The organism is Phyllobacterium sp. 01N428 (genome assembly GCF_056399405.1).
Genome location: NZ_JBFTRH010000009.1, coordinates 57672 through 172723, shown reverse-complemented (window position 1 = coordinate 172723; position 115052 = coordinate 57672). Strand labels below are relative to the sequence as shown.

The following is a 115052-nucleotide window of genomic DNA, read 5'->3' as shown; positions in this document are numbered from 1 at the left end:
ACTGATTACCGATTAGCCCATTATTTGGTTCGACTGTCAGTATCTTTTCTCATAACATTGATAGATCAAACGCACTACGATGTATTATTTGAGACAAACGAGCGTACATCCCATATTCAACCTGTAGCTGTAAATATTCCACAGATTATTTCACAGCGCAAGGCGGTCCCGTCCCGCCAACGACTTCTAGCAGCATCGCAAGATAATCTTCATTCATCTCGCGGAGAGCGATTCGGCCGCCTGTGCTTTGCTGCGACTGCCATTCGAGGGGGAACCAACATGGCATTTACGGATAATTGCGACATCTTCGCCTCGTTTCATGAAGATGCGTTCAATGCAGTGATAGGACACGTCCGCCGGCAGCGGCCGTCATTGTTCAATTATGCTTCGCTTGGCGTCATCGCCAATCCTGGGCTGCTGTGCCGGCAAATCGATGCGCACCCTGTCGTTGCCCAACGCAACAATCCACTGATGACGCGCATCGACCCCCTTCAGATACCGGGCACCAACTTCGCCATGGAACTCGCCGTTCAGGTCACCGAGGCCAAGATCGACTTTCACCCAGGCAAAGGGATTGCCTTACCCCCGGAACTCGGAAAGCTCGCGCCGCAACGCTTCGCAATGGCGCTCGGGGTATGCCTTGGTCTTGGCTGCCCGCGTGATTTCCCCGTCGACAGGCTTATTGATCCTCCCAAGGACAAACCCGACGGTGACGACAAGGGCCGGGATCCGGTACCGCCGCGACCGCTGCCCGTACGCAGCCTGATGTGCTTCTGTCTGGAAGTCTTCGCCGTGGGCGGCGTGCGGATCCGCTTCTACAACGGCAAGCCCTACCTGGAGCCGTTTCTCGACCGGATCGAGATCGTCGATATCCGCCCCGACGAACTCGAAGCGATACTGGAATGCTATCTTGAGATGATGCTGAAACTCGGCCTTATCCCAAAACTTCGCATCCTGCTTGAACGGGCGCCGCTGGAAATCATCAAGAACGTCGTGAGCGTCGTCGTCAAGCCAACGCCGATCTCGGCGGCGGTTCCGAACAATCCGGCGATCGAGGACGACCAGTTGAAGGCATTCATTAACCTGGAGGTGATCTGAAATGGCCAACCTCACCATTGCCGCTTCCGAAGCGAGCTTCGTTCGCCTCTTCAATGCCATCCGCGACAACTTCACCTTCGCGGACGCCGACAGCGCCGACTTTGGACCTTTCACCGCAAGTTATGACGTCGCCTTCCACCTTGAGAACGGCAGTGTCGACCTTCGCGGCGACAATACGGTCAAGATCGACGAACTCGACATCAAATGGGACAAGCTCGACCTGTCGCTCGGCATCGATATACCGAGCATCTGCATTGGCGGCTGGTGCATCATCCCGACGCCCTTCCGCTGTGCCCTTCGCCTGCCGAAAATCTGCATCTTCGATGACGATCCCGATATCGCCATCACGCTGCCGCTCGGCGGTCTCGTTTCGGAAGTGTCGCTGACCGGGCGCCTTGTCATGCGCCATTTTGACAACCCGGCGCGTCCACCCGGGATGAACGCCTGGGATGCCCAGGATGCCGTGCCCTCCCTGGCGAGCGAATGGCGCCTGTTCTTCGATGATCCGATTGTCGATATCGACCCCATCGATGTGGGTGATACCGTCGGCGACTTGCTGGAGGCAGCGGTCAACGCAGCGGTCGACAACCTTCTCTTTTTCCTTCCAGGCTGGGCGCGGGATATCGTGAAGGGGATACTCGGGCCGGTGATCGATCTTATTCGGGCGATACTCGACATTCCGGACGATATTCAGGAATGGATCTCGGACCTTCTGAATGTCAGCTTTGGACTGCTCGACATCATCGCCCAGTTCATCATCGATTATTTCGGCGACAAGACTCCGCTGACGGCGATCGAAGATCCCTACCCGTTGCTGCCGGAAACTACCAACCCGAACAATTTCGGTCCTTCCATGCTCATACCCGTCAAGATCCCGATCCGGAAACTCAACGTCTTCAACAACGATGTCGAGATGATTCTGGAAGCAGATATAGGATGAAACGATGTTAGCGAACCTCAACCGGCAATTGTTCGAGGCCACCGTTTTTGACAGCGGGGCGCTTGGGCTCACCACCAGCATTGTCCATCAGTTTACGGTCGCCGGGGTCTACTCGGCAACCGTGCGCAAAGACGGAAAGCACATAGGGAATGTCAGTTTCGAGGTTCGCGACGATGCGACCTCGATGCAACTCGACATTGATCTCGCCAAGACCCAGCAAGGCTCGAAAGATGGCTGTTGCTGCGGCACGGAAGCCGGCCAGCCTGTGTCGTCAAAGGGCTATGTCGTATTTCACACGACTGCCGGTACGGGATGGTCGGTCCATGTTGGCGAAGGCAAGCAGTCGAGCTTTGACAGCACACGCCTGACGAAAGGCGACATTTTTGCCCTGACGCTGCTCGAGCCAACCAGGTACGGCATCCAGAACAAACTCGGCAGTGCCAAGGGTTCCGTCACGGTGGAGTTTACCAAGGGGGATGCGAAGCGCTTGAGCGAACTTAAGCCCGTCATGGTGACGGCCGGAAAAAAGTTTGACCCCGAGAACTTCAAGCTGATCGCCACGCAAGGGCTCGTATTCCGCATCGAAACCGACGCCCGCATCGTCATCAGCCGCAAGGAACCGCGTAAGGCCGAACCTGACAAGGGGCGCATCCGCTTTCAACGGCCGCGTATCGTCGAAACCCGGCCGACCCGGAAGGCTTCATAGAGTCTTGTCCGGCTAACGCGCGCTGCGATACAGGATCTCGCCCTTGCCCGACACGGAATTGTCGCCCGCATATTTCCCCGGCCTGTTGCCAAGCAGGGGGCGGTCGAGAATGCCTTCCGCGATGAGGTAGCGGTCGAAAAGGCCGGAAAAAGCGATATCCGGCCGCCCGCAAGCGATGAAGGTCGGCGACAGTGCCTCGGGGTGGCGATCGAAGAGCAACGAGCCGCGCTTCATAAGATAGCCCGGCATCGCCCCGACCTTGCCCGTAACCACGATGGTCCCTGCGATCATGCGATAGCCCGGATGATCGCCGCAGCCCTTGCCGATTGCGACCGTGCCACGCCGCAACCGGTCGCCGGCGTAGTTGCCGGCCCTGCCCCGAACAATGAGGACACCGCCTTCCATGCCTGCAAGCTCGCCGGCAAGCGGCGCGGCGACGTGATTGCCGGCGTTGCCCGTAAGTTCGATGCGTCCGCCAGCCATGCCAGATCCCAAATGATCACCAGCGTTCCCTTCGATCAGCAGCGATCCCCCGGACATCTTGCGGCCTGCCTGGCTCCCGACATTTCCAACAACGCGCAGCTTGCCAGCACCCATACCGGTCCCAACCCGGTCGAACCGGGCGCTTCCGCCCTCGACGATGAGGTTTTCGGCATCTTTTCCGGCCAATTTGAACAGGTCGCCGACGACGGCCGGTTTGCGGCTTGTACCGACGCGCAACCTTTCAATCTGTGCGAGCGAGAGCCCGGATATGCCTGTCGGCGTAAGCAGGGAGAGATCGAGGCGCTCCTCGGGCTCGGACAGCAGGGTGAAGGTCATGGCTTTCATGGCAACAAGTCCTTCAGATGATAGTGAAACTTGCCAAGCTTGCCGCCATAATTGCCAGCACTGATCCGCAGCGCCCCGCGCTTCGGGCCAAGATCGATCGCCGCCTTCAGTCCGGCGCGCATCGCCGCGGCAACCGCATCGCTGGTTTCGCCGTCAATGACGATCTCCAAGACCGCGTTAATGTCCGCCGTGAGTGAGGAATTCACCACGCCGCGCAGCGTCGGCGCAAAAGCATCGTTGGTCGAAGCCATCATGCCCTTGTATTTCCCGCCGACTTTCGAGCCGGACCGAACGATACCGCCGGGGAACGGCATGATTGCACCCGGCACTTTTTCGATGGCGGCGACCGCTCGCTCGGCGGCCAGCAGCGCCTTGGCATTATCCGCCGCAAGGAAAAGCAGGTTACCGCCGCCAACTGCATTCTTGGTAAGGCCCGTCGTCGCTTCGCAGAGAAATTCGCCATCCATGACCGGCACGCGCCAGTAGTGGCGGTCGCCGAACTTCTTCGATATTTGCCAGCCGTCGCCGAAATAGCGCAGCGAATTGCCAAGGTCGAGCCGCGCTGATCCGTCGAGCGCGGCGAAACACGCGCTTCCCGGCGAGGTCAGCACGCATTGGCCTAATCGGGTCTTGAGCTGTTTCTGCAGATCGTCAGTGCTCATGGCGAAGATCATGACGCGGCAGCCCGGGCGGCCATCCGGTGTTTGGGTCTCCGGCACGTCCATATCGATGGCGGCCTCACATCCGCAGCCGATCACGGACGTCGCAAAGCCGGTCATGGTGATCGCTGCCTGGCGAGCCCACTTCAGGGTCGGCGCCGTAATGAGGATTGCGGTGGCCCGCATGCCGAAGGCTTCGGCAAATGTATCGTCGATGATGACCCCATTGCGGCTCAGCTGTTGCATGAGACCTCCGCAAACGGCTCTTCGCGGGCAATCGCGGTATCAGCAAAGGTGAACCACTCCAGCGACAGGCCGTAGCGCTCGTCGTGATAGTCCCGCATGCGTTTGACCATGGCCTTGTCCGCCGGCGGATTGAGCCGCAACGCCTTGCCCCAACGGTATTTCGTCACCTTGCCGTTCTTGACGACCAACTCGCCGTTCTTGAAGACGAGCGCGGCTTCGCGGAACATCTTCGCGATGTCCTTGCCGCGGCGGTAAACGGCAATATCGGCGATCGCACCCGCCGCGAGATGGCCACGATCCTTGAGGCCGAGGAGCTTTGCCGGCGCGGCCCGCGTCATGATGGCGATCTCCTCGAATGTGTATTCGCGCCGAACCGAAGCCAGCGTCGTCAGCTCCAATGCCCCAGCATTGAGCTCGGTCGCCTTGGCATCGCGCGCCTCGGCACTCATCAGCAGCTCGAACAATTCCGGATAGGCGGTAAAGGGCGCACCGTTGGGATGATCGGTCGTAAAGAACACGCGCCATGGATCGGTAATCAGGAGAAAGAGCTCCAGCCCTACCGCCCACTGCAGCGAGCCATAATAGTCGTGCTTGTAGCGATAGGGGACAATGCCGCCACCGCTGTTGCCGTCACCGTCGATGATGACGGACTTCTTCGGATTTGCATTACCAAGTGCCGAGAACTGGCGCATAACGTCGGACGAAATCGTCACTGTCTGGCCGAACATCACCTGGCCGATATCGATCGTCACGTCGGGGTTGCCGTTGACAAGTTCCGCAAGCCGCGCGGCCTCGGACGAGAACTTGCGCTTGCCTTCCGTCCCGTAGCCGTAGAACTGCAGGTGCGCCAGATGCAGGGGCGTGCCTTCCGTTGCGGCAATCGTCGTCGCGGCCGTGTCGGCGCTCCCGGCTATGCCGAGATTGTTGCAATGGACATGCAAGGGATGCGGAATGCCGAGCCGCGTGACCGATGCCTGCAGCGCCTTGACGATGCTGCGCGAGGTCAAGCCATATTCCGGCACGACGTCGTCGAACGAAAACGACCGCACATTGTCCTTGAAGGCAGCGGCGGCGCCGGCATTGATTACCTTGACGCCCAGCGCACGGGACGAACCGACGATCCAGGCAACATAATCGTCGAGCATGGCCGTCGATTTTTCGTCGCGCAGCAGCGAAAGGGTAAAGTCGTCATTACCGAGAATGGCGAGCGTCGCCTTGTCGATGATGGGTATGTCGGCAAGCTCAAGATGCGTGTGAAGCGCGGTGCTTGGGGCCATGGCCGGCTCCACGACCGTGGTAAAGCCCATCTGAGCGTAGAGACATCCGGTCTGATAGGTCGACCAGCCCGCATTGGAAAGCGGGGTGTTTGCCGGGCGTGGCTGATGCGCCGCGTGTTGCTCGGGCAGCAGCAGCCGCGCGGTATTCACATTGCCGCCGCCGATATGCGAGTGAATGTCGATTGCGCCCGCCATGACGATACAACCGGATAGATCGTGCGTTTCGTCTGCTGTGCCGCCCTCGGGAGCTTCAACGATAACACCGTCCCTGATCCACAGGTCACGGCGGCCACTTGTACCATTGACCGGATCGATCACGTCTCCCCCCGCGAGACGGATCAGCATGGCAAACCCTTTCGGCCGGGAAGAACAAGCGCAAGCTGCTGCAGCACGCTTGCTATGCTCGGCAATTCGGACGGTGCCGAAGCTGTCAGCGAATGGAACGTGCCGATCCTGCTGGAGAAGGCGACCCCGTCATGATCGACTCCCGCCCTGCCGACCGATATCGTTACGGCAGCCCCTTCGGTCCGCTTTTCCGTCCGGCTCAAAGAGACCAACCCGATCCTGCCTTTCGGCGGCATTGTTCCCCGTGCGGACACCCAGACGTGAAGGTCCGCTTCCTTGTCGCGAACCATACGCTGGGTGTCCCATCGCACGGGGTCATAGCTTGGGAGGCTATCGGAAAATCCTGTACGGGGTGGAAAACCGGTCATCCATAGTGATGTGAGGGCGGTACCCCAGGCATCATCGTCCGTGGGAAGAAACAGACTGCTGGCGCGACCTTGCTTGTTGAGGTCGGCCACAAGTCCCTGGAGCATGGCAAGGTCCGGCGAATTCATAGTGCCGGAAAAGACGAAGACCGGAAACCGGCTCTTGCCGAGCGCGCTCTTCAGGCGATCGACATTTGCCCGCGACCCAGTCTGATTTCGCCCGAGCAGACTCGCGCGCAGGGCAGCGAGCACGCCCGCAAGCCCGAGGCCCTCCCCGCCGATCGCAACGGATCTGAGCTTGCGATGGAGGCGACCCGCGTCCGAGGTGGGCTCCAATGCGCCCTCGACGTGAAACCAAACCCGCTTGTTGCGATCGCCGAGATCAGGATTGGATCCTGCCAGATGGAGCAAGAGTTCATGATGGGCAACGGGAATGTCACCGACGAGAACGATGAGGCTGGAACGGCGCCGCGTCTCACCCGGCGTCGTGATCATGGCGCCTTGATCGGCGAACAGCGCCACTTCCCTTGCGAGCGTGTCGCCATGGATATGATCGAAGGCGCCGCCTACCCTTTCCGCGAGTGCAATCGCACTGCGCGTACCATGCACATCCGCATCTATGGTGAATACTGGACAGCGGCTTGATACCAGAAGCTTTGCAACATTCTGTATCGCATCCATCAAGGATACCGGCTGGCTGCCAATCCATGCAACCGACATATTCCGCATCTTTCTGGTGCCAAGATTAACTTAGCTACTTCTTTTTCGATTGTGAACCCTGACGCCAGGCAAAAATCACGCAGTCAATCGTCGTATTTTACATAGGCAAAGCGCTGGTCTGTTTGCGGCGTTCCCTCCAGCGATCCCGTCTCCTTGCCGGGTTGCCACTGGACCACACTTTCGATCTTCTTGGCGAGTTCGAAATCCTTGTCGGTAATGCCTTTGGCCGCGTGATTCTGGAGGAGGACCTCGACCCAGGCATAGGACGCCTTAAGATCCGGATGATGCCATGCGGCCTCCGCGAGATGACCGATCGTGTTGATGACCATCAATGTCGACTTCCAGCTATGCGTCTTGTATTTGCGGCGAATCCAACCGTTCTCATAGCGCCAATGTGGCAGTTCTTCCTTGAGCTTTGCGACGATTTCGCTTTCGGAATAGACGCGTTCCTTGATCTTCGGTTCATCGGTCATTGGCATTCCTCCCTATTTCGTCGCGCATCGCGCTTGCGCCGAGTTCGAAAGACGATATCATAGCGGTGGGCCCGATTTTTGAGATTATGTAAAGAATAAGCAAATGTCGGATTCCGTCACTATCAAAGTCCCGGCCCGCCTGCATCTTGGCTTTCTCGACATTCCCCGCTCGCCGGACGATCGCTTCGGCAGCATTGGCCTGCCCGTCGAAGACATTGCGACGACATTGACGATTGCACGTAGCGCCGAGACGCATGTGGTTGGCGACGAAGAGGCGCGTATCACCCAGCACCTCGAAACGCTCTGCACACATCTCGGCATCAAGGCGCACCACAGGATCAGCATCCAACATGCGATCCCCCGCCACATCGGTCTTGGCTCCGGTACACAGATTGCCCTCGCCGTTTCAGCCGCATTGCGTACTCTCCACGGCCTCCCGCTTGAGCCTGCCAACGACGCCGTGCTGTTGAAGCGCGGATCGCGCTCGGGCATCGGGATTGCGGCGTTCGATGAAGGCGGCGTCATCATCGACGCGGGGAAAGGCGATACCAACCGGGCACCGACCGTTGTCGCCCGTTTCGCATTTCCCGACGCCTGGCGCATCATTCTCGTCTTCGACAATGCTGCCCATGGCATCCACGGCGACGCCGAGATCGCTGCTTTCCGTGCACTTCCTCTGTTTCCTGTTGCGACATCCGCTTCGATCGCACGCACCGTACTCCTTGGGATCATGCCGTCACTGGTCGAGCGCGACCTTGCTGCCTTCGCGCGCGGGATTGCATCCATCCAGACCGAAATCGGCAGCTATTTCGCCCCGGCCCAAGGGGGCGTTTTCACGAGTCGCAAGGTCGAGGCGACATTGCACCGGCTCGCCGACGCGGGCGCCCTTGGCATTGGGCAAAGTTCCTGGGGTCCGACCGGATTTGCCTTTTCACAGACGCAAGCCGAGGCGGAACGTATCGTCAGCGCCATTGGCGGCCGCGCTCCCGGCACGACGATCCAGATCGTTGCGGGCCGGAACGCGGGCGCGGAGATCACGCACAGCGCCCTCAATCTCGCCAGAGCTTGAAATCATGGGCGCCACAGCCAGAAAGGAGCGGGCACAATGAGCCGCAAGACGATCCTTCACATGTTGACGCCACTCCGGCACATGAGCCCGTTCGACGTGAATATGGCGCTCGATGCCGGTTTCGATGCGGCAATTCCCTATACGGAAGTGGGCCTCGCCGATATCGGCAACCTTGTCCAGGATGCGATTTTTTCCCGCCCGCCCGATGCCGGCGTCGCCACCGGCATCTTCATCGCCGGCAAGGATGCGCCGCTCGCGCTCGACATGCTGGGTGCTGCAAAAAAAGCCATGGTTCCGCCGTTCGAGATATCGGTTTTTGCCGATCCGGCAGGATCGTTCACCACTGCGGCTGCCATGGTCGCCAAGGTGGAAAAGGCCCTTATCAAACACCATGATCGCGGCCTCGCCGGAACGGCCGTTGCAGTGTTTGGCGCAACCGGGGTTGTCGGCTATTGCACGGCGGTCATCGCTGCCAGCGAAGGCGCCAACGTTACCATCGTTGGCCATGACGGCATTGATCGCGTGACGGATATCGCAGCGTCGATCAAGGAGCGTTTCGGCGTCGTGGTCGAGCCTGCTGACGGCTCGACCGATGCGTACAAAACCGCCATCGTGCGCGCAACAGAGGTGGTGCTCGCCGCCGCCAAGGCCGGCGTGCAGGTCCTGTCAAAGGCGCAACTCGGATCGGCAGGCAGGCTGCTCGTCGCCGCCGACGTCAACGCGGTACCTCCGGCCGGCATTGAAGGGCTCAAGGTCAATGCCAATGGCGAACCGCTCGATGCGACACAGGCTGTCGGCATTGGTCCACTCTCCATCGGCAACGTCAAATACAAGACGCAGGCTGGTTTGTTCGAACAGATGATCAAGGCAAAGAAGCCGGTCGTCTATGATTTCCGGGACGCTTTCACACTTGCTCGCGAACTTGCCAAATAATGCCGCGATCCTGATCGCCGCGATATCCGGGCGCTCGCTGGCGGCCGCCGCTCGGCGCGCCGGTCTGCGGCCACTAGTTGCCGATCTTTTCAACGATGCCGATACACTCAAGCTTGCTGAACGGGCCGTCAAGCTTCACGGCAGCCTTGAGGCCGGTATAGATCCGCATGCAATCGTCGAGACGCTTGCCGGACTTGCCGGTGAGGCCCAACCAGTCGCGCTGGTGTACGGATCGGGGTTCGAGCGCCGACCCGAAATGCTGGAAGCAATCGCCAAGAGGTTTTCGCTTGGCGGCAATGCGGCAGGCACTGTTCGGCTGATGAAAGAACCCGCCAGCCTCGCAAGCCTCTGCCATGAGTTTTCCATCCCACATCCGGAGATTCGCTTCGACAATCCCTTGGAAGCAACGGGCTGGCTGACAAAACTAGGCGGGGGAGCAGGCGGCTCACATGTCAAACGTTTGAATGGGCATAGTGCCATCCAGCCCCCCCTATCGGTGACGGAGGGGAGCAGTTTCGAACACGATGGCCCGCAAACGGGACACTATTTCCAGCGCTTCGTCGAAGGCAAGAACCTTTCAGCGCTGTTCCTTGCAGATGCAACGACGGCTCATATTGTCGGCTTCAGTCGGCAGTGGCCATCGCCACATCCCAATGCGCCATTTCGCTATGGCGGCGCGGTGCGGCTGCGCCGCTACGACCGTGGCAGGGCTTTACAAATTGAGGCTTGGCTCTCGGCCCTGACGCAGCGCGCCGGCCTTGTCGGTCTGTGCAGCGCCGATTTCATCGAGGCCGAAAACGGTCTTAGTCTTATCGAAATCAATCCCCGCCCGGGGGCAACGCTCGATATTTTCGACAGCGACGCAACGCCGCTGCTGCGTGAACATTTGCGTGCAGTAGCGGGCGCTTCAATTTCGGTCCCTGCCTATCGCGGCTCGGCCGCATCGGCCATCGCTTACACCAATAGGCCAATCAAGGCCTTTCCGCCGGTCGACTGGCCGGCGATGACGGCCGATCACCAGACATCCGGAACTGCACTCGGTGCGGGGGATCCGGTCTGCACCGTGTTTGCCTCGGCGTCCTCGGCAGCAGCAGCCGAGCGCGCAGTAAGGCACCGCGTCAGGACGTTGGCGATCAATTGGGAGGAGGATTTCGCATGAGGGACGGTCATGCCTATCTGAACAGGAATGCGCAGCGTCTCGCTGACGCGATGATCGAGGACGCCGATCGGCTCGGGATAAGCCATAGTCGCGGCAGCCTCGGCGAACACTTGATCGACGCCGGGGCCAAGGCTCGCGGGGGAATAGAGGCCGGCCTGCGCATTGTCGAAATCTGCATGGGCGGGCTTGCCACCGTCTCGGCCAGCCTCGATCGCAGTTTTGGCAAATGGCCATACACAGTAGACGTGCGTTCGTCGCAGCCGGTCCTTGCCTGCCTTGCCAGTCAGTACGCCGGCTGGAATCTTTCGCACGAAAAATACTTCGCCATGGGATCGGGACCCGTGCGGGCTCTCGCTCGAGTCGAGCCGTTATTCAAGGATATCCCCTATCGCGAGCCCGAGGCGCAGTCTTCCGTGGTGATGCTTGAAGCAGCGACGCCACCACCGGCGGAAATCGTCGAAAAAGTTGCGAAGGCGACGAAGCTCGACCCATCGCAATTGACCTTCATCTATGCGCCGACGCAGAGCCTCACCGGTTCGATGCAGATCGTCGGGCGGGTCCTCGAAGTCGCCCTCCATAAGGCGCACGATCTCAACTTTCCGCTTGATGCCATTGTCGACGGCGCGGGACGGGCTCCAATACCTGCCCCGCATCCGGACTTCTTGAAAGCCATGGGCCGCACCAACGACGCCATTATCTACGGCGGCATCGTCCAGCTTTATGTGCGTGGCAGTTCGCAAGCGGCCCGCGATCTTGCCGAGCAGCTGCCGAGCCACCGCTCACGCGACCATGGCCGGCCGTTCGCAGACATATTCAAGGCATTCAAAGGCGACTTCTACGCAATCGATCCGCATCTCTTCAGCCCTGCCGAGGTGATTGTAACCGCAATCGAAACCGGCGATACGTTTCGCAGCGGCAGCCGCGATGATGAAATGCTCGAGCAATCCCTGGGGTGAGACGACTATAGATGCCAGAAACGATACTGATCCTATCCGACCGGGCCGATCGGCAGGTCAGACAATTGCAGGCTTCGCTTGAGCGTCTCGGCTTCAGTATCCTCACCTTGCACCTTGCCGATATCGCTTTCGATACCCGTTTCTCCTCGGGACTTGCGATCCCGGGATTGAACGGCGCTCTGCCTGCGGGTGTCATCGTGCGTTCGATATCATCAGGATCCTTCGAGGCGATTACCCGAAGGCTTGGCATCCTGCATGCCTTCGCGCAAATGGGCGTTCTGGTGTGGAATTCGGCCAAGGCTATCGAGCGCTGCGTCGACAAATCGACGACCACCTTTCTGTTGGCGCATGCCGGTCTGCCGACGCCGCAGACCTTTGCCGTCGAGAACCTCGCCAACGCACGCGACGTTGCCGAGCGCGAGCTTGGGCACGGCCCCCTGGTGCTGAAGCCGCTATTTGGATCGCAAGGCAAAGGCTTACGCCTCATCAGGAGCGTCGATGACCTCCCTGAGCCCGAGGAAGTCGACGACATCTATTACCTGCAGCGTTACGTTGCCCATTCCGGACCGCCCTTCTGCGACTACCGGGTTTTTACATGCGCCGGTGAGGTGCTGGGCATGATGGCGCGCCGCGCCGACGGCTGGATCACCAACATCGCCAAGGGCGCCAAGGCCGAACCCGTCATCGGTACCGTGCGTTCACTCCTCGAAAGCCTGGCACTCGCCGCGTCTGCAGCCATCGGCACGGACTTTGCCGGCATCGATATCGTGCCTGCCGCCGATGGCCGCCTTCTCGTCCTTGAGGTCAACAGCATGCCGGCCTGGACCGGCTTGCAATCGGTCGTGCCGGTGCGCATTGCCGATCGCATCGCGGGTGCACTCGCCGCCCGCATCGCTCCCGCACTCGATGAAAGGCCTGCTGCGTGAAACCGACACGGGAGCAGATAAGGCGTGCCTATATCGATGCCTGTTATCACGAGATCGACGCGCTCAAACCGGGAAACGTGCATCGATTTGCCGACGGCCACAAGATGAGCGCCGCACAGTTCTTCGACAGTGCCCAGGCTTCGGCTACGCCGATTGCGGACCCTGAACTTGCCATTGGTGCGCGCATCCTTGCCGCGATCAGGGCGACGCGGCAGAAGGTTGAAACCAACACCAATCTCGGCATCGTTCTCCTTTGTGCGCCGCTGGCACAGGCTGCGGAGCGCGGCGGCGCCGACCTGCGCACGAACCTTGATGCCGTGCTTGCGGCGCTCGACATTGATGACGCGCGCAATGCGTTCGCTGCGATCGTCCTTGCGCAGCCCGGCGGTCTCGGTTCCGCCACCAGACATGACGTGGCAGAAGAACCCGCAGTCACGCTTCTCGAAGCGATGCGCGAAGCCGCCGACCGTGACATGATTGCCCGCCAATATGCCACCGGCTTTGCTGATATCTTCAGCGGCGGATTTGCCGCGCACGCTGCCGCTGTCCAAGCGGGCGAGGAGCAGATGTGGCCCGTCGTTTTCGTCTATCTCCATTACCTGTCGGCCTTTGCCGACAGTCACATCGCTCGCAAGTTCGGTGCGGCGCGCGCTGAAGCAACACGCAAGAAGGCGGCGCATATACTGGAGCGTGTACACGCTCTTAAGGACGGCACTGAAAGGGAAAAGCTGCTCCTCGCCTTCGATGCCGAGCTCAAGCATGATGGCATCAACCCGGGCACGTCCGCCGACCTCACCGTTGCAACCCTTTTTGCGCTACAACTCAACTTGGTCTTGCATATTCCCTAGGTAAATGATTGAATTTCGTCAGTGGATTTCATCCGCTGCTATCTGGCCAACCGACCCCCAACTCAAGGGTGCTGCGAACAAGGATAGCTGTCCATCGAGCGTCGTGTCTCGAGGTGCGGCATCTTTGGACGAACCATTTGGGACCGCTATAGGGAGGAAATAGGCTGTGGCGAAAATCAATAAAGTTATGGTTGGCGAGTCGCTGGTTGGCGACGGAAATGAAGTTGCGCATATCGATCTTCTGATCGGGCCGCGTGGCAGCGCCGTTGAGACGGCATTCTGCAATGCGTTGACGAACAACAAGGATGGTTTCACCTCCCTGCTTGCCGTCATTGCTCCGAACCTCGCATGCAAACCCAATACGATCCTGTTCAACAAGGTTACCATCAAGGGCGCCAAGCAGGCCGTCCAGATGTTCGGACCGGCACAGCATGCTGTTGCCAAGGCGGTTCAGGACAGTGTTGCCGACGGAACGATTCCTGCGGACGAAGCCGATGATATCTTCATCTGCGTTGGCGTTTTCATCCATTGGGAAGCAGAGAGCGACGCGAAGATCCAGGACTACAACTATCGCGCCACGAAGGAAGCAATCCAACGCGCAGTAACGGGCAAGCCGACGGCCGCGGAAGCAACCGCCCAGCGCGATTCCGTGAAGCACCCCTTCAGCGCATAGACAAGAGACAACCCCGCACAGAGCGCGCCCTCTGTTGAACCGGATGGCCTGCTGCGCCGGTTGGCAAAACTCTTGGGATTCTAGGTTTCGAGGAAGGGGACACCCTCTTCCTCGAAGGCTCTGCGCCTTTTCACACCTTGTGCATGAAAGATGCGATCGCCTGTGAGGCGAGAGCACCATTGTGGAGCGACGTGGCTACAAGTGCCCCCTCGATGCCCATGGCGGCGAGCTGGTGAAGGTCGTTGGCATCCCGGATACCGCCGGCGGCGATGACCGATCGATTGCCGACACGCCGCTTTATGTCAGCTAGCCAATTGAAGTCCGGTCCGGCGTTCGCGCCAATGCTGCCGAGGGTCATCACGATGATATGCGACGGCCAGCTTTGGGCCTCCGCGAGGATCCCCTCTGGTCCTAGAAATGCCTTACCGCGAAAATCAAGGGACAGAATGACGCCAGGCGTCTTGAGAAGCGCCAAATCGCGCTGGGACTCGGAACCAATGACGGGAACAATTCCCTTGAACGACAGTGCTTGTTCAACCTCTTCGCGTGCCGAGAATCCGGCATCAAGCCAGATGGTTGAGGGTGCGAGGGCGTCCTGTAGTTTCGACACGAGGTGAAGTGGCCGATGGCGACCCTCGATTGCGTCAAGATCGGCGACGTAGATAAGTGGAAACGGATAAAGCGAGGCGAGGCCCCGTGCGACATCGCCTATCTCGGCCGTCGGGCTCAACGGGGTCTCGATCGGCCGATAATTGGCGCGATCGCCAAGATGCGCCCGCACCACGCGGCCGTCTTTTATGTCGATTACCGGAATGATATGCACAGGGTCGAATCCACGTGATGAGAGTGCCATGAAACCGCGATTTGCCAACGAAAGAAAGCCCCTCGTAACCGGTTGGGATCTTGGCGGCGCGCATCTGAAACAGGCGAAATGCCTGAGCGGTGAGATCGTCTCCGCGCAGATTGTCAAGACCCCCTTATGGCTCGGCATCGACCAATTGCGCACAGCGCTGCGTGAAATGGGGCATTTGCGCGAAGCGGGCAACGTCAATGTCTTCACCATGACCGGCGAACTTTCCGACACCTTTGCGTCGCGCGACGCAGGGATCGCTGGCCTGCTCGATCTTATTGAGGCCGAGTTCGGCAGTGATGAAACGCTCATCTATGCGGGACGGGCGGGATTTTGCGATGTCACGACGGCGCGCGGGCTTGGAAGCGATATCGCTTCTGCAAATTGGCACGCGACGGCAAGTTTAAGCGCCAAGCTCCTGGACAGCGGGCTTTTCGTCGATATGGGTTCGACGACCACCGACATCCTTGCCTTCAAGGCCGGCGAGCTCGCGAACGGCGGCTATACCGACGCTGAGCGGCTTTTGACCGGGGAACTGGTCTATACCGGATTTGCCCGTTCGGCGCTCATCGGCATCGCGGCACTGGTGCCGGTGCAAGGCCGCATGACACCCCTGATGAACGAATACTTCGCCAACACCGCCGATCTCGGCCGTATTCTCGGCACGCTGGATGAAGCCGACGACAAATATCCATCGGCCGATCGCCAGGCAAAGTCTGTCGCCGGCTCTCTCGCGCGTCTCGCACGGATGGTCGGGCGCGACAGTGCCGATCTGGAATATGACGAGTGGGTGGATATCGCGCGGTGGTTCAGCGAGCATCAACTGCGCATGATCCACGACGGCGCCTTCCGTGTTGTACGGCGCACAGGTTCTGATTATGCCGCGCCTATCGTCGGCGCTGGCATTGGCCGGCCGCAGATTAGGCGTCTTGCAGCGCGGCTTGAACGCCCCTTTCTCGATTTCGGATCGCTTATCCCGGCAACCGATGCTGCGCGCGATGATGCGAGCAAGGCGGCGCCGGCCGCCGCCGTCGCACTTCTGGGCTCAATGCATCTTAAAGGAACTAAAGCGCCCGATCAGCCGTGATGATGCTCATGATGGATGGCATCCTTGCCTTTCGCATCGCGGGCATCGTGATGGTCTTTCACTCTTTGCATCAACCATGACCAGGCCTGTTGCTCGTCAGGGCCGGCAGTTTTCTCCATGGCTATCGATAGATATTTTATCTCGACCTCGATCTTTTCCGGTGACAGCATGTGCAATCGGCTGACGAGAATCGCGAGTTCGAGGATGGCTGCCTTGGCGCGGTTGAGCCCGGTAAACGGAGCGTGCGTCTGTTCCGACACGATCTCGCAAAGATGCTGGGGTCGAAGGCCGTCATCATTGACCGAAACAACCTTCAGAACCGAGTGGCTGAGCGCCGATTGGAGACGGGGAACTTTGCAACCCTTGACGGCGACAGTGGGCCAGTCTTTGCGCCCGGTCAGGCATCCGGCAAAAACCCGCATATCGTCCGTGTAGTTGGCGATCGCATAGGGCACTGCAGCGAGGTTTTCCAGCGTCTTTGACGGCCGGAACGGCGCAATGATCCATTTGTCGTCCTGCTGGATAATGCCGAGCGGAGCGATATGCACCGCGCCTTGATTGTCCACGGTCGTTACGATCGTTTCCCTGATGTAGGTCATGGCGCCACATCCTTTTTTGTCCGCAACGTATGTCCGGCCTCGGCTAGCCTCGTGCGGTCCTCTTGTTTCTCAGGCGCAGCAGCGCCCCATGCGAGCGGCTCGTCCTGCGCATAACGCTTGCCGAGCTTCCAGGCGATTTCCGCTTTCGTCAGCTCCGCGCCGAGATAGAAGGCATGAGCGCCATCAGCCTCAACGCCGAGACCAGGAAAAAGTTCGAACACGTCCTGTGCCGTCCGGTGGCCCTTGCCGTTGAAAATATGGACGCCGTCAGGCGCGGTCATAATGCGGAAATTCGCATCGCGAACGTCAGCGGCAAGCGTATCGATATCCTGAATACTGTGCGGATAGGGTTTGCGATCATGCACCTGCAACAGTCCAGCATCGTAACCACGCGGCAAGGCGTGATCCTCCTTTGCAGCGAACATCATGCGGCGGGCGCGGTCATGCTCTTCAACGGTACGCACCGTGTGCGGACTGACGTTGACGACGAGCACATTTTGAATCGAGAGCTCGGAACAAAGTCCGGTAAGGACTGCCGTAACCCCTGAAGAGTCGGCGTCGGTAAGTTCGGTGAGATTTCCTGTGCCCATCATCATAGGAATGTCCGGCCATCGTTTCCGCGCTTCGATGAAACGGCCAATCGAGGCCGCAAAGCCGAAGTGGATGGGATCTAGAACCGGATCGGCGATGAAGGATATACCGGCCCTCTGCGCCGCTGAAATCGCACGGCCGAGTGAATCGAGATCGCCGGCAGACGCGGGAATGAGGACGGGCGTCGCGCGATATTTTTCGGCAAGCCAAATGGTATCTTCGGTCAGGCTGAGCAAATAGTCGGCGCCAGCCGCGGCCCCCTCCTCCAGCTCCTTGATATTGGCGGAATCAACGCTGACCTTGAGCCCCATTGCCTTAAGGCTGCGAACGGCCTCGGCGAGATGCGGAAACGGCGTTTCCGGCAGGCAACCGAGATCGATTACATCGGCGCCAGCGGCGCTGAGCGTCATCGCGCGCCGCACGAGCGCCTCGACGCCCAACGCCGATGCGTCGACGATCTCGGCAAAAATCCTCATGTCATGGCGCGAAAGATCGACCGGCTTGCCGGACTTCCCAAGGAAGGCGGGAAGATCGGCCACCTCATCCGGACCGCGCACGAAAGCCACACCGAACCTGTCGCTAAGCCGCGCAAGATCACCCCGGTAGCGCCCAGGCAGGATCACGCGGTCCGCAGTGAATGGCGGCTTCAAACGGCGCGAAATGATTTCCTCGGTCATCAAGGCCGCGACCTTCACACCGATATCGACGATCTCATAGGAAAAAGTCGTTTCCCCGAGGTCCGCGAGAACCCGCTCCAGCCGCGACCGTGCCAGGTGACCGGTCAGGAACAGCAGGCGCTCAGCCATCGCTGGCAATCTCATTTTGCCGCTGCGCGATGAGCCCCTGCAGTTCCGAAAGTGATTCCACAACCTTGGTACGGGGATAGGCCTTCAGGCGCTCGGTGTTTTCCAGGTCGATGGGCCGGGGATAGACCTTGACCATGCCGCCCGGCGCCATGGTTTCAAGTTCCGGCGCGGTGTCGCACGCAAAGACAATCGACGGCACGCGGCATTTGCCGGCCTGCGCATAAACATTGGTGGGCAAGGAGTCCGATATGCCAGCCACGCATTTCGCCACCGTATTCGAGGTAGCCGGTGCAATCACTGCCGTATGATAAACGCCGTGGTAAAACCCTCCGATCGGGATTGAACTGGCCGTCTTGTCGTGGAGAACGCGCATCGTATCAGGGAAATCGAGCTTCAGGCCATACATGCGCAGGACCTCGTTCGCCGCTTTGGATACGAATATATCGCAGTGCTCGAGCGTACGGATCAACTCGAAGCTTTCGATGAAGAAATGGCCCGAGCCGGTAAGGGCCCAGGCCCAGCGCGGCGTATGAAGTTGTGTCATTGAGCACCCATGTCTTCAGCAATACTGCAACGCATGATCGGGTGTCCGGGGATCGTTGCCAAGGGTAATTTCAACGCGTCGAGTGTCTGCGGACCGGCAATATAAAGATCAGTGTCGGGGGCAAGCATCTTGTCCAGAATCGGATCGACAATAGCGGCGTCAGCAAGGCCGGAAAGCGATGCACAATGCAGGTATTCGTCCGTCTGTTTGATGAGAAGCAGCGCTTTGGCCCCGAGTTTTCCTGCGAGCCAAGCGCTCAGCGAATCGGACGTCACATTCCAAGAGCGCTCGATTTCGCCTGCGTCGATCGTCATGGTCGAAGGCAGCCAGACAGGAATACGTTCCGCCGCCAGCACTTCGCCTATCTCGCCCACAGTTCGGGCAAGGCGAAGCCTGTCATGGCGCTCGGCAAGCATCATGCCGAACTGATCCATGGCGAGGATCGCCATGGCGTGAGCAGCGTCATCCGAAATACCGAACCGCTTTTGCGCAAGCCGCACCTGGTCCGCAAAGGGGCCACCGCCGGGGACGATTACGAGCGGAAAGGTCGAACTCGCCAGAGCGTCGATCCAGTGCTGCATTTCCGCCTTTCCCGCCGTGCTCCCACCGAGCTTCACGACAAGCGGTTTCATGAGGAGGCGCCGCCCTTCCTGCCTCCATGCGCGTGCACTTGCTCGGCTTTGCCCTGTCTCGACTTGGCCGAATTTCGCATGTCGTTCTTGCGCTCGATCTCGACGCCGACACCGCCTGGCCCGAGTTCCAGTTTCTCCGCCCGGACGACAACGCGGGTCACGCGGGGATTTTCCAGAACCAGAGCTGCCACCTGTTCGGCCAACGTCTCGGCGAGCTCGACATGGCCCTGCGCAACGATCGCCCGGATGCCGTCCATTATGAGGTCATAGGAAACGACATGGCGCATGTCCTCGGGGTTGCGCGTCACGCGGAGCACATCCGCAGTAACATCGAAGCGGACCTTCTGGCTCTTGCCATGTTCGAAACTATAGGCGCCGATCTGCACGGGAACGACGAAATCCCGGACGAAGATCTTGTCGGTCCCGAGGCCGGCTTCTGCGGGATCGGGAAAGTAGGCACGGGCGGCGAGCAGCTTGTAGTCGACACCCGGAGGCGCCCGCAGCCCCTCCGTTTCCGGAATAAGGCCACGGATTTTCGCAGTCGCCTGCGCGTCAACAGGCGAGTTACGGCTGAGCCCCGCGCACAGCGCCCCGCGAAATCCGAGAAAATCCGGCTTGAAGACAAGGAGCCGCGGAACGTCCGGCGTCTCCAGCGATCCCGCTACGCCGCACATCAATTCGTGCGAATGGCACTCCTTGATGAAATGGCCGATCTGGTCCGGCGTCATGTGGTCGAGCAACCGGCCCAAAGCCTTGTCCGCGGTATCGATCATCACGCCATGAAACCCTGCAGCGGCCAGCTTCTCGACAAGGTTTTCATCATATTCCGCGACATGATCCGCGAAGAGAACGGCAATCAATTTTCCGTGCGTTGCAAGCGGCTTCAGCACCTCGATGCAGGCATCGAGCTGCGCGTTCGGGAAGAACCCAACCTTGAGATAATCGATCCCGGTCGCCGCGATTTCCTCGACCTTGCTGCGGATCGTGTCCGGATGCATCGGCAGATCGCCGCAGGCAGCGCTGAGGGGTCGGCGTCCGGCAATATAGTCCTTTACTTCCAATAGCTTGGATAGTTCCACCGCGCCCAGGGCACCGTTTGCCGGATCCTTCAGATCAATGATATCGGCGCCGTTCAGAAATACGATTTCCGCTTCCTGGCGATCCCTTACGCTGGCCAGCATCTGCGTCATTGGCGCGCTCCCGACAGAATGCACATCACATCAACCAACGCGAGAGAAAAGCTGACACGGTGGGTTGAGATTTCGGCGGGCTTGTTTAAAAACACTCTGGGCACCTCTGTTCTTAAGCGACCGCCATGACGCGAATGGCGGCAAAACGGAATGGTATGATTATGAAGAGTACGGTGCCAAACACTCTCGTGTTTTTATTCGGCTTTTTTTTGCTCTTCGTCAACGTCCCTTCCCTAAACGCACAAGCTACACAACCCGACAAATCTGCAAAACCTGCGCTTGATGTACGCATCGGTTATCTGCGCGCCTATGAGCCGCAACTTGCGCTCTCCGTACTCGATATTCCGCCGCGCGACGAGGGCGTGGCCGGCGCAAACGTTGCCATTAACGACAACAATACGACCGGCAAATTTCTCGGCCAATCCTTTATTCTCGATGTAACGGAAGCCAAGCCGCAGGCCGACATTGTGCCCGTTTTCAAGGAAATGCTGGCGCGGGGCGATCGTTTTATCCTCGCCGACATTTCAGCCAAGCAACTGCTTTCGATCGCTGATCTTGCCAAGGAAAATGGCGCGATCCTCTTCAATGTCGGGGCCACCGACGACTCTCTGCGGGAAGAGGAATGCCGTTCGAATGTCTTCCATACGGCGCCCACCCGCTCGATGCTGGCTGACGGCCTCGCGCAATATCTTGTCTGGAAACAATGGCGCAAATGGGTGCTCCTTTATGGCTCCCACGACGGCGACAAGCTTTACGCCGATGCGATCAGGCGCGCCGCAACACGCTTTGGTGCGACTATCGTCGAAGAGCGGCTTTACGAGGACAAGGGCACCGCACGCCGCACAGACACAGGCGTCATCCAGGTGCAAAAGCAGATGCCGGTATTCACCCAGAACCTGCCCGAACATGACGTCGTGATCGTCGCCGACGAAAGCGAGGTCTTCGGCAGCTATGTGCCCTATCGGACCTGGACGCCCCGTCCGGTTGCAGGCACGGCGGGGCTTGTGGCTTCGAGCTGGCATCCCGCCAGCGAACAATGGGGCGGATCGCAAATCCAGAACCGTTTCGCCAAGGCGACGGGTCGCCGCATGCTATCAAAGGACATGCAGGCATGGACTGCGGTCCGCATTGTCGGCGAGGCGGTCACACGTACGAAAGGCAATGATCCGAAGCAGGTCGAGGACTACATCAAGTCGGACGGTTTCTCGATTGCCGCGTTCAAGGGCCAGAAGCTGACCTTCCGCAATTGGAACTGGCAGTTGCGGCAACCTGTTCTGATCGGCGATGGACACGGGGTGGTGTCGACTTCGCCGCAGGAGGGCTTCCTGCATCAATTCTCCGAGCTGGATACGCTCGGCGTCGACAGGCCGGAGACCAAGTGTAAACTGAACTAGAAAATACTGGGAGGACTGAATGCGACGGACCTTACGCCTGCTCGCCGCGACCGCGGCGGTGCCATTCCTTGCGGGCCCAAGCCTTGCGAATATGGTCTACGTCTCGAACGAGAAAGACAACACGGTCACCGTCGTCGATTCGAAATCAATGGAAGTCGTCAAGACGCTCGAAGTCGGGCAGAGGCCGCGCGGAATTACCATCTCGCAGGACGGCAAATTCGTCTACGTCTGCGCCAGCGACGACGATACGGTGGAAATCATCGATACCGCCTCAGGCGAGATCGTGGGCTCGCTTCCATCAGGTCCTGATCCCGAACTCTTCGTGCTCTCGCCGGACGGCAAGAAGCTCTACATTGCCAATGAAGACGACAATCTCGTCACCGTCATCGATATCGAGAGCAAGAATGTCATCGCCGAGATACCGGTCGGGGTGGAGCCGGAGGGCATGGGTGTCAGCCCTGACGGCAAGACCATCGTCAACACGTCGGAAACGACCAACATGGCGCATTTCATCAATACCGACACCCACGAAATCACTGACAATGTCCTTGTCGACTCCCGCCCGCGCTTTGCCCAGTTCAAACCTGACGGCTCCGAGGTCTGGGTGTCGGCCGAAGTCGGCGGCACCGTGTCGGTTATCGACAACGCCAAGCGCGAAGTGACCCACAAGATCACGTTCGAGATCCAGGGGCTGCGGTCGGAACAGATCCAGCCCGTCGGCATTCGCATCACCGCCGACGGCAAGAAAGCCTATATCGCTCTCGGACCGGCCAACCGCGTCGCGGTCGTCAATGCGGAGACCTACGAGGTGGAGAAATACATCCTCGTCGGGCAACGCGTATGGCAGCTCGCCTTCACACCGGATGGCAAGAACATCATCAGCACCAACGGGCTTTCGAATGACATCACCTTCATCGATACGGCGACTGACGAGCCGATAAAGTCCGTTACCGTCGGGCAACTGCCCTGGGGTGTCGTGGTGGCGCCGAACTGACCAATGAATGACGCATATCAAGGGAGGAAAAGTATGAGAAATTTCAAGACGGTCGCCCTCGCGACATTCCTGAGCATTGTGGCCACCCAAACGGCATTTGCACAGGCCGATGATGACGACGACGATCAGGCAGCACCGAAGCCGAAGGCCGAAGCACAAACCAAGGCACCGGCGGTCACGCGTGCGAGCAAAAACCTCCCAGAACTCATTCTTGGCTCCAAGACCGACGACTTCGCCGTAAACCAGAAGGATTTCGAGCTTGTCGCCGGACAAGGCTACCGCTGGAAGATCACCTCGGCGGCCGGTTTCGAATACAAGTTCTTTACCGACCTTTTCCGCAATGTCTGGATGAACCAGATCGTCATCAACGAGCTCGAGGTGCACATGAACGGGGCGCCCGCCTGGCTCGAATTCGATTCACCCGGCACGATCAATGTTCAATTCACCGCGGTTCGCCCAGGCGAATACACATGGTCGGTTCCCGACCTTGCCGATAAGGGAATGAAGGGTAAGATTACCGTCAAATAAAGGATACCGCATACGGTACCAGGGTGGAGCTCAATGGGTACAAATGCCGGACTGAGAAATATCGAAGGCAGGACTTTACCGGAAGCAAACGTTCCGGCATTGCAGTTGACTTCGGTGAGTTACGCCTATGGCAAACGGCAAGCGCTGGATGACATATCATTCTCTATTGCGCCCGGACGTTTTGCCGTTCTTTTGGGTTTGAATGGAGCGGGCAAGACGACGCTGTTCTCATTGATCAGCCACCTCTTTGCCACGCGGCAAGGTAATATTCATGTCTTCGGGCACGATATAAACCGCAAGTCCGGCGACGCGCTTCGGCGCCTGGGAATTGTTTTCCAGGCGCGAACGCTCGATCTCGACCTCTCCGTACACCAGAACCTCGCCTACCACGCCTCGCTCCACGGCATTGGGTCGCGGCAGGCAAACCAGCGCATCAATGAGCTCTTGATGTCGATAGACATGAGCGACCGCCTGCACGAGAAGGCGCGCAGCCTTTCCGGCGGGCAGATTCGCCGCGTCGAAATCATACGCGCGCTTTTGCACCAACCGTCGCTGCTGCTGCTCGACGAAGCGACGGTCGGGCTCGACATCAAGTCGCGCGCAACGATCCTCTCCGACATCCGCAAGCTCGTCCAGAACGAGGGCATCAGCGTGCTCTGGGCGACCCATCTCATCGACGAGGTCAGCCATGCCGACCAGGTGATCGTGCTCGATAGGGGCAAGCTCGTCGCCAATGGCCCCGTGCACGACGTCATCAAACGCGCGGGCGCCGAGACCATCAACGAAGCCTTTTCGCGGCTTACGGGCATCGTGGCGCTAACCCCGGGCCAGAAACCATGACGGACATTGCCGGCAACGTACCGCTTCCCCGGTCTTCGGCGCGCAAGCGCTTCGGCCTGATGCAATATCTTGTCTGCCTCAAGGGCATTCTTATCCGTGAGGGCCTCCGCTATCTTAACCAGCGCGAGCGGTTCATTTCCTCGCTGGTCAGGCCCCTGCTTTGGCTCTTCATCTTCGCGGCTGGCTTTCGCCAGGTCCTCGGTGTCTCGATCATCCCGCCCTATCAGACCTATGTGCTCTATGAGGTCTACATCACTCCAGGCCTATGCGGCATGATCCTCCTGTTCAGCGGCATGCAATCATCCTTGTCCATGGTCTATGACCGCGAAATGGGAAACATGCGCACGCTCCTCGTCAGCCCGTTTCCGCGCTGGTTCCTGCTGGTTGCGAAGCTCCTAGCCGGTGTCGCCGTTTCGATCACCCAGGTCTATGCCTTCCTTTTCATTGCATGGTTCTGGGGTGTCAAAGCGCCGCCCATTGGCTATCTCCTGACCCTCCCCGCCCTCTTCCTTGCCGGCATGATGCTCGGCGCGCTTGGCATGCTGCTCTCTTCGGTGGTGAAGCAGCTCGAAAACTTCGCCGGGATCATGAACTTCGTGATCTTCCCGATGTATTTCGCCTCGTCGGCGCTCTATCCGCTGTGGCGCGTGCAGGAGGCAAGCCCGCTGCTTTACAAAATCTGCCAGCTCAATCCGTTTACCTATGCCGTAGAATTGATCCGGTTTGCCTTCTATGGGCAGGTCGAATGGACCTCGCTCGCCGTCGTCTGCGGCTTTACGCTTGCCTTCATGACCGGCGCCATCGTTGCCTACGACCCTTCGAGGGGTCTCACCATTCGCAAGCAGGAGGGAGGAAATACGTGAGACAAGCCCGCGCTATTGCCCTGATTTCGGCAACGCTTCTTCCCTTTTTTGCTACGCTTCCCGCTAACGCGGCGGCGAGCAACGATCCGGACTGGCCCTGCATCCAGCGCAAAGTGCCGGAAATTTCGGTCGGGCAGGTCTGGAACGGACCGCAAATTCCCGAAACAGCCAGCGACTGGGGCAACGATCCCAAGATCGATGCTCTGGTCAGCGAGATTGCTGCCCGCCGTAACCCGCTCGACGCCGCAAAGAAACAGATTACGGAATTTGCCGCGGGACTCCCGAAAGACCAGGCCAACGACAAGCTCTTTCAGGTTTTTCAGGGGGTCTTCGACACGCTAAGCCGCGAGCGCCAACAGGTGATGACAGGTATTTCACGCTACGCCATGCGCCAGCGCGACATGGCGGAGGACCTGCGTAAGGAAGCCGCCCTTGTCGATGCCATGCGCGCCAAGCCCGATGCGGATCCGGAAGAACTCGACCGGCAGGACGAGCGTCTGAAATGGGAAACGCGCATCTTCGACGAGCGCGTGCAATCCCTGACCTATGTCTGTGAGGTTCCGACGATCATCGAGCAGCGCCTCTACGGTTTGGCGAAGACAATCAGCCAGTCGCTGGTCAAGCCGTAGGCTCCGTGACCCGTCCGATCCGCCGATAGGTGAATGTTTCGGCGCCATTCGCCGACGTGCTGGTTCCCGCCGCTTCGTTGATGAGCGCGCCCATGCGTGCGTGCAGCGGAGACTTGATGCAGGCTGGATCGGTGGCGGCGGCATCGCCGGCGATTGCCAGCGCCTGGCAGCGGCAGCCGCCCCAATCGATCTCGCGCCGCTCGCAGCTCCGGCACGGCTCCTGCATCCAATCGGTACCACGGAAGGCATTGAAAGCGGAGGATTCATGCCAGATGCGGCTTAGAGTCCAATCGCCGAAGCGTTCGAAATTCAGGGTTTTGATGGTAGCGGCGGCGTGGCAGGGAAGCACAGTGCCGTCAGGCGCCACCATGAAGGCGTCGCGGGCCCATCCGCCCATGCAGGGCTTTGGATAGATGGCAAAATAGTCGGGTGTTACAAAATCGATGGTCATGATGCCCCGCAACCGCTCCTGCGCTGCCTCGACCACCTCGACCTGGCGTTCGACAGCTTCCCGCTCCGGCATCAGCGCATTGCGGTTGAGCAACGCCCAGCCCGCATATTGCACATTGGCGATTTCGAGCCGCTCGGCACCGAGTGAGAGCGCGAGATCGATGAAGTCGGGCACCTCTTCCATATTGTGCCGATGGATGGGCGCATTGATGGTCAGCGGCAGGCCGGCAGCGCGAATGCGTCGCGCTGTTTCGAGTTTCTTTTCGTGTGCGCCGCGCGCATTGCCGATCTTTTCGGTCGTCGCTGCAAACGCTCCCTGGAAACTCAGCTGGACATGATCAAGTCCCGCCTCAGCAAAGGATTCGATGCGTCCCTCGGCAATGCCGACACCCGCTGTGATAAGGTTCGTATAGACGCCGCGCCGCGCAAGGCACGCGATGAGGTCAACGAGGTCAGCGCGCAGGGTCGGCTCGCCGCCCGAAAGATGCACCTGCAGCACACCGAGATCGGCCGCCTGTTCGAAAAGCGAGACCCAGCCCTGCGTATCCATCTCGCGATTGGCCTTAAGCAATTCAACCGGATTGGAACAATAGGCGCATTGCAGCGGGCAGCGATGCGTCAATTCCGCCAGCATGCCGATCGGGGGTAAGACAGGCTCCGTCATAACGTCACCAGAAATTTGTCGGACCATTCCTGAAGAAAGCCGGTCACATCCGGCGCAATTTCCGCTTCGTCCGCTCCATATTGGTCGGCAAGCGAGGCGATCATTTCAGCCACGGTCTGCCGCCCATCGCATAGACGCAAGATATCAAGACTGACCTCATTGGGCCAGAACACACGCTCTGGCGACAGGAGGGCCCATGCTTCACGCACTCTATCATATTGCAGACGGACATGCCGCTTCAGGATCGGTTTCGATTGCATCGACACGAGCGAACGGGCACGGGCGGTTTCGATCATGTTCTCTCCGGATCGAATGCGCCTGGCGGCACGTGGCCCGCTTCGCCATAGGCATGCGCCAGCGCATCGAGCATCGCCCAAAGGACGTCGCACTTGAAAACCAGCGCATCGATAACCGCCTGCTGCTTCTCGGCCGTGTCTGCATGTTTCATGACATAGGCAAGGGCAAAGTCGGAATCGCGCGATGCCTGGGTCGGACGTTTGTCGAAATAGGCCAGAATATCTGGCGTAACATATTCGTATTTCGCCAGCATCGCCGGAACGCGCTCGCCGATTATGACCGGCGAGAAGAGTTCGGTGAGCGACGAAGCCACCGCTTCGAGCAGCGTGCGGTTGGTGCAGAACGAGAGATAGGCGCCGACGGCAAAGCGCGTCGCAGGCAGCGCCAGCTTCTCGCTTTTGACGGCGTCAGCATCGAGGCCCAGCCCCGTTGCGAGTTTCAGCCACCGGGCAATTCCGCCGTTCCAGCCGTCACTTCCGTCATGGTCTTCGATACGTTTGCGCCACTCGGCGCGAAATTCCGGGTCCTCGGCGCGTGCGATGATCATGGCATCCTTGCGCGGAATCACCGACTGATAACAGTAGCGATTGAGCGCCCAGGCCTGCATCTGCGCCTTGGTCAGCGCTCCGCTGGTCATCTGGTGATGATAGGGATGGCGATTGTGATAGCGGACCGCACCCACTTCGCGTAGAACGTTCTCAAGTTCCGCCGGCGAAAGGCCGCATCCCGCCGCATTGCTGAAATCGCTCAAAGCCTTACCTCCATGCCGTCATGGGCGACTTCCCATCCCGCCTCCTCGACCGCGGCGCGCTCCGCCGATGCTTCATCAAGGATGGGGTTGGTATTGTTGATGTGGACATAGATCCGCCGCTTGACCCCGAGATTGCTCAGCGCATCGATTGAACCGGAAGGCCCCGAAATGTGCAGGTGGCCCATCCGTGCGCCAGTCTTGGAGCCGACGCCTGCAGTGATCATCTCGTCGTCGGTGAACAGCGTTCCGTCAAAGAGCAGGCAATCAGCATCCGACAGGCGGCGCTTCAGATTGGCGTCCACGGCTGCACAGCCCGGAACGTAAAATGCTGCATGCGGCGTCTGCGACGACGAGATACGAAGGCCGATCGTGTCGCCCGTCTCGGTGCCGAAACCCTGCGCGGCCAAACTCGGGTCTTCGAGAAAGAGCGCTACTTTGCCTGGAACGGCAAATGCCTCGACGACGAGACCGGTGGGCTTGCCACTGGCGTCAGCGATTCTCGTCGGCTCATCGAGCAGAAGCTCGCGCCGCTTGACGATCGCTGGATCGAGCACGTTGAAAATGGAATTGCTTGCGAGAACTTCCAGGATCCGCTGGGAGGCGTAGATCGCAAATGGCTCGCGTTCGCGCAGGCTGAGAAGCCCGGCAATATGGTCGACGTCGGCGTTGGTCAGAACGACCGCGTGGATTGGTGTAGACCGCAACGGGCCTGCAGAAGCAGGTTGGAGCTCGGGTGTCGCGGCAATCTGCTCACGGATATCCGGAGACGCATTAAACACCACCCAATCCGTGCCATTTTCACTGGCAATGAGGCTGGACTGGGTTCGGGGGCGAAGATTGATATCGCCGCTCCGGGCACCCCGGCTCAATCGATAGTTGCAATTCCATTGCGGAAACCCGCCACCTGCCGCTGAACCAATTATTTTCAAACGCATTGCAGGCACGCATCCTCACAGCCGAAAAGCAAGGCATTAGCACGTGCTTTCAGCTTACGATTGAACCAGAAGGCCGCCCCACGCTCTATATGTGCGTGGGGCGAGAGGTATGTGGCTTATTTCTTGGCCTTCAGTTCCGCTGGCAGGTAACGCGAAAGTTCCATACCGGCAGCAACTTGGCACATGACTGGCTTTGTCCAGGTTTTCTTCATGCTTTCCTCCTTCTCAAATCAAAGATCATTCCCGATCTTTCTCCAGCATCATACGCCACAATGGCGCAGGATTGAAATCAGTAGGGTTCATTTCTTTGTGTGGCCTGCTTGGCAGCGGTCCAGCCGTCGGTCCCGAGAGGAAACCAGATCACCGAAGTGTATCCCCATTCAACGGCCCTTTTGGCTGCATTCCACGACATCCAGCAGTTCTCCATACAGTAGAAAATCACCTTCTTGTTCACGTCATCACCTAGTCGAGATTTGAGCCCCTTGCGAAAATAGGCCTCAGTCTCCTTGTTGATGACCCCGTATCCGACATTGGGAAGCCAGATGCTTCCCGGAATGTCCTCTCGAATCTTTTCCTTCCAGATCGTGCCAGCCGGCAATTCTGCTGGCTTCGGATCATGGGGAAGAACATCGACGAAAACAGCGTCGTTGCTATTCCATAGTTCGACCGCCTCGTCGGTCGTGATCACCTTTGCGCCCTTCAGCGTCGCCGGCGTGGGCGCCCTGTAGGCCTCAATTCTGTAACCGTCGGGCTCGGGAACCGTTTCTGCGGCAAGTGCAAAACCTGTCCCTGCCACTATCAGAACGGCTGCCGCCACAAGCCGGTTCCACTGCAAATTCAAGCGTCCTCCGTCATCCTATTGCGTCACCGGCTTATTGTTCTCATCGATCAACGGAACCTGGTAATCGAGCAGGATTTTGTTGATCTCCGCCTGGTTTTCCCTGATCACCTTATTCAGGGTCCGTTTCCACTCCTGGTCGGACGGGCGCACGCCCATGGTGATGCGGAACGCCATGTGCCCCGACTTCTCATTCAGGAGCGGCACGAAGGCGAGATCGGGATCGATCTGCTTGGCATAGTAGCCTGCCATTGGTCCCCACAGGATGGCGACATCGATGACACCGCTCTTGAGTTCCTTGATCATGACTTCGGCCATGGACGGAGCGAGGCGCGTATCGACCATCAGCGGATACGGATGGACGTTGCGCATATAGCCTGCCTTGGCGAGATTTACCGATGGCGGCGTACCGGCAACCACTCCGATCTTTTTGTTGGCAAGCTTCGGATCCTCGATGCTGTCCACGCCATCAAGCCCGGCGCCCTTCTTATAGATCAGAACGTAGGTCGATCGATAATAGGCGTTGGTGTTCTGGACGAGTTCATCGCCCTGGGCGTAACCCATGATGATATCGCAGCGATGCGCCCGCAACGTATTGCGAACGAAACCTGTTGCCATCGGATACCAGGTGTAGGCGACCGACTTGCGGCCGGTCTTCGCTGCAACGAGTTCGGCGAGCTTGTTCTCAAAACCTTTGCCGCTCTCGTCGGAAAACGGCATGTCGGAGGGATCGGCGCAAACCCGCAACACGTCTGGATCGACAAGTTCACCGGCCGCACCGAGCCCCGCCCCCTGCGCCAACGCCGTAGAGGGCGACGCCAGGAATGCCGCCATCGATAATGCGGCAATCCATTGCGGAAGAGAGCGGAGGCGCAGATTCATATCAACCACCCATGCAGGATGTTTCCTGCTCCTTGGCCGCATCGGGTTTGTTTTCGTGCTTCGCCGGGCGACCGCGCGGCAAGTCGCCGACAGCGCGCGCACGCAGATAGACATAAAGATCGTCCATGTAGCAGTAGACGTTCTTGTTATCGCCGAAGGCCGGCATGACCTTCTCATTACCACCACTGAGATTTTTGCGCCCGCCCGCAACGATCGCCATGAAATCTGCGTAGTTGATGGACTTCAGCGAAGTTGCGAGGGCCGGGGCAAAGGACGAACCAGCGCCATCAGCGCCATGGCAGACGTGGCATTCGGAGTTGAACCGCCGGTAGCCGCTATAGGTGTACCAGTCGACTGTGCCATCTTCCTGTATCTTGTATGTGGGATTTCCCTCTTTGTCGGCATATTTGCCGTTGGCGTCGGATGCGACTGCAGCGGTCGCTGCGTCGTCGGCGTAAGTGCTGCCCTGGCTCGCCAGAAGGGCGAGACCGGCAGCGACGGCAAGCAATGTCTTTCGAATGGGCATCCGGAGTCCTCTTTCCAATCCGCGGTCAGCATCTCACGACACAGGCCCACGGTTGTTATTGATCAATGTTTCGGCATTTGAGACACGAAGGGCCCGGCCTGGAAGGACCGGGCCCTATTGTTCAGAGCCTGCCTGCGCACGCTCGCAATGTGTCCGACATCGTTCCTGTCATTCAGGAACGGTGAATACGGTCAGCTGACCACCCAACGTCGTGTAGTCGGCCAAACCGGCATAACCGCCGACGGCGCCGAGACCTGCAGTTCCGACTGACTTGGTTTCGTCGCCCTGGGCCCTGCCCTGATCGACTGCGCCATGCCATGCAGCTGCATTCTTGGCTTCGAGCAGACCGGCTGCGAGACCGATGCCTGCCCAGCCACCAACACCGGACAGAACGGCAACATATTGTTTGCCCTTATGTTCGTAGGTGGTGACATTGCCGATGATCCCGGAAGGTGTCTTGAACTTGTAGAGTTCCTTACCGTTCTTATCGACCGCCTTGAGGTAGCCTTCGAGTGTGCCGTAGAAGACGACGTCGCCATCCGTGGCAAGGGCGCCGGACCAAACCGAGAACTGCTCGGGAATGGACCAGACGATTTCACCCTTGGCAGCATCCCAGGCAATGAAATTGCCCATGCCGCCATGGCTGTTGGGAGCCGGATACATGGAAACCGTGGCGCCCACATAAGGCTGACCCGCGGTGTAGCTGACCTTGTAGGGCTCGTAGTCCATGCAGACATGGTTCGTCGGAACGTAGAAGAGCTTGGTCTTCGGCGAATAGGCCGCAGGTTGCTGATCTTTCGTACCAAGAGCGGCCGGGCAGATACCGGTCGTATTCGTATCCTCACCCTGAGCCTGGGTCGAATACTTGTCTACGACCTTTGGACGGCCATAGGTCTTGCTGCTCTTGTCCATGTCGACTTCAGTGGCCCAATTGACAGCCGGATCATATTTCTTTGCGACCAGAAGCTCACCGGTTGCGCGATCCATCGTATAGGCGAAGCCATTGCGATCGAAATGCACGAGCACATCGCGATCCTCGCCGTCGATCTTGATGCCATCGGCCAAGATCATTTCATTGACGCCGTCATAGTCCCACTCATCGTGTGGGGTCATCTGATAGAGCCATTTTGCCATGCCGGTGTCGGCATCGCGGGCCATGATGGTCATGGACCATTTGTTGTCGCCCGGGCGCTGGTTAGGATTCCAGGTCGATGGGTTGCCCGTGCCGTAATAGATCAGGTTCAGCTTCGGATCGTATGAGTACCAGCCCCATGTCGTCCCGCCGCCGATCTTCCATTGGTCGCCTTCCCAGGTATTCGTTCCAGAATCAGGTCCAACTGGCTTGCCGAGCGCGGTCGTCTTTTGCGGATCGATCAAGGTCTCCTTGTCGGATCCCATAGAATAGGCCCGCCAGGCCTGCTTGCCGTCCTTGATATTATAGGCTGTCAGGTGACCGCGGACGCCGAATTCACCGCCGGAAACACCGACGAGAACCTTGTCCTTGATGACAACCGGCGCAGATGTGCCGGATTCACCCTTGCTGCCGTCAGCTGCTTCACCATTCTTGACGGACCAGGCAACGGCGCCGGTCTTGGCGTCGAGAGCGACGAGGGTCGTGTCAGCCTGGTAGAGGAAAATCTTGCCGTCGCCATAGGCAACGCCGCGATTGACCGTATCGCAGCACATGATCGGAATGACGTTCGGATCCTGCCTTGGCTCGTACCGCCACAGGATTCTGCCGTCATTGTTGAGATCGAGCGCATAGACCGTGTTCGGGTAAGGAGCATGGACATACATGACATCGCCAACTACGAGCGGACCGCCTTCATGGCCGCGCAGTACACCGGTCGAGAACGTCCAGGCGACTTGGAGGTTCTTGACGTTGTCCTTGGTGATCTTCTTCAGTTTCGAGTATCGAGTGTTGGCGTAATCGCCCGTCTGCATAGCCCAGTTCTTGGCATCCGAAGACAGGGTCTGAAGATCATCATTGGCAAATGCTCCTCCCACCAACGAGAGCGTCATGGCTGTGGTAGCGAGTGCAATGCCAATGAAGTGTTTGTGTACACGCATTCTGAGTCCTCCCTAAGTTCACTTTAATGAACCATCGGACGGCGCCATCTCAAAGGACGACTCCGCTCCATCAGCTCACGCAAATGGGAAGTATTTCCGGCAGCGTGTCACGACCTAAGCCAGGCGAGCAGAGGGCACCGTTACTGCCCACCCCGCTTGGCCTACGAAGACTGTCACCACTCCCTTGACGGTAACGTCCTTGAAGCCGGAAACAAACCGACGATAGGAGAAACAAATGCATTAAGCAAGCAGGATTATCAATTTATATTTGCTGCATTGCAATACACTTCTATTGCACTGCAGTAACCCGCCTATTTTATTCATATATTCTGCTTTTTGCGTCTGTCACACAATTTGATACTTAAAATCGGCATAAATGTTTGCGCATCGTTGTTATCTTTTGCTATCTACTTGGAAAATGTATATTTCCACGCCACGAAAGCGAGAAATGCCATGGCCGTGTTCAAAGTTGCCAAATTCGCCATGTTAGCAGTTGCAACATCTGGCTTCAGTTTGCCGGCAAATGCTGCGTCAGACTACCCCACGGCAACGGTCGCGGAATACGTGTACGCCTGCATGAAATCCAATGGCGAGAACCGGGACATGCTGCAGCGTTGCTCGTGTTCCATTGACGTTATTGCCTCCGTCGTGACCTATCCTCACTACGAGGCGGCTGAGACCTTCAAGCAGATGGGACTGGTTCCTGGCGAGAACGGCGCACTGTTCCGAGAGAGTGCGCCAGCCAAGGCGGCAAACGCCGAGTTGAAACGGGCGCAGGCAGAGGCTGACGTGCGCTGCTTCTGATTCTCAAAGGGTAGATGACTGGATCGGCCACTCGTTCTGGAACTTCTTGCCTTTCGTATCAGCCGCATCGACCTTGATGTCTTCGTCGGGTTTCGCGTTGAAGTCGAAGCGGAAGTTCGGATCCTCCGAGATCGATATGCCGCCAACCATCGACATGATCAAGCGATCGCCCTGGGTGATCGTCAGGCCGTCAATGAAATGCGGCGGAATGTAATAGCGCGTGACCTGATCCATCTGAAGCCCGGAATTGTTAGGGTGCCGGATCATCAACTGCATCTCCGTGGCGCGTGTCATCGGCTCGGTGCCCGCAGCCGTCGACGGAAAAACCTTGAGCTTCATTTGGCCGAGCGAAGCCAGGGCTTCGTCCTGGTTCTTCATTGCCGGAGCCGAACAGCCGCCTGAGGCCTTTACGAAGGTCGCTGTCATGTGCAGCTTGCCGTCCTCGGTCTCAGCAATCGCCCGAATATAAGAGTAGGCGTTGACGCGCAAACGTGTGGCGAGATGGGTGACGCCGGCATCCTTGCCGAACTGAAAGACCGCGGCGACGGGCGACGGGTTTTCATCGACGATAAGGGTAACGGCTTTCAGCCTGCCTGACGCGGCGTCGGTCTTGAAACGCAGATCGACAGGAACGATCGCCGCATCTTCCGCGCGTTTCGGTGCCTCAATACTGATGATGCCGTCGGCTGGCTCGATTGGCTTCGCGCCGAACACGTCGCCCTTGAGGCTGTTCCAGGTCGTCGGTTCCGGCCCGGAAGCGCTTTGCGCCATGGCGCTGGGCGCCAAGCCGCCAAGAAACGCCAACGACAACACGATCGCAAAACGGCTGCGCCGATTTGTGAAATCAAAAGTCATGCTTTGCCTCCACCAAGTTTTGGCGGTGCCCGGCCAATGCTTATTATACCACCAGGCTGAAGTGTCTGGCAAACGACACTGTCATTCCCATTCGAGTTCGGCGAAGGCTGCGGTCGCATTGCGTTCATTGTAGTCGTCAAAGAGATGCCAATTATCTCTTTCGCTTCTGGCCGCGGTCGTGACGGCCTTGGCCATTGGCACGCCATCGGCAATTGCCTTGCGGATGTCCGCGGCAAGCACGTCGAAATAGCGACGCTCGGCGTCGAGCGCCTGCGGCCAGTTCGCCGGCACGTCGCCGTGGCCCGGGACGGCACGTTGCGCCTCGATGGATGCCAAGGCGCCGAGTTGGGCCATCCAACCGCGCAAGGATCCGTCCATCGTCGGCAGATGCCCGAGAAAGCAAAGGTCGCCGGTAAAGAACGTTGCGGTTTGCTGATCGAAAACCGTCAGGTCGTTGTCCGTATGGGCAGGTTTCCACGCTTTAAGCGTCAGTTTGCGCCCGCCAAGGTCGATCTCATCGACATCGGTCACAAGTTGTGTCGGCGGCATGATCCTGACGTCTGCCATGAGCGCAGCGCCCATGGCATCGCGATAACTCTGCAAGTAGAATTCGCCGCGGGCGGCAAGGGCTCGCGGCAGATTGTGGTGCCCGACAATTGTCGCGCCGGTCTCGGCGAAAGCGGCATTGCCGAAGATGTGATCCGGATGCATGTGGGTATTGATCAGGTACCGGATCGGCTTGTCGGTCACGGCGCGGATCGCGGCGACGAGTTCCCTTCCCTCCGCAGTACTTCCCCCGCTATCGATGACCGCAACACTCTCATTGCCAACGATGAAGCCAAGATTGCAGATCTTTCCCTCGTTGGCGGCAAGCATGAGCGCCGGAATACCCCTGAAGGCGAAAACGCCGGGGGCAATCTCGGCGACCATCAGCGATGACTGCGCCCTTGCGAAGCCGGAATGCATCATGCCGCAACAGGCAAAGAGCATTCCTGTCTTGATGATGCTTCGCCGGGTGGGTGCCGAAATCATGGTTCAGTCCTTATGCCGGCGAATTTCTCCCGAAATGATCGCAGCAGATCGGCATTCACCTGTTCGTTGCGATAATTGCGCGGCAGCCGGATGTCGAACGTGCCGAGGACGCGTGTCGGCCTGTCCGACAGGACGACAATGCGGTCGGAAAGCATGATCGCCTCCTGCAGATTGTGCGTGACCATCAAGGCCGTCGTGGGGCGGTCCGACCAGACGCCGAGCAAGAGATGCCGCAATTGCTGGGCGGTCGAAGCATCGAGGGAAACAAACGGTTCATCGAGGAGGAGAATATCGGGCTCGATAGCCAATGCGCGGGCGATTGCTGCGCGGCGTGCAAGGCCGAGTGAAAGCTCCGAAGGATAGAAGCCGCGCATCTTGGCGAGGCCAAGACTTGCGAAAAGCTGGTCCAGGCTGGTGTCGCGAAGGTGCGTCGGGAGGGCAAGCCGAACGTTCTGTTCTACGGTCCGCCAGGGCAAAAGCAGTGGTTCCTGAAATACTGCACCCATGCGCGCCTGTACCTTTCCAGGCAGCTGGACGGAGCCGCGAAACTCCCGGTCGAGCCCAAGCAGGATGCGCAGCATCGTCGTTTTGCCGCATCCGGACGGTCCCAGCACGCAGGCAAATTCATTCTCCCCGACCTCGAAATTGAGGTCGCGCAACACCTCGATCGTTCCGCCATCCGAGGTGCGAAACGATTTCTCTTCGATGTTGACTTTAAGCCGCGCGGCGGCGCCAGCGAGTTGATGAGCGTTCAAGGGGCTGTACCAGGAGCAGTTCGATGAAAAGCATGACCGCGACGAAGGCAAGCGCATAGGCCAGGATCGCCGCGACGTCGAAGAGTTGGAAGAAGAGATTGATCTCGAAACCGACACCGTTCGACCGGCCGAGCAGTTCGACGACGAGTACGATCTTCCAGATCAGGGCAATGCCCGAGCGCGACGCAGCGGCGATGTAAGGCTGCAACTGCGGCAGGAGAATATGGCGAAGCCGATCGAGGGGTCCAAATCGATAGACGGCTGCCATCTCGGCATAGCGCGGATCAAGCGCGCGCGTGCCCTCGCGCATGGTGACGATGACGTTCGGGATCTTGTTGACGGCCACGGCGCCGATCGCCGCGACCTCGTTGAGGCCGAACCAGATATAGGCGAGGACGATGACGACGAGCGCCGGAATGTTGAGAAACAGTATGAGCCACGGGTTGAAGAATTGGTCGGCGCGCCGGAAACTGCCGAGGAAAACACCGATGACCGAGCCTATGACCATGGCGAGGACGAACGATGCCGCGACGCGCCAAAGCGTCATGCCAAGATGGTAAGGTAAATCACCGCTCGCCGTTTCGCGCAGGAAAGTCTGGAAGACCGGCAACGGACCCGGTAGGGAGCGGCTTGGCCATGTAACGGCAGCGAAATGCCAGGCGGCCAAAAGGACGGCAAAAGATAGTGCGATCATGATCGGCGAGGTCAGTTTGCTGCGATCTGCCGGTGCCCTTCCCCGTTGCATGCGGTCGGATTCGGCGCTTGCCAACCCCATTCATTCGTCTCCCCAGAACGTGCCTGCCGCCAGCGTCTTGGCCGGACCTACAAGCCTCGGCCCACCGAGTTCGGCAAGCACAGAATAGAGCTTCGTGGCATCCGCCTGCTGTTCCTCGATCGTATCGTCGGGGATCCCCTCCCGGTAACGATCCCGCAAAACGTCCAGTTCCCGGCCTTCGGCCCTCACGATGGGGGCAAGGCGCCGCCAATCATCGTCAGAGGTTGCCAGCAATGCCTTGGCGTCGCGGCTGGCCGCAATGAATCCGGCTATGGCCTGCGGATGCGCTTTCGCCCATTTTTCATGAAAGATGTAACCGATGGCCGAAGTGGTGCCGGACGCGCCAAGCGCTTTGGCGGCATCATTCGCGCTCAGCCGACGGCGGAAGCCGTTTGCCTCGAGCCGCGCGCAGAAATTCCAGAAGTTCAGGACCGCATCGAGCTCGCCCTGCATCGCCTTTTCGGCCAGCAAGGGCGGCGCGCCGTAGATAATTTCGTTTTCAGTAGCAAGATCGAACGCGTACTGCTGCTTCGCCAGACCCTGGATCAGCAACCAACTCTTGTCCAGGGGTCCACCGGCCACCCCGAGCTTCTTGCCCTTGAGGTCTCCAAGGCTTTTGATCGGGGATTGTGCTGGCACCATGATGGCGCCGACCGAGCTTGAGTATGGGACGAATGTCAGGTCCTCGCCTGAGGATCGCTGGCGCGATACCCATAACCAGTCGCTGACGATGATATCCACGTCGCCGGCCATCATCGCAACGTTGGTGGCATCTTCGCCAGCGAAGAACCGGATATCGAGATCGATACCGTGCTTCTCATCGAATTTATGAAACTTGATCGTATCAAGTTCCCAATTCACCGTGCCGAACTTGAGAACCCCGATCCGTACCGTTTCGGCAGCCAAGGCGCGGGTGATACCCGCTTCGTAAACCAGAAGCAGAATTGCCAGACTGAAAAATGCCCGTATGCATACGCGAATCACGACGCTCTCCTCACAGCGAGCGTTCATCTGTCGGATAATCACACTTCCAGCGGACTACCTTCTGCTTGGGATGGAGCTCCGACCATTTCGCGATCTCGGCAGGGGCGAGAAACATGCAGTTCAGCTGGCCACCACGGTCTTCGAAATGCAGCCGCTCCTCCCGACAACTCGAGGGATTCGACGCAAGGCATATTGTCAGGACGAGATCGATCACATTCATTATCGGCACCTCCCGCCTTCTGCCGAGGTCTTCCTACGCTCAGCCGCACGTCCGGCGCGAGAAAGACTCAGTCACGCTGATCGGATTTCTCAAGGTGCCCGAATGAGAAATATTGCAACAGGTTACGGTTCCCGTATGCGAACGTCAATCACGGCGAGCATGGAAAAATCGGCCCGCAATTTCCCGGTGTAAGCGATTGACTTCTTAGGAACGGCGGGTAACTCTGGAAGAGTTCTAAATGGTGGACACCAATGCATGGAAATTGGTGCCAGTCTTCGTCCAGGGCACCCTTGGCGAAAATGAGGAAATGCCATGCGATACCAGAATGCCCTACTTATCGGTCTATCAATTGTTTCGTTGTCAGCTGTTGGAGCGCGGGCCCAGGAGGGTGATGCCACGGCAGGTGCAACGGTCTTCAAGAAATGCGCGGTATGTCATGTCGCCGATAGCGACAAGAACAAGGTCGGGCCCTCATTGTTCGGCCTGTTCGGCAGGACTGCCGGAACGCATCCTGGCTTCAGTTATTCGACGGCCATGGTCGAGGCTGGCAAGGGTGGTCTCGTCTGGGACCCGGCAAGCCTGAAAGACTACCTGCATGATCCGAAAGCCAAGGTCAAAGGCACCAAGATGGCCTTTGCCGGTTTGAAGGATGATACGGATATCGCCAATCTGGAAGCTTACCTGAAGCAGTATTCGAAATAAGCGCAATGCCGCCGCGGAACGCGGCGGCGTTCCCCCGCATTCACGCCGGTTCGCGCCATTTGATCGAGCAACCGATCGAAGCGACCTGTTCGCGCGGGCCCTGGCCTGAATTTGCTATCTGTTTCATCGCCTCGAAAAGATCGCGGCGAAGATCCATATCGCCTTCCTCCTTGCGCGATGCGTCAAGCCGGCCGCGATATTGTAATTCCCCGCCAGAGTTGAACCCAAAAAAGTCTGGCGTACAGACCGCTCCATAGGCGCGTGCCACCGTTTGATCGGCGTCATGAAGATAGTGGAATGGAAAGTCATGTTCCCGGGCGAAGCGTTGCATGTTTTCGAAAGAGTCGGCCGGATAGGCCGCCGCATCGTTGGCATTGACCGCCACGAAACCAATGCCGAAATCCTTGAGATCACGGGCATCGCGCACGATGCGTTTGATGACCGCCTTGACGTAAGGACAATGGTTGCAAATGAAAGCCACAACCAGTCCCCTTCGACCGGCCTGCGCCAGGATCGAATGTGTCTCGCCATCGATACCGGTGAGCCGGGCGTCGATAGCCTTCCAGCCGAAATCGCATACGGGTGGGATCGCCGCCATGTTCTCGCCTCCGTTCAAGCCGCCCGCGCGTGCATTGCCGCGTCGGCAGCATGACGGATTGCTGCGATATTGTCAGCATAGGCGAGCTTGCCATTGCCCTTGAATATCGCAGAACCCGCGACAAGCACATCGGCGCCCGCCGCTGCTACGAGTGGCGCGGTCTGCGGTGTGACACCGCCATCGATTTCGATATGGATCGGACGCCTGGCGATCATGGACTTGACCCTGCGTACCTTGTCGATGACCGAAGGAATGAAAGCCTGTCCGCCAAAACCCGGATTGACGGTCATGAGCAGGACGAGGTCGAGGCGGTCGAGGACATATTCGATGACGTTCTCCGGGGTCGAGGGGTTCAATGAGACGCCGGCCTTCTTGCCAAGGTTGCGTATCGCCTGCAGTGAGCGATCAAGATGTGGTCCGCCTTCCGCATGAACCGTGATAATGTCGCAGCCGGCTTCGGCGAAGGCGGCAAGATAGGGATCCGCCGGAGCAATCATCAGATGGCAATCGAAGGTGGCTTTCGTCCGGTTGCGGATCGATTTGATGATCTGCGGACCAAAAGTGATATTGGGGACGAAATGCCCGTCCATGACATCGAGGTGCACCCAGTCCGCGCCGGCCGCAATGACATCCTCCACCTCTTCACCGAGCCTGGCAAAATCCGCCGAGAGCACGGACGGGGCGATGATGGTCTTCTGGCCTATCATGATCGTTCCTCCTGCCTGGACATTGCGAAGACGCGGCTGACCTTGATATCGGCCGCGGTGATCGTTGAAAGCGCCCGCGAATCGATGGGACCATCCGAACTTTCAAAGAGCCGGTTCGCCTGGCGCAGGCGCGCCCGGTCGAGTGCGTTGCGGATGGAACGGGCATTGGCGAAATGTGGCTGCTGCCGGCGTAACGTGATGTAATCTGCCATGATGGCGCGGGCTTCATCGTCGAAATGATAGTTCTGCTTCGACAGCATCGTTTCGGCAATACTCAGCAATTCGTCGTCACCGTAGTCAGGAAAATCGATGTGGTGGGCGATACGCGAGCGAAAGCCCGGATTGCTTTCAAAGAACTTGTCCATGCGGTCCGCATAACCGGCGAGGATAACCACGAGATCGTCGCGCTGGTTTTCCATGACCTGAAGCAGGATCTCAATGGCCTCCTGGCCATAGTCGCGCTCGTTTTCCTGCCGGTGAAGATAGTAAGCCTCGTCGATGAAGAGCACTCCGCCCATCGCCTTCTTGAGGATTTCCTTCGTCTTCGGCGCGGTATGACCGATATACTGCCCGACAAGATCATCACGCGTCACCGAAACCAGGTGTCCCTTGCGGATGTAGCCAAGGCGATGCAGGAGATCGGCCATGCGCAGCGCGACCGTGGTCTTGCCAGTACCGGGGTTACCGCTGAAGCTCATGTGCAGAGTCGGCGTCTCATGCGCTAATCCCATGCGCCGGCGGGCGCGCTCGACCAGGAGCAGCGCTGCCGTTTCCTTGATACGCTGTTTTACCGGCTTCAACCCGATCAACTCGCGGTCAAGCTCATCAAGCACGTCTTTGACGCCGGATTCGACATATTCGGCGCGCAGATCGACGGCGGCAGGCGCCGCCGCGATGCTGTCCTCAGCCTGAAGTTCCTTGACGGCCGTATCAGCCATAACGCTGCCCCGCGGGTTTGTCGGCCGCGTAGGCGCGCGTCGTATAGCGCACGACACGCCCTCCCGCTTCCTGCCGGGCCAGATGGAAGCCAGGCTCTTCCGCCGGCCGGTTGACCAGGAACGAAAGCTTCACCGACTCCCAGCCATGGCGGTTATCGAAGGCGACGAAGCGGATATAGCGCTCGCCATAGACCTTGCGGCATTCCCTAAGCTCCATCATCAGCGCCGCCGCATCGGGATTGTCGAACATCGGGTGGGCCCACATGTCCCAATAGGTGTTGCGCGGATGCGGATCGTCGGTGAATTCCAGGCTCACTGCCCAGCCATTGTCGATGCAGTACTGGGCCTGTTTAGCGATCTGTTCGTCGGTCAAATCCGGCAGGAACGAGAAGGCTCCCTGTGTGACACGCATATTGTCCTCCTATTCTGCTGCGGTTGCTGTCGGAACGAAATCCGGCGAGTCAGTTGATGTGTAGTTGAAAGTGACGTCCTTCCAGATGTCCAACGCCTGCTGGAGCGGCTGGCAGGTGCGCGCGGCCATGCGGAGGATCTCGGGACCCTCGTTGACGATGTCGCGACCTTCGTTGCGGGCAAGGATCATGCACTCCAGCGCTACGCGGTTGGCGGTCGCACCGGCGGCGATTCCGAGCGGATGGCCGATCGTGCCGCCACCGAACTGGAGGACGACATCTTCGCCGAGAAGATCGAGCAGTTGGTGCATCTGTCCGGCATGGATGCCGCCGGACGCAACCGGCATCATCTTGTTCAGCGATGCCCAATGCTGATCGAAGAACACGCCGTTCTCAAGCCGCATCGGGTTGAAGTCCTCGCGGCAGATATCGTAATAGCCGCGTGTCGTCGCCGGGTCTCCCTCGAGCTTGCCGACCACAGTTCCAGCATGGATGTGGTCGACACCCGCCAGCCGCATCCACTTCGCAATGACGCGGAACGAAACGCCGTGCGACTTCTGCCGGGTATAGGTCGAATGGCCGGCGCGATGCAGGTGCAGGATCATGTCGTTGCGGCGGGCCCATTTCGACATCGACTGGATCGCGGTGTAGCCGATCACGAGGTCGATCATCACGATGTTGGAGCCGAGCTCCTTGGCAAACTCGGCGCGCTCATACATGTCCTCCATGGTGGCGGCCGTTACGTTGAGGTAGGTACCCTTGATTTCGCCGGTGGCGGCTTGCGCCTTGTTGACGGCCTCCATGCAGTAGAGGAAGCGTTCGCGCCAGTGCATGAAGGGCTGCGAATTGATGTTCTCGTCATCCTTGGTGAAGTCCAGCCCACCCTTCAGCGCCTCGTAGACGACGCGGCCGTAGTTGCGACCCGAAAGGCCAAGCTTCGGCTTTACCGTCGCTCCGAGCAGAGGGCGGCCAAACTTGTCGAGGCGCTCGCGTTCGACAACGATACCCGTTGCCGGACCCTGGAAGGTCTTAACATAGGCGACGGGCAGGCGCATATCCTCGAGACGCAGCGCCTTCAGCGGCTTGAAGCCGAATACATTGCCGATGATAGATGCTGTCAGGTTGGCGATCGAACCCGGTTCGAAGAGATCGAGGTCATAGGCGATATAGGCAAAATACTGCCCTTCCCCGTTTGGAACGGGATCGACGCGATAGGCCTTCGCCCGGTACTTTTCCGTTGCCGTCAGCCGATCGGTCCAGACGACCGTCCAGGTGGCGGTCGAGGATTCGCCAGCAACCGCAGCCGCGGCTTCGATGGGATCGACCCCGTCTTGGGGCGTGATGCGGAACATAGCGATAATGTCCGTATCCTTGGGCTCGTAGTCCGGCTCCCAGTAACCCATCTTCTTGTATTCCATCACGCCGGATCTGTAGCGCTCCTTTCCCGTAACCGTCTCTGACTTGTTCAGCATAGTAGGGTCCTTTCCATTGATTGGGTCCTGTCAGGCAGCCTTGGCTGCGGCGATCTGCGGGTCGAGTTTGCCCGCGGCGTAGCGTCTGGCCATGTCGTCGAGGCCGATGACCTTGATTTTCGATGCCTGGCCCGCGGTTCCGAAACGTTCGAACCGATCGCGGCAAAGGTCGCGCATCGCATCCATTGCCGGTTTCAGGAATTTTCGCGGATCGAATTCAGCGGGGTGCTCCACCGCGATGCGGCGGAACTGGCCACTCATCGCCATGCGGCAGTCCGTATCGATATTCACCTTGCGAACGCCGTGACGAATGCCACGCTCGATCTCTTCGACCGGTACGCCATAGGTTTGCGGCATCTCTCCGCCGAACCGGTTTATTACGTCCTGCAGCATTTGAGGGACGGAGGACGAGCCGTGCATGACAAGGTGGGTATTGGGCAGCTTGCGATGGATTTCCTCGATCACACCCATCGCGAGGATATCGCCATCCGGCGCGCGGGTGAACTTGTAGGCGCCGTGCGACGTACCGCAGGCAATCGCGAGGGCATCCACCTTAGTGCGCAAGACGAAATCGACCGCCTGATCCGGATCCGTCAGCAGTTGCTGATGGCTGAGTACACCGCTCGCGCCGTGCCCATCCTCGGCCTCCGACTCGCCGCTCTCCAGCGATCCGAGGACGCCGAGTTCGCCTTCAACCGAGACTCCTACCCAATGTGCAATCGTCGCAACGCGGCGGGTGATCTCGACATTGTACGCATAGGAGGCAGGCGTTGCAGCATCGGCTTCGAGCGATCCATCCATCATGACCGAGGTGAAGCCATGCCGGATCGCCGTCAGGCAGGTGGCTTCGTCATTGCCATGGTCCTGGTGCATGCAGACGGGAATGGAAGGATAGATATCGACCAGCGCATCGATCATGCGCGCCAGCATCAGATCTTTCGCGTAGGAGCGGGCTCCCCGCGAGGCCTGCAGGATGACCGGCGCGTCGCAGGCCGCGGCGGCTTCCATGACGGCAAGTCCCTGTTCCATATTGTTGATGTTGAAGGCGGGAACGCCGTAACCATGCTCGGCCGCATGATCGAGCAATTGCCGCAGGGTAATTCGAGCCATGATCGCTATTCCTTGTTAACGAGTTTGCGCGCGGTCGCGACGATGTTTTCCGGCGTGATGCCAAAATGACGGTAAAGATCGGAGGCGGGCGCACTCGCGCCGAAGCCCTGCATGCCGATGAAGGCCCCTTTCTCGCCGATCCAGCGATCCCAGCCGAGCCGGGCCGCCGCCTCGATTCCAACGCGCGGCGCAGCAGCGAGAACCGACCGGCGATAGGCGGGCGTCTGGGCTTCGAACAGCTCCCAGGACGGCATCGAAACCACCGCTGCCGCGATCTTGTGCTGCCCGCGCAGGATATCGGCGGCCGTGCAGGCGATCTCGACTTCCGAGCCTGTTGCAAGAAGGGTGACCGCGCGGGGCTCGGCGGGCTCGCGAAGGACGTAGGCGCCGCGGGCCGAACGATTTTCCTCGACATGCCCCTGGCGCAGCATGGGCAGGTTCTGCCGCGACAAAACGATGATGCTCGGCCGGTCCGTATAGCGCAGGGCAAGTTCCCAGCATTCAGCCGTCTCGATGATGTCGGCAGGGCGGAACACGTTGATGCCCGGCGTTGCGCGCAACATGGCAAGATGTTCGATCGGCTGATGCGTCGGGCCATCCTCGCCAAGGCCGATCGAGTCATGCGTCATGACGTAGATGACCTGCTGACCCATCAGCGCCGACAACCGAATGGCGCCACGCGCATAGTCGGCAAAGGCCAGGAACGTGCCGCCATAGGGAATGAAGCCGCCATGCAGCGCGATGCCGTTCATCGCGGCCGCCATCGCATGTTCGCGAATGCCGTAGTGAATGTAGCGGCCGGTAAAATCGTCAGGCGTAATGTCGCGAAGCCCTGGGGTAATCGTCAGGTTCGAATGGGTAAGGTCCGCTGACCCGCCAATCGTGATTTGCGTTGCACCATTGATGACGCCGAGCACCATCTCCGAGGCCTTGCGTGTCGCAACCTTGGTTGCTTTTTCCACGTGCTCCCGGCGAAACGCATTCAGCGCGTCAAACAGCTCCGCAGGAAGCTGCTTCTGAACCTCCTGCTTGAACGCTTCCGTCTGGGGCGACGCGGAAAGCCGCACGCACCACTCACGGCGTTCGTCTGCACCTCGGCGGGCGACGTTGCGCCATGTCTCGACGATTGCTTCCGGAACGTCGAAAGGTTGATGCGGCCAGCCGATGGCGAGCCGGGTGGCGGCGATCTCGGCCTCGCCAAGTGGTGCGCCATGGGTTTTCTCGGTTCCCTGCAGCTTTGGTGCACCCTTGCCGACAATGGTCCGACATGAGATCAGCGACGGCCGGTCGGATGAACGTGCCCGCGCAATGGCGGCGGCAATGGCCTCGAAATCATGCCCGTCGATCTCTTCAACCTCGAAGCCGGCCGCCTTGAACCGCGCAAGTTGATCCATCGACGTCGAGAGCGATGTCGGGCCATCGATCGAGATGGAATTATTGTCCCACAGAACCACAAGGCGCGACAGTTTCAGGTGTCCGGCAAGATCGATCGCCTCATGGCTGATCCCTTCCTGAAGGCAGCCGTCACCGGCGATCACATATGTGAAGTGATCGACAATTTCCTCGCCATAGCGCTCGCGCAGAAGCCGCTCGGCCATGGCCATGCCGACCGCCGTTGCAAGCCCCTGCCCGAGCGGTCCCGTGGTCGTCTCGATACCCTGGGCATGGCCGTACTCGGGATGGCCGGCGGTCTTGGCGCCCAGCTGTCGGAACCGCTGCAATTCCGCGATCGGCATATCGGGATAGCCGATCAGATAGTGCAGAGCGTATTGCAGCATTGAGCCGTGACCCGCCGACAAGACGAAGCGGTCCCGATCCGGCCACTGCGGATGCAGGGGATCAAGCTTGATGAAGCGGTTGAACAGGACTGTCGCAACGTCGGCCATCCCCATCGGCATGCCCGGGTGGCCGGAATTGGCCTTCTGCACGCTGTCCATCGCGAGCGCACGGATCGCATTGGCCATGTCGCTTTCGCTGACGATCTCGGCGGTTGGGGTCTCTTGAAGGAAAGCTTGGGTGTTCATCGTCTTCTCCTCACGAGGCTCGGTTCTTGCGTTCCATCAGCTGCATGATCAGCGGGGTCAAAATCAGCTGCATTGCGAGATCCAGCTTGTTTCCGGGAACGACGATGGAATTCGCCCGGGACATGAAGGAATCGTGGATCATCGACAGCAGATAGGGGAAATCGATGCCGCGCGGCTTGGCGAAGCGGATAACGAGCATCGATTCGTCGGGAGTCGGTATCCAGCGCGCGATAAACGGGTTGGACGTATCGACGATCGGAACGCGCTGGAAATTGATGTCCGTAAGCGTGAACTGCGGTGTGATATAGCGGACATAGTCCGGCATGCGGCGCAGGATCACATCCATGACCGCCTCGGTCGAATAGCCGCGCGTTGCCCGGTCGCGATGGATCTTCTGGATCCATTCGAGATTGATGACCGGGACCACGCCGATCTTCAGGTCGGCATGGCGGGCAAGGTCAACCTCGTCGGTCACGGCGCAACCATGCAGGCCCTCGTAAAAGAGCAGGTCGCTCGGCGGAAAGTTGCGCCATGGCGTGAAGGTTCCGGCGGGCGCTTCATGCACCTTCGCCTCATCCTCGTCGTGAATATAGCTCCGCGTCTGGCCCGTGCCGCGCCGGCCATATTCCCCGAAAACTTCCTCGAGCTTGTGCAGTTCATTTGCATCGGCATGAAAGTGCGTGAAGTTGGGATTGCCCCTTTGTTCTTCCTCGGCGACCTTTTCCTTCATGGCGTTACGGTCATACTTATGGAAGGCATCGCCTTCGATGAACGCCGCTTCGATCTCCTCGCGCCGGAAAATCAGTTCAAAAATGCGCTTGACCGAGGTGGTCCCGGCGCCTGAAGAGCCCGTGATGGAGATGATGGGATGCTTTGCTGACATGGTCGTCTCCCATCAGGCCCTGAACAGGCCACGGTTGCTGAAGAGCGGTGCTCGCTCGCCGATGCTACTTGGCTGGGTGTGATACCGGCTGATCCGGGCGACTTCCCGGGACGAGCCGAATACCAGCGGAACCCGCTGATGCATGCCTCGCGGCGTCAGCCCGAGAATGCGGTTCTGCGTGTCGGTTGCCGCGCCCCCGGCCTGCTCGATCAGAAAGGCAACCGGATTTGCTTCGTAGACGAGCCTGATACGCCCCTCGCCATAGCTCTTGCGCCGGTCGCCGGGGTAGAGAAAAACGCCGCCGCGCACGAGGATGCGATAGGCCTCCGCAACAAGCGAGGCGACCCAGCGCATATTGAAGTCGCGTCCCCGGGGACCTTCATTGCCCTTGAGGCAATCGTCGACATAGAGACGTACAGCCTCGTCCCAATGGCGGTAGTTGGCCGTGTTGACCGCAAACTCATGCGCCCGGTCGGCAATGACGATGCTCTCATACGCCTGGACAAAAGTGCCGAGCCTCGAGGAAAACACGAAGATGTGGGTGCCGCTGCCGAGGGTCAGAACCAGGGCGAGCTGCGGTCCATAGATAAAAAAGCCGGCAGCGAGCTGAGCCTCCCCTTTTTGCAAAAAGGAAGCATCAGGCTCGCTGTCCGGTTCACCAGCCACCGGGAGGATGGAGAAGATCGTCCCTATCGAGACATTGGTGTCGATGTTCGAAGAGCCGTCGAGCGGGTCGATGGCGAGCGCCAGGGGTGCTGAAGGGTTGAGAATGGCCGGATGCTCAAGTTCCTCCGAACCGTAGACCGCCACGGGGGCCTGCCGCATCGCTTCGATGAACATGTCATCAGCAAGGATATCGAGTTCCTTTTGTGTGTCGCCACCCGCATTCCTGTTGCCCTGGCTACTCGCGAAAGCCTTTCCCAGAGCCCCCTGATTGATGGTATTGCGCACCTTGACGGCGGTGAGAGAAAGGTGGCGAACGGCCGCGGAAACCGCGATGCGGATCTCGTCGCCCTTTTCGCAATAGGACCCAAGAAACGCGTCTAGTGTCGCCGTGGTCATCGTATTCCTCCCGTACCTGACGTCTCCCGTGTCAAGCTTCGGGTTCATGGAAACAGCTTCACATCCGTAAGTAAAATTTAATATATTTACTGGATCACTAAATTATTTTAACTTCACTCCATGCGAAATCTTACCCTCAAGCAATTGCGTGCAATCCAGGCCATCATGAAGCACGGAACCATCGCTGCGGCGGCAAACGCGCTTCGCTTGACCCCGCCTGCGGTCACCATTCAGTTGAAGCTCGTCGAGGAGGAGGCGAAGGTATCGCTGTTTGACCGGACCAATGAAGGGCTGCGCCCTACCGCCGCTGGCCTCGCATTTCTGGATGCCGCTCAGATGATCGAAGAGAGGCTGCGTGTCCTTGACGACGAGATTGACGCAATCAAGGGCGTGCGGGTCGGCAGCCTCAACCTCGGCGTCGTCTCGACCGCGAAATACTTTGCGCCGCGCTTGATGGCGACCTTCAGGAACGAACATCCGGATATTGCCATCAAGCTTCTTATCGGCAACCGGGCCGAGACCATTGTCAGTCTCAAGAGCCATGAGGTCGACATCGCCCTGATGGGCCGGCCACCCAAGGATATCCCGCTACGCTCGGCCGTGTTCGGCGATCACCCCCTTGTCGTCATCGCCGCTCCGGACCATCCCTTGGCCAAACGCCGTGACATAACCAAGGAACGCATAGCTCAGGAGCACTTCCTCGTACGCGAACCCGGATCAGGAACACGCATCTCTCTCGAGATCTTTCTGAGCGAGCTGCCCGGCAGGCTCGATGATCTTGGAACCGAAATGTCGTCGAACGAAACGATCAAGCAGGCGGTCATGGCGGGGCTCGGCGTCGCTTTCATCTCTGCCCACACGATCGCCCTCGAACTCGAAGTCGGCAAACTGGTCATGCTCGACGTGGTCGGCATGCCCATCCGCCGGCAATGGTTCTCCGTGGTGCGCACCGACCGCACCCTGTCGCCGGCGATGAAGGCGTTCCAGGATTTTCTTAACCGCAAGGGCGCGCAGTGCCTGCCTTTCTTCGACAAGCTTTATCCGGACATGGGCAGTATACACAGGTAGCGCAACCGACCGGAAAATGCTTCGCCCGATGGTTGACACATTCCTTGCGAGCAATAGGTTGCAGTCTCATCATCGTAGGGGTCGTTCGTGAATTCACCGTTTCATCGCGCTCTGCTCTTTGCCGTCTTGCTCGGACCCGCGCCGGCAATGGCCGCCGACAAAACGATCTACCTGACATTCGACGATGGCCCGCTCAATGGAACGTCGAACATCCTCAATGTCCTGGACGCCGAGCAAGTGCCGGCAACCTTGTTCATGGTCGGTTTGCATGCCGAGGCGAGCAAGGAACGGCAGGCGCTCGTGGCAAAAGCGAAGTCGCTGCCCTTCTTGACGGTCGGCAATCACAGCTACAGCCATGCCTATAACCATTACAAATTTTTTTATGGTTCGGTCGAAGGGCTTCTCGCCGACCTTGCGAGGGCGAACAAGGTTCTCGGATTGAAGGGCCCACCGATCTATGCGCGCCTGCCCGGGCGAAACGTGTTCCGCCTGCCGGACATGTCGTCCGACGACATGTCGATCGGCAAACCGGAGGATCACCGCGAGGAGCCCGGCTTCGAATTTGTGGCTGCCTCTGGCTACTATCTTTACGGCTGGGATCACGAATGGGTACACGACGACAGCGGCAAGCCAGTACAGAGTGTCGATCACCTTGTCAGCGAGATCGATCATCTTTTTGCCTACGGTAAGATGGCAAAACCAAACAAGCTGATCCTGCTCATGCATGACGAAATGTTTCAGGACAGCTTCAACGGTACAGCCAACCTGCAATCGCTCATCGCGTCCCTCAAGAAACGCAGTTACAAGTTTGGACAGATTTCTGCTTTCGACGACTAGTTCAAATGATGAACTTGCAACCCTGGTGTATCTGGTTCACGCAAGAGTTGCAAAATGGCGGACTATAGCCAGTGGATTGGCTATAATCACGGAGGGGCGTGGTGCCATCGTCCAAGACGATCGTAGTCGCCGGAACAAGCAAGGAGATTTTCATGGGACTGATGACCCGTTATTTCCGCGGTGCGGCGCTGTCGCTGTTCGCCATCTTGTTTTCAGCGAACATGGCATCGGCGCAGGTCGGCAAGTCAGGCTGCACGCTGCAGCAGGTCGGTGGCACATCTCGCCAAATGCTCAAGTGCACGGGTGGCTTGACGATCATTGCTGAAAAGGGAGCCCGCTACTCGCTTGTCGACCGCAACCGGGACAACCGTGTGGACGGCGTCCGGCTGCAGAGCAAGGCGCTTCTCCTGGACTTCGCCCCGGGTTCCGGCACCGGCTTTCAGGTGACAACGCCACAGGCGATCGCTGCGGTGCGCGGTACGAAGTGGGCGGTCGATGTCGGCGCTGGCAAGACTTCAGTCTTTGTCGAACGTGGGCAAGTCGGCGTGCAGCGACCCTCCGCAAATGCCGGGGTCGTTCTCGGGCCCGGCCAAGGCGTCGATGTCGATCAAGGCACGAGCCCTCTCACCGTGAAACGCTGGCCGCGTCCCCGCGTAGCGGCATTGATGGCCCGTTTCGGCCAATGATTTCATGAGCGGAAGAGCGCTCCAGACGCTGATTGCCCTCGTTGTCGCAGGAATTTGGGGTGCGGGAATTGGCCTCGCGCATCTACGCGGCGACATGTGGTTCATCGATCGGGTCGAAGCGACAATGACGGACCTGCGGACAGTCATCCGTGGCCAGAAGCCAGCACCTGACGTCGTCACCATCGTCGCCATAGACGACGAGGTTGTCCGCCAAACTGGCAGTTATCCCCTGGCGCGTGCGAAGCTTGCAGAGTTGATCGACGCAATTGCAGCCTTGAAGCCCAAGGTCATCGGCGTGGATACGTTGCTCGTCGATCCGGGGCCGGCCGAGGGCGACCAGCGGCTGGTTCAGTCTCTGGCCAAGGCGCCGGTCGTGCTTGCCGCGGCCGCCGTTTTTCCGCAAGGCCAGCAACGAACCCAGAATGACGCCGCCGACCCGCTATCGGGCGTACCCGACGCTGAGCGCTTCCTGTTGCCCTTACCCGTGTTTGGCGATGTGGCTGCGACCGGCGTCGTGAACGTATCGACCGACCGAAACGGAACGCCACGGCTCGTTCCGATGTTGTTCAAGAGTGGCGCCGACATCGAGGCATCCTTCCCGCTTCGTGTGGTTTCAATTGCAAAGGGTGTCGAACCTGCCGTGGAACCCGGCAGATTGGTGCTCGGCGACGAAATTATCCGAACCGATATTGGCCAGGCCCTCCCGCTCAGCTTTTATGGCACGCGCGGGTCGATCCGCACCATCAGCGCCGCGGACGTGCTTGCTGGTAAACTGTCACGCGAAAGCATCGAGAACCGGATTGTCGTCATCGGAACCACCGTTACCGGCGGTGGTGACGTTTTTCCGACACCATTCGATCCGGTATTGCCGGGAGTGGAGGTTGTTTCCACAGCGATAACCCACTTGATGATCGGTGGCGCCCTCATCCGCGATCGCACCGTCAGGCTCGTCGATGCATGCTTTGCTGCCGCCCTTCCCGTCATCCTGGTCAGCCTTCTTGCCTGGCGGCGCAATGCCATTGGCCTTATCGCAGCGCTATGCGTGGTTCTTGCCTGGTTTGCACTCAGCCTTGCGGCCTTCTTCAACGGTATCTGGCTGAGCGCCGCCGTTCCGCTGGTTGCGGCCATACCGCCGGCACTCGCCTTCGGTGCAGCGCAGTTGTGGATCGGAAGGCGACGGGCGCAACATTTTGCTGAACAGAGCAAGCTTCTGCAGCAAGTGCAGGCGCCGGGACTCGGCAATTGGCTGGCACGCAATCCCGATTTCCTGGCAGCGCCGGTGCGTCAGGATGCCGCCGTGGTGTTTGTCGACCTTTCAGGGTTCACCGGTCTTAGCGAAACCTTGGGACCCAACGCAACGCGGGAACTCCTCAACGGATTCTACCAGCTGGTGGACGAGGAAGTCGCCGCCAGCAGCGGGTCGATCACGAGCTTCATGGGCGATGGCGCCATGATCCTTTTCGGATTGCCCGTGTCGAGTCCCGATGACGCGCTCAATGCCGCGCATTGTTGCGTCGGGCTTTGTGACCGCACGCGCGCGTGGCTGGATGCGCTGCCCGAGGCCGTCAGCGCCCGTATCGGCTTCAAGGTCGGCGCCCATTTCGGCACGATCGTGGCCTCGCGGCTGGGGAGCGGTATGCGCCAGCAGATCACCGCGACGGGCGACACGGTGAATGTCGCGAGCCGCCTGATGGAAGTGGCCGCCAGCAACGGGGCGGAACTTGCGTTGAGCGAAGAAATGTTGCGCGCCGTCGGGGAGAATGCCGATCCATTCAAGTCTGGCATCCTTCGCGGTCCGCTGGATACCCGGATACGCGGACGCGCAGGGTCAATCGCCATATGGCTTTGGCGAGGCACGGCTCCCGACAGCGCGCGCGGTCAAATTGAAATATCGAAGTAAAGATCAGTTGCCGACACGCCTGTAATAGCGCGCAACGGGGTTTCGTCGCTGCGGATGACGCCTGTCCTGGCCGTGGAGTTGAGCGCTTCTGTCAGCTCCTGCAGGGGGATCCTGTCCCAGCCCTTCCTGAGCGCCATTTGATGATCGACCGGAATTGCGGCAACGGACAGATTTTTCATCATCGCCAGACCGTTGGCGCGCAGCGTGGCATTGCTGCTTCCATGGTGGCCTACCTTATAGAAAATCGTCCTTGCCAGGAGATCCGGGCCCGTCACTTCATCGCCGCCGACCTTCCACGAGAGGTCTCCCCAAGAGATCCAATTGCCGACCTGTGCGTCAGCGACGAAAAGCAGAACGTCACCACCCTTGAGCTCGATCGCAAGGACGAGGCTGGTATTGTTGGTTGCCCCGTCGAGTGCGAGCGCCAGCTCCGAAGCCCCGTCGAGCCACGCAGTATCGATCCGGCGCCAGTCGGGAGCATCCCCGCCCGGTCCCCAATAGTGCGCGCGGAAGAATTCCATGCCGCGGGTCAGCGCAAGCGGTATGGCGCGAAGGTCGCTGAATGGAGCCGCCGCATCGTTGGGCAGCAGCGCGGCAGTGACATTGTCGGAGAGCTGGTTGGCGGCAACACCGTAAGTATCGGGGTCGCGCGACGAAGGCAGGGTCTTGCGGATCAGCTTGGCATCGTGCGGCGGTCCGAGAACATAGACTTTTGCGGCCGTATCTTTCAATTGCGTCGGCTCGTCCGCTGGGCGGCAGAAGCGCAGCTTTCCCATTTTCATGACAGCATCCAGCGCGTCCGCCGTCGAGGCGCCGCGTGTGGCGCCGTAAAAGCCGAGGATATTGTCAATCTCACTGGCGCCAGCCATGTCGCCGGCCATCGTCATGGCAGCCGCACTCATGCGCAGTGCGGTGAGTGCCTGCGCCCTTTCCTGTCTAAGCTCATTGGCCAGATCGTCGTGGGGATCCTCGGTCCATGCCACCCACACCTCGCCAACCGTCAGCTTGGCGAATATGTCGGAAGCCTGGATGAACCCGGAAAGATGATCCCAATGTTGATGCGTCGCGACGACAATGTCGATGTGCCCACCGGACACTTTGACGATGTCTTCGGCAACACGGGTCATCTTTGCCTCGGCATCGTCCGTGCCAAGGAGAACGCCGCAATCGATCAATATCCGGTAGGCGCCCGATGTCTTGCGCGGCAGCGTAATGAGAAAGCAATCGCCGAAGCCCTGCCTGTACATGCGAATGTTCGCACGGGCACCCTTGCCGCCGGACTTGCTGCCTCGCGGCGAAGCGGACGCGACAGTTTTCTTCTTCGCCATTCCTGACCTCCCCCGCTAATGGCCGCTTCTATGCAGCATTGCAAACGGCTCGTCGCCCGCCGGTGATTGATCGAAATATTGCATGCGAGGATCGGACTCGAACTGACGGCGATAGGCAGCCTGCTGGCTCATGCGTTCGGCGCTCGTTACCCGCTTGCGTATGCAGTATCGGACGGTGCTCGTCTCGAGATCTATGACAAGCGTGCACCCGCCTCGATAAAGGCCGTCGAGAATCTCATCGGGCCGGAACATCTGGGTAATCTCAACGATAAGATCAGTTCGACTCTGACCATCGGGACCAATGCGTCTTGCCGGGCGTACTGAATGAACCTCCAGCCCGCGCATCTGGCCTTCCATGGTGCCGACACGCATCTTCTGGCTCTTGCGGATGAAACCAAGCATGGCAAGCTCCTCATCCGACACCTGCTTTGGCGAAACCAGCCAGGCATGGAACGTCGCGGCATTTAGCTGCGACGCTTCGTAGGCGAGCCGCCGGTCATTGTTCAAATTCCAGGTCAGTTTCATCTCGGAGAGGATCGCATCGAGACCGGTAAGCGGAAGCGGCGGCGATTCCCAGATGAGATTGCCGGGCGACAGGTGGCGAACACCCGAGGGATAGATCCCGCGATCACGGAAGGCGGCAACGAAGGCAACGCGATAGCCGCGAGGATCGTCCGGGACGAGATCCCGGTCCGCTGTGATAAGCGCACGGAGATAGTCGCCAAAGGAAATATCGACCGGCGGGCAATAATCGAGCGCCCTGATGCACATTTTCAGCACTTGGGTCGCGACCTTGCTGGCCTCGTCGGCCATGCGGTCGGCAAGTTCGACCGATATATCGCCGGGCGGCAAGACGCCGGTCCCTTGCGTCGCAAGCTTGACCAGATCGAGCATCCTCGCCTTGTAAATCGCAAGGAATGCCGCGAAAATTGCCGAAACGAGCACCGCACCCAAGGCATGCGGTTCCTTGCTGGCGCCATAATCCGTCGGCTTGGGCTTGCGCGCGACCCATTTGCCATCTGCATCGCGGGAGCCGATGGCGTCGCGCAGCGCGCCATAGCCGCCGCTCAGTGCCTGGCCGAATTCGATGGCAAGTTCCGAAAGCAGGTTTTCCTGGCTGAGGTCGCCGCGCGTCCGGCTGATCTGGTGGCGCAGTGCCTCCGGCATGGCGAAGTGCTGGAACAGCGCTACGATATCGGCAAAGGCCTCGTGAAATGCGAGAACGTCCGGGTTTGTCGGTTCGCGGAACCGGCTGTGCAATCCGTCCAGCAAGGCGTGGGTCGTCTCATGGGCGATGACATCGTGGGACAGGGCCGTGAACACAACGCCATGCGGCAGGCCGAGGCCCGCCGTCGGCCCGCTAGCCGTGAAATATCCGAAGAGCAGCGCCTTGCGCTCAGGACTGTAATAAGCGTTGCGGGCCCGGATGCCGTGCGGATAGATACGCAGTCGCTGAACAAATTCACGGCGCACTTTATCCGTGACTGTGACGATGCGTGGTGCCCACAGCGCCGACCGGCCAAGCGCAAGTTCGAAAAACTCGATCGTGCGCATGGCGACCGCATAGGTCATCTGCTGGTGGAATTGTGGATTGCCCTCCGATGGGGCAAGTCCGTCTTGTGGCAGCAGGTGCACATGATTGAGATCGACGGGCGCATAGGCGCAGCGGCTGGCAGGATCGATGTCGACGATCTCGAGATATTCTCCTATTGGCCCTGGAAGGAGACCACGCTCCCAACGCACATCAAGCACGGCTTCGTTGATTGCAGCGGTTTCAATCGATGTTGCCAGCGATGGATCAAGCGCGAAGACGCGCAGGCGGCGGCGGCTCGGGGCCGCAATGTCGGGGGACATGGCAGACTTCAGATGGAACTTGGTGACGGCATCATCGGCTTGCGGCAGCGCTATAGCGGGGACCGCCGTCGGAACGGCGGCCATGAGCGTTTGGCGCAAGCGCTGCGATATGGCCGGCTGCGCCAAGAGGGCGTCTGCAATATCGAGCCTTTGCTTGGCGGTCAGCGTCTGCGGATCGACCGACGGATCGGGAAGTGCTGCCTCGACCTCGGCCGACTGCGACAGCTGCAGCGCCTCGAGCTCCAGCATACGGCGGCCGGGGTCGTCGCCACCCGCTAGGCCGAATTGCCCGCCGGTCAGTACGTTGAGAAACGGAAATGAGGCGCTGTCGCTTGGCTGCTTGGCGAGATCGGCCGCTCTTGCCGGCGCAACGCTCAATGCTGCCAGTGCCTTGAGTTCGCCGCGTCCGAGCCGTCGCAGATCGCCCCGTGCATCCGCTGACTGAAAGAGCGCCTTTCGAACCGCCTCGACCCGCATCCAGTCCTCGCGGTAGGCGGTATATTTCGTCATATTTTTCTGAATCCACAGCGCTGCAGATGCGGCAACCTGCGGCGTGGCCGACGATGTGCCGTTGCCGTCGAAATCGACAATGGCAGGGCAGCCCTTCCGCGCCCAGGTTGTATTCGGCGTACAGGCCGCGATCGCAGTCGTCATCTTCGATGCCGGGCCATAATTGCCGGCCATGACCGCTGCCGGCAGGTCGGCATAGGGCGTGTGGTCGGCCATGACGCCGCAGGCCGCAACGACCCGGTTGAACCGCGCCGGATAGACGATGTTGCGTGTCGGGAGATTAGCGTAATTGTTGCCCGCGGCAGTCACGATGAAAACACCGCGCTCGTAAAGGGCATTGACCGCATCTGCCCAAGCCTGCGAGGCGAGCCCGCCCATGCTCATCGTGATGACATGAACGCGGGTAGCAGGATTGTTGCAAAGCGCGTGGACATAGTCGAACGCCCTCGCGATCGAACTGTTGGAGAAGAGGACGACGCTGTTGGCGACGCGCAGCGGCACAACATCCACATTCGGTGCGCAACCGATCACCGGCGTGCTGCCGAAGGCCTTGCCCGCCAGAATTCCGAGGGTACCGGTTCCGTGACCTGGATTTGACAGAGCGGCCTCGCCCGTGGTGTCTGTTGCATCGTTCGGCCGGTTCGCATCGACGAAGTTGCGCTGTAGCGCAAGATTCATGTGTGCCGGAAAGCTGCCATGCCGCGGATCGTATCCGGTGTCGAGATGCGCAACGCGTACCCGTCCGGCTGCGCTTGGCGTTCCCACTTCCGCCAAGGCATCATCGAACTGCGAGTGGCTACGCTTTCTCAACCAGAAATTGTCTGGATCGCGCGGATAAGAGGCATTCTGAGGCGCAGCCCTGTCGCAACTTGCAGTCAAGCCTATGCCGATGGACTTCTCATCACCGATCAGCCAGCGCTGGGTCAGGTCCGGCTCGGCAAATTCGACGGCTGTACCGGCGATACCGAAGCCTCCCGTTACCATGGAATGGCAGAGATCCCATGGATTGCCGCTGTCATCATCCGTCGACAGGACATGCCAGGCGGCGGCGCCGGCAACACCAAGGCCGTGCTGCTGCCCGATGCTCTGGAAGAGCGGCTCGACGCTGAATTCGGCGCCGGCAGCGCCAAAGGTAAGCCGTTGCCCGCCGATTGCCGCCGTCGTCTTTACCAGTATCCGCCGTTGCTTCGCCGCTCCAACCATGTACCGCACCCCCAAGCAAGCGGCGCCAATACGCCGCGCGGTCCAAGTAACGCCCACATGTCAGTCGTAATTCCGGAACCAGCGCACCAGATGAACGATGGTTCAATTCCGGTCATGCAATATTGTCGATGATGGAAACCTTGCTCGAAATAAACCACAGACCAGGCATCGAGGCAAATGGTACGGCAATCGAGCAGCTGCAGCCGTTGCCTGATATTTTAGCCAACTCACTGCCCGGGCGGCGGGCTCTGAACGGGAATTTTGTCATTGCCTGTTGACGGCGGACACCACCTGCCTCTTGGGCAATAAGTATTCGTTCAGTAAATCTTCCGGACATAAAGTTGTGCACTGCACAAAACCTTTCGCGGTCACGGAAAATACAACCTATGGTATAAATTTTGCTGTCATTGCCTGTTTTTCTTCTTTGTGCAATGCTACCTTTGGGCGCCTACAGATTGCATGTTCATGTCCACAGCCGATGTCGGCAGGGAGGTGGCAAGAAATGGCTGTCGTACTCATTCTGGTTCTAGTAGCGGTTGCGTCAGTTCTGTTTCATCTGTTGAGTCCCTGGTGGTGGACGCCTATTGCCTCCAACTGGCACTACATCGACAATACAATCATCGTCACTTTCTGGATCACCGGCGTTGTCTTCGTCGCGGTTGTCCTTTTCGTTGCTTACTGCGTCTATCGTTTCCGCCACAGGCCGGGATTGAAAGCACACTACGAGCCTGAAAGCCGAAAGCTCGAATTCTGGCTCGCGACGGTAACCGCCATCGGGGTTGCGGCGATGCTTACGCCTGGCCTCTTCGTCTGGCATCAGTTCGTGACCGTCCCGAGCGACGCCACCGAAGTCGAGGTCGTCGGGCAGCAATGGCTATGGAGCTTCCGCCTGCCGGGCGCCGACGGAAAACTCGGCACGTCGGAGACGCGCGATGTGACCAGCGATAATCCGCTGGGCATCAACAAGAACGACCCGGCCGGGCTCGACGACATCATCATTCAGGGGGGCGAGCTGCATCTGCCGATGGATAAGCCGGTAAAGATGGTGTTGCGCTCCATTGATGTGCTGCATGATTTCTACGTGCCAGAGTTCCGGGCCAAGATGGACATGGTACCGGGCATGGTCACCTATTTCTGGTTCACGCCGACCCGCACCGGAACGTTCGAAGTGCTGTGCGCCGAGCTTTGCGGCGTCGGCCATCCGCAGATGCGCGGCACCGTCATCGTCGACAACGACGAGGATTACAAGACGTGGCTTGGGCAGCAGCAGACCTTTACGCAGTTGATGGCATCGGGAGAGACCAAGACCGTGAACTGAGCATGCGCTTTTCGGGAGACGAAGCGATGAGCATTGAGGGAGGCAATTGATGGTCAATATTCCATCCAGCATGGACGACCCCATCCCGCCGGCGGAAGTCGAAGATGTGGAGCTCTATCATTCGCACAGTTGGTGGACGACCTACGTCTTCAGCCAGGATGCCAAGGTTATTGCCATTCAATATTCGATGACGGCAATGGCGATCGGCCTCGTTGCGCTCGTGCTTTCATGGCTCATGCGCCTCCAACTTGGCTTTCCTGGCGTTTTCACCTTCATCGATGCCGAGCGCTATTACCAGTTCATCACCATGCACGGCATGATCATGGTCATCTACCTGCTGACAGCCCTCTTCCTCGGGGGGTTCGGCAACTATCTCATACCGCTTATGGTCGGCGCTCGCGACATGGTGTTTCCATACGCCAACATGCTGAGCTACTGGCTCTATCTGCTCGCCGTCTTGATACTTGTTGCCAGCTTCTTTGCGCCCGGCGGACCGACAGGCGCCGGCTGGACCCTCTATCCGCCGCAGGCTGTTCTTTCAGGCACCCCGGGCGGCGCCGATTGGGGAATCGTCCTGATGCTTCTGTCGCTCATCTTCTTCATCATCGGCTTTACGATGGGCGGGCTCAACTATGTGGTCACAGTGCTCCAGGGCCGCACCCGCGGTATGACGCTGATGCGCCTGCCGCTGACGATCTGGGGCATTTTTACCGCGACCGTCATGGCCCTTCTCGCTTTCCCTGCCCTTTTCGTCGCTTCCGTCATGATGCTGTTCGACCGCTTGCTAGGGACGAGCTTCTTCATGCCGGCGATCGTCGAAATGGGTGAGCAGTTGCAGCACGCCGGGGGAACCCCGATCCTCTTCCAGCACCTTTTCTGGTTCTTCGGGCATCCCGAAGTCTATATCGTTGCCTTGCCGGCATTCGGCATCGTCTCAGATCTCATCAGCACCCACGCGCGCAAGAATATCTTCGGATATCGCATGATGGTCTGGGCCATCGTCATCATCGGCGCGCTCAGCTTCGTCGTCTGGGCGCACCACATGTATGTCAGCGGCATGAACCCGAACTTCGGCTTCTTCTTTGCGACGACGACGCTGATCATCGCCGTGCCGACGGCGCTTAAAGTCTACAATTGGGTGCTGACTCTCTGGCGTGGCGACATCCATCTGACGCTGCCGATGCTGTTTGCCCTCGCCTTCATCGTCACCTTCCTCAATGGCGGGCTAACCGGCCTCTTCCTCGGAAATGTCGTCGTCGATGTTCCGCTGTCCGATACTTTGTTCGTGGTTGCTCACTTTCACATGGTGATGGGCGTCGCGCCGATCCTCGTTGTTTTTGGTGCGATCTATCATTGGTATCCGAAGATTACCGGGCGGATGATGGACGAGACTCTCGGGCGTATTCATTTCTGGGTGACGTTCCTCGGCGCCTATCTGATCTTCTTCCCGATGCACTATCTCGGCCTGCTCGGCATGCCTCGCCGCTACTACGAAATGGGTGAAACCGCCTTTGTGCCGCCCTCTGCACATTCGCTGAACGAGTTCATCACTATCGTGGCGCTCATCGTCGGCGCCGGCCAGATGGTGTTCCTGTTCAACCTCTTCTGGAGCGTCCGGCACGGCAAGGACGCCGGCGGCAATCCGTGGCGGGCTACGACGCTCGAATGGCAGACGCCGACGACACCGCCTCCGCACGGCAATTTCGGCAAGGACCTGCCGATCGTCTATCGCTGGGCCTATGACTACAGCGTGCCGGGTGCGGCGGAAGATTTCATTCCGCAGAACCAGCCCAACGACGACCGGATATCGAGGGAACCGTCTTGAGCGCGATCCTCATCTTCCTCGCCGCGCTTGCCGTCATCATCACCTGGTGGATGGCGCAACAGCGACTCATGTCAAAACCCTGGCTCGAAGTCGGACATGCCGGCGACACGCCCCAACGCGAAGGATCTTCCATTCCAACGGCAAAGATCGGGCTCGGCGTCTTCCTCGCGGTCGTCGGCGCTTTGTTCACATTGCTGATCAGCGCCTATTTCATGCGCATGGGCCTCAATGACTGGTGGGCAGTGCCGATCCCCGGCCTGTTGTGGTTCAATACCGCCCTGCTCGTTGCAAGCAGCCTCGCTTTGCAGTGGACCAAGGCAAGAGCGCAGCGGGGTAATCTCGAAGCCGTGAAGGCCGGACTTGGCCTCAGCTTCGTAACCTCGGTCGGCTTTCTCGTCGGTCAGATCTTTGCCTGGCGTCAACTGACGGCGGCAGGGTATCTCGTCGCCGACAACCCGGCGAACAGCTTCTTCTACCTGATCACCGGCATGCACGGCCTGCACATTCTCGGCGGCCTCGTCGCACTTGTGCGCACGTCCTTCAAGGCTCTCAAGGGCGCGCCAGCCAAGGCGATAGGGCTAAGCGTCGATCTGTGCGCCATGTACTGGCATTTCATGCTGCTCGTATGGCTGATCCTTTTTGCCCTGCTTGCGGGTTGGGCGAACGATTTCGTCGAAATCTGCCGGCAATTGCTGACTTAGAGGTGTGACGATGCACGAAACCACAAAGACCAAGCCTGGCATTGCCCTTCCTCCGCTCGCTCCCGGAATGCAAGGCTTTGCCTCCGACTGGGCCTCGGACCAAAGGGCATTCAAGAATGTCTCCTGGGGCAAGGCGATGATGTGGATCTTCCTGTTGAGCGATACATTCGTTTTCGGATGTTTCCTGCTTGCCTATATGACGGCGCGCATGTCGACCACCGTGCCCTGGCCGAACCCCAGCGAGGTCTTCGCGCTCAATATTGGCGGGCAGGATATTCCGCTGATCCTCATCGCGATCATGACCTTCGTTTTGATCAGCAGCAGCGGCACGATGGCTATGGCGGTGATGTACGGCTACCGGCGAGACCGCCGCAAGACCGCCGCGCTCATGCTCCTTACCGCGCTCTTCGGCGCGACCTTCGTCGGCATGCAGGCCTTTGAATGGACCAAACTGATCCATGAAGGCGTCCGTCCCTGGGAGAACCCCTTTGGCGCGGCCCAGTTCGGGTCGAGTTTCTTCATGATCACCGGTTTCCACGGCACACACGTGACGATTGGCGTCATCTTCCTCATCATCATCGCCCGCAAGGTTTGGCGCGGGGATTTCGATCAGGAAAAGCGCGGCTTCTTTACGAGCCGCAAGGGACGCTATGAGATTGTCGAGATAACGGGCCTCTATTGGCACTTCGTCGATCTCGTCTGGGTCTTCATTTTTGCTTTCTTCTATCTGTGGTGAGGTGGGTCACATGGCACAGACTGCAGCACATGCCGAACATCAGGAACATCCGATCAAGCTATATCTGCTTGTCTGGGGGCTGCTCTTCGTCCTCAGCGTCTGTTCCTATCTCGTCGATTATTTCGGCCTGCACGGATATTTGCGGTGGGGCCTGATCCTCATCTTCATGGTGCTGAAGGCCGGGCTTATCGTTGCTGTCTTCATGCACATGGCCTGGGAGAGACTGGCGCTCATCTACGCCATCATCGTACCGCCCGTCCTGGTCCTGGTCTTCGTCGCGATGATGGTCTCGGAGTCGCACTATACACTGCTGACACGGGTCAATTTCTTTGGAGCCGGCCCGTGATCTGGTTGCTCGTGCGTCGCTTAACTGGAAACGGCGCCATCTGGCGCCGTTCCATTGTGCCCGTATGATTTGATTGTCGTTACGCTGCAGTCGGAGTAGGCACGACAATCTTCTTGTAGAGATGCCAGGTCGCGTGGCCGAGCACAGGGATGAATACGGCCAAGCCGACGAACAAAGTCAGGAAGCCGACGAGAAGGAGCGCGGCAACGATCAAGCCCCAGAGCGCGATCGGTACGGGATTGGCAAGCGTTGCCTTCACTGAGGTGACGACGGCCGCAAAGGCGCCGACGTCGCGATCAAGGAGCAACGGAAAAGCAATAACTGTCGTGCAGAGAACGACGACGGCGAAGACGAAGCCGATGGCGTTGCCGAGCAGGATCATCCTCAGGCCCTCCGGGGTCTCGAACACCTGGCTCATGAATGTGCCGATCGATGCGGGGACCTGGTCACCGAAGAGGTTCGTATAAAGCGTCTGGGCCACCAGTATCCAGGCGACGAACAGAACGAGAAGCATGACGCCGACCGCGATGATGGATGGGATTGCAGGCGAGTGGCGTACCTCGAAGGCATGGCTCCAGGACGTGTCGAGATTGAGTTCCCTGCGCCTGCTGATCTCATAAAGGCCTAGCGCCGCGAACGGCCCGACCAGTGCAAAGCCCGACATCAGCGGGAAGAGCAGCGGCAGCATGTTGGCTCCGGATGTCCACCGTATCAGGACCAGACCGGCTATCGGATATATCAGGCAGAGAAAGACATAGTGCGAGGGCTTGTCCCAGAAATCATCGAGCCCCTCGCGCAGCGCGGCAAAAACATCGGCCACACCAATTCGACGAACCTCTGGATAGACGTTCGTTTCATTCGCCCCTGCTATCACGTGAAATTGTGCCATGAACAATTCTCCCAATCTCGTTTCGAGCGGGAAAGGTACCGGGGGCACCGTGCAAAGGCGGGGCCAAGGGACCTAAACCTGCACAAGCAAAACATAACCTGATCGGCATGCATTTGCCAGATCTATCGGCAACCGCTGGTAGAAAGCCCGGCCTATGGCCAATCCCGATGGTGATTGTGGTGTGCTTCGGTCAGCCCGTTCTGGAAGAACCGTTCATAGTAGTCGATATCGACGTGATGCACCTGCAGCCAGACCCCGGGAACATGGATCGCATCGCAATGGGCCGGGAACCGGCCGTGGGTATCGTAGATATAGGTGCAGATATCCTGGACGCACTCGATCACATCCGAACTGTAGACAGCAGCTTCGGAAAGGTACCGATTGCCGTAGTCTCCTTTGTAAATCTGCGCGAAAAGGGCCTTGTCCGTGTAGAAGCCGCCCTTCTCGGCGAATTTTTCGCGAACGACCTCCTGAACGGCGCTCGCCATGGAGTCGTAGTAGGGCGGTGACATGCCCTTGATCAGATGCTCGCCCTTGTGGCGCAGGCCGATCGGATTACTCCTGAGGTTGGAGTAGCGCGGCAGCGGCACATGCCAGCGCAGAAGATCCATGATGCGCCACTTCGGCGTTTCCACGTCGAGTCCGAGCATGGGCCCGTAGTCCTTGGTGAACTTCGGGTCTCCAACCAGGACGGGCGGACTGATCGAGGCGTGTATCCAGGCGCCGAGCCCCATCGCATCGGCGACGAGAAAGAGATTCTGCAACAGAAGGTCGGCTTCGATCTGCGTGCGCAGCGAACCAATTGCGCCGAGCGGCACCTTCAGGTCCTTGTTGAGAAAGCCCTTCTCGACCCATTTCTTCACGCCCGCCGACCTATAGAAGTTGCGGTCGTCGACAATAGCCGGGCGCGCTCCGTCGGGCTGCGTCAGGATGTACATCATCCCGTTAATATATTGCCGTGACAGGTCGACCACCGGGAGCAGCACCGTCGTTCCGGGAAGGTTCGAAAGGAAGCGGTTGGAATCGAGATAGGCCGGAAAGTCGCGCTTGCCGTTGGGCACATCGAGGCGGTGATCGAGTATTTTGACTTTAGCCTGATTGGCGCGCTCCAACAGAAGCTCGGAGCTGAATGCCTTGTTGCCGTCTGCTGGCGGTGGCAGCTTGCGCAGGAAATAGGTTCCGGAATCGTTGATGAGGAAGAAGTGCGTTCCTTGTGCGTTGTCCGGGCTTCCCGCCGTTCGTCCCGCCATGTTGAGATTGGGCTTGGCCATGATCGGCTTGCGCGTTGCAGGATCCTCGAAGGGCCGGTCCGGCATGGTTAGTCCGGTACAGCCGGTCATGGCGATGAGGACGGCTTCCTCGAGTTCGGAGAGCGGCTCGCGCGGCTTGTCCGACTCGTAGCTCATCGTACCCGCCAGCACCGTACTTCCCTGGCTGACCCGATGCGTACGCCGGCGCCAGATCGTTTCCATGAGCGGCTGCTTCAGGAGCGCATCGAGCCCCCGGTGTCCGGTAGATTTTGCGGGAGCATTGGTGGGGAGCGGCTCGGTCACGGCGTCGCTCCTGTCATCGACGGCATTGTGCTGTTCGGCAGGATCGGGCGCCAAGGCGCAAAGGCGCTGCCGGTGCGGGGCAGCACCGATGCAAGTTCCGGACAGTGCCGCAGGATGACGCTGGTCATGTTATTATTGGCGATCCAGTCGATGCCGAATGACGAATAGACCTCCGGCCTGAAATCAACGGTCAGGAAGCGGTCGCTCTGCAGCCGGCGTGATGCCATGAGTATGAAGATACGAAACGCCGTATCGCTGAAACCGAAGCCGGTGGGCGCGGGTTCGGCAAAGAGACCGACGACCGTATCGACGCGGTCGATACTTCCATAGAACTTTTTCAGGAGCTCGATGTCGGCGGGATTCGTCGTCAACTCTTCGAAGCTTCTCAACCGCGGCCGATGCAGGCCGGCACGGAAATCATTGTAGCGCGGCACGCCGCGCCGCCTTGTACGCACGAGGTCGACCACCGAAAGGTCGATAATCTCGTTGTCGCGTTCCAGCGCCAGCAGCGAGCGGGGATAATTGTGCAGCGTTATCGCACCCGGATGCGCGATGCCGAAGGAATAAAGCGTGTTGCGCAGCCCGAACGCCCGCATAGCATCGTCGGCCGCCGCTGCCTGGATGTCGAGGAACCCCTTATCCGCAATCTTGCTGCCATTGGCGTGGTTGTAGAAACAGTAATCGTCAGGCAGGAGCGGATGGAGCCGGTAGACGGTGACAAAGTCCTCCGTCAGGCAGTATGGCGCGCCATGATGATCCGGCAGGGTCTTTGGAATGCCGGTCAGCGCGTGCGCGTCAAGCAGCCATATGCCGAGCTTGGTCAGCCAGTCATTGGCTGGCGGGCCGTTCCAATTGCTGGAGAGGCCGACGTCTATGGCTTTCGTTGCCAGGATCGCCGGCGTCCATTCAACGGTATGGATCTTGGCAATCAGGGCTGAGACGATCAGGCGCGCCGTATGATAGACGCGCTCGTCATCCCAATTGCGGTAGCGCGAGCGAAGCTCGTCGCAGAGGAGATTGTGTTCGCGCGCAAACAGCGTGTGCAGGGCGCTGAGACCGAGCCACCAACTCTCGTTAAAGCCGGTAACCTCCATGCCGCGCATGTCGACCGGCAGATGCCCGTCTACCAATCGCAGCTTCGGGCCCTCGCGCAACAGGTTGGCGGACTTGCTGTCCGGCCCATAGACTTCCGAACCGTCCCACCACTGAGAGGCAGCATTGCCGAAATAGATGGGTGGCTGGCCGTCGACCGGCTCGCGCCCGGCCACGTTGCTGGCGATGCGCATGACGTCTTCGCGCGGACCACCAACGCTGCTTTGCCAGGTCATCCCCTTCGGTAATGGCACGATGACATCGTCCTTGCCGAGTGGGTTGCGCGCATGATTGACCCAGTCGTGCACCTGGAACTGGATCCATGCGGCCGCCAGAATGTTCAGCGAGCGCGCGGGAATGAACGTGTCGCGGTGCAGTAGTTCACGAGCCACCTCGACCGGATTGGGATTGTCGAACTGATCCGGCTCAAAGACCGGCTTGAGATTGCGGCCGAAGGCCGAGCCGATCGATCCCATTTTGGGCTGGGAAAGATCATTGAACGTTCCATCGTACGTGCGCGCCTGGCGGACCGTCTCATCGACACTGGACGGCGGGACCGGACGGGCTGTCGGCGGTGCTTCATAGACTTCCGTGTCGATAAGGTTCTTCTCGCGCAGCACATAGCGGAACGCATCAAGGTTGAGCAGGCTCAGGCGCAGCGATAATTTATGCCACTCGATGTAGCGATTGATGACCAGAAAGCCCTGTCGTGCAATAGCACCGAGCACGCGGTTGCGGAGCGGCGTTTCCGTCCGCCAGCGATAGACATGCCGATGCGCCGAGCTCGCATCGTAGACCGATTTGCGGGCACGGTTAAGATTGCCTAAGGGCCGGAATTCATCGGTCGTGTTCCAGGGATTGAAGGAAAGCTCGTCGATAACCCTCGCATTGGTGAACGCCTCGGCGATGCCCGAATTGGGCTTCGAAATGGTGAGGTCGGCCACCTTGATCGGGCGCGATACCGATTCCAGCCATTCGACCGCCGTATCCTCGATCGGCGTGGACGCCACGTCGACGTAGGGTTGGAGGCAGAGTTCGAAGCGGACGTCGTCACGATCAAGGCGGCGTGCGAACTCGTTTGAAAGGTAGCCTGGATCCTTGTCGGAAGGTTCGGGAGCCGACGGAGCGTCGGCAGCGGGGCGCAGGATGAAGCGCACGGCAAGCGTGTCACCCCAACGGATGGCTCCACGGCTCCAATAGGACTCAAGCGCGACGCTCGAGACCTTGCGTTTGCGTGCGGTCGTGACATTGCGGAGCATGCGGATGACCTCGGACGGCCCGAATTTCACTACGAGTTGCACAAGTCCCGCGAGTTTACTGAAAATGCCGCCTGACGTTGCTTTGGCGAACGCTACGAACTGCTCGGCATTACGCGCATGCGAAACAGGAAAATTGGTGGCAAGCAGGTCGTGAAATTCGTCGTCCGACACCTTCACCCGCAAGGCAACGCCGCGCATGTCGGGCTTGTAGTCAGGCTGGCCATAGCCGTTGGCGTTCGAAAAGCGGACGATCGTCGTGTATGACGCGCCGGGCTGCGCAAATCCTGCACGGAATTCCTCGGGAAGGTCGTCAACGAAGGTCAGTTTCGCGTCGATGGCGGAAAAGACGGCCTTGCTGTGAAACGCACGCTGGATTGCCGGCGCCTTGCCATGCTTCTTTGCCTTGACCTGAACATCCATCATGTCCTGGGCCAGACGCTCGAACGTCAGCCGCTCAGCTTCCGCACTACCTTGATATTCCTCACGCCACGTCGACATTTTTGTTCCCCTACGCAGGCTACATCAGAAAATATGCGACTTTTTCGCGCCTTTAGTGCGCACGAACCCTCTCTCCCAGTCGCTCGACCAATCCGGCGAGCGTTCCTTCGGGCGATGAGCTGTATTTCGGCAGTTCCATCCGCGAGATGTGGGCGTCGATGAGCACCGGCTTGTTGAGGGCAAGCGCCTTGTCCAAGGCCGATTCAAACTCGCTGACCGTTTCGACCCGGAAACCTTGCGCACCACACGCTTTGGCATAGGCGACGTAGTCCGGATTCTCGAATTCGACGAGACCGGATTCGCCATAGGTCGATAGCTGGTAAATCTTGATCAGTTTGAACTGGTTGTCATTGAAGATGATCCAGATCACTGGAAGATTATACTGAACCGCCGTCAGTAATTCGAAGCCGGAAAGCAGATAGCAGCCGTCGCCGCAGCCGACGATGACGGTGCGGTCGGGATGAGCACATTTGACGCCGAGCGCGCCATTGACACTACCGGCCATGGGACCGAAGCCGCCCGGCTTGCGAAACCGCTGGTGCGACTTGAGTTCGAGATAGTATCCGAGCCAGGTGAGATGCGCGCCCGCATCTGCAAGCACGATGGCATCGTCAGGCAGGCGGCGTGAGAGAGCCTGGGCAAGCTGGCCCGGATGAATCTTGCCCACCAGATCGTGAATCTTGTCGGATCGATAGTCGTAGCGGGGGAAGGTTCGTTTCGGCAGCGGCTCGAGTTCGGCCGACATGCGGTCGTAAAGCGCCGTTATTGCAAGCTTTGCATCGCCGATAATCGCCGCATCCGCCTTGTAGACCTTGTCCACTTCGCCGCCATCAATATTCAAGTGAATGAGTTTCTTGCCCTTGAGAAGGTCCTTGCGGAAATTGAACGTCGCATGCTGGGCAAAGGAGTTGCCGATCGCGAGAACGATCTGCGCCTCCTTGAACGCTTCCCGCGCCGCTTTGTGACCGCTGTCGCAGAAAACGCCGATCGCCAAAGGGTGGCTCTCGTCGATGATCCCTTTCCCGTCGAGCGTCGTCACGAAAGGGATCTGGTAGCGTTCGAGCAGCCGAAGCAGCGCCTCGCCGGCGTCGCTCAAAATTGCACCGAAACCGATGAGCGCGAGTACTCTCTCGCCTTTTGCCAAAGCGGCAAGCAGAATTTCCGCAACGGCCTCCACCCTTGCCGTCTGGGGCACAACCGGCTTGATCTGCAAATCGACGTCGCGATAATTGTCAACGGAAACGCCCTTATGGGTCAGATTTTCCGGCACGTGGATATGGACGGGTCCCGGACGGCCGTCAAAGGCCACGTTGACAGCCTCCCCCAGCACGTCGCAGGCCTTGGCCGCATCCTCGAGGAGAAACGACTTCTTGGTGGTTGCCACGAACATTGCATGGGAGTCGGGTGTCCGGCTGACACCGGACGTCTCGTTCAACGCGCCCTTGCCTTTCCATTCCAGCGACGAATAACCCGAAATCGCGAGGATCGGATAGGAGTCCGACATCGCGACGGCGAGCCCTGAAAAGAGATTGAAGGCGCCGGGGCCGGCCGTGGCAAAACAGACACCAAGGCGGCGCGAATACATGGCGTAGCCGCATGCCATGAAGGCTGCGGCCTGTTCGTGACGCGTGATCACCGGCCTGATCGTCTTGGAATGTTTGAGCGCGAGCATTAGTTGGGCAGCGTTCTCGCCGGCGCCGCCAAACGCAGCGCCGACGCCAACGCTCTCCAGGCCCTTCACCAACGCCTCGTAGATCCTCATTGCGAGCGCTCTCCGGCTGCGCAGGACTTCCTCCTGCACAACAAATACTCACCAGCGAGGCAAGCGCCCCGACCAAGAGTGATGACTTTACATTACAGATCGTATTTTCGGCAGAACTTGTCTTACACGACTGTCAATAAATGCTGTCTTTTATCGAGCGGGAACCCTCACCGGATCATAGCATTCTTTGAATGACTTGCAATCTCTTCGGATGAACTTAGGCGTTTCTCACCCATAGGGATTAGCCCAATTTTTGGAGGCCGCACAACTTCGTTGACGCGTTATCCCTCGCCCTCGCGATTTCGCTGTTCGGCAATGTGCCCAAGGATCGCAGTTCGCATATCGTAGGGAATGTTGAGCAATTGGAGGGCGGATGAAACCTCCGCTTCCCATTCGGCCGAAGGCGATTGCGGCTTGGCAAAATCGTCGGCGCCGGTAAACAATCCACGCGTGGCGTGGAAGCCGAGCGACCGATAAGCTTCGAATTGCTCCTCGCTGAAAAATTGATCGACCGTCGTTTCGTGTGGAAAGGCCGGGTTATGGCGCTTGTAGTCGAGAACATAATCGTTCTCGTCACCGCTCAGCGAGGCCTTGATATAGATAAGGATGCCCTGGCCGTCATCGTAGCGTATCTGGCCGATCACAGCGTGCGGCCCAAGCTTGCCGGGAAGTCCGTTCGGGCCATAGAGCGCCGTCGCCGTGACGCCGGTTGCGCTGGACTGCAGTGCCTGCCATGGCAGTTCGATGCGGATGCCGAGGTCGATACGCGCCATGACCTCGAGGTTGACCAGGGCAGAGAACGTCATGTTGGGGTCCGCTTCAGCATCAACCGCAACAATGACCTTGCAGCGGCGGCGCAGCAGTTCATAGATGCCGAGATTCTCGATGTGCCCGCCATCGGTCAGATAGACGTTGAGGCGCTTCTCGTTGAGCTTTCCGAGGGTCTCCATGGCAAAGAACCAGGTGCCGAGTTTAGCCTTCCAGCGATTGCGCCAGGAATGAAAGTCATCGAGCCGCGCCGGATTTGCCAGCCAATATCCAAGGCGGATATTGAGGAGCGACAGGCTGAATGTCAGAACCTTGATGGTATTTCGGCCCATATTCGCCGAGGCGGCGGCACCCGAGACTGCCATTGCCGTGGCCAGGCTGAAGTCCGGCACGATGGTTTCCATCCGCGTCGTCGGGACATATCCCGTCCACCAGCTGCCGACATGCAACGGGCTGAAGATGAAGGTATCGCCGTTGCGCCCGCGCTTGTTCAGGTCTTCGGAGGCTTCGAGATTGATCGCTGTATTTGTCAGAAGATATGGCGCGTAGGCGGCCGACGGCAGCCAACTTCCCGTCGCTTCCGCGCGCGGTTTCAACGACGAGAACTTCCAGGTATCGACATCGCTCGGCGCATTGTGGGTGCCCATCTGCGCCCGCTCGAACAGGAAAGCGCGGCTCAGGCGGTCACGGTAGAGCTTGTGCAGCGAGTTTGCGTTGGGCCCGATGAAGAGGGTGACCACGACAATCGCCAGCGCGACCACGAGATAGATTGCCAGCGAGCTAAAATCGCACAGAGTGAGCCATCGCATCCAACTAGCCGTGCCGGCGGCGCAGCGATTGCCGGAATAGTTCTGGATCGCCCAGTAACTCAAGCCGATATAAACCAGCCAAAGCAAAAGCGGGACGATGATTGCCGCCACATAGAGGGCAAGGCGGCTCGCATATTTTTTGAGACTGGCAGTCCACGTCGCCTCCCCTATTGACGCCTTCGCGACATTGGCGAGCTTCTGGGATGCGGCAACCAGCACCGTGGCGACGGATGTCAGCAACGCAAACAGCCGTGAAAGCCAGGTCATATCCATATTCGCAGGACCACCAGCGCGCGACATAATTGCCGCAAGGATATAGGGTTGGGCCTGGAACAAGGCCGCGACCAGAACGAGGACCACGAGCAAGCCGATGCCCTGCCCGAGTATCTCCCTCGATCGCAGGGTGCCCGGCCTGAAGGAGATGTAGATGGCGCTTGCCACCATGAAGCCCGCCGTGAGACCGGCCAGGATCAGCGTCAACGTGAAAGACTTGTAAAGGTCAGGTCGCGGATAAATCGCCACGGTCAGGACCGCAAGGAGCAGCAGCACCGGCAGAACGATCATGGCATTGACGAGTATCCCGCGCAAAATCAGCGCGAAGCTGACGAGATAGTCGATGCCGCCATTGGCGGCGAGAAAGTTAGAATAGTCGCGCAGATGCTGCGTCTCGGGCGCTTCCTGCTCATCAAGGCGGCTGTCGAAGGGAAAGGTTGCATTTTCCTGCATCAAACCGGCAACAAGCGACGTGCCAATATAACCGCCGCCGGATACAGCGGAAACGTAGTCGATGGCATCGATCACCCGGGGCTCATTGTGCTTCGACAGGGAGTCGAGACCCTGGAGCACTCCAAGCGAAAAGGAAGCGGAACGTATGCCGCCGCCGGAAAGCGCAAGGCCGACCAGATTGCTTCCGGGGACAGTCCGGGTTGTCTCTCGCCCGGGAACCTCGCTCTCGGCGAGAGCAGCATCGGTGCGCGGGGTCAGGAAATGCGGATTTTCCGCAAATGGCACTTCGACATCGGGAAGAAACAGGTCGGTACTGCCCCGGCGGGTAAGCGATCTTGCGCGTGCGACCGCTCCATCCTGGATGGTGCGTCGGCGGTAATTCACAACATCGAGTTCGTTCCGGAAAATATCAAAGAACGAAAGCACCAATTCACGCCTCCGACTTCATTCAAGATGTCAGATCATCATGTGCAGGCAGATATCGAAGTTCCCAGCCGCCATCCTAAAGCGTTTCCCAAGTAAATAGAAGCGGTTCTGTTCAGCCCGGCCATCTGCGCCGAAGCTTGGGGCCTCATGGCAAAAAACTCTTAACCTTTGCGCCGTATAGGACAGGCATGCGGCGAACCATCCTTTTTCCATCGGCGGCAATTGGCTTGTTGCTCATCTTTGCCGGTTGCGCGACCGCGCCGAGCCGCATCAACGATGTCTGCTCCGTCTTCGACCAGAAGGACGGCTGGTTTGACAATTGGTACGATGCGGCCAAGAAGACCGAGCGGGAATATGGTGTGCCGGTTCCGATCCTGATGGCGACGATCCGCAAGGAATCCGGCTATAACGCCTATTCGCGCCCACCCCGCACCAAGCTTCTGGGTTTCATTCCCTGGAAACGGCCGTCAAGCGCCTATGGCTATTCCCAGGCTCTCGATGGCACTTGGGCACGGTACAAGAACGAGACCGGCAAGTTCATGGCCGACAGGAATAATTTTGCCGATGCTGTGAATTTCGTCGGCTGGTACCATAGTCAAAGCCACGAGACGAACGGCATCGAGCTCAACGATGCCTATCACCTCTATCTTGCCTACTATTTCGGCCACAGCGCCTTTGCCCGGGGCGACTGGAAGACCAATGCAAACATGCAAAAGGTCGCGCGCAGCACCGCGGAGATGGCCTATAGTTATGGCGCGCAGATGCAGGCCTGCGGCCAGCAATAGAAACGCTAAAGGCGCTCGATCGCCGCCTCCTTCCTGGATTTTGGCGGCGAGCAGCGGATCTTTACATATTCGTTCGGGGACCGCCCGACGATGGCGGTTCTTGCGATGTAGGCCTGGCCCTGCAATCCGCACATCATGGGATTGTTTGCCTGCGGGCCGATGATCACATCGAGAGCCGTGTTGGTCTGGCATTCGGCTGGCGAAAGACTGGTCGCGCAGATCAGGATTACGATTTGGAGCATGTTGTCACCCTCAGCAACGATTTGCTCCTCCCAGTACAGTCTACGATAGCCCAATTTTGCTGCATTGCAATAAGGGTTTTTGTGCAACGCACATAGACTAAAGGATGTATGGTGGCATTAACTGTATTTTCCTGCTTTCCATGCTAGCTTCCCGCCATGACCGATGTACGCAACATGCGCCTCCATACAAGGCCCAATCAGTCTGCCAACAGCGCCGAGGCAAATCGCTGGAGTTTCGCCCTGGAATCGGCGGGTCTGGGCGTATGGGATTCCAATCTTGTCACCGGCCAGTGCTACTATTCCTCCACCTGGAAAAGGATGCTCGGCTATCGGGAGGACGAACTTGGCGACAGCGGCGATCTTTGGCTGACGCTTATTCATCCGGACGACAAGCAGCGCGCCATCGAGAGTGGACAGCGGCATATTGCCGGCGAAATTCCGCAGATCGAAACGGAGTTCCGGCTGCGCCACAAGGACGGCCATTGGGTCTGGGTGCTCGATCGCGGCCGCGTGGTTGAGTGGGATGCGGACGGAAAGCCTACCCGCATGATAGGCGTTCAGACGGATATTACCGACCAGAAGAATGCCGAACATCAGCTGGCGCTGCTGAACCAGCGCGTCGAACTGGCGTTGGACGCTGGCCAGATTGGCCTGTGGCATTTCAACATCGAGACCGAAACAGTGCTTTGGGACCGGCGGATGCGCGAAATATTCGGCATCGGGTCGGGCACCGACGAGGTCCCTCGCGCCACCTGGCACCGTCTCCTGCATCCGGAAGACGCGGCGATAGCGGAACAGGCGGTCGAGGCGACCTTCAAGACCGGCATTCCCATGAAGACGAGCTATCGCATCGTCAAGCCCGACGGCGAGGTGCGCCACGTATATGCTCTTGCCCGCCTCGTTAAGCGCGAGGGCATGCCGGAGATGCTGATGGGCAGCATCTGGGATATTACCGAGCAGGTGCACAGCGCCGAGGCACTGGCGCGCGAGAAGGACCTTTATCGCGTCACGCTGCAATCGATCGGCGACGCAGTGCTGACAACGAATGTCGACGATATCATCACCTTTGCCAACCCTGCCGCTGAACGGCTGTTGCTGCGATCTGCGAGCGAACTGATCGGCGCCCCGGTGAGCGGCGCCCTTCGCCTCGTTGACGAAGTGAGCGAGCACATTTTGACGTCGTCGACGATGCGAGCGATGGAGAACAGATCGACGGTCGATCGCGTGGAAAACGCGGTCGTCGTCCGAAGCGATGGCGAACGCCGGTCCATACGTGACCTCGCATCACCGATTTTCAATACAGCCGGCGCGGTCACCGGCTCGGTGCTCGTCGTCCAGGACGTGACCAACGCGCGCAATTTGCAACGTGAACTCTCGCACGCGGCGACCCACGATACCTTGACCGGACTCCTCAATCGGCGTGCATTCGAAGTGGCCACCGCCTCGATACTTGCCAGTCCTGACCGGCGACACGCCCTGCTCTACATCGACCTTGACCGTTTCAAGATGGTGAACGACACGCTCGGCCACGCGGCTGGCGATGCGCTGCTGAAACTTGCAACTGCGAGCATGAACAGCGTGCTCCCGCAGGACGCTGTTATCGGCCGTCTGGGCGGCGATGAGTTCGCCGCGCTCCTGCCGTCGGCCAATCCCGAGGACACCAAGGCAATAGCCGAGCGCCTTATAGAAGAGATCCGCAAGGTGCGCCTCGAATGGGACGGGAAACTGCAGGAAATCGGCGCCAGCGTCGGTATCGCATTTCTCGATGACCCCAACCTCACTCTTAACGAGGCAGTCGCGCGGGCGGACGCTGCCTGCTATGCCGCCAAGGCGGAAGGGCGCAACCGCACAGCGACTTACGATGAAAACACTGGCGCGGCGAAGGAGAACCTCGCAAGCGTCCAGGCTGCATCGGGCATTCTCGAGGCGCTGGCGGAAGGACGGCTGGAAATCTACGGCCAAGAGATCAGGGAGATTTCCGATACGACCGACAATACGGTCTACATCGAAATCCTGTCGCGCATGCGCGCTCCGGACGGCACGCTGATTGCCCCGGCGGAGTTCATCCCGGCCGCGGAGCGCTTCGGCCTGATGGGTATCGTTGACCGCTGGATCATCGAACACACGCTTGAGCAATATGGCGCGCGGCTGATGGCGACCGATAAGGTTGCGATCGCGCTCAACCTTTCAGCCAACACGATCAGCGATCCGACTCTGTGGTCGTTCATCAAGACGACCACGGAACGTACAAACGTCTCCCCCTCGCGCCTGATCTTCGAGATCACGGAAACGACGGCCGTCAACAATTACGAGGCGGCCGAAAATTTCGTCAAGGAAGCCCGGGCTGCCGGCTGCCGCATCAGTCTCGACGATTTCGGCGCGGGCCTCAGTTCCTTCGGCTACCTGCACCACTTCGATGTCGACAGCATCAAGATCGATGGTGCCTTCATCGAAAAGCTATCAAACAGCCGGCTCAATCAGGCGGTCGTCCGGTCGATCGGCAGCGTTGCGCGCGAACTCGGCGTCGATGTGGTTGCCGAGCATATCGAAGACACCGGCGCTGTCGGCATCTTGCGCTCGCTCGGCATCGGCTTTGGACAGGGTTTCCTCTTCCACCGCCCGCAACCACTCGGAAACTTGCTGCAGGATCTCGACGTCCGTGAAGCAAACCCGTAGCTATCGCTTCGATTGGGAAGGGAACTGACTGATGATCTCGCCAACAATGTCGTCGGTCGTTGCGAACTGATCCGTATCGAGCACCCTGCAGCCATGCTCCCTGACAAGTTCGGTGGTCTTCTGGTCGAAGAGGATGGTTCGCTCCAGAAAACTTGCAATCATCGCACGGCTTCGTTCGTCGGCATTCTGGTAACCGCTGCTTTCATGGATGCGCGACCTCAACGTTTCCGCGCTAGCCGTCAGCCAGACCGCGCCGATTTCCTTCAGGCGATGACCCGCTGTGATAAACGGCCAGAGAGCGGAGCCTTCGAGCACGGTTCTCTCGTCATTGGCGCCCTTTAGTATCGACCAGATGAATTCCGCAACGAGCGGCGACATGCGCCTGTGATGAAGGATCACAGACTCGAGTAATTCGTCGGCTTGCAAATTGAGGTAATGGTCCGAAACGTTATTCGGAACCTTTTCCTTCCGCTTTGGCCAGGGCCTGCCTGGATGTTTGGCGAGGCTGTCGGTTGAGACGCAGCGCCAGCCAAGCTTGCCCGCAAGCACATCCCCAATGGTTGATTTGCCCACATTGGATGATCCGCCCAATAGAATGACCTTGAGCTTGGCGTCTATGCGTTTGGTCAATGAGTTTCCCCTACCCCACAAAAGCTTCGAACAGTGTTTATCGCAGTACAGTTTTTATCAATTGAAACAGCTCTAATATAAGGGTGCCCAATAATACAATTCAACTTTAGAGTGAAAAATTCAACCCGTAGGTGCACCGCGGCACCTTGATAGATTCCTTGATCCTCGCCATGCCGATCAATTCATTTACCGTAGCGATCACAAAGCGCTAGGCAACCACGACTGTAGCCGCCTTCATATAGAAAGTCTTAATCGCTATTACGCAACTGTTGCGTGTGCCGCACTCGCAGTTTCAAATTGAGCTCAACATGTCAAATACGCCTGCGCGCAGTGTATCCAGCGCGAAGACACGCCAACTTGCCGATCTGGTAGCCGAAATGATCGCGTCGCTTGGTCGGCGCGATGATGCCGAAACCGCGTCGCGCATAAAGGCAGAGCTTGATGCGATGGAGTCGCGCATCCGCCAGCAGGCAGCCGCGCTCGCTCATAGCCAAAGAATATTCGATCAATCGGCGGCGGCAGCCCGGATAGGCATCTGGGAGTGCAGCCTTCCCGATGAAACGTTGCGTTGGACCGACGTCGTCTACGATATCTTCGATCTGCCACGGGGCACGCCGCTCGATCGCAACGAGATCATGTCCTTCTATTCTGCGGAATCCGCGCGCGAACTCGTTCGGCGCCGCAGTCGCGCCGTCGAAGAGCATAGCGGATTCACCATGGAAGCCGAAATCGTGACGGCAAAGGGCAATCGCCGCTGGATGCGCATTACCGCTACCGTGGAATGCTCCGACAATGAGCCCGTGCGCATCTTTGGCATGAAACAGGACATCACAGAGCAAAAGCTGCTGCTCGACCAGACCCGCTATCTCGCCGAATACGATCCGATGACTGGCCTTGCCAACCGGACCCAATTCCAGGCGAAACTTGCGCAGATGTGCAAGCAGCATGGGGAGATTATTGATGCGGGAGCGTTGCTCCTGATCGATCTCGACGGTTTCAAGAAAGTCAATGACACGCTCGGGCACGCGGTCGGTGACGATTGTCTGAAGGAAGTGGCACACCGCCTGGCACATGCTTGCCGCGCCGCCGAGATCGTCGCACGTATCGGTGGCGACGAGTTCGCCGTTCTTACAAAGCCATCGCAAGGCAGGGATGCGCCCGAGGACCTTGCACGCATTATCGTCGAAGCGTTGAGCCAGCCGATCGAGCATGATGGAAGGACGCTGCGACTTGGTGCCTCGGTCGGCGTCGCCGTCGTCGATGCTGGCTTGCCATCGGACGTGTTCAAGCGGGCAGATATCGCGCTCTACGCAGCAAAAGCTGCGGGACGCAACCGATTCCAACGGTTCGAACCGCCGCACGATCTCAGCGCGTGATCGGCAATTATTCCTGTCGAAGGCATACTGTTCCCGTGAAGCGCACGGGTGTACTCGGCCAGCCACGGGGACGGGTATCTAATACCAACGAAGCCGCTGACCGTAGCCTCCATAGTTGAACGCTCGGCGGGACAAGAGCGCGCCCATCCCATTGGGTTGAAGCGATTGCATAGAGCCAAAGAAACGGGCAGCATGCCATTTCCTGGCGGAGCAATGGGCGACAGCGCAATTGCCGTCGATGCGTTGCCAGGGAGGGCTGGCAAATGCGGTCATGACACGCGCACAGCAATTGGGGGTAATTATCGGCCTTGCCTTCGTGGCGGTGCTCACCATCCTCCGGGCCGGTGACCCACCCATCCTGAAGTTTGCCCGCGACGTCACCTTCGATGAATATCAACGCATCCTGCCGCGCGCCTTCGAACCCATGCCGGTGAAGGTGATCGATATCGATGAGGCATCACTGCTCGAATACGGACAATGGCCCTGGCCGCGCGACCGGATCGCTGCCCTTGTCGACAAGCTGAACGACCTCGGCGCTTCGGCCATCGCCTTCGATATTCTTTTTGCCGAACCGGATCGCCTGTCTCCGAGCAACGTGGTTCGCGATGTGAAGGGTATCGATCCCGCGCTCCTCGGCAAGTTTCCCGACAATGATGCGATTTTCGCCAACGCCGTTCTGGGAAAGCCGGTCGTGTTGGGCTTTGGACTGTCGAATGAAGGAAGCTACCGCCCGCCCGTAAAGGCGGGATTTGCGTTTACCGGGGAAAGTCCATTCGGCGCCCCGCCGCGTATCAAGTCGGCGACGCCGCTGCGACCGCAACTTGAGGCAAACGCCGCCGGCCTTGGCCATATCAGCCTCAATCCCGGCAGTTCCACATCGGTCGTGCGGACGGTTCCGCTGTTTCTGAGCGACGGCGTGCAGCTTTACCCCAACCTTGCTATCGAGGCGCTTCGCGTCGCACAGGGCGCCTCGACCTATGTTCTCGCCGATGCGCCCGACGTGCCCGATACGATAACACAGGTGAAGATCGGCGAGTTTGCATTACCCGTCACCGCCGCCGGTGAGTTGTGGCTCTATGTTACCCCCGACCGGGCCGAACGTTACATCTCGGCTCGGCGCGTACTCGGTGCGGAAGGCAACTCGCCCGAACTCGCCTCCGCCATCGAAGGCAGTATCGTCTTCGTTGGAACATCAGCGGCGGGGTTGCAGGATATTCGCGCCACCGCGCTCGGACAAAATGTTCCGGGCGTTTCGCTGCATGCGCAGACGGTCGAACAGATTCTATCTGGCAAATTCCTGTCACGGCCGGATTGGGCCAACGGCCTCGAGATCCTTGCCGTCGCCGTCGGTGGTACCTTCCTTGTCCTTGTCACAACCTTTATCAGTCCCGCCTTCGCACTCGCCTGCGGCTTGCTGATCACCGCGCTCGGCCTCGCCGCATCGTGGCTCGCCTTCTACTATGCTGGACTGCTGTTTGACCCCCTCGCCCCGATCGTCGGCTGGTCGGTCACCCATTTCGGGGCGACGGCATTCCGCTTTCTGGTGACTGATCGAGAACGGCGGGAGGTTCGCAAGGCCTTCGGTCACTATCTTTCGCCTTCACTGCTTTATCGCATCGAGCACACGCGCAATGCCTTGCAGCTTGGCGGGGATGATCGCGAACTCACCGTCATGTTCGTCGATGTGCGGAATTTCACTGAAATCAGCGAGCGGCTCGAACCGACCGCTCTCGTCGGCTTCCTGAATACGCTTCTCGATGCATTGAGCCAGCATGTCATTGCCAATGAAGGGACGCTCGACAAGTTCATCGGCGACTCGATCATGGCATTCTGGAATGCACCGGTCGATGTCGCCGATCATGGCCGCAAGGCAGTACAGGCGGCGCTCAGCATGCGCGAGACCCTCGTTAAGCTCAACGCCCGCGACGCATTTGGATTCGGCGAGGGACAACCCGTAGGCATCGGCATCGGCATTCACACCGGCATCGCCTGCGTCGGCAATATGGGGGCCGAGGCACGCTTCAATTATTCGGCGGTCGGCGATGCCGTCAATGTCGCGGCGCGTATCGAATCGTCGTGCAAGGATGTGGGCTTCGATATTCTCGTGTCCAACAACACCGCGCGTCTCCTGCCAGACTACGCATTGCTGGAGGTCGGCGACCTTGCGCTAAAGGGCAAGAGCACGCGGACGAAACTCTTTGCCGTGGTCGGTAATGAGCAAGTCTCGACGTCGGCGAAATTCGCCGAATTGCAGACCATTCACCGCCAACTGATTGCGGCAATGCGCGCGCAGTCGACAACCAGCCGCAGAATGGTCAATGCCGCCAAGTCGAAAGCCGCGGATTTGGGCGTTGGGCTGCCGGAATTCTACGGCCGCATAACACGCAGGTCCCAACATTATCTCGATGAGCCGAAGCGCAAGGGTAACGGCCATTCAAGATAGCCGGTGCCGGCGAGAACAGTTCGACTAACGTTGGTGTCGCCCGCCACCATCCCAGCCGCCACGGCCCCTGCGATCGCCGTCATGATGATCGTCGTCGCGATCATGGTCATGGCGATCATGCTTGCCGTGATGATGCCCCTTGTCAGGCTTATCCGGCTTGTCCGGCTTGCCGGGATCGTCCGGCTTATCCGGCACGGTCGGCGTATCAGGCGGTTCCGATTGCGGCGTCGGAGCAGCAGGTGGACTCGGCGGTGCCGGCGGGGCCGGGTCGTTCTGTGCCACCGGTGTGGGCGCCGGTGGAGCGGGCGCCGCCGGCGCCGGGCGCTCGGGCCTGTTTCTTTCGGGTGCGGTCTGGGCAGGATCCGACACTGCCTTGGAAAGCCCGCAACCGGTTACAAATCTTCCGAAGCCGGTCGAAAGTTGCTGATTGCCGGAGAGGAACGGCAGGGCGCGGTTATTGCCCAGCGTCTTGAAGATGCTCTGGTTGACGCGGCCGGGGTTCGTCATACGGCCATTGGGTTTCGCGACAACGCAGTCGCAGCGCTTCGTCAGTTGCCGGCAACCACCCGGGCCGCAAAATCCGACTGCGCCGCTAAGCAGCACGACGGCAGTAGTGCCATCGCGATCTATATAGAAGTCGAACGCCGTGCCGCGTACGCCAATCGTGCCGGCGGGAGTGAGTATCTCATAAGCGGACGATTTCGAGCTGCCGCTGATCCAGCGGAATGTCCCTTTTGCGGCCTTGATGGAGAGCCTCTTGACGGTGTCGGAATCGTCGAAGACGAATTTGTCGAGGGTAACGGACGAACCCCACCCAACCGCAAGCTTGGTGCCGTCCTTGAACACGAACTGGCCGAGGCCGTCCGGGGACGTGCTGATCTTCTCGTTGCGATGTACGGGATCGGTAACGGCCAACGTCCCGCCCGCGCCGGTTACTTCGGTCTTGATCCGGACCGCTTCGCCAATTGCTTCAGCAGCAATGAGAGGCCTCGGGCTAAACAGCGAGAGGCTCAACGCCACGATCGCGGCACCACGCATCCACGTCATGGCACCCCCTTCACCAAAGGCGGAAGGTTACCATGTCACCCCGTCAAGAGTCGTGTCATCCCTTTGGGTTAAGTCAGATGTTTGGGCGAACGCGCTTTTCGCCCACTATTTGGCTTCGGCCATCGGCGCCTTGGCTGGCTGCTTGCGCGCTGAGCGCCACTCCTCGAAACGCTGCATAATGACGAAGAATGATGGCACGAACAGCACAGCAAGGCAGGTCGAAGCGATCATACCGCTGAAGACGGTGATGCCGATCGATTTGCGCGCACTGGCGCCGGCGCCCGTTGCCACGACGAGCGGCGCCACGCCGAGGATAAAGGCAAACGATGTCATGAGGATAGGCCGGAAGCGGGACCTCGCCGCTTCGATGGCGGATTCGGTAATCGATTTCCCTGAAGCCCGCAGTTCCCGCGCCATTTCGACAATCAGGATGGCATTTTTAGCGGAAAGCGCGATAAGCAGGATCAATCCGATCTGAACGTAGAGATTGATGGGCGTGTTCGCGCCAAGCAGTACTCCAACCGGTCCGACGAGCGACATCGGGGCCGCGAGCAGGACGGAAACCGGCGCGATCCAGCTCTCATATTGGCCGGCCAGAACGAGATACACCAAAAGGAGGGCAAGCGCGAAGACGAGATACATCTGGTTGCCGACAATCTTTTCCTGGAATGAGAGCGCGGTCCAATCGAAACCGAAGCCCGGCGGCATGGTCTTCTCGGCTATCTGTTCCATCAGGTTCATTGCCTGCCCCGAGGAAAAGTTGGCTTCGGGAACGCCCGTGATCGAGGCAGACGGATAAAGGTTATAGAGGCTGATCAGGGAAGGACCGACGCTTGGCGTAATGGTCAGGACAGTGCCGAGCGGGATCATGTCGCCATTCTTGTTGCGCACGGTGAGATTGTTGATGTCGTCTGGCGCCAGGCGGAACTGTGCATCGCCCTGGACATAGATCTGGAAGACGCGGCCGAATTTGTTGAACTGGTCGACATAGCTGGAGCCGAGATAGCTCGCGAGCGTATCGAACACCTGATCGGCGGTGAGAAGCAGCGTCTCCACCTTCTCGCGATTGATCTGGACGTCGTATTGCGGCACGGTCGCCCGGAACGGCGCGCTTGCACGCTGGATGCCGGATTGCGCTTCCGCAGCAGCGACCATGGTATTCGTGACGCTCTGCAATTTTGCGAGATCGAAGCTCCCGTCACGGACTTCGACCTGCATCGTAAAACCGCCCGCATTGCCGATGCCCTGGATCGGCGGTGGCGGCAGCACGATGATGCGGGCCTCCGAATTGGTGGCGAGACTTGCATTCAGCTTTTGGTAGAGCGATCCGAGGTCTTCACCCTTCCCGCGCTGGCTCCAATCGTTGAGCATAATGTAGGCGAGGCCGGCATTGGCGAGGGTGGAACTATTGTCGAGGGCTGACATGCCGGCAATGGTGATGACCTGCTTCACCCCTGGCGTTTCCTTGGCGACCTTGCCGACATCCTCCAGGACCTTTTGCGTGCGCCCGAGCGCTGCGCCATCAGGAAGCTGGACCGCTGCCAGCAGATAGCCCTGGTCCTCGATGGGCAGGAAGCTCGTCGAGGCGCGCGTCAGGCCGTAACCCGCCGCGCCGATGATCGCCAAGGCGATGATTGCCATGAGACCGGCACGGCTGACCATTGATCCGATCAGCCGGATATAGGCGTTTTCGACGCGCTGGTAGACGGCATTGAAGCCGCGATAGAACACATTGCGCTTTTCCATCGGCACGGTCGGTCGCAGCCACAGGGCGCATTGGGTCGGCTTGAGGGTTACGGCATTGATCGCGCTGATCAACGCCGTCGCCGCGATAACCAGCGCGAACTGCGAGAAGATCTGCCCCGTGATGCCTGGCAGGAACGAAGCGGGCAGGAACACGGCCATCAGGACGAGGGTAATGCCGACAATCGGTCCGAACAGCAGATCCATGGCACTGATCGCCGCATCGTGCCCCGACATGCCCTGCTCGATATTGTGGGCAGCGCCTTCGACAACCACGATGGCGTCATCGACCACAATGCCGATGGCAAGCACGATCGCGAATAGCGTCGACAGGTTGACAGAAAATCCCATGGCCGCCATCGCCGCGAAGGCGCCGATGATCGTCACCGGAACGGTCGTCGCCGGCACGAGCATGGCGCGCCAATCCTGGAGAAAGACGAGAATGACAATCAGCACCAGCAGAGCCGCCTCAAACAGCGTCTTGTAGACCTCGTTGATCGCCTGGCTGACGAACGTGGTGGTATCAAACGGTATCGAATAGGTGACGCCTTGCGGGAATTCGGCGGCGAGCGCCTTCATGCGATCGCTGACAAGCTTGGCGACGTTCAGTGCGTTGGCACCGGGCGACAGAAAGATTGCAAGGCCCGCGGCCTGCTTGCCGTCGAGCTTGAAGTACTGACCATAGGTCTGTGCGCCGAGTTCGACGCGGCCGATGTCGCGAACGCGGGTGAAGTCCCCATTGGTGCCGGTCTTTACGATCACCGCGCCGAACTGCTCGGGATCGCTGAGGCGGCTTTCAACATTGATCGTATATTGAAACGACTGGTCAGCCGGCACCGGCGGGATGCCGACCTGCCCTGCGGTCACCTGCGTACTTTGCTGTTGCAGCGCCTGGATGACATCCTGGGCGGTCAGGCTGCGTGCCCGCATCTTGTTGGCGTCGAGCCAGATGCGCATGGAGTACTGGCCCGCACCGAAGACGCTGACATTGCCGACGCCGGGGACACGCGCGAGCTCGTCCTTCAGACGGATCGTGGCATAGTTGCTGAGATAGAGACTGTCGAAGCGATCGTCAGGCGACGTCAGAGTTACGATTTCAAGGATCGACGTCGATTTCTTCTGGACGTTTACACCCTGTACCTGCACCGACTGCGGCAGAGCGGCAAGCGCCGCCGAAACCCGGTTCTGCACCAGAACCTGCGCTGCATCGAGATCGGTGCCGATCGCAAAGGTGACCGTCAGTGTATAGCTGCCATCCGACGCGGAATAGGACTGCATGTAGAGCATGCCCTCGACGCCGTTGACCTGCTGTTCGATGGGCAGCGCCACCGTATCGATCAGGGTACGGGCGCTCGCGCCGGGATAGCGGGTGGTCACCTGCACAGTTGGCGGCACGACGTTGGGATATTGCGCAATCGGCAGCCGGTAGAGCGACACGAAACCGATGACCACCATGAGAATGGCGATCACATTGGCAAGGACCGGACGCTCGATGAAAAATTTGGAGATCATTGCGTCACGCCGTCAGCAGCGGTGGCGGCGAGAACAGTCATATGCGGTTCGATCTTCTGGCCGGGAATGGCCGTCAACAGGCCGGAGATAACGACGCGGTCATCGGCGGTGACGCCGGAACTGACGACACGCAACTCGCCGACAAGCTGGCCGAGCTGAACCGTGCGCTGTTCTACGATATCGTCCTTGCCTGCAATGAGCACATAACGCCCGCTTTGATCGCTGCCGACGGCGCGGTCGGGCACGAGCAGCCTGTCCGGCTCCTCGAAGAGCGGTACGCGCACGCGCACGAAATACCCCGGCAGCAATTGCCGATTCTCGTTGTCAAACACACCGCGTACGGCAAGCTGGCCGGTATTCGCCGTAATGATCGGAGCGGCGTAGTCGAGGGCTCCGACGTGAGGGTAGCCTTTCTCGGTTTGCAGGCCGATCTCGACCGGTATCTTCTTCAGATCCTGCGTCGTCACTCCGCGCTTCTGCATCGTCGCCCGAACACGCAAGACCTCCTTTTCGCTGACGTTGAAGTCGACATAAATCGGGTTGAACTGCACGATGCTCGCGAGGGTCGATACATTATTAGGACCAACAAGTTCGCCCACCGAAACGAGCCGCGCGGTGACGACACCATCGAAGGGCGCCTTGACCTGCGTATAGCTCAGATTGAGCTCGGCCTGCTGAATGCTGGCTGTCGCCTGCTGCTGGGCGGCAATATTGGCGTCACGGGCGGCTTCGGCTTTTTCGAGATCCTGCTGCGTGGCGAAGGTCTTGGCGACGAGGGCCTTTTGGCGCTCAAATTCTGCTTGGGATTGCTTCAGCGCCGCGTCGGCGGAAGCCTTGGCAGCGTTCGCTTGATCGAGCGCAAGTTGATAGGGCTCCGGTTCAATGACAAAAAGCACTGTTCCCGCCTTGACCGCGTCGCCGTCCCGGTAGTTGATCGATTGGATGAAGCCCTGAACGCGGGCAACCAGAGCCGTCGAATTGATGGAGGCCGTGGTGCCGGTCGTTTCAAGATAGGGGGTGACATTTTGCTTGACCGGTAGGGCCACATCAACTTTTGGCGGCGGCGGCGGCTCGTAGGTGTTCTGTTCGCTGCAAGCGGCGAGTGCGAAAGCGCCGGTAAGCAAAGCAGCGGAGACGACCATTCTCTTGCGGGGAATAGCTCGCAAAATGGCCGCAAATATTGAGTTTGGGTCTCCGCCCAGCTGTCTTTGCGGGCGATATGCATTGTCTTCGAGCCTGCCGGCATGCAACCCCAATAGACCTGCCATCAAACTCCCCGATTGACGTTGGTTGCAGGGAAATCCAGTCGGATGCTACGTTATTCCGCAATCGGAGGATAGATCTTCAGCGGCATATTTTGGGAGGTTGTGATGCGGTTGGTCTTTGGTTTACTTGCGATCGGTATTGGACTTTCCGGCGGCATGGCAGCGGCACAGACAGCTGCCGAGCGGGAAGCATGCATGCCCGACTATCAGAAATACTGTAGCGGCGTAGCGCCCGGTGGCGGGCGCATTTTTGAGTGCCTGGCAAAGCAGTTGGACCAACTCTCGCCGGCCTGCAAGAAGGTTGTCCAGGCGCACGCCCCCAAATAAGCAATGATCAAACGAGACCACCCTATGCAGGGGTCTTCATGGTTTCCTGCTGGCGGTGCCATTTGGACTGCAAAAGGAACCAGAAGTCCGGCATGATGCCGAAGGAGCGTTCGATCCGAAGGGCGATGTCGTAGGTTATGGGATGCCGTCCCGCGATGATGGCATCGAGCGTGGTTGCGGGCAGGTCCGTCCGGTCGGCAAAGTCTTCCACGGACAGGCCGCGGGATTGGATGCACTCAAGGAGATGCTGGCCCGGGTGAATTGCCCAATGCGGCGTCCATCGATTTGCTGATGTGTTCATCTTGCTTGCCGATCTATCTCGCATCACTTGTGCGTCGAATCATAGTTGCGCCGCATGTCAGGCGAGTGAAAAAATCGTGGCGCGAAAGCGGCAGTTCGACGTTGCCGATCAATAACGCGTGACTCGACCTTTGCCGGCCCCATACCAAAGATATTGGAGCCGGCGATTGTTCAGCGCCAATGGGCCGTGCTAGATTTCGCTCCAATCCAACGCCTGGCCACGCAGCGCCTGGAAGCAATCGCGTTGGTTTCAACCGTCATCGGACTGGGAGAACGACAATGGGCCTACGTATCAATGATACTGCACCGGATTTTACCGCTGACACGACGCAGGGCGAGATCCACTTTCATGACTGGATCAAGGACAGCTATGCCGTGCTGTTCAGCCATCCCAAGAATTTTACGCCGGTCTGCACCACCGAACTCGGTTACATGGCTGGCCTTGCTCCCGAATTTGCCAAGCGCAACGCCAAGATCATCGGCATTTCTGTCGATCCCGTCGAAAGCCACGCCAAGTGGAAGGCTGACATCAAGTCGGCGACAGGCCACGAGGTAGACTACCCGTTGATCGGCGACAAGGAGCTCAAGGTCGCGAAGCTCTACGACATGTTGCCCGCTGAAGCAGGCGATACATCCGAAGGCCGCACGCCCGCAGACAATGCAACCGTGCGCTCGGTATTCGTGATCGGACCGGACAAGAAGATCAAACTCACGATTACCTATCCGATGACAACCGGCCGGAACTTCGACGAGATCCTGCGCGCGATCGACAGCATCCAGCTCACGGCCAAGCACAAGGTGGCGACGCCGGCGCAGTGGCAACAGGGAGAAGACGTGATTATCACGGCCGCCGTTTCGGACGAAGAGGCGAAGGAGCGCTTCGGTGAGTTCGAACGGGTTCTGCCCTACCTGCGCAAGACAAAGCAGCCACAGGCTTAAAACCTTTCTGGGAAAACAGTTCATTGCCGCCAGTGCCTCGGCGCCGGCGGCGATTGCTTGTCAGGCTGTCTCCGGTGGAATGACGCCCTTGGTGAGCATAAAGCACCCGTAAAAGCGGGTCTCTCCGGTGGTAATCACGCAATAGGCCTTCTTTGCTTCCTCGTAGAACGCAAAGCGCTCGATGCCGTACATGGGCGAGGCCTTGCCTTCCGCCGCATCGACCTCAGCTTGCACTTCACGCTGGACCGGCGGCACTTCGCCCGGCGCGCCCATGACTTCCATGCGACCGACCGACGGCTGAATCGGCGTATCCAGCGGCATCACCGACAAAATCGCCTTTATCGCGCGAGCAGCGGAAACATTGTCGATACGCAGGAGCTTGCCCAACGTCGTTTGCCGAGCGATGGCGTCGGAGGGAAAGTTTGTATCTGAAATCACCAACGTGTCGGCGTGACCCATGGACCGCAACGCGTGGAGAACGTCCGCATTGAGCGCCGGGTCGATATTCTTGAGCATGAAATTCCTCCAGAGTTGCAGGGCCTTGATCTCTGACTATTCCTATTCGCCGTAAGGAATCCAGATATTCTTTACATCGACGGCGCGGCGCAGGAAAAGCGTGCCTTCGGCGGCGGCGCGGTCGTTCCAATCGGTGGCCTTGCCGTAATCGACGAAGGTCCGCTTAAGGTTGCCGACGGACAGTTTCTCGACAGTGGCGGATAGTTCATCGCTGCCAAACGCCCAAACAGCATCGACATCGTTGTGAGCTGCAAGGGTCTTGGCGAGTTCGATTGACGATCCAGTCACGATGTTGATGACGCCCGCTGGCACATCCGACGTCTCGAGGATCGAGTAGAAATCGGTCGCGGCAAGGGGGTAGGCCTCACTCGGCACCGCAACCACGCGGTTGCCCATGGCGACAAGTGGCGCAACAAGGCTGACAAAACCGAGTAGCGGAGCTTCGGGCGGGCATATGACTCCCGCGACGCCCAACGGTTCCGGCATTGCCAGGGCCACACCTCGCAGGGGCGGAGCATGCACCGCGCCCTCGAACTTGTCCGCCCAGGCGCCATAGGTAAAGAGCCGTGCGATAGAGGCGTCCACCTCCGCCCTCGCTGCCGCTACGGAAGCCCCGGTCATGGAGGCAATCCGCGCGGCAAATTCGTCGGCGCGTCCGGAAAGGTTTTCGGCGATGTAATAGAGGATCTGCGCGCGATTATGCGTCGTCGCGCTCGACCAGGCGGAGGCCGCCTGCGCGGCAACAACGGCGTTGCGAATATCCTTGCGGTTTCCGTCGCCGACCTCTCCGATCACCTTGCCTTTGGGCGAGATCACGGCGCGCGAATAATTGCCGTCCGGCCGCGCCTGCTTGCCGCCGATGAAAAGCTTGGCCGTCCGGTCGATCGCCGGCGCGGAGAAATCCCCAGCCACAGGCTTGAGTTCGGGCAGGTTGGGTAGAACGCGCGCCTTGCGGCCGATCCACACCTTGGGCTTCAGATATTCGTAGCAGCCTTCGCGCCCGCCCTCACGTCCAAAGCCGGATTCGCGCTTGCCGCCAAAGCCGACCGCGGCATCGAACAGGTTCGTCGCATTGACCCAGACGACGCCGGCCGCAAGCTTGGCCGCGACGTTGAGCGCAAGGCCGATCGTCTCGCTCCACACGCTGGCGGAAAGACCATAGCGCGAATGATTGGCGAGTTGGACCGCTTCCTCGGGCGTGCGAAACGTCATGGACACGGCAACCGGCCCAAAAATCTCTTCCGTCGCGACGATCGAGGTGGGTTGCACGCCGCTCAGAAGCGTCGGCGGGTAGAAACTTCCACCCTTCGGCATTTCGATCTGCGCCTGGTGCAGTTCTGCGCCTTCGGCTAGGCCCTTCTTCACCAGCGCTTCCATGCGGCTGAGTTGCACTGGCGCAACGATGGCGCCCATGTCTATCGCCTTGTCGAGCGGGAGACCGACCCGCAGCGTCTGCATGCGGCGCTTCAGCCGGTCATGGAAAAGCCTGGCGATGCCTTCCTGGACAAGGAGCCTCGATCCGGCACAGCATACCTGACCCTGGTTGAACCAGATCGCATCGACGACACCTTCCACCGCGCCATCGATGTCGGCATCATCGAAGACGATGAAGGGTGACTTGCCGCCAAGTTCGAGGGTAAGCGATTTGCCGCTGCCCGCCGTGCGCTCGCGAATGATGCGGCCGACTTCCGTCGATCCGGTGAAGGCAATCTTGTCGATATCGCCATCATCGACGATCAGCGCGCCGGTTTCACCCTCGCCGGTGACAATATTGAGAACGCCCGCCGGAAGGCCGGCCGCTGCTGCCAGCTCCGCGAAAAGCAAGGCGGTCAGCGAGGTAAATTCGGCGGGCTTAAGAACAACCGTGTTGCCGAGCGCCAGGGCGGGGGCAATCTTCCATGCGAGCATGAGAAAGGGGAAGTTCCAGGGAATGATCTGGCCGACGACGCCAACCGGAACGTGATCGGCAAATTCAGTGTCCTGGATCTGCGCCCATCCCGCATGATGATAGAAGTGGCGAGCGGCGAGCGGCACATCGATATCGCGCGTCTCGCGGATCGGCTTGCCGTTGTCTATGGCTTCGACCACTGCGATCAGGCGGGCGTGCCGCTGGATCATCCGGGCAAGCGCGTAGAGGTGGCGAGCACGAAGGTGACCGGGAAGCCTTGCCCAGGAAACTTGCGCCTTGCGGGCTGCGGCGACCGCCTTGTCGACGTCCGCCTTGTCGCCAACGGCGAGTTTGGCAAGGCGCTTGCCGGTGGCGGGCTCGAACGTATCGAACGTCTTCCCCGACGTAGAAGGCACGAAGGCGCCGTTGATGAAGTGGCTAAAACTCGACTTGTGGCGAGCCAGCCAATCACGGGCTTCGGTATCGGCTTCGGGCGCGGGGCCGTAGGACATTTCGTCAAAATAGGTCGCGACTGTCATGGCATTATCCGATCGGATGTCTGTTGAGCGCGGAATAGGCGCCCGTAACGTGATGTTCCAATTGCCGCTCGATGTCGGCAAGAAGGCTTGATGCGCCGATGCGGAAGAGATCGGGCTCCAGCCACTCCCGGCCAAGTTCTTCCTTCATGAGGAACTGATAATTCAGCACGTCCTTTGCCGCAGAAATGCCGCCAGCCGGCTTGTAGCCTATCTTGAACCCCGTGCGCTCCTCATAGGCGCGGATCATGCGCAGCATCACCAGCGTAACAGCCAGCGTCGCGTTGACGCCTTCCTTGCCGGTCGATGTCTTGATGAAATCGGCACCGGCCATCATGCAGACGAGCGAGGCACGCGCCACATTGCGCAAGGTCTTGAGGTCGCCGGTGGCGAGGATCGCCTTTACGTGCGCATCGCCGCAGGCCCTGCGATAGTCCTGCATCTCCGCATAGAGTGCTGTCCAGTTGCCGGTCAGCACATGTTCGCGGGTGATGACGATATCGATCTCTTTTGCACCGTCGGCAACCGACGCTTCGATCTCCTTCACCTTGAGATGGTGCGGACTAAGCCCCGCCGGAAAACCGGTCGAGACCGCGGCGACGGGAATGCCGGAATCCCCGAGGGCTTCGACCGCCGTCGCTACGAAGCGATGGTAGACGCAGATTGCTCCGGTGGTGATCGACCGGCTGCCCATGCCCAAAGCGTCGAGAATATCCTGCCGTACCGGGTGCATCGCCTTGGCGCACAGCCGTTTGACACGTTCGGCCGTGTCGTCGCCATTGAGCGTCGTCAGATCGATACAGGTGACCGCCTTCAACAGCCACGCTGCCTGGGCGTCCTTCTTCACCGTGCGCCTGCCCGGAAGGCTTGTGACACGACGCTCGACGGCGGAAAGGTTGACGCGCGCGTCAAGCACCCAGGAAAGGTCGAGTTCCATGCCGGGATTGCGCGGCCAGCCATTCGTCCTGGCGTGGTCCAGCCTCGTTGGCGGGGAACCGGCTGTCACAACCCCGCCATCGCCTGATGCAGTGATAATCCGGGCTTTTTCCACGAGAAAACGTCCTCCAGCGAATGCGAGTCTAGCATAGGCGCTTCCCGCCAACAGACCAGAACATTCACAGCGGCCTTCGCCATCATTGTTAGAATAATATCAGTTTTTGTTATTTTTCCCTCAAAATGGCCATGGCGTCAAGGGTCTTTAGGCACGTCGATCTCGCCTTCCTCGGTGATGATTGCCTGAAAGGCCGCAACCGGCGCAAACAGAACGGGCTTGACCTTGCCCATTTTGCTGCTGTCGGCGACAAGCAGGCTCATTTCCGCAAACTCGATCGCTCTTTGCTTGACCGGCGCTTCGTGAAAATGCGCGCAAGACGCGCCCCGGCTCATATCCAGCCCGGCTGCCGAAATGAATGCGGTATTGATGCCAAGCTTGGAGAGGGTTTCAAGGCCGGAATCGCCGGAAAACGAAGCGGACGAAGCGTAATAAAGCCCACCCAGCATCACCAGGCTTATGTTCGGGCGGCGCGTCAGCCGCTCGGCGACATTGAGCGCATAGCAGATCGCGGTGATCCTGTAGTCGGCGGGAACATGGTCGATGAGGCTGAGCAGCGTCGTGCCGCAATCGATGAAGATCGTATCGTCGGGGCGGATATATCTGGCGGCATGGGCGCAGGCCTTCACCTTGGCGGCGGCATGGGTGTCCACCGCCTGCGACAAATCGTAAGGACTGTCATTCCAGAAATCGCCAGCCGGAACGATATGGCCCCCAAGGTAGCCGAACTGGTCGGGATTTTCAGCAACGTCGCGGCGGACGGTCATTTCCGAAACGTTGAGCAGCAGGGCTGCATCCTTGAGACGCAGTACTCGCCGCGCCCTGAGCGCTCCCGAAAGATCTGCTATTCGCCGTGCCTTGCGGCTTACCATTGCGTTTCGTCCCCTCAACCCTTGTGACAACTGTTAAAAACATAACAGATCGCGTTCAAGGAGCAATGAACCGCAACGAAGCCGCATAACTATGTTCCTCGTGCAGAAAGGCGAAGGAGTTCTGCCGCCGTCGTCGTCGCTCGCTTATGGTACCACCGGCACAGCTTGACCGCCGTTGCTCCACTTTTCTGACATATTGACGCAGATTCTTTGTCGTTACCTATACAATTTGCCAGAGAGACTACTTACATCTTTGGTGAAGGACAGACGACGAAAGGTGATCCTCACCTCATTGCAGACACAACTGTGTGCCTAAATTGCATCTACACAAGATAACAACAATTAGTGTCTTGCACAGTGGAGCGACTCACCTGACAGTGTAACGATACGGCATGCAATCCTCTGAGCGGAGGGGCGGCCCCTTCAGCTCAAGTTCCTTCGAACTTGCATGCGGCTGGAGGTTGGAAATGACAACGCAGGCATCTGACGTATTCAGTCTCTTCTCAGAGATCTACAGCAGCGAAAAGCAGGAAGAGATGAGCCTGCAAGAGTATCTGCTGGCCTGCCGCAACGATCCCAAGATGTTTGCCACCGCTTCCGAACGCATGGTCGATGCCATCGGCGAACCGACCCTGGTCGATACCAGTACCGACGAACGCCTCGGCCGCATCTATCTCAATCGCACGATCAAGATCTATCCGGCCTTTGCCGATTTCTACGGCATGGAAGATACGATCGAACGCATTGTCGGCTATTTCCGCTACGCCGCGCAGGGTCTGGAAGAGCGTAAGCAGATACTTTACCTGCTCGGTCCCGTTGGGGGTGGTAAGTCTTCACTTGCGGAACGGCTGAAGCAGTTGATGGAGCGACGCCCCATCTACACACTGAAGGCCGGCAATCAGATAAGCCCCATCTTCGAATCGCCGCTCGGCCTGTTCCAGCCTGACCGCATGGCTGGCCTGCTCGAAGACAAATACGGCATTGCCCGCAGACGCCTCAACGGCCTGATCTCCCCGTGGGCGGCGAAACGGCTCGACGAATTTGCCGGTGACATCTCCAAGTTCAGTGTCGTCAAGCTTGCTCCATCGCGGCTGCGCCAGATCGGCATCGCCAAGACCGAACCGGGCGACGAGAACAACCAGGATGTTTCTTCGCTCGTCGGCAAAGTCGATATCCGCCAGCTCGAGAATTTCAGCCAGGCCGATCCCGACGCTTACTCCTATAGCGGCGGCCTTAACCGGACCACGCAGGGAATGCTTGAATTCGTCGAAATGTTCAAGGCGCCGATCAAGGTCCTGCATCCGCTGCTGACGGCGACACAGGAAGGCAATTACAACGGCACCGAGAACTTCGGCGCCTTCCCGTTCCAAGGGATCATTCTTGCCCACTCGAACGAATCCGAATGGCTCCAGTTCAAGAACAACAAGAACAACGAGGCCTTCCTCGACCGCATGTCTGTCGTGAAGGTGCCCTATTGCGTGCGGGTGACGGAAGAAAAGCAGATCTACGAAAAGCTGCTGCGTGAGAGCGAACTCGTCAACAATCCCTGCGCACCGGAAGTGCTGGAAATTCTCAGCCGCTTTACGGTTTCAACCCGGCTTGCGGAGCACGAAAATTCCCCGCTCTACACCAAGATGCGTGTCTATGACGGCGAGAACCTGCGTGAATCCGATCCGAAGGCTAAATCGGTGCAAGAGTACCGTGACGCCGCAGGCGTCGATGAAGGCATGAATGGCATCAGCACGCGATTTGCCTTCAAGGTTCTCTCGGAAACGTTCAACTACGACACCAAGCAGGTTGCGGCTGACCCCGTCCACTTGATGTATGTGCTCGAACAATCGGTCAAGCGCGAGCAGTTCCCGCAGGAGATCGAATCCAGCTACCTCGATTTCATCAAATCCGAACTGGCATCCCGTTATGCTGAGTTCATCGGCCACGAGATACAGAAGGCCTATCTCGAATCCTATAGTGAATACGGCCAGAACCTCTTCGACCGTTATATCGCTTACGCCGATGCGTGGATCGAGGACCAGGACTACAAGGACCCCGATACCGGCCAAATTCTCAATCGAGGCATTCTCGATGGTGAGTTGTCGCAAATCGAAAAGCCGGCCGGTATCGCCAATCCCAAGGACTTCCGCAACGAGGTCGTGAAGTTCACCCTCCGCGCCAAGGCCAAAAATAATGGCCGCAACCCGTCCTGGACCAGCTACGAAAAGTTGCGCGAAGTCATCGAGAAGCGCATGTTTGGCCAGGTCGAGGATCTGCTGCCGGTCATCAGCTTCGGTTCGAAGAAGGATGGCGCCACCGAGAAGCAGCATACGGAGTTCGTCCAGCGCATGGTCGAGCGGGGTTATACGGAACGGCAGGTTCGCCGACTGGTGGATTGGTACATGCGCGTGAACAAGGCGGGGTGATCGCCGAAGAAAGGTGCTTGCATGCCGAGCTTCATCGATCGCCGCCTTAATCCCAAGGACAAGAGTCTGAGCAATCGCCAACGCTTTCTGCGCCGCGCGCGCGGAGAGCTGAAGCGCGTCGTCCATGAAAAGATAAAGTCGGGCAAGATCGTCGATGTGGATGCGGGCCACAGCGTCCCCTTTCCCCTGGACGGCACCAGCGAGCCAAGCTTTCAGGCGGATCGAAGCAGCGGCAGGCGCGAACACGTCCTGCCTGGCAATAAGGAATTCACCGCCGGTGACCGCCTCGCCAAACCCGGTCAGGGCGGCGGTACGGGTGCGGGCAAGGGCGCTGCATCCGAAGGCGACATGGAGGATGATTTCCAGTTCGTGCTGTCGCGCGAGGAAGTCCTCGATCTTTTCTTCGAAGACCTCGAGCTTCCGGACATGATCAAGTCCAGTCTCAAGGAGGCCGTTACCTTTCGCTCGCGCCGTGCTGGTTTTACCATTGCCGGCGCCCCGACCAACATCAATGTCGGGCGAACCATGCGCAACAGTTTTGGCCGCCGCATCGCACTGCAGCGCCCCAAGCTTGCTCAGGTCGAAGCAATCGCTAAGGAAATCGAGGAACTCGAAGCAAAGCACCCGAAGCCCGGCAGCGCTGCCTTCGACCGCCTTGCGAAAATGCGCAGCGAACTGGAACGTCTCGAGCGCCGGCGCAAAGTGGTTGGATATATCGACCCTGTTGATATTCGTTTCAATCGCTTCGAGCCGCAGCCCTTGCCGAATGCAAGCGCCGTGATGTTCTGCCTCATGGATGTTTCAGGTTCCATGGGCGAGCGCGAGAAGGATCTTGCGAAGCGCTTCTTCGTACTTCTCCACCTGTTTTTGAAACGGCGATACGAGCGCATCGACATCGTTTTCATCCGCCATACGCATCAGGCGCACGAAGTCGATGAAGAGACGTTCTTTCGCAGCACCCAAAGCGGCGGCACGGTCGTATCGACCGCGCTGGAGGAAATGCAGCGCATTATCCTTGAGCGCTATCCGAGCCAGGATTGGAACATATATGCCGCACAGGCTTCGGACGGAGACAACCTCGCGGGCGATTCCGAGCATTGCGTCAATCTGTTGAACAAGGAGATCATGAAGCTTTGCCAGTATTATGCCTATGTCGAGATTCTGGACGAACGCGAGAGCGCCATATTCCGCTCGACCGATAATGGCACCTCGCTGTGGCGTTCCTATCGACAGGTCGGGGAAAATTGGCGAAACTTCCAGATGACGCGAATAGCCAAGCCAGGCGACATCTACCCGGTGTTCCGCCAGCTCTTCGCCAAGCAACCATCTTCCGCCAAGAACGGCTGAGCGGGGTCATAGATGAGTAAGAGTGCGGGCGCTTCCGACCTTCTGTTCACCGGGTCCGACTGGACCTTCGATACATTGTCCCGGACCTATGACGCGATCAAAGAGGTCGCCCTCGATGATCTCGGGCTCGACTGCTACCCCAATCAGCTCGAAATCATTTCCTCCGAACAGATGCTGGATGCCTATTCGTCCAATGGCATGCCGCTCATCTACCAGCATTGGTCTTTCGGCAAGCATTTCGTCTACGAGGAATACCTCTACCGCAAGGGCCGGCGCGGCCTCGCCTATGAGATCGTCATCAATTCCAATCCATGCATCGCCTATCTGATGGAAGAAAACACGATGGCCTTGCAGGCATTGGTCATCGCCCATGCCTCCTTCGGCCACAACCATTTCTTCAAGAACAACTACCTCTTCCGGCAGTGGACCGACGCCAGCGCCATTCTCGACTATATGGAATTCGCCAAGGGCTATGTGTCGCGTTGCGAGGAACGATATGGGTTTGCGGCCGTCGAATCCATCCTCGACGCAGCGCATACCCTGATGGACCAGGCGGTTTTCCGCTACCGCCGTCCGCCCCGCATTTCCTCGGCCAAGGAACAGGCTCGCGTTCGCGAGCGCTTGGAGTATGAGGAAAAGATTTTCAGCGATCTTTGGCGGACCTTGCCGCAGCCACGGCAAAGCGAGGACACGACCGAGGCCGAGATGGAGGCGCAGGAGCGCAAGAAAGCCCTCAACCTGCCGGAAGAGAACCTTCTCTATTTTCTCGAGAAGAACAGCCTGATCCTCGAGCCATGGGAGCGCGAGATCCTGCGCATCGTCCGTGTCGTCGCCCAGTATTTCTATCCGCAGCGGCAGACCAAAGTGATGAATGAGGGCTGCGCAACGTTTGTCCACTACACGATCATGAACATGCTCTTTGACCGGGGAAAAATAAGCGAGGGCCACCTTCTGGAAATGCTTCACAGCCATTCCAATGTAGTGTTCCAGCCAGGGTTTGACGATCCGCGTTTTTCGGGACTCAACCCTTATGCGATCGGTTTCGCCATGATGCAGGATATCGAGCGCATCTGTACCAAACCGACGGCCGAGGACCGCGACTGGTTCCCTGAGTTTGCCGGCAATGGCGACTGGCGCGGCACCTTGCTCGACGCTTGGGCCAACCACCGGGATGAATCATTCCTGCTGCAATATTTGAGCCCTGCGCTCATCCGCAAGATGCGGCTGTTCGCTCTCGATGATGAATCGAAGGAAAAGCACTACCAGGTCGCGTCTATCCATAACGAACGGGGCTATGAGAAAATTCGCAGCTCCCTCGCCCGCAGCTATGATATCGGCATGAACCAGCCCAACATCCAGGTCGTCGATGTCGATCTGCTCGGCAATCGCCACCTTCGGCTACAGCATACGGCTCGCGACGGCATCGTGCTAAGCGAAAGCACCAGGGATGCAACCTTGCGCCATGTTCGTCGCCTGTGGGGCTATGACGTCAGTCTCGTCGGCGTCGATGCCGAATTCGGCAACGTCCTATACGAAACATCGACGGACAAGTTCGCCGGATAGCGATTCAGGTCGAGAGGCGGTGCTCGCGGCGGTCACTCTCCGTGACGTTTGCAAGGTCAATCGCCATTTGCAGCCTGGCGGCGTGGCGAAAGGACGGCTCGAGGGTCAAGCCGATAGCCACGGCCTCGACGAAGCGCTGATAGTTCGTCTGAACCGGATCGACGTTGATCTCCCTCCACGTTGCGGTCTCAATATCGACGTCAAGGCAAACAAGAAGCCTGGATCCGTCGTGGCGATGAAGCACTTCGAGCGATCCCTTGTCGCCATAAACGCGCAGCCGCAGTTCATTCACATGACCTGTCGCCCAGCGGCTGGAATGCACCACGCCGAGGGCGCCGTTCTTGAAGCTCACGCTCATGGTGAAGCTGTCATTGGCGTCGAGTTCATATTCGCCGATACGATTGCCCTCGGCTTTGTCGAATGCTTTTAGCCGGCAAAACACTTCGTCGATTTCGGTGTCCGTTGCATAAACCACGAAATCAAGGATGTGGACGCCGACGTCCCCCAGGGTGCCGTTAGAGCCATGGTTCTTCGACAGGCGCCATAGCCACTGGCTTTCCGTGCGCCAGTCGCCCCATTGCTTCGAGACCAGCCAGCTTTGCAGATATGACGCCTCGACATGCTTGACCGTGCCGATCCGGCCGCTCGTGACCAATTTGCGCGCCGCCTGCAACTGGGCAACGTTGCGATAGGTCAGGTTGACCATGCCGACGAGATTGGCGGATTCGGCCTTCTCCGCCATCTCCATCGCATCCACGGAATTCGTGGCGAGCGGCTTTTCGCAAAAGACGTGCTTGCCGGCGGCGAGGCATTGCAGGGTCGTCGAATAATGCGCGCTGTCGGGCGTAACATTTGCAACCGCATCGAAGTCGCCCCAGGCAAGTGCGTCTGCCAGCGAGGTGAACGCCTTTTCGATACCGTATTTCGCGCGAAACGCCTCGGCGCGCGCGGGATCGACATCCACGGCGCCTGCAAGCGTCACCGTCTCGATCTCGGCGAAACTGCGCGCATGTGCGTTAGCCATCTGGCCGGTACCCAAGATCAAAAGACGCATCGACCCACTTGCCCCTGATGCCAATCCAGCGATGTCAGCGAAAGCCTTCCTCGCCTTCCGCATGCACGCTGCCGCCCCGCGCCTCGATCGGCTCGAGCGCCTTCTCGACCGGCACATTCGGCGCGGTTGTTATAGTGGGATAACGGTCAGGATTATAGGCCCAGTTCACGGCGTTACGCAGAACAAGTCCAACCGTCTCGTAGTGGTAGGTCGGGTAGGTCTCATGACCTGGCCGGAAATAGAACACATTGCCCGCGCCCCTGCGATAGGTCAGGCCCGAACGAAAGACTTCGCCGCCCTGGAACCACGATACGAACACCGTCTCGAGCGGTTCGGGCACGGAAAACGGTTCGCCATACATCTCCTCATTCTCGATCTCGAAATAGGCAGGAAGCCCCCGCGCAATGGGATGACCAGGATTGACGACCCAGAGCCGCTCACGTTCGCCGGCCTCGCGCCAATTGAGGGCACAAGGCGAACCCATCAAACGCTTGAATATTTTCGAGAAGTGGCCGGAGTGGAGAACGATCAGCCCCATGCCTTCCCATACGCGCTTCGCTACCCTTTCGACGATATCATCGCCAACATCGCCATGGGCTTCGTGCCCCCACCAAACCAGCACGTCGGTTTCCCCGAGCGCCCTTTCGGTCAGCCCATGCTCAGGCTCTTGCAAGGTCGTTGTCTTGACGGAAATTTTTTCGTCCGCAGCAAGGAGTTTTGCTATCTGCGTGTGCATGCCTTCGGGGTAAATCCCGGCAACGGTCTTGTTCGTCTGTTCATGAACGTTTTCGCCCCAGACGAGTGTTCGGATAGCCATGTCTCTATTCCTGTTTCTCGGATACGATCGGGAGGGTACGCGCCCAGTATGACGCTCAGAAGGCGATGCCTTCAACCAGACCAATGATCAACGCATTGGTCTGGTTCCATATTCTTCAGAAACAGGATGCATGGAAACCCCCTCCAACGAACGAAGGGGAGTTCCGTTGTTAGCGGATCGGCGGGGCGTACATCAGGCCGCCGGCGTTCCACAGGGCATTGATGCCGCGATCAATCTTGAGCGGGCTGCCCTTGCCGAGACTGCGCTCGAACATCTCGCCGTAATTACCGGTCGCAGCGACGATGTTATAGACCCACTTCTGGTCGAGACCCATGGATTCGCCGGTATTGCCTTCCGCACCAAGGAAGCGGCGAACTTCGGGATTGTCGGATTCCAACTGCGCCGCGACGTTATCCTTGGTGACGCCGAGTTCCTCAGCATTGATCAGAGCAAACAAGGTCCACCGGACTATGCCGAACCAACGGTCGTCGCCCTGTCGGACGGCCGGTCCCAGCGGCTCCTTGGAGATGATCTCCGGCAATACCAGCGATGAATCCGGATCCGTCAGGACAAGACGCTGCGCATAGAGCGCGGAGGCGTCGGTTGTATAGACGTCGCAGCGATCCGTATTGAATGCGGCAATCGTCTGATCGGCCTTCTCGAACGAGATGATGTCGTACTTGATGTTGTTCGCCTTGAAGAAATCAGCGGCGTTCATTTCGGTGGTTGTGCCGGTTTCGGTGCATAGCGTCGCGCCGGAGAGTTCCTTCGCGCTCTTTACGCCGACGGATTTCTTCACCATGAAGCCCTGGCCGTCATAATAGATCGTCCCGACGAAGCGCATGCCCATGCCGGTATCGCGCGACTGCGTCCACGTCGTCTGGCGCGACAGGAGATCGACTTCACCTGATTGGAGAGCCGCAAATCGCGCCTTCGTCGAAAGCGGCACATAGGTCACCTTGCTAGAATCGCCGAGGACGGCCGCCGCCACGGCCTTGCAGAAATCGACGTCGAAGCCCGTCCAGACGCCTTTGTCGTCGGCGTTGGAAAAGCCGAGCACGCCTTCGCTTACGCCGCAATTGAGCTTGCCACGCTCCTTGATCGTGGCGAGCGTATCGGCCGACGCGGGCGACGCCGCGAACGCTGCCGATGCCAGCAGCAGTGCAATAACGGATGTCAGTTTCATTGTGTTCTCCCTCGTTTTGACAGGCAAAGCCTGTCCGTGCCGCCGGACACATGTCCGAAGACCCATTGGTTTCGATGCTTGAGATTTACCGGCGTCGCCTGCTGGAGACTGTGCCGGGCCTTGCGCCTGTTATGCCTCGGCCATGACCGCCGCGAAGGTCTCCTCCATGACCTCGATCAGCAGATCCGCATTGGCGCGGTTGAAAATCATCGGGGGACGCAGTTTCAGCACGTTGTCGTGCGGTCCCTCGGTTCCCATCAACACGCCCCGCTCCCTTGCCCCGTTATTGATCTTGCGGGCAATCTCCGTGGCCGGTTGCTTGGTCTTGCGATCGGTGACGAGTTCGATGCCGAGGAACAGACCCTGGCCGCGAACGTCGCCGATCACTTCAAAACGCGCCTGCATCGCCCTGAAACGCTCCAGCAGATAGCTGCCAATCGAGAGCGCGTTGCCGCGCAGATCGTCACGCTCGATTACATCGAGCACGGCAAGCCCGACCGCGCAGGAAACGGGATTGCCACCGAACGTATTGAAATATTCCATCCCGTTATTGAACGAGGCAGCCACTTCGCGGGTCGTCACCACGGCTGCCATCGGATGGCCGTTTCCGATCGGCTTGCCCATGGTGACGATGTCGGGCACGACGCCTTGCGTCTCGAAGGCCCACCAATGGCTCCCAACGCGCCCGAACCCGACCTGCACCTCATCTGCAGCGCAAATTCCACCGGCGGCGCGCACCATGGCATAGACTTCCCTGAGGTAACCTTCGGGCAGGAAGACCTGTCCCGCCACGCTGGGGATCGACTCGGCCAGGAAGACGCCCGGTCCCTTCCCGGCCTTGCGCATCGACGCAATCTGCTCGGCAACGCTCTCGGCATACCGCTCCGCGATCTCATCCGCCGGCCAATCGGCTGGCGCGCGGTAGGTGTCAGGTATAGTCGCTTCATAGACGTGCGACTTCCGGCCCTTGCCGCCTTTCCGCTTATATTTGTAGGGGCTGAGATCGATAAGCTCCTGGGTCGTGCCGTGGTACGCCCAATCGAGCACGATCGCCTCCTCGCGGCCCGTATGGGCGCGCATCATCCGCAACATCAGGCTGTTGGCCTCGCTGCCGCTGCAGGCGAAGGTTGCCACGCACAAGTCAGCCGGAAGGGTCGCTGTCAGTCGCTCTGCGTAATCCACGATGTTGTCGTGGAGATAGCGCGTGTTCGTATTCAGAATTCCGGCCTGTGTGCGCAATGCCTCCACGACATCGGGATGGGCATGGCCGAGATGGCAGACATTGTTGAAGCAGTCGAGATACGCCCTGCCGCGATCATCGATCAGCCAGGCGCCCTCCCCGCGGACAAATTTGATCGGCTCGGCATAGGAAATGGAAAGGTTGGGCAGAAGGATGGACTTGCGCGCGGCAACGATCTCGCTGCGGCTCCGCCCTGACTGCTCGAACGTCTCCGGCGGCAATCCGGCAAAGGCTGCGGCATTGGTGAAAAGCTCGGCCCAGACGGGGAGAAATGCCGGCTCGCCGACACCCAGGATCTGCATCGCCGCCAACTGCGTGTCGACCGATAGCTGGAGATGCAGATGGGGCACCCAACCGCCATTTTCCGAAGGAGCACCCATCTCCCCGATCAGGTCGCCGGCGGCGAGTTTTTCGCCAGGACGCAAACGCCGGACTGCCTCATGCGCGAGGTGCCCCCAGAGCGTCGCGAATGGCGGACAGCCTTCCGGCCGGTGTTCTAGCTTGACCAGACAGCCATAACCGAGGGGGTCGTCTTCGATCATCACTTCGCTGACGATGGCGTCGATCGGGGTAAAGAGCTTCGTCCCGGCAGGCATGAAGAGATCGAGGCCGAGGTGCCGGGTGCGCCGTGTTCCTGCAATGAAGCGCGACTCGAACATTGTGCCGGTATAGACCGAGCGCTCCTCCCCCCAGGGACCGATGCCGAGCGCAATCTTCTGGTCGCCAGCATAGGCATCCCACCACTCGGTTGCCTTCTCGGGCTCCTTTCCAGCCGAAAGCACGGTCATCGGGTTTTGTGGATCGCCATATGGCACGATGCCCTTGGCGAGCCGCGCCGGATGCGTCGCAAGAATCGACCGGAAGGACTTGTTATTGTCCTCTATCCAACGCACGATTGCTTTTGCGCCAGGGAATGCGTCGTAGCCGCAGGCCTGTCGCAGGATTGCGGTGGCAAGGCCCGGGTTCATCAGGTCGAGCCGCCTTAGCAAGTTCCAGGCAGGTGCCTCGCTCACTTGCAGATACGGATTTTCGGCGGTCTTGTCGCTGCGCTGTGCCGACATGGTTACGCTGATGACGAGCCGCATTACAATCAGGTCGAAGAGCAAGTCGACTTCCTGCTCCAGAAGCGGGTAACCCGCGTTGAAACCCGCAACAATCGACGCCGCAGCTCCGATCGGATCCTCGACCTCCAGAATGGAGTAGGCACAGGCAACTGCGACCTCCGCAATCAGCACGCTGTGCAGCGCGTCACCGAAATCGATGAGGCCGGCGATGCGAGTGGGGTCGGAGGCGTCGACCAGCACATTCCAGTCATTGGCATCATTGTGAATGACGGCAGCGCGCAAGGCAGGCAGGCGCGGGGCGACATCACGGTCGAAGCGGTCGAGCCAGCGTTCCAGTAAGGCGCGATCGCCTGCGTCGTTGACATATTGCACGCGCTGCCGCGACAACCCCGCCGCCCGAATATCCCAATCGAAGGTTCGCAGGGCCCCGGCGTGGATGAAGCCTTGCATTGCCCGGTTCAACTCGCCGAGAACTTTGCCGAGATTGCCAAGCGTTGCCGGCATTCGCTCCATTGTCGCGAGTGGTTCGCCGATCTGCCAGGACACCATGCGAACGGCGTGATGCTCGCCGCTCGGCCCTTCGACGCTTGCGAGCGCCAGACCGGTCAAGGTGCGGCGCAGCCGGGGTACGGCGAGTTCGCAGGCGTGCTTCTCAAGGTGCTCAAGCAATGCCGTTTGAAAATCGCTCTGATCACGCGGCTCGCTGGCGTTGACGATCTTCAGGATGAAGGAATGACCCTCGTTCGCATCGATCTTAAAATTCTGGTCCCGCTCGCTGGCAAGCGGGCTGATCCGGCCTTCGATACCGAAGTGCTCACGAGCGATTGTGAGGGCTTCCGCGTCCGAGAACGACGGTGCCGGATGAGACAGATCAATCATGCGCAGGCTCCATTTTCTTCAAGCTTGGCATGGGCCAAAAAATGGGGCATCCGTTAATCCGCCGGTTTGATCGTCGTTTTGACGGCCCTGACCGGCATTTGGTCGGCGAGGATGAAAGTGCAATGAAAGAGCTTGATGACAAGGACCGCGCGATCCTGAGCATTCTTTCGCGCGATGCCAAAATTCCCATCAAGACTCTCGCCGGCGAGATCGGTCTTTCGCGCAGCGCGACGAGCGAAAGGATACTCTTTCTCGAAAAGTCAGGTGTTATTCGCGGCTATCGCGCCGATATCGGCCAGCTGAACGAAGGGCTGATTTGCGCCTTCCTGCTCATCAGCCTGGTTCGCACGCCCTCGCTCGGCGTCCTCGACCGCCTTGCCGCCTATCCTGAAGTTAGGCGTGTTTCGTCGGTCAGCGGCCAGCTTGACCTCATCGTCGAAATTGAAGTGCCATCGATCAATCACCTCAACATAATTCGCGATAGGGTCGCGACGATGGATCAGGTCGACGATGTAACGACGTCGATCATCCTGCGGCGGGACATCGACCGAGGCGACGCCAGCCTCGCACTTTAGCTGTTGCCGACTTGACGGCGGGCTGCCGCGACCTATGCTGCTATGGATCGGCGGATCGCCAGCACTCTGGGAGGAGAGCATGGGAAGACTGCATGAGGGCTTGCACGCGGAACACATCCAAACGGCGCTTGCCGGCGATGCTGCGGCACAGTCAGCACTTGTAGCATCGTGGGGACGGTCCATGCGCCTCTACGGTCTCAACCCGGAGGAACATACGCCGCCGAACGTTTTGACCGACCGCGAACTATCGGAAGCGCGCGAGCGGCTCGGTTCGTTGATCGACACGGCGTCCGGAACACTCGATCGCCTCTATACTGCCGTCGGCGGTGCGGGTTGCTGCGTTCTCCTCGCCGACAAGGAGGGCGTGCCAGTCGATCGTCGCGGCTATGCCGGTGACGATACGACGTTCTACAAGATCGGGCTTTGGACGGGAGCCGTGTGGAGCGAAGAAAGCGAAGGCACGAACGGGATTGGAACCGCCATCGCCGAGCAACGATCGCTGACCATCCACCGCGACCAGCATTTTCGCAGCCGCAACACCGCCCTTTCCTGCACTGTCGCGCCCATCTTCGATCATCGCGGTCGCTTGATGGCAGTGATCGATGTCTCGTCGGCGCGGTCCGATCTCACGGAAGACTTCGTCAGGCTTATTGCCATGGCGGTCGTCGATGCGGCGCGCCGTGTCGAGGCCGAGAATTTCCGTCTCGCTTTCCCCAAGGCGCGCATCGTCATGGCTGGTGACAATATTGCGGGCGATCGCGTCGTCAATGCGCTAATTGCCGTCGACCAGGACGATCTCGTCATCGGCGCGTCACGGTCCGCACGCCACGTCTTCGGCTTGACCGATGAAAGCCTCAGCGGTCCGCTGCCGGCCGCCAATCTCCTTGGCCAGGAGATCGATCCAGAACGCGGTTTCGCCTCGGCAGAGCGCAGCGTCATTCGCCGCGCCCTAAGCAATGCAGGCGGCAATGTCTCCCTTGCGGCCGGGATGCTTGGCATGAGCCGCGCCACGCTGCACCGGAAGCTCAAGCGCCTCGGACTCAATTAGCCCGGGCAATTGTCTCAGATCTGCGACACTCGCACTGTCATGTTGCCAGCACCCGGCTGACATGGCGCGCTTTCTCGCCGATGCTCCAACCCTGCCGCAGGAGGCGGTATTTAACGCGCGAGCCCGTCAAACCGGCTCGGGTCGGGGAGGAAATCACATGAACAAGGTAGAGTTCAACCGCACAGCCACGCCGAAATTCAAGTCGCGATACGGCAACTTCATCGGCGGTAAATTCGTCGAGCCGAGGTCCGGAAAATATTTCGAGAATACGTCGCCTGTAAACGGCCAGGTAATTTGCGAAATCGCCCGCTCTGACGCCAGCGATGTCGAAGCAGCACTCGATGCGGCGCATGCCGCCAAGGAGGCCTGGGGTCGTACCAGCGCGGCCGAGCGCAGCGTCATCCTCAACAAGATCGCCCAGGTGATGGAAGACAACCTCGACATCCTGGCCGAAGCCGAAACCTGGGACAACGGCAAGCCCATTCGCGAAACGACCGCAGCCGATCTGCCACTGGCGATCGACCATCTGCGCTATTTCGCCGGTGCCATACGCGCGCAGGAGGGTGGTATTTCCGAGATCGACCACGACACGGTCGCCTATCATTTCCACGAACCCCTTGGCGTCGTCGGCCAGATCATTCCGTGGAACTTCCCGCTTCTCATGGCGATCTGGAAGCTTGCTCCCGCGCTCGCTGCGGGCAACTGCGTCGTGCTGAAGCCTGCTGAACAGACACCCGCATCGATCCTCGTTTTCGCCGAATTGGTTGGCGACCTTCTGCCGCCAGGCGTCCTCAATATCGTCAACGGCTTCGGCCTTGAGGCAGGCAAGCCCCTCGCCTCCAGCCCGCGCATCGCCAAGATCGCATTTACCGGCGAGACGACGACTGGCCGCCTGATCATGCAATATGCAAGCCAGAACCTCATTCCGGTCACACTCGAACTCGGCGGCAAATCACCCAACATCTTCTTCAAGGATGTCACGGCCGAGGATGACGATTTCTTCGACAAGGCGATCGAAGGTTTCGTCATGTTCGCGCTCAATCAGGGCGAGGTTTGCACATGCCCGAGCCGCGCCCTCGTTCACGAAGCAATTTATGACAAGTTCATGGAGCGTGCGTTGAAGCGCGTCGAGGCTATCGTCCAGGGCGACCCGCTCGATCCAGCGACCATGATCGGCGCGCAGGCCTCCAGCGAACAACTCGAGAAGATTCTTTCGTACATGGACATCGGCAGGCAGGAAGGCGCCGAAGTCCTGATCGGTGGCGGCCGCAACGAACTTCCAGGCGATCTTGCCGGCGGCTACTATGTCAAGCCGACGGTGTTCAAGGGTCACAACCGCATGCGCATCTTCCAGGAAGAGATCTTCGGTCCAGTGGTTTCCGTGACCACCTTCAAGGATAATGACGAGGCCCTGTCGATTGCCAATGACACGCTCTACGGTCTCGGCGCCGGGATCTGGAGCCGCGACGCCAATACCTGCTATCGCTTTGGCCGCGCCATCCAGGCCGGACGCGTGTGGACCAATTGTTACCACGCCTATCCGGCGCATGCCGCGTTCGGCGGGTACAAGCAGTCGGGCATCGGCCGGGAAAATCATCTGAAGATGCTTGACCACTACCAGCAGACGAAGAACATGCTTGTGAGCTATAGTCCAAAGAAACTCGGCTTCTTCTGACCGGTTGGATCATTGATGGCGCTGGGAAGGCTGGCGCCATCAATTTCACTTGGAGGCCCCCATGGAAGAAAAAGTCACCGCCACCCCTGCTGCGCTCGAATTGATTTCGACCCTGCAATCAGAATACGGGCCGATCCTCTTTCACCAGTCCGGCGGCTGCTGCGACGGTTCTTCGCCCATGTGCTATGCGCAAGGCGATTTCATTATCGGTGACCAGGACGTCAAGCTTGGCGAGATCGGCGGCGCGCCGGTCTACATCAGCGCCTCCCAGTACGATGTCTGGAAACACACCGACCTGATCATCGACGTCGTTCCGGGACGGGGCGGCATGTTCTCGCTCGACAATGGCCGTGAAGTGCGGTTCCTCACGCGTTCCACGATCTGTGCCGTTGGCGACGACGAGTGACCTCGGCTTCGCTGCCCCGGAGGCCAAACGCGTCCACACGTTAATCCTCTGTTTAGGTTAATGTTTTTGCCGAAGCGGAAGACAACACGACGTTTACTTCCGCTCGTTCGGCGCAACCCTATGTTCGCTCGCCATGCCTGGCTGTCATAAATCCAGCCCTCGTCATGTGGTCACCAGTTGAACGTGGCTGCCATTGGCTCGCAGCTGAGCAAGGAGCATCGGCCAGACCGAAAACTCCTCGCGTGCCGCCTTGTCCGTCAGGGAACGTAGATAACCGCCAGCCGAGTTGATATGGTCTGCCCTTTCGAGGATGCATGCTACGACAATCGCCGCATTTTCCTGGCCCAGTATATCGCAAGCTTCCTCATAGGCCGAAGGACTCACCCCAAGCATCGAGCGCACGACCACGGCCGCGCCCATCAGATCCTGCCAGCTTGAAATACCGTCGCGCCCATAGGCGGCAATGCTCGGGCATGCCTGGCGAACCAATGCAAGCGGGATAGGCCTGTAGGCCTGCGCAGTTTCTGGCGTCTGCGCGCTTCTGGCCATCTTGTCTGATACCGACTGCTTTGTCTCTGTCATGCTTCCCGTTTGATCCACAACTTTTGCCCCCTGGTCTTTTCTAAAGCCGGGTTCAAGATCAGAAGTGGATTGGGTGTTTGAATTTTGTTTGTGGCGCTCAGTATGAGACTCTTTGGCGCTCATATTCTCAGAATTCAACTGCTTCTCCAGGGTATTAGACACTTCCATGTGGATGCATTCCAGACCGTCCACAGCGGGCTCCAGATCGTGGATGGTCGCTTGCCGCGGAATCCCGTCAATGACACTGCGAAACCGCCTGTTCTGCGCGCTCCAGTCAAGATCGGGCAAAGTCTCGAAGCCGAGTTCAATGAGTTTGACGATATCGCGCCGCAGCAGCGTTACGCGCTCCTTCATCAGTTTCAGCTGAAGCCGTTCGCTTCTCACCTGTTCAGCCATTCTTCCGAGTTCCTCGGCCCGCGCGACCAAGGGAGCCAGCGAGAAGCCGAATGCTTCACCACCCTCCCCTCCCCGCGCCTTGCGTGCGAAGCGCTTGCCGTTGGGACTGTCCCTGCGGAAAATGAGCCCTGCCTCGATCAGGGCAGCGAGGTGGCGACGCAATGTGGCGGGGGCCATTCCATGCGCCCGCAACGACAGCTGCGCGTTCGACGGGAAGACAACAAGCCCGTTTGCTTCGCTTAGCTCCGCCTGTGGATAGAACGTCAGTAGAGCGTTCAGTACCACCAGTGCGCGGTCTGATATTCCTACCAGCGCCCTCGCCTCGCACAGGCTCCGGAACAGCTTCCATTTGTCGATCGACGTTGCCGGATCTATCTCCTGGGCCTGGCGTTGGGTTGCCAACATGCCAAGCGATAGCGACCGCCGCCCAAAGGGCGTCGTGAATGCATTCCCCGTCTGCATTGCCTCTTACCTTTCTAAAGGCAAAAGAAATCCGCTCGCCAGAACGACGTCAAAATATCTTGACACTGATTCGGGGAAATGCGATTCTCGATCCTGCTAGAGATATGAGAGAAGCCTTCCGAGACAGCGATGTTGAGGTGGGCTTTTTTCTTTTGCGCGTTAATCTCCTGATTTATTGACGGTTTCCGATTGTTGGAAGTCGCGATAAAGCTCCTCCAGCCTGTCGGTAATGTAGGATCCGAAGCGCGAAGCGTTTTTGGCTTTGAGCGCCAGGGTAAACGCCTTGCCGTTGTCCGTGATATCGACGCGGAGCGACTTGTCCGTGGGCGCCCATATCTTCGGGCGCGACGCAGCGGCCTTCGCGGGACGCTTGTTGGCCTTGCTTAATAAATCGAACAGTTGCGCAAAGCGCGCGTCGCCGGTCTCGGCTTCAAGTTCACCCGACGCGACCAGTACCTTCGCCTTCGCCGCATTGCCTGGCACTTCCAAAAGCTTCGAAAGCTGCCACCACCGATCCCGTCCCGTCGCCTTCGCAGCACCGATTGCGAGAATGATATCTTCCGGGATGTGGGCGCCGACAGACTGCATCTTCGAGAACGTCGTCGCATCGATCGCCAATGCGGACCTGATGATGGACTGATCGTAGCCGAGATCGCCCAGCCGCTTTGCAAACAGTGCGCGCTCAATGAAGGAGAGGTTCGAACGCGCCGCATTCTCCTGGCCCTGTGCGATCACATGGTCCTGGTCCTCGAGCGCCTTCACGACGGCGCGGACTTGCCGGCCGAGATGCTTCGCTACCTTGACGCGGCGGTGACCGAAGACAACCTGGTAGCGTCCGGCAACCGCTGGGTGCGGCCGCACAAGAATGGGGGAGTCCTGCCCCCTCTCCCGCACCGCGGTCAGCAGTTCTTGAAACGCCTCGTCGTCCTCGTCGATACGGTCGGCAATAAACGATCCATCGACGAGATCGGGATCAAGTTCGACGACGCTTCCCTTGGCGAGTTCCTCGAAGGAGCTCTTGATCGAGCGCGACGCACCACTCACCACATAATTCAGGGCATTGTTGCGCTCGGTCTTGACCGGCGCCGGGTTCATGACACTGCTGAAAATATCCTTACGGGCCATCTATCTGCTCCCGCTAAGCTGTAAGCAATTGATCCTGCGTTTCAATTTCGCTTTTTTTACTGCGGTAAACCCCTCACGCATGGTCAGCGTCCCCACGCCCGGTGAATGAGCGTTGCGATCTCGGCGTTGACCGCGTCCAGCGATTCGATTGCGCGTTCATAGGTTGATCGCGTGAAGCTGTTCTTCTCGACCTCATAGAGGGTCTGCTTTGTCAGCCCGGCATCGGAGATTGCCGTGGATTTCAGCATCGGATTGGAAAGGATCTCCTCGGCCAGCATCGATTGCATGAAGCCGACCATCTGGGCCTGCGGAATGTCCGTCGGCTCGTAGCGCGTGATCAGGTAGCGGAACCAGTCGAGCTGGACCTTCGCCCCGGCCTGCTTCACCGTCTTCAGGATCCCGCCGAGCATCAACAGGAACTGCGACATCGACATGAGGTCGAGCATCTGCGGATGAACGGTAATAAGAACGGACGTCGCCGCCGACATGGCTGTCAGCGTCAGATAGCCAAGCTGCGGCGGGCAATCGACCACGACAACGTCGTAGCGGTTGTCCACCTCTTCGAGCGCCTTGCCGATACGGGTGAAGAACTGACGACCTTCAAGCGAGGAGCGGTCCTGCATTGCTAGCGGGGTGTCGTATTCATATTCCTGCAGTTCGAGATTTGCCGGGATGATGTCGAGCCCGGGAAAGTTGGTCGGCAGGATGACCTCGGAGATCGGCTTGCGCTCATCGTCGTAACGAATGGATTCGTAGAGCGACAAATTGCGATCGAGTTCGGGTTGAAAGCCATGCAGAGCCGACAATGAGGCTTGCGGATCAAGATCGATCGCAAGAACCCGGTGTCCGGTCAGTGCGAGGTATTGGGCAAGATGCGCAGCGGTCGTCGTCTTGCCGGATCCGCCCTTGAAATTGACCACGGCGATGACTTGCAGCTTGTCGCCCGGTTTGCGGTGTGGCACGTATTTCTTCACTTCGGTGCGGCCGTTGCGATCGAGATAGTGCCGCAATTCCATCATCTGCTCGGCCGTATAGGAACGGCGACCGGACGCTGCCTGTGCGGGTACCGGGCCCTTGCCTTCGAGGTGCAGGCGCTTCAGATTGTTCTGGGTGACGCCGAGATAATGGGCGACCTCGGCCATCGAAAAGGAGCGCAATGTCTTCTTCGCATTCGGAGGAAACTTTTCCATCCGAAGTTGGTCCAGCCGGCGGGAGATCTCCGCCCCTTGATCGAGGATTTTGTCGTCGAACTCGAACTTGGGCAGAGGCATTGCGATGTTCATCTGAATCGAAACCTCTAATAGCGCTTTTTCAAAGCAAACGCTTTACGAAGCGCCATTAAGCTCCGATTCGTGTGATCCGGCAAGAATTTTTGGGTTAACAAAAGGTTAACAGGTTTTTGCCTGTGGAAGAGCCGGCAAATCCGTGAGGGCGTCAGTCGCTCTAAACCAGATTTGCCATCACATGAACGCCGGCTCTAGGTGATTGATTCAACGCAAGGAATCAATCCAATTTACCGCAGTAAACTCACGTGTAGAACAAAGCTGTGATCATTTGCGCTGATCGGTGCCGTCCTTGCGTGTCGCATCGTCCTCTACGAGTTCGTACCACATCGCATTGAGGACGGCGAAGGCCGCAGCGAATGGCAATCCGAGAAGCCAGGAGAAATACCACATGATTCGATCCTTTCGATCAGTAGGCGTGGCCGCTTTTGTCGTCGACGGAATTGGCATCTACCTTGCCCCAAAGCACGTGGTAGACCCAGCTTGTGTAGGCGACGATCAGCGGGATGAAGATCGCGGTCACGACAAGCATGATGAACAGCGTGAGATGGCTCGAAGATGCATCCCAAACCGTCAGGCTCGACCGTGGATCCAGCGAGGAGGGAAGGATGAACGGGAACATCGACACCCCAACGCTTGCGATCATTCCAAAGATAGACAGGGCGCTGACGAGTAGCGTTGCTATTTCCGCCCGCGCGCGGAAGCCGTAAAAGGCCAGGGCAGCGCCGGCAAGCCCCAGTATGGGGGCGATGAGCAGCACGGGATAGGCGCCATAATTAGTAAACCAGCCAGCTGGCGCCTCTGCCACCGTTTTCATGAGCGGGTTTGACGGGCCGTGAGGATCGATCGCGCTCGTGATGACGTAGCCATCGATGCCCAGCCAAAGAATGATACCGGCCAGAGCGTAAAGGACGAGCGTTACGAGTGCCGCGAGCGCGCCATAGCTGCGGGCGCGTTCGGCGATCGGGCCGTCGGTCTTCAGCATCAGATAGGCGCTCCCATGCATGATGAGCATGACGACCGAAAGCACGCCGCACAGCAAGGCGAACGGATTGAGGAGGCCGAAGAACGTACCTTCGTAAAAGACGCGAAGGTCGTTGTTGAAGCGGAACGGAACGCCCTGGAGGACATTGCCCACCGCAACACCGAAGATAAGCGACGGCACAAACCCGCCGATGAAAAGAGCAATATCCCAGCCGCTGCGCCAGCGGTCGCTATCGCGCTTCGAACGGTATTTGAAGGCAACCGGCCGCAAGATCAATGCCGCGAGGATTGCGAACATCGCGAGATAGAAGCCCGAGAAGGAAACCGCGTAAAGCGGCGGCCATGCGGCGAAGATAGCGCCGCCGCCAAGAATGAGCCAGACCTGGTTGCCTTCCCAGGTTGGGCCGATGACATTTATCGCAATACGCCGCTCCGTCTCGGTCTTGGCGACGAAGGGCAGGAGCGTGCCGATCCCGAGGTCGAAGCCGTCGGTAATCGCAAAGCCGATGAGAAGAACGCCCAGCAGGACCCACCAGATAAGGCGCAGGAGCTCATAGTCGATAAATTGGTGCAATATCATGTTGGCTTACTCCGCTGGCACGATGTGCGGGGAAATGAGTTCGGCTTCCGGCTCGGTGTCGGGGTCGGGGCCCTTCTGGATAGCGCGCAGCATCAGGCCCATCTCGATGAAGATCAGAACCGTATAGATCACCACGAAGCCGCAAATGGTGAGGAGCACCGTCGATGCACCGAGGCTGGAGACCGCCGCGGCTGTCGGAAGAACGCCCTCGATGATCCAGGGCTGACGACCGGATTCGGCGACCACCCAGCCGAGTTCGGCGGCGATCCAGGGGAGGGGGATCGCAAACACGGCAACCCGCAACAGCCATGGATAAGCGTCAATCTTGCGGCGAACGGACAGAATGAAGAAGGTCGTCGTCAGGATAATGAAGAAGATGCCGAGCCCGACCATGATGCGGAACGACCAGAACAGTCTCGGGACGTTGGGAACCGTATCCCAGGCCGCCTTGTCGATCTGTTCGGGTGTGGCAAGGCGCGGATCGTCGACATAGCGCTTCAACAGCAGGGCGTAGCCGAGATCGGCGCCATTCGCCTCGAAAGCATCGCGCACCTCGGCGGAAACAGCCGTCGTGCTGCCGACCTCTCTTATTTTCTGCAAGGCGTCATAGGCGATGATGCCTTCCTTGATACGCAAACGGGCGTGTTCGACAAGTTCCTCGATGCCGGGGATTGGCGTCGTCAGCGACCTTGTACCGATCAACCCCATGACCCACGGGACGCGCACGGCAAAATGCGTTTCCCGCGATTCCTGGTCGGGGAAGCCGAAAACGGTGAAAGCGGCGGGCGCAGGTTCCGTCTCCCACATCGCTTCGATCGAGGCGAGCTTCATCTTTTGGTGCTCAGTCGACAGATAACCGCTCTCGTCACCAAGAACGACGACCGATAAGGCGGAGGCGAGACCGAACGAGGCGGCGACGGTCATCGAACGCTTGGCGAGTGCAATGTGGCGTCCCTTCAAGGCGTACCATGCCGACACGCCGAGCACGAAAAGCGATGCTGTGACATAACCCGCCGAAACGGTGTGAACGAACTTCGCCTGCGCGACAGGATTGAACAAAACTGCATAGAAATCAGATACTTCCATTCGCATTGTCTGCGGATTGAAGGTCGCGCCAACGGGATTCTGCATCCAACCATTGGCGATGAGAATCCACAGCGCCGAAAAGTTGGAACCGGCGGCAACGCACCAAGTCGCGACGAGGTGGCCGACCTTGGATAGCTTGTCCCATCCGAAGAAGAACAGGCCGACGAATGTCGCTTCGAGGAAGAAGGCCATGAGCCCCTCGATCGCGAGCGGTGCGCCGAAGATATCGCCGACATAGTGGCTGTAATAACTCCAGTTCATACCGAACTGGAATTCCATCACGATGCCGGTCGCGACGCCGATGGCGAAATTAATACCGAACAGGGTACCCCAGAATTTGGTCATCTGGCGCCATATGACGCGGCCGGTCATGACGTAGACCGTTTCCATGATCGCCAGGAGTATTGAAAGTCCAAGCGTCAGCGGGACAAAGAGAAAGTGATATAACGCCGTTATCGCAAATTGCAGGCGCGAAAGCGCCACGATATCGAGTTCCATTGCATCTAGTCGGGCCTAACCCGACCCCCCT

General features: G+C 59.1%; 103 protein-coding genes. 41 read left to right on the top strand and 62 right to left on the bottom strand.

The genetic code is table 11. The features are described 5' to 3' along the window. The first annotated feature begins 279 nt into the window (after positions 1-279). Genes AC1DNI_RS20360 through AC1DNI_RS20350 form a run of 3 tightly spaced genes read left to right on the top strand, consistent with a single transcriptional unit; the run spans position 280 to position 2744 of the window. Positions 280-1098, top strand: a complete 819-nt coding sequence (locus AC1DNI_RS20360) for a hypothetical protein (RefSeq protein WP_477693199.1) — start codon at positions 280-282, stop codon at positions 1096-1098. Between the two features lies 1 nt (position 1099). Further along, positions 1100-2038 (top strand): hypothetical protein, encoded by a 939-nt coding sequence (locus AC1DNI_RS20355; RefSeq protein WP_477693198.1) that lies wholly within the window; start codon positions 1100-1102, stop codon positions 2036-2038. A 4-nt stretch (positions 2039-2042) separates the two neighbouring features. Beyond that, on the top strand, positions 2043-2744 hold the full coding sequence (locus tag AC1DNI_RS20350; RefSeq protein ID WP_477693197.1) for a hypothetical protein: 702 nt from the start codon (positions 2043-2045) through the stop codon (positions 2742-2744). Positions 2745-2756: 12 nt separating this feature from the next. Here the strand turns inward: AC1DNI_RS20350 and AC1DNI_RS20345 are convergent, their stop codons facing one another. The 5 genes from AC1DNI_RS20345 to AC1DNI_RS20325 all read right to left on the bottom strand — a co-directional run bounded on the left by AC1DNI_RS20345 (position 2757) and on the right by AC1DNI_RS20325 (position 7657). After that, a complete protein-coding gene (locus tag AC1DNI_RS20345) occupies positions 2757-3572 on the bottom strand; it encodes a formylmethanofuran dehydrogenase subunit C (protein ID WP_477693196.1) in 816 nt (271 codons plus the stop codon). Next, positions 3569-4477 (bottom strand): formylmethanofuran--tetrahydromethanopterin N-formyltransferase, encoded by a 909-nt coding sequence (gene fhcD / locus AC1DNI_RS20340; protein WP_477693195.1) that lies wholly within the window; start codon positions 4475-4477, stop codon positions 3569-3571. Before fhcD ends, AC1DNI_RS20345 begins: the two co-directional genes overlap by 4 nt. Then, positions 4465-6099 carry a formylmethanofuran dehydrogenase subunit A gene (locus tag AC1DNI_RS20335; RefSeq protein WP_477693194.1) on the bottom strand — a complete coding sequence of 545 codons (1635 nt, stop codon included), beginning with the start codon at positions 6097-6099 and terminating at the stop codon, positions 4465-4467. The genes fhcD and AC1DNI_RS20335 overlap by 13 nt, the downstream gene beginning before the upstream one ends. Then, positions 6093-7184, bottom strand: a complete 1092-nt coding sequence (locus AC1DNI_RS20330; protein WP_477693193.1) for a tungsten formylmethanofuran dehydrogenase — start codon at positions 7182-7184, stop codon at positions 6093-6095. Before AC1DNI_RS20330 ends, AC1DNI_RS20335 begins: the two co-directional genes overlap by 7 nt. Before the next feature lie 83 nt (positions 7185-7267). Further along, a complete protein-coding gene (locus AC1DNI_RS20325) occupies positions 7268-7657 on the bottom strand; it encodes a 4a-hydroxytetrahydrobiopterin dehydratase (RefSeq protein WP_477693192.1) in 390 nt (129 codons plus the stop codon). Between the two features lie 103 nt (positions 7658-7760). Between AC1DNI_RS20325 and AC1DNI_RS20320 the strand changes: the two genes are divergently transcribed. From AC1DNI_RS20320 to fae, 7 genes are all read left to right on the top strand, one after another. Then, on the top strand, positions 7761-8726 hold the full coding sequence (locus AC1DNI_RS20320) for a beta-ribofuranosylaminobenzene 5'-phosphate synthase family protein (RefSeq protein ID WP_477693191.1): 966 nt from the start codon (positions 7761-7763) through the stop codon (positions 8724-8726). Positions 8727-8762: 36 nt separating this feature from the next. Then, positions 8763-9659: an NAD(P)-dependent methylenetetrahydromethanopterin dehydrogenase gene (locus AC1DNI_RS20315; RefSeq protein WP_477693190.1), complete on the top strand. Its 897-nt coding sequence runs from the start codon at positions 8763-8765 to the stop codon at positions 9657-9659. Then, positions 9637-10818 carry an ATP-grasp domain-containing protein gene (locus tag AC1DNI_RS20310; RefSeq protein WP_477693189.1) on the top strand — a complete coding sequence of 394 codons (1182 nt, stop codon included), beginning with the start codon at positions 9637-9639 and terminating at the stop codon, positions 10816-10818. Before AC1DNI_RS20315 ends, AC1DNI_RS20310 begins: the two co-directional genes overlap by 23 nt. Further along, a complete protein-coding gene (gene mch, locus AC1DNI_RS20305) occupies positions 10815-11774 on the top strand; it encodes a methenyltetrahydromethanopterin cyclohydrolase (RefSeq protein ID WP_477693188.1) in 960 nt (319 codons plus the stop codon). The genes AC1DNI_RS20310 and mch overlap by 4 nt, the downstream gene beginning before the upstream one ends. An 11-nt stretch (positions 11775-11785) precedes the next feature. Continuing rightward, a complete protein-coding gene (locus AC1DNI_RS20300; RefSeq protein WP_477693187.1) occupies positions 11786-12700 on the top strand; it encodes an ATP-grasp domain-containing protein in 915 nt (304 codons plus the stop codon). After that, on the top strand, positions 12697-13548 hold the full coding sequence (locus AC1DNI_RS20295; RefSeq protein ID WP_477693186.1) for a triphosphoribosyl-dephospho-CoA synthase: 852 nt from the start codon (positions 12697-12699) through the stop codon (positions 13546-13548). Before AC1DNI_RS20300 ends, AC1DNI_RS20295 begins: the two co-directional genes overlap by 4 nt. A 166-nt stretch (positions 13549-13714) precedes the next feature. Then, entirely contained in the window at positions 13715-14221 is a 507-nt protein-coding gene (gene fae, locus AC1DNI_RS20290) for a formaldehyde-activating enzyme (protein WP_027232877.1), read from the top strand. Positions 14222-14351: 130 nt separating this feature from the next. On the opposite strand, the gene AC1DNI_RS20285 is transcribed toward fae, so the two are convergent. Further along, positions 14352-15074 carry a HisA/HisF-related TIM barrel protein gene (locus AC1DNI_RS20285; protein ID WP_477693185.1) on the bottom strand — a complete coding sequence of 241 codons (723 nt, stop codon included), beginning with the start codon at positions 15072-15074 and terminating at the stop codon, positions 14352-14354. Between AC1DNI_RS20285 and AC1DNI_RS20280 the strand changes: the two genes are divergently transcribed. After that, entirely contained in the window at positions 15073-16158 is a 1086-nt protein-coding gene (locus AC1DNI_RS20280; RefSeq protein ID WP_477693184.1) for a hydantoinase/oxoprolinase family protein, read from the top strand. The genes AC1DNI_RS20285 and AC1DNI_RS20280 overlap by 2 nt on opposite strands. Here AC1DNI_RS20280 and AC1DNI_RS20275 read toward each other — a convergent pair. From AC1DNI_RS20275 to AC1DNI_RS20255, 5 genes are read right to left on the bottom strand one after another with little or no spacing between them, the layout of a single operon-like run. Further along, on the bottom strand, positions 16149-16757 hold the full coding sequence (locus AC1DNI_RS20275) for a DUF447 domain-containing protein (protein WP_477693183.1): 609 nt from the start codon (positions 16755-16757) through the stop codon (positions 16149-16151). The two genes, AC1DNI_RS20280 and AC1DNI_RS20275, sit on opposite strands and share 10 nt — an antisense overlap. Next, complete coding sequence (locus AC1DNI_RS20270; RefSeq protein WP_477693182.1) at positions 16754-18154, bottom strand: DUF6513 domain-containing protein; 1401 nt, start codon at positions 18152-18154, stop codon at positions 16754-16756. The genes AC1DNI_RS20275 and AC1DNI_RS20270 overlap by 4 nt, the downstream gene beginning before the upstream one ends. Further along, entirely contained in the window at positions 18147-18698 is a 552-nt protein-coding gene (locus tag AC1DNI_RS20265) for a flavoprotein (RefSeq protein WP_027232881.1), read from the bottom strand. Before AC1DNI_RS20265 ends, AC1DNI_RS20270 begins: the two co-directional genes overlap by 8 nt. Next, the gene (locus AC1DNI_RS20260; protein WP_477693181.1) at positions 18695-19330 is read right to left on the bottom strand and encodes an amino acid kinase family protein; all 636 of its coding nucleotides are present in this window, start codon (positions 19328-19330) and stop codon (positions 18695-18697) included. Before AC1DNI_RS20260 ends, AC1DNI_RS20265 begins: the two co-directional genes overlap by 4 nt. Then, a complete protein-coding gene (locus tag AC1DNI_RS20255; RefSeq protein ID WP_477693180.1) occupies positions 19327-20520 on the bottom strand; it encodes a (5-formylfuran-3-yl)methyl phosphate synthase in 1194 nt (397 codons plus the stop codon). Before AC1DNI_RS20255 ends, AC1DNI_RS20260 begins: the two co-directional genes overlap by 4 nt. 161 nt (positions 20521-20681) lie before the next feature. On the opposite strand from AC1DNI_RS20255, the gene AC1DNI_RS20250 reads away from it, so the two are divergent. From AC1DNI_RS20250 to AC1DNI_RS20225, 6 genes are read left to right on the top strand one after another with little or no spacing between them, the layout of a single operon-like run. Then, entirely contained in the window at positions 20682-21914 is a 1233-nt protein-coding gene (locus AC1DNI_RS20250; protein ID WP_477693179.1) for an ABC transporter substrate-binding protein, read from the top strand. A 19-nt stretch (positions 21915-21933) separates the two neighbouring features. Further along, a complete protein-coding gene (locus AC1DNI_RS20245; protein WP_477693178.1) occupies positions 21934-22908 on the top strand; it encodes a YVTN family beta-propeller repeat protein in 975 nt (324 codons plus the stop codon). 33 nt (positions 22909-22941) lie between these two features. Continuing rightward, a complete protein-coding gene (locus AC1DNI_RS20240; RefSeq protein WP_477693177.1) occupies positions 22942-23436 on the top strand; it encodes a cupredoxin domain-containing protein in 495 nt (164 codons plus the stop codon). A 33-nt stretch (positions 23437-23469) separates the two neighbouring features. After that, positions 23470-24276 (top strand): ABC transporter ATP-binding protein, encoded by an 807-nt coding sequence (locus AC1DNI_RS20235; protein WP_477693176.1) that lies wholly within the window; start codon positions 23470-23472, stop codon positions 24274-24276. A gap of 59 nt (positions 24277-24335) precedes the next feature. Then, entirely contained in the window at positions 24336-25139 is an 804-nt protein-coding gene (locus AC1DNI_RS20230; RefSeq protein WP_477693236.1) for an ABC transporter permease, read from the top strand. Continuing rightward, positions 25136-25768, top strand: coding sequence for a hypothetical protein (locus AC1DNI_RS20225; RefSeq protein ID WP_477693175.1), 633 nt, complete (start codon positions 25136-25138; stop codon positions 25766-25768). Before AC1DNI_RS20230 ends, AC1DNI_RS20225 begins: the two co-directional genes overlap by 4 nt. Here AC1DNI_RS20225 and pqqE read toward each other — a convergent pair. The 9 genes from pqqE to AC1DNI_RS20180 form a co-directional block, all read right to left on the bottom strand. Continuing rightward, entirely contained in the window at positions 25758-26882 is a 1125-nt protein-coding gene (pqqE, locus tag AC1DNI_RS20220) for a pyrroloquinoline quinone biosynthesis protein PqqE (RefSeq protein ID WP_477693174.1), read from the bottom strand. The genes AC1DNI_RS20225 and pqqE overlap by 11 nt on opposite strands. Further along, complete coding sequence (pqqD, locus tag AC1DNI_RS20215; protein ID WP_477693173.1) at positions 26879-27178, bottom strand: pyrroloquinoline quinone biosynthesis peptide chaperone PqqD; 300 nt, start codon at positions 27176-27178, stop codon at positions 26879-26881. Before pqqD ends, pqqE begins: the two co-directional genes overlap by 4 nt. Further along, the gene (gene pqqC, locus AC1DNI_RS20210; RefSeq protein ID WP_477693172.1) at positions 27175-27930 is read right to left on the bottom strand and encodes a pyrroloquinoline-quinone synthase PqqC; all 756 of its coding nucleotides are present in this window, start codon (positions 27928-27930) and stop codon (positions 27175-27177) included. The genes pqqD and pqqC overlap by 4 nt, the downstream gene beginning before the upstream one ends. Beyond that, positions 27927-28865: a pyrroloquinoline quinone biosynthesis protein PqqB gene (gene pqqB, locus AC1DNI_RS20205; RefSeq protein WP_477693171.1), complete on the bottom strand. Its 939-nt coding sequence runs from the start codon at positions 28863-28865 to the stop codon at positions 27927-27929. Before pqqB ends, pqqC begins: the two co-directional genes overlap by 4 nt. A 116-nt stretch (positions 28866-28981) precedes the next feature. Next, on the bottom strand, positions 28982-29077 hold the full coding sequence (locus AC1DNI_RS20200) for a pyrroloquinoline quinone precursor peptide PqqA (protein ID WP_113280421.1): 96 nt from the start codon (positions 29075-29077) through the stop codon (positions 28982-28984). 77 nt (positions 29078-29154) lie between these two features. Beyond that, a complete protein-coding gene (locus AC1DNI_RS20195) occupies positions 29155-29706 on the bottom strand; it encodes a PQQ-dependent catabolism-associated CXXCW motif protein (RefSeq protein ID WP_477693170.1) in 552 nt (183 codons plus the stop codon). A gap of 15 nt (positions 29707-29721) precedes the next feature. Further along, entirely contained in the window at positions 29722-30585 is an 864-nt protein-coding gene (locus AC1DNI_RS20190) for a substrate-binding domain-containing protein (protein WP_477693169.1), read from the bottom strand. 1 nt (position 30586) lies between these two features. Beyond that, on the bottom strand, positions 30587-31111 hold the full coding sequence (locus tag AC1DNI_RS20185) for a c-type cytochrome, methanol metabolism-related (RefSeq protein WP_051615263.1): 525 nt from the start codon (positions 31109-31111) through the stop codon (positions 30587-30589). Positions 31112-31279: 168 nt separating this feature from the next. After that, positions 31280-33181: a methanol/ethanol family PQQ-dependent dehydrogenase gene (locus tag AC1DNI_RS20180; RefSeq protein ID WP_477693168.1), complete on the bottom strand. Its 1902-nt coding sequence runs from the start codon at positions 33179-33181 to the stop codon at positions 31280-31282. A gap of 453 nt (positions 33182-33634) precedes the next feature. Here AC1DNI_RS20180 and AC1DNI_RS20175 point away from each other — a divergent pair, with 453 nt between their 5' ends. Further along, complete coding sequence (locus AC1DNI_RS20175) at positions 33635-33985, top strand: hypothetical protein (RefSeq protein ID WP_477693167.1); 351 nt, start codon at positions 33635-33637, stop codon at positions 33983-33985. A 3-nt stretch (positions 33986-33988) separates the two neighbouring features. Here the strand turns inward: AC1DNI_RS20175 and AC1DNI_RS20170 are convergent, their stop codons facing one another. The 6 genes from AC1DNI_RS20170 to AC1DNI_RS20145 all read right to left on the bottom strand — a co-directional run bounded on the left by AC1DNI_RS20170 (position 33989) and on the right by AC1DNI_RS20145 (position 38606). Next, entirely contained in the window at positions 33989-34840 is an 852-nt protein-coding gene (locus tag AC1DNI_RS20170; protein WP_477693166.1) for a quinoprotein dehydrogenase-associated SoxYZ-like carrier, read from the bottom strand. Positions 34841-34921: 81 nt separating this feature from the next. Next, positions 34922-35872 (bottom strand): quinoprotein relay system zinc metallohydrolase 2, encoded by a 951-nt coding sequence (locus tag AC1DNI_RS20165; RefSeq protein WP_477693165.1) that lies wholly within the window; start codon positions 35870-35872, stop codon positions 34922-34924. Further along, positions 35869-36627, bottom strand: a complete 759-nt coding sequence (locus AC1DNI_RS20160) for an ABC transporter ATP-binding protein (protein WP_477693164.1) — start codon at positions 36625-36627, stop codon at positions 35869-35871. Before AC1DNI_RS20160 ends, AC1DNI_RS20165 begins: the two co-directional genes overlap by 4 nt. Further along, positions 36587-37321, bottom strand: coding sequence for an ABC transporter permease (locus AC1DNI_RS20155; RefSeq protein WP_027232901.1), 735 nt, complete (start codon positions 37319-37321; stop codon positions 36587-36589). The genes AC1DNI_RS20160 and AC1DNI_RS20155 overlap by 41 nt, the downstream gene beginning before the upstream one ends. Positions 37322-37402: 81 nt before the next feature. Beyond that, positions 37403-38386 carry an ABC transporter substrate-binding protein gene (locus tag AC1DNI_RS20150; protein WP_477693163.1) on the bottom strand — a complete coding sequence of 328 codons (984 nt, stop codon included), beginning with the start codon at positions 38384-38386 and terminating at the stop codon, positions 37403-37405. 10 nt (positions 38387-38396) lie between these two features. Then, positions 38397-38606 (bottom strand): hypothetical protein, encoded by a 210-nt coding sequence (locus AC1DNI_RS20145; protein ID WP_027232902.1) that lies wholly within the window; start codon positions 38604-38606, stop codon positions 38397-38399. A gap of 312 nt (positions 38607-38918) precedes the next feature. Here AC1DNI_RS20145 and AC1DNI_RS20140 point away from each other — a divergent pair, with 312 nt between their 5' ends. Next, the gene (locus AC1DNI_RS20140; protein ID WP_027232903.1) at positions 38919-39308 is read left to right on the top strand and encodes a c-type cytochrome; all 390 of its coding nucleotides are present in this window, start codon (positions 38919-38921) and stop codon (positions 39306-39308) included. Positions 39309-39348: 40 nt separating this feature from the next. On the opposite strand, the gene AC1DNI_RS20135 is transcribed toward AC1DNI_RS20140, so the two are convergent. The 9 genes from AC1DNI_RS20135 to AC1DNI_RS20095 are packed head-to-tail and all read right to left on the bottom strand — an operon-like array spanning position 39349 to position 48512. After that, entirely contained in the window at positions 39349-39906 is a 558-nt protein-coding gene (locus AC1DNI_RS20135; protein WP_477693162.1) for a thioredoxin family protein, read from the bottom strand. A 14-nt stretch (positions 39907-39920) separates the two neighbouring features. Then, positions 39921-40610, bottom strand: coding sequence for a ribulose-phosphate 3-epimerase (gene rpe, locus AC1DNI_RS20130; protein ID WP_477693235.1), 690 nt, complete (start codon positions 40608-40610; stop codon positions 39921-39923). After that, positions 40610-41551, bottom strand: coding sequence for a CbbX protein (gene cbbX / locus AC1DNI_RS20125; RefSeq protein WP_477693161.1), 942 nt, complete (start codon positions 41549-41551; stop codon positions 40610-40612). Before cbbX ends, rpe begins: the two co-directional genes overlap by 1 nt. Next, a complete protein-coding gene (locus AC1DNI_RS20120) occupies positions 41544-41963 on the bottom strand; it encodes a ribulose bisphosphate carboxylase small subunit (protein ID WP_477693160.1) in 420 nt (139 codons plus the stop codon). Before AC1DNI_RS20120 ends, cbbX begins: the two co-directional genes overlap by 8 nt. A 9-nt stretch (positions 41964-41972) precedes the next feature. Beyond that, positions 41973-43433, bottom strand: coding sequence for a form I ribulose bisphosphate carboxylase large subunit (locus AC1DNI_RS20115; RefSeq protein WP_027232908.1), 1461 nt, complete (start codon positions 43431-43433; stop codon positions 41973-41975). A gap of 30 nt (positions 43434-43463) precedes the next feature. Further along, the gene (gene fba / locus AC1DNI_RS20110; RefSeq protein ID WP_477693159.1) at positions 43464-44543 is read right to left on the bottom strand and encodes a class II fructose-bisphosphate aldolase; all 1080 of its coding nucleotides are present in this window, start codon (positions 44541-44543) and stop codon (positions 43464-43466) included. A 5-nt stretch (positions 44544-44548) separates the two neighbouring features. Continuing rightward, positions 44549-46567 carry a transketolase gene (gene tkt / locus AC1DNI_RS20105; RefSeq protein WP_477693158.1) on the bottom strand — a complete coding sequence of 673 codons (2019 nt, stop codon included), beginning with the start codon at positions 46565-46567 and terminating at the stop codon, positions 44549-44551. Between the two features lie 10 nt (positions 46568-46577). Next, on the bottom strand, positions 46578-47450 hold the full coding sequence (locus tag AC1DNI_RS20100) for a phosphoribulokinase (RefSeq protein WP_027232911.1): 873 nt from the start codon (positions 47448-47450) through the stop codon (positions 46578-46580). Between the two features lie 12 nt (positions 47451-47462). Then, entirely contained in the window at positions 47463-48512 is a 1050-nt protein-coding gene (locus AC1DNI_RS20095; protein ID WP_477693157.1) for a class 1 fructose-bisphosphatase, read from the bottom strand. Between the two features lie 120 nt (positions 48513-48632). On the opposite strand from AC1DNI_RS20095, the gene AC1DNI_RS20090 reads away from it, so the two are divergent. From AC1DNI_RS20090 to AC1DNI_RS20075, 4 genes are all read left to right on the top strand, one after another. Further along, positions 48633-49580 (top strand): LysR substrate-binding domain-containing protein, encoded by a 948-nt coding sequence (locus tag AC1DNI_RS20090; RefSeq protein ID WP_477693156.1) that lies wholly within the window; start codon positions 48633-48635, stop codon positions 49578-49580. Positions 49581-49667: 87 nt separating this feature from the next. Continuing rightward, complete coding sequence (locus tag AC1DNI_RS20085) at positions 49668-50417, top strand: polysaccharide deacetylase family protein (RefSeq protein WP_477693155.1); 750 nt, start codon at positions 49668-49670, stop codon at positions 50415-50417. Positions 50418-50569: 152 nt separating this feature from the next. Beyond that, a complete protein-coding gene (locus tag AC1DNI_RS20080) occupies positions 50570-51103 on the top strand; it encodes a FecR domain-containing protein (protein ID WP_477693234.1) in 534 nt (177 codons plus the stop codon). A 4-nt stretch (positions 51104-51107) separates the two neighbouring features. Continuing rightward, positions 51108-53003, top strand: a complete 1896-nt coding sequence (locus AC1DNI_RS20075) for a CHASE2 domain-containing protein (RefSeq protein ID WP_477693154.1) — start codon at positions 51108-51110, stop codon at positions 53001-53003. On the opposite strand, the gene AC1DNI_RS20070 is transcribed toward AC1DNI_RS20075, so the two are convergent. Both AC1DNI_RS20070 and AC1DNI_RS20065 read right to left on the bottom strand, forming a co-directional pair. Then, complete coding sequence (locus AC1DNI_RS20070; protein WP_477693153.1) at positions 52982-54331, bottom strand: MBL fold metallo-hydrolase; 1350 nt, start codon at positions 54329-54331, stop codon at positions 52982-52984. The two genes, AC1DNI_RS20075 and AC1DNI_RS20070, sit on opposite strands and share 22 nt — an antisense overlap. Before the next feature lie 15 nt (positions 54332-54346). Continuing rightward, on the bottom strand, positions 54347-57898 hold the full coding sequence (locus AC1DNI_RS20065; RefSeq protein ID WP_477693152.1) for a S8 family serine peptidase: 3552 nt from the start codon (positions 57896-57898) through the stop codon (positions 54347-54349). 502 nt (positions 57899-58400) lie between these two features. Between AC1DNI_RS20065 and AC1DNI_RS20060 the strand changes: the two genes are divergently transcribed. The 5 genes from AC1DNI_RS20060 to AC1DNI_RS20040 are packed head-to-tail and all read left to right on the top strand — an operon-like array spanning position 58401 to position 62824. After that, positions 58401-59216, top strand: a complete 816-nt coding sequence (locus AC1DNI_RS20060; RefSeq protein WP_477693151.1) for a cytochrome c oxidase subunit II — start codon at positions 58401-58403, stop codon at positions 59214-59216. 49 nt (positions 59217-59265) lie between these two features. After that, the gene (gene ctaD / locus AC1DNI_RS20055) at positions 59266-61041 is read left to right on the top strand and encodes a cytochrome c oxidase subunit I (RefSeq protein ID WP_162737158.1); all 1776 of its coding nucleotides are present in this window, start codon (positions 59266-59268) and stop codon (positions 61039-61041) included. After that, complete coding sequence (locus tag AC1DNI_RS20050; protein WP_477693150.1) at positions 61038-61742, top strand: cytochrome c oxidase subunit 3; 705 nt, start codon at positions 61038-61040, stop codon at positions 61740-61742. Before ctaD ends, AC1DNI_RS20050 begins: the two co-directional genes overlap by 4 nt. Positions 61743-61752: 10 nt before the next feature. After that, positions 61753-62478: a heme-copper oxidase subunit III family protein gene (locus tag AC1DNI_RS20045; protein WP_027232920.1), complete on the top strand. Its 726-nt coding sequence runs from the start codon at positions 61753-61755 to the stop codon at positions 62476-62478. Between the two features lie 10 nt (positions 62479-62488). Beyond that, the gene (locus tag AC1DNI_RS20040; protein ID WP_027232921.1) at positions 62489-62824 is read left to right on the top strand and encodes a cytochrome C oxidase subunit IV family protein; all 336 of its coding nucleotides are present in this window, start codon (positions 62489-62491) and stop codon (positions 62822-62824) included. Between the two features lie 79 nt (positions 62825-62903). Here AC1DNI_RS20040 and AC1DNI_RS20035 read toward each other — a convergent pair whose 3' ends face one another. From AC1DNI_RS20035 to AC1DNI_RS20015, 5 genes are all read right to left on the bottom strand, one after another. After that, the gene (locus AC1DNI_RS20035) at positions 62904-63713 is read right to left on the bottom strand and encodes a DUF2189 domain-containing protein (protein WP_477693149.1); all 810 of its coding nucleotides are present in this window, start codon (positions 63711-63713) and stop codon (positions 62904-62906) included. Between the two features lie 152 nt (positions 63714-63865). Then, entirely contained in the window at positions 63866-65266 is a 1401-nt protein-coding gene (locus AC1DNI_RS20030) for a hypothetical protein (RefSeq protein WP_477693148.1), read from the bottom strand. Beyond that, positions 65263-68115 (bottom strand): peroxidase family protein, encoded by a 2853-nt coding sequence (locus tag AC1DNI_RS20025; protein WP_477693147.1) that lies wholly within the window; start codon positions 68113-68115, stop codon positions 65263-65265. Before AC1DNI_RS20025 ends, AC1DNI_RS20030 begins: the two co-directional genes overlap by 4 nt. Before the next feature lie 52 nt (positions 68116-68167). Next, positions 68168-69877: a thiamine pyrophosphate-binding protein gene (locus AC1DNI_RS20020; RefSeq protein ID WP_477693146.1), complete on the bottom strand. Its 1710-nt coding sequence runs from the start codon at positions 69875-69877 to the stop codon at positions 68168-68170. A gap of 281 nt (positions 69878-70158) precedes the next feature. After that, entirely contained in the window at positions 70159-72606 is a 2448-nt protein-coding gene (locus AC1DNI_RS20015; RefSeq protein WP_477693145.1) for a patatin-like phospholipase family protein, read from the bottom strand. 188 nt (positions 72607-72794) lie between these two features. Here AC1DNI_RS20015 and AC1DNI_RS20010 point away from each other — a divergent pair, with 188 nt between their 5' ends. Then, on the top strand, positions 72795-73391 hold the full coding sequence (locus tag AC1DNI_RS20010) for a transglycosylase SLT domain-containing protein (protein ID WP_477693144.1): 597 nt from the start codon (positions 72795-72797) through the stop codon (positions 73389-73391). A 5-nt stretch (positions 73392-73396) separates the two neighbouring features. On the opposite strand, the gene AC1DNI_RS20005 is transcribed toward AC1DNI_RS20010, so the two are convergent. Beyond that, entirely contained in the window at positions 73397-73633 is a 237-nt protein-coding gene (locus AC1DNI_RS20005) for a hypothetical protein (RefSeq protein ID WP_153670391.1), read from the bottom strand. Positions 73634-73789: 156 nt separating this feature from the next. On the opposite strand from AC1DNI_RS20005, the gene AC1DNI_RS20000 reads away from it, so the two are divergent. Next, a complete protein-coding gene (locus AC1DNI_RS20000) occupies positions 73790-76309 on the top strand; it encodes an EAL domain-containing protein (protein ID WP_477693143.1) in 2520 nt (839 codons plus the stop codon). Here AC1DNI_RS20000 and AC1DNI_RS19995 read toward each other — a convergent pair whose 3' ends face one another. Continuing rightward, complete coding sequence (locus AC1DNI_RS19995) at positions 76310-76939, bottom strand: hypothetical protein (RefSeq protein ID WP_477693142.1); 630 nt, start codon at positions 76937-76939, stop codon at positions 76310-76312. It lies immediately after the preceding gene. 308 nt (positions 76940-77247) lie between these two features. Here AC1DNI_RS19995 and AC1DNI_RS19990 point away from each other — a divergent pair, with 308 nt between their 5' ends. After that, entirely contained in the window at positions 77248-78315 is a 1068-nt protein-coding gene (locus AC1DNI_RS19990) for a diguanylate cyclase domain-containing protein (protein WP_477693141.1), read from the top strand. A gap of 271 nt (positions 78316-78586) precedes the next feature. Then, positions 78587-80758 (top strand): CHASE2 domain-containing protein, encoded by a 2172-nt coding sequence (locus AC1DNI_RS19985; RefSeq protein WP_477693140.1) that lies wholly within the window; start codon positions 78587-78589, stop codon positions 80756-80758. Between the two features lie 24 nt (positions 80759-80782). On the opposite strand, the gene AC1DNI_RS19980 is transcribed toward AC1DNI_RS19985, so the two are convergent. The 3 genes from AC1DNI_RS19980 to AC1DNI_RS19970 form a co-directional block, all read right to left on the bottom strand. Then, positions 80783-81805, bottom strand: coding sequence for a FecR family protein (locus tag AC1DNI_RS19980; protein WP_477693139.1), 1023 nt, complete (start codon positions 81803-81805; stop codon positions 80783-80785). Between the two features lie 105 nt (positions 81806-81910). Then, positions 81911-85060: an efflux RND transporter permease subunit gene (locus AC1DNI_RS19975; protein WP_477693138.1), complete on the bottom strand. Its 3150-nt coding sequence runs from the start codon at positions 85058-85060 to the stop codon at positions 81911-81913. Further along, positions 85057-86202 (bottom strand): efflux RND transporter periplasmic adaptor subunit, encoded by a 1146-nt coding sequence (locus tag AC1DNI_RS19970; RefSeq protein WP_477693137.1) that lies wholly within the window; start codon positions 86200-86202, stop codon positions 85057-85059. Before AC1DNI_RS19970 ends, AC1DNI_RS19975 begins: the two co-directional genes overlap by 4 nt. Before the next feature lie 228 nt (positions 86203-86430). Here AC1DNI_RS19970 and AC1DNI_RS19965 point away from each other — a divergent pair, with 228 nt between their 5' ends. After that, a complete protein-coding gene (locus tag AC1DNI_RS19965; protein ID WP_477693136.1) occupies positions 86431-86652 on the top strand; it encodes a cysteine rich repeat-containing protein in 222 nt (73 codons plus the stop codon). Positions 86653-86674: 22 nt separating this feature from the next. Here AC1DNI_RS19965 and AC1DNI_RS19960 read toward each other — a convergent pair whose 3' ends face one another. After that, positions 86675-86953 carry a HigA family addiction module antitoxin gene (locus AC1DNI_RS19960; RefSeq protein ID WP_172982703.1) on the bottom strand — a complete coding sequence of 93 codons (279 nt, stop codon included), beginning with the start codon at positions 86951-86953 and terminating at the stop codon, positions 86675-86677. A gap of 278 nt (positions 86954-87231) precedes the next feature. Between AC1DNI_RS19960 and AC1DNI_RS19955 the strand changes: the two genes are divergently transcribed. Next, complete coding sequence (locus tag AC1DNI_RS19955; RefSeq protein WP_027232933.1) at positions 87232-87891, top strand: peroxiredoxin; 660 nt, start codon at positions 87232-87234, stop codon at positions 87889-87891. A gap of 60 nt (positions 87892-87951) precedes the next feature. On the opposite strand, the gene AC1DNI_RS19950 is transcribed toward AC1DNI_RS19955, so the two are convergent. The 4 genes from AC1DNI_RS19950 to AC1DNI_RS19935 all read right to left on the bottom strand — a co-directional run bounded on the left by AC1DNI_RS19950 (position 87952) and on the right by AC1DNI_RS19935 (position 92754). Then, the gene (locus tag AC1DNI_RS19950; protein WP_027232934.1) at positions 87952-88407 is read right to left on the bottom strand and encodes an RbsD/FucU family protein; all 456 of its coding nucleotides are present in this window, start codon (positions 88405-88407) and stop codon (positions 87952-87954) included. A gap of 42 nt (positions 88408-88449) precedes the next feature. Further along, positions 88450-90834, bottom strand: coding sequence for an aldehyde dehydrogenase family protein (locus AC1DNI_RS19945; protein ID WP_477693135.1), 2385 nt, complete (start codon positions 90832-90834; stop codon positions 88450-88452). A gap of 4 nt (positions 90835-90838) precedes the next feature. After that, on the bottom strand, positions 90839-91768 hold the full coding sequence (gene deoC, locus AC1DNI_RS19940) for a deoxyribose-phosphate aldolase (protein WP_477693233.1): 930 nt from the start codon (positions 91766-91768) through the stop codon (positions 90839-90841). A gap of 251 nt (positions 91769-92019) precedes the next feature. Next, entirely contained in the window at positions 92020-92754 is a 735-nt protein-coding gene (locus AC1DNI_RS19935) for a DeoR family transcriptional regulator (protein ID WP_477693134.1), read from the bottom strand. A 467-nt stretch (positions 92755-93221) separates the two neighbouring features. On the opposite strand from AC1DNI_RS19935, the gene AC1DNI_RS19930 reads away from it, so the two are divergent. From AC1DNI_RS19930 to AC1DNI_RS19920, 3 genes are read left to right on the top strand one after another with little or no spacing between them, the layout of a single operon-like run. Then, positions 93222-95171, top strand: coding sequence for a PrkA family serine protein kinase (locus AC1DNI_RS19930; protein ID WP_027232938.1), 1950 nt, complete (start codon positions 93222-93224; stop codon positions 95169-95171). 21 nt (positions 95172-95192) lie between these two features. Then, positions 95193-96518 carry a YeaH/YhbH family protein gene (locus tag AC1DNI_RS19925; protein WP_027232939.1) on the top strand — a complete coding sequence of 442 codons (1326 nt, stop codon included), beginning with the start codon at positions 95193-95195 and terminating at the stop codon, positions 96516-96518. 12 nt (positions 96519-96530) lie between these two features. Beyond that, positions 96531-98081 carry a SpoVR family protein gene (locus AC1DNI_RS19920; protein ID WP_113280390.1) on the top strand — a complete coding sequence of 517 codons (1551 nt, stop codon included), beginning with the start codon at positions 96531-96533 and terminating at the stop codon, positions 98079-98081. Between the two features lie 4 nt (positions 98082-98085). Here the strand turns inward: AC1DNI_RS19920 and AC1DNI_RS19915 are convergent, their stop codons facing one another. The 4 genes from AC1DNI_RS19915 to AC1DNI_RS19900 form a co-directional block, all read right to left on the bottom strand. Next, positions 98086-99135, bottom strand: coding sequence for a Gfo/Idh/MocA family protein (locus AC1DNI_RS19915; RefSeq protein WP_477693133.1), 1050 nt, complete (start codon positions 99133-99135; stop codon positions 98086-98088). A 34-nt stretch (positions 99136-99169) separates the two neighbouring features. After that, entirely contained in the window at positions 99170-99952 is a 783-nt protein-coding gene (locus tag AC1DNI_RS19910) for a ThuA domain-containing protein (protein ID WP_477693132.1), read from the bottom strand. 169 nt (positions 99953-100121) lie between these two features. After that, positions 100122-101138, bottom strand: coding sequence for an amino acid ABC transporter substrate-binding protein (locus tag AC1DNI_RS19905; protein ID WP_477693131.1), 1017 nt, complete (start codon positions 101136-101138; stop codon positions 100122-100124). Between the two features lie 129 nt (positions 101139-101267). After that, entirely contained in the window at positions 101268-104321 is a 3054-nt protein-coding gene (locus tag AC1DNI_RS19900) for an aminotransferase class III-fold pyridoxal phosphate-dependent enzyme (RefSeq protein ID WP_477693130.1), read from the bottom strand. Positions 104322-104443: 122 nt separating this feature from the next. Here AC1DNI_RS19900 and AC1DNI_RS19895 point away from each other — a divergent pair, with 122 nt between their 5' ends. From AC1DNI_RS19895 to AC1DNI_RS19880, 4 genes are all read left to right on the top strand, one after another. Further along, entirely contained in the window at positions 104444-104896 is a 453-nt protein-coding gene (locus AC1DNI_RS19895) for an Lrp/AsnC family transcriptional regulator (RefSeq protein ID WP_027232945.1), read from the top strand. 79 nt (positions 104897-104975) lie between these two features. Beyond that, a complete protein-coding gene (locus AC1DNI_RS19890) occupies positions 104976-105944 on the top strand; it encodes a GAF domain-containing protein (protein WP_477693129.1) in 969 nt (322 codons plus the stop codon). Between the two features lie 157 nt (positions 105945-106101). After that, on the top strand, positions 106102-107619 hold the full coding sequence (gene adh, locus AC1DNI_RS19885) for an aldehyde dehydrogenase (protein ID WP_477693128.1): 1518 nt from the start codon (positions 106102-106104) through the stop codon (positions 107617-107619). Positions 107620-107680: 61 nt separating this feature from the next. Beyond that, positions 107681-108025 (top strand): DUF779 domain-containing protein, encoded by a 345-nt coding sequence (locus tag AC1DNI_RS19880; protein WP_477693127.1) that lies wholly within the window; start codon positions 107681-107683, stop codon positions 108023-108025. A 162-nt stretch (positions 108026-108187) separates the two neighbouring features. Here AC1DNI_RS19880 and repC read toward each other — a convergent pair whose 3' ends face one another. The 6 genes from repC to AC1DNI_RS19850 all read right to left on the bottom strand — a co-directional run bounded on the left by repC (position 108188) and on the right by AC1DNI_RS19850 (position 115021). Beyond that, complete coding sequence (repC, locus tag AC1DNI_RS19875; RefSeq protein ID WP_477693126.1) at positions 108188-109465, bottom strand: plasmid replication protein RepC; 1278 nt, start codon at positions 109463-109465, stop codon at positions 108188-108190. 159 nt (positions 109466-109624) lie between these two features. Continuing rightward, complete coding sequence (gene repB, locus AC1DNI_RS19870; protein ID WP_477693125.1) at positions 109625-110590, bottom strand: plasmid partitioning protein RepB; 966 nt, start codon at positions 110588-110590, stop codon at positions 109625-109627. Between the two features lie 83 nt (positions 110591-110673). Then, the gene (gene repA / locus AC1DNI_RS19865; RefSeq protein ID WP_477693124.1) at positions 110674-111873 is read right to left on the bottom strand and encodes a plasmid partitioning protein RepA; all 1200 of its coding nucleotides are present in this window, start codon (positions 111871-111873) and stop codon (positions 110674-110676) included. Positions 111874-112140: 267 nt separating this feature from the next. After that, positions 112141-112266 (bottom strand): cytochrome bd-I oxidase subunit CydX, encoded by a 126-nt coding sequence (cydX, locus tag AC1DNI_RS19860; protein ID WP_091924596.1) that lies wholly within the window; start codon positions 112264-112266, stop codon positions 112141-112143. A gap of 16 nt (positions 112267-112282) precedes the next feature. Next, positions 112283-113437, bottom strand: coding sequence for a cytochrome d ubiquinol oxidase subunit II (cydB, locus tag AC1DNI_RS19855; protein ID WP_477693123.1), 1155 nt, complete (start codon positions 113435-113437; stop codon positions 112283-112285). Between the two features lie 6 nt (positions 113438-113443). Then, positions 113444-115021, bottom strand: a complete 1578-nt coding sequence (locus AC1DNI_RS19850; protein ID WP_477693122.1) for a cytochrome ubiquinol oxidase subunit I — start codon at positions 115019-115021, stop codon at positions 113444-113446. Positions 115022-115052 lie beyond the last annotated feature (31 nt).

Bases quoted from the DNA above. Each gene is read 5' to 3' on its own strand.
- AC1DNI_RS19960 (WP_172982703.1), bottom strand. From the start codon at position 86,953: ATGAACACATCAGCAAATCGATGGACGCCGCATTGGGCAATTCACCCG.
- AC1DNI_RS20300 (WP_477693187.1), top strand. From the start codon at position 11,786: ATGCCAGAAACGATACTGATCCTATCCGACCGGGCCGATCGGCAGGTC.
- AC1DNI_RS20350 (WP_477693197.1), top strand. From the start codon at position 2,043: ATGTTAGCGAACCTCAACCGGCAATTGTTCGAGGCCACCGTTTTTGAC.
- AC1DNI_RS20335 (WP_477693194.1), bottom strand. From the start codon at position 6,099: ATGCTGATCCGTCTCGCGGGGGGAGACGTGATCGATCCGGTCAATGGT.
- AC1DNI_RS20175 (WP_477693167.1), top strand. From the start codon at position 33,635: ATGGCCGTGTTCAAAGTTGCCAAATTCGCCATGTTAGCAGTTGCAACA.
- AC1DNI_RS20010 (WP_477693144.1), top strand. From the start codon at position 72,795: ATGCGGCGAACCATCCTTTTTCCATCGGCGGCAATTGGCTTGTTGCTC.
- AC1DNI_RS20360 (WP_477693199.1), top strand. From the start codon at position 280: ATGGCATTTACGGATAATTGCGACATCTTCGCCTCGTTTCATGAAGAT.
- AC1DNI_RS20165 (WP_477693165.1), bottom strand. From the start codon at position 35,872: ATGATTTCGGCACCCACCCGGCGAAGCATCATCAAGACAGGAATGCTC.
- AC1DNI_RS19930 (WP_027232938.1), top strand. From the start codon at position 93,222: ATGACAACGCAGGCATCTGACGTATTCAGTCTCTTCTCAGAGATCTAC.
- AC1DNI_RS20270 (WP_477693182.1), bottom strand. From the start codon at position 18,154: ATGGCTGAGCGCCTGCTGTTCCTGACCGGTCACCTGGCACGGTCGCGG.
- AC1DNI_RS19980 (WP_477693139.1), bottom strand. From the start codon at position 81,805: ATGACGTGGATGCGTGGTGCCGCGATCGTGGCGTTGAGCCTCTCGCTG.
- AC1DNI_RS20265 (WP_027232881.1), bottom strand. From the start codon at position 18,698: ATGACACAACTTCATACGCCGCGCTGGGCCTGGGCCCTTACCGGCTCG.
- AC1DNI_RS19925 (WP_027232939.1), top strand. From the start codon at position 95,193: ATGCCGAGCTTCATCGATCGCCGCCTTAATCCCAAGGACAAGAGTCTG.
- AC1DNI_RS19910 (WP_477693132.1), bottom strand. From the start codon at position 99,952: ATGGCTATCCGAACACTCGTCTGGGGCGAAAACGTTCATGAACAGACG.
- AC1DNI_RS20005 (WP_153670391.1), bottom strand. From the start codon at position 73,633: ATGCTCCAAATCGTAATCCTGATCTGCGCGACCAGTCTTTCGCCAGCC.
- mch (WP_477693188.1), top strand. From the start codon at position 10,815: ATGAGGGACGGTCATGCCTATCTGAACAGGAATGCGCAGCGTCTCGCT.
- AC1DNI_RS20140 (WP_027232903.1), top strand. From the start codon at position 38,919: ATGCGATACCAGAATGCCCTACTTATCGGTCTATCAATTGTTTCGTTG.
- AC1DNI_RS19915 (WP_477693133.1), bottom strand. From the start codon at position 99,135: ATGCGTCTTTTGATCTTGGGTACCGGCCAGATGGCTAACGCACATGCG.
- AC1DNI_RS20250 (WP_477693179.1), top strand. From the start codon at position 20,682: ATGAAGAGTACGGTGCCAAACACTCTCGTGTTTTTATTCGGCTTTTTT.
- fba (WP_477693159.1), bottom strand. From the start codon at position 44,543: ATGGCTCGAATTACCCTGCGGCAATTGCTCGATCATGCGGCCGAGCAT.
- AC1DNI_RS19985 (WP_477693140.1), top strand. From the start codon at position 78,587: ATGACACGCGCACAGCAATTGGGGGTAATTATCGGCCTTGCCTTCGTG.
- AC1DNI_RS20285 (WP_477693185.1), bottom strand. From the start codon at position 15,074: ATGGCACTCTCATCACGTGGATTCGACCCTGTGCATATCATTCCGGTA.
- AC1DNI_RS20320 (WP_477693191.1), top strand. From the start codon at position 7,761: ATGTCGGATTCCGTCACTATCAAAGTCCCGGCCCGCCTGCATCTTGGC.
- AC1DNI_RS20200 (WP_113280421.1), bottom strand. From the start codon at position 29,077: ATGAAGAAAACCTGGACAAAGCCAGTCATGTGCCAAGTTGCTGCCGGT.
- AC1DNI_RS20120 (WP_477693160.1), bottom strand. From the start codon at position 41,963: ATGCGTGTCACACAGGGAGCCTTCTCGTTCCTGCCGGATTTGACCGAC.
- deoC (WP_477693233.1), bottom strand. From the start codon at position 91,768: ATGGAACTCGACCTTTCCTGGGTGCTTGACGCGCGCGTCAACCTTTCC.
- AC1DNI_RS19945 (WP_477693135.1), bottom strand. From the start codon at position 90,834: ATGACAGTCGCGACCTATTTTGACGAAATGTCCTACGGCCCCGCGCCC.
- AC1DNI_RS20330 (WP_477693193.1), bottom strand. From the start codon at position 7,184: ATGTCGGTTGCATGGATTGGCAGCCAGCCGGTATCCTTGATGGATGCG.
- AC1DNI_RS19975 (WP_477693138.1), bottom strand. From the start codon at position 85,060: ATGATCTCCAAATTTTTCATCGAGCGTCCGGTCCTTGCCAATGTGATC.
- AC1DNI_RS20020 (WP_477693146.1), bottom strand. From the start codon at position 69,877: ATGAGGATCTACGAGGCGTTGGTGAAGGGCCTGGAGAGCGTTGGCGTC.
- pqqB (WP_477693171.1), bottom strand. From the start codon at position 28,865: ATGCGTTTGAAAATAATTGGTTCAGCGGCAGGTGGCGGGTTTCCGCAA.
- pqqD (WP_477693173.1), bottom strand. From the start codon at position 27,178: ATGATCGAAACCGCCCGTGCCCGTTCGCTCGTGTCGATGCAATCGAAA.
- AC1DNI_RS19880 (WP_477693127.1), top strand. From the start codon at position 107,681: ATGGAAGAAAAAGTCACCGCCACCCCTGCTGCGCTCGAATTGATTTCG.
- AC1DNI_RS20000 (WP_477693143.1), top strand. From the start codon at position 73,790: ATGACCGATGTACGCAACATGCGCCTCCATACAAGGCCCAATCAGTCT.
- AC1DNI_RS19850 (WP_477693122.1), bottom strand. From the start codon at position 115,021: ATGGAACTCGATATCGTGGCGCTTTCGCGCCTGCAATTTGCGATAACG.
- AC1DNI_RS19890 (WP_477693129.1), top strand. From the start codon at position 104,976: ATGGGAAGACTGCATGAGGGCTTGCACGCGGAACACATCCAAACGGCG.
- AC1DNI_RS20095 (WP_477693157.1), bottom strand. From the start codon at position 48,512: ATGACCACGGCGACACTAGACGCGTTTCTTGGGTCCTATTGCGAAAAG.
- AC1DNI_RS20075 (WP_477693154.1), top strand. From the start codon at position 51,108: ATGAGCGGAAGAGCGCTCCAGACGCTGATTGCCCTCGTTGTCGCAGGA.
- cbbX (WP_477693161.1), bottom strand. From the start codon at position 41,551: ATGGCTGATACGGCCGTCAAGGAACTTCAGGCTGAGGACAGCATCGCG.
- AC1DNI_RS20170 (WP_477693166.1), bottom strand. From the start codon at position 34,840: ATGACTTTTGATTTCACAAATCGGCGCAGCCGTTTTGCGATCGTGTTG.
- AC1DNI_RS19905 (WP_477693131.1), bottom strand. From the start codon at position 101,138: ATGAAACTGACATCCGTTATTGCACTGCTGCTGGCATCGGCAGCGTTC.
- AC1DNI_RS20040 (WP_027232921.1), top strand. From the start codon at position 62,489: ATGGCACAGACTGCAGCACATGCCGAACATCAGGAACATCCGATCAAG.
- AC1DNI_RS19965 (WP_477693136.1), top strand. From the start codon at position 86,431: ATGCGGTTGGTCTTTGGTTTACTTGCGATCGGTATTGGACTTTCCGGC.
- AC1DNI_RS20255 (WP_477693180.1), bottom strand. From the start codon at position 20,520: ATGACGCAGATGCTGGCCAGCGTAAGGGATCGCCAGGAAGCGGAAATC.
- AC1DNI_RS20280 (WP_477693184.1), top strand. From the start codon at position 15,073: ATGAAACCGCGATTTGCCAACGAAAGAAAGCCCCTCGTAACCGGTTGG.
- AC1DNI_RS19920 (WP_113280390.1), top strand. From the start codon at position 96,531: ATGAGTAAGAGTGCGGGCGCTTCCGACCTTCTGTTCACCGGGTCCGAC.
- AC1DNI_RS20275 (WP_477693183.1), bottom strand. From the start codon at position 16,757: ATGACCTACATCAGGGAAACGATCGTAACGACCGTGGACAATCAAGGC.
- AC1DNI_RS19950 (WP_027232934.1), bottom strand. From the start codon at position 88,407: ATGCTCAAGAATATCGACCCGGCGCTCAATGCGGACGTTCTCCACGCG.
- AC1DNI_RS20090 (WP_477693156.1), top strand. From the start codon at position 48,633: ATGCGAAATCTTACCCTCAAGCAATTGCGTGCAATCCAGGCCATCATG.
- AC1DNI_RS19970 (WP_477693137.1), bottom strand. From the start codon at position 86,202: ATGGTCGTCTCCGCTGCTTTGCTTACCGGCGCTTTCGCACTCGCCGCT.
- AC1DNI_RS20185 (WP_051615263.1), bottom strand. From the start codon at position 31,111: ATGCCCATTCGAAAGACATTGCTTGCCGTCGCTGCCGGTCTCGCCCTT.
- AC1DNI_RS20115 (WP_027232908.1), bottom strand. From the start codon at position 43,433: ATGCTGAACAAGTCAGAGACGGTTACGGGAAAGGAGCGCTACAGATCC.
- AC1DNI_RS19895 (WP_027232945.1), top strand. From the start codon at position 104,444: ATGAAAGAGCTTGATGACAAGGACCGCGCGATCCTGAGCATTCTTTCG.
- AC1DNI_RS20025 (WP_477693147.1), bottom strand. From the start codon at position 68,115: ATGTCGACGTGGCGTGAGGAATATCAAGGTAGTGCGGAAGCTGAGCGG.
- AC1DNI_RS20070 (WP_477693153.1), bottom strand. From the start codon at position 54,331: ATGGCGAAGAAGAAAACTGTCGCGTCCGCTTCGCCGCGAGGCAGCAAG.
- AC1DNI_RS20045 (WP_027232920.1), top strand. From the start codon at position 61,753: ATGCACGAAACCACAAAGACCAAGCCTGGCATTGCCCTTCCTCCGCTC.
- AC1DNI_RS20135 (WP_477693162.1), bottom strand. From the start codon at position 39,906: ATGGCGGCGATCCCACCCGTATGCGATTTCGGCTGGAAGGCTATCGAC.
- cydB (WP_477693123.1), bottom strand. From the start codon at position 113,437: ATGATATTGCACCAATTTATCGACTATGAGCTCCTGCGCCTTATCTGG.
- AC1DNI_RS20325 (WP_477693192.1), bottom strand. From the start codon at position 7,657: ATGACCGATGAACCGAAGATCAAGGAACGCGTCTATTCCGAAAGCGAA.
- AC1DNI_RS20235 (WP_477693176.1), top strand. From the start codon at position 23,470: ATGGGTACAAATGCCGGACTGAGAAATATCGAAGGCAGGACTTTACCG.
- AC1DNI_RS20240 (WP_477693177.1), top strand. From the start codon at position 22,942: ATGAGAAATTTCAAGACGGTCGCCCTCGCGACATTCCTGAGCATTGTG.
- AC1DNI_RS20230 (WP_477693236.1), top strand. From the start codon at position 24,336: ATGCAATATCTTGTCTGCCTCAAGGGCATTCTTATCCGTGAGGGCCTC.
- AC1DNI_RS20355 (WP_477693198.1), top strand. From the start codon at position 1,100: ATGGCCAACCTCACCATTGCCGCTTCCGAAGCGAGCTTCGTTCGCCTC.
- AC1DNI_RS20345 (WP_477693196.1), bottom strand. From the start codon at position 3,572: ATGAAAGCCATGACCTTCACCCTGCTGTCCGAGCCCGAGGAGCGCCTC.
- AC1DNI_RS19900 (WP_477693130.1), bottom strand. From the start codon at position 104,321: ATGATTGATCTGTCTCATCCGGCACCGTCGTTCTCGGACGCGGAAGCC.
- AC1DNI_RS20245 (WP_477693178.1), top strand. From the start codon at position 21,934: ATGCGACGGACCTTACGCCTGCTCGCCGCGACCGCGGCGGTGCCATTC.
- repA (WP_477693124.1), bottom strand. From the start codon at position 111,873: ATGAACATCGCAATGCCTCTGCCCAAGTTCGAGTTCGACGACAAAATC.
- AC1DNI_RS20080 (WP_477693234.1), top strand. From the start codon at position 50,570: ATGGGACTGATGACCCGTTATTTCCGCGGTGCGGCGCTGTCGCTGTTC.
- repC (WP_477693126.1), bottom strand. From the start codon at position 109,465: ATGCAGACGGGGAATGCATTCACGACGCCCTTTGGGCGGCGGTCGCTA.
- AC1DNI_RS20180 (WP_477693168.1), bottom strand. From the start codon at position 33,181: ATGCGTGTACACAAACACTTCATTGGCATTGCACTCGCTACCACAGCC.
- AC1DNI_RS19955 (WP_027232933.1), top strand. From the start codon at position 87,232: ATGGGCCTACGTATCAATGATACTGCACCGGATTTTACCGCTGACACG.
- pqqE (WP_477693174.1), bottom strand. From the start codon at position 26,882: ATGACGGAGCCTGTCTTACCCCCGATCGGCATGCTGGCGGAATTGACG.
- AC1DNI_RS20190 (WP_477693169.1), bottom strand. From the start codon at position 30,585: ATGAATCTGCGCCTCCGCTCTCTTCCGCAATGGATTGCCGCATTATCG.
- fhcD (WP_477693195.1), bottom strand. From the start codon at position 4,477: ATGCAACAGCTGAGCCGCAATGGGGTCATCATCGACGATACATTTGCC.
- AC1DNI_RS20100 (WP_027232911.1), bottom strand. From the start codon at position 47,450: ATGTCAGCAAAGCATCCCATCATCTCCATCACGGGCTCTTCAGGCGCC.
- AC1DNI_RS20060 (WP_477693151.1), top strand. From the start codon at position 58,401: ATGGCTGTCGTACTCATTCTGGTTCTAGTAGCGGTTGCGTCAGTTCTG.
- AC1DNI_RS20315 (WP_477693190.1), top strand. From the start codon at position 8,763: ATGAGCCGCAAGACGATCCTTCACATGTTGACGCCACTCCGGCACATG.
- ctaD (WP_162737158.1), top strand. From the start codon at position 59,266: ATGGTCAATATTCCATCCAGCATGGACGACCCCATCCCGCCGGCGGAA.
- tkt (WP_477693158.1), bottom strand. From the start codon at position 46,567: ATGAACACCCAAGCTTTCCTTCAAGAGACCCCAACCGCCGAGATCGTC.
- AC1DNI_RS20260 (WP_477693181.1), bottom strand. From the start codon at position 19,330: ATGAAACCGCTTGTCGTGAAGCTCGGTGGGAGCACGGCGGGAAAGGCG.
- AC1DNI_RS20065 (WP_477693152.1), bottom strand. From the start codon at position 57,898: ATGGTTGGAGCGGCGAAGCAACGGCGGATACTGGTAAAGACGACGGCG.
- AC1DNI_RS20145 (WP_027232902.1), bottom strand. From the start codon at position 38,606: ATGAATGTGATCGATCTCGTCCTGACAATATGCCTTGCGTCGAATCCC.
- AC1DNI_RS20155 (WP_027232901.1), bottom strand. From the start codon at position 37,321: ATGATCGCACTATCTTTTGCCGTCCTTTTGGCCGCCTGGCATTTCGCT.
- cydX (WP_091924596.1), bottom strand. From the start codon at position 112,266: ATGTGGTATTTCTCCTGGCTTCTCGGATTGCCATTCGCTGCGGCCTTC.
- adh (WP_477693128.1), top strand. From the start codon at position 106,102: ATGAACAAGGTAGAGTTCAACCGCACAGCCACGCCGAAATTCAAGTCG.
- AC1DNI_RS19990 (WP_477693141.1), top strand. From the start codon at position 77,248: ATGTCAAATACGCCTGCGCGCAGTGTATCCAGCGCGAAGACACGCCAA.
- AC1DNI_RS20035 (WP_477693149.1), bottom strand. From the start codon at position 63,713: ATGGCACAATTTCACGTGATAGCAGGGGCGAATGAAACGAACGTCTAT.
- repB (WP_477693125.1), bottom strand. From the start codon at position 110,590: ATGGCCCGTAAGGATATTTTCAGCAGTGTCATGAACCCGGCGCCGGTC.
- AC1DNI_RS19935 (WP_477693134.1), bottom strand. From the start codon at position 92,754: ATGGTAAGCCGCAAGGCACGGCGAATAGCAGATCTTTCGGGAGCGCTC.